This is a genomic window from Streptomyces sp. NPDC093094, from assembly GCF_044754345.1.
GTDB lineage: Bacteria > Actinomycetota > Actinomycetes > Streptomycetales > Streptomycetaceae > Streptomyces.
Genome location: NZ_JBIVOX010000005.1, coordinates 176,871 through 287,751 on the forward strand (window position 1 = coordinate 176,871; position 110,881 = coordinate 287,751).

At 72.2% G+C, this 110,881-nt stretch carries 105 protein-coding genes and 1 tRNA gene (1 of these 106 running past the window's edge); 69 read left to right on the forward strand and 37 right to left on the reverse strand.

Annotation, left to right across the window (positions count from 1 at the left end):
- Nucleotides 1–344 precede the first annotated feature (344 nt).
- From ACIQGV_RS11920 to ACIQGV_RS11940, 5 genes are all read left to right on the forward strand, one after another.
- The gene (locus tag ACIQGV_RS11920; RefSeq protein ID WP_402493469.1) at nt 345–1,646 is read left to right on the forward strand and encodes an aminotransferase class I/II-fold pyridoxal phosphate-dependent enzyme; all 1,302 of its coding nucleotides are present in this window, start codon (nt 345–347) and stop codon (nt 1,644–1,646) included.
- Nucleotides 1,597–2,568 (forward strand): diiron oxygenase, encoded by a 972-nt coding sequence (locus tag ACIQGV_RS11925; protein ID WP_402493471.1) that lies wholly within the window; start codon nt 1,597–1,599, stop codon nt 2,566–2,568. The genes ACIQGV_RS11920 and ACIQGV_RS11925 overlap by 50 nt, the downstream gene beginning before the upstream one ends.
- On the forward strand, nt 2,565–3,344 hold the full coding sequence (locus ACIQGV_RS11930) for a tryptophan 2,3-dioxygenase family protein (RefSeq protein ID WP_402493473.1): 780 nt from the start codon (nt 2,565–2,567) through the stop codon (nt 3,342–3,344). The genes ACIQGV_RS11925 and ACIQGV_RS11930 overlap by 4 nt, the downstream gene beginning before the upstream one ends.
- 115 nt (nt 3,345–3,459) lie before the next feature.
- Nucleotides 3,460–4,437 carry a pirin family protein gene (locus ACIQGV_RS11935; RefSeq protein WP_402493475.1) on the forward strand — a complete coding sequence of 326 codons (978 nt, stop codon included), beginning with the start codon at nt 3,460–3,462 and terminating at the stop codon, nt 4,435–4,437.
- Between the two features lie 109 nt (nt 4,438–4,546).
- Complete coding sequence (locus ACIQGV_RS11940; protein ID WP_402493476.1) at nt 4,547–5,599, forward strand: AI-2E family transporter; 1,053 nt, start codon at nt 4,547–4,549, stop codon at nt 5,597–5,599.
- Between the two features lie 184 nt (nt 5,600–5,783).
- Here the strand turns inward: ACIQGV_RS11940 and ACIQGV_RS11945 are convergent, their stop codons facing one another.
- Complete coding sequence (locus ACIQGV_RS11945) at nt 5,784–7,997, reverse strand: SpoIIE family protein phosphatase (protein ID WP_402493477.1); 2,214 nt, start codon at nt 7,995–7,997, stop codon at nt 5,784–5,786.
- Nucleotides 7,998–8,158: 161 nt separating this feature from the next.
- Here ACIQGV_RS11945 and aspS point away from each other — a divergent pair, with 161 nt between their 5' ends.
- Nucleotides 8,159–9,922: an aspartate--tRNA ligase gene (aspS, locus tag ACIQGV_RS11950; RefSeq protein WP_402493479.1), complete on the forward strand. Its 1,764-nt coding sequence runs from the start codon at nt 8,159–8,161 to the stop codon at nt 9,920–9,922.
- Nucleotides 9,923–10,092: 170 nt separating this feature from the next.
- Here aspS and ACIQGV_RS11955 read toward each other — a convergent pair whose 3' ends face one another.
- From ACIQGV_RS11955 to ACIQGV_RS11970, 4 genes are all read right to left on the reverse strand, one after another.
- The gene (locus ACIQGV_RS11955) at nt 10,093–11,487 is read right to left on the reverse strand and encodes an FG-GAP-like repeat-containing protein (protein ID WP_402493481.1); all 1,395 of its coding nucleotides are present in this window, start codon (nt 11,485–11,487) and stop codon (nt 10,093–10,095) included.
- A 440-nt stretch (nt 11,488–11,927) separates the two neighbouring features.
- Nucleotides 11,928–12,275: a hypothetical protein gene (locus ACIQGV_RS11960; RefSeq protein ID WP_402494109.1), complete on the reverse strand. Its 348-nt coding sequence runs from the start codon at nt 12,273–12,275 to the stop codon at nt 11,928–11,930.
- Nucleotides 12,276–12,379: 104 nt separating this feature from the next.
- Nucleotides 12,380–13,243 carry a helix-turn-helix domain-containing protein gene (locus tag ACIQGV_RS11965; RefSeq protein ID WP_402493483.1) on the reverse strand — a complete coding sequence of 288 codons (864 nt, stop codon included), beginning with the start codon at nt 13,241–13,243 and terminating at the stop codon, nt 12,380–12,382.
- A gap of 144 nt (nt 13,244–13,387) precedes the next feature.
- Nucleotides 13,388–13,933 (reverse strand): ATP-binding protein, encoded by a 546-nt coding sequence (locus ACIQGV_RS11970; protein ID WP_402493485.1) that lies wholly within the window; start codon nt 13,931–13,933, stop codon nt 13,388–13,390.
- A gap of 156 nt (nt 13,934–14,089) precedes the next feature.
- On the opposite strand from ACIQGV_RS11970, the gene ACIQGV_RS11975 reads away from it, so the two are divergent.
- Both ACIQGV_RS11975 and ACIQGV_RS11980 read left to right on the forward strand, forming a co-directional pair.
- Complete coding sequence (locus tag ACIQGV_RS11975) at nt 14,090–14,965, forward strand: helix-turn-helix domain-containing protein (RefSeq protein ID WP_402493487.1); 876 nt, start codon at nt 14,090–14,092, stop codon at nt 14,963–14,965.
- Nucleotides 14,962–15,174 carry a DUF397 domain-containing protein gene (locus ACIQGV_RS11980; protein ID WP_402493489.1) on the forward strand — a complete coding sequence of 71 codons (213 nt, stop codon included), beginning with the start codon at nt 14,962–14,964 and terminating at the stop codon, nt 15,172–15,174. Before ACIQGV_RS11975 ends, ACIQGV_RS11980 begins: the two co-directional genes overlap by 4 nt.
- 167 nt (nt 15,175–15,341) lie before the next feature.
- Here the strand turns inward: ACIQGV_RS11980 and ACIQGV_RS11985 are convergent, their stop codons facing one another.
- The 3 genes from ACIQGV_RS11985 to ACIQGV_RS11995 form a co-directional block, all read right to left on the reverse strand.
- Entirely contained in the window at nt 15,342–15,707 is a 366-nt protein-coding gene (locus ACIQGV_RS11985; protein ID WP_402493491.1) for a PH domain-containing protein, read from the reverse strand.
- Nucleotides 15,708–15,799: 92 nt separating this feature from the next.
- Nucleotides 15,800–17,518, reverse strand: a complete 1,719-nt coding sequence (metG, locus tag ACIQGV_RS11990) for a methionine--tRNA ligase (protein WP_402493492.1) — start codon at nt 17,516–17,518, stop codon at nt 15,800–15,802.
- 181 nt (nt 17,519–17,699) lie between these two features.
- A complete protein-coding gene (locus ACIQGV_RS11995) occupies nt 17,700–19,355 on the reverse strand; it encodes a VWA domain-containing protein (protein WP_402493494.1) in 1,656 nt (551 codons plus the stop codon).
- Nucleotides 19,356–19,581: 226 nt separating this feature from the next.
- Here ACIQGV_RS11995 and ACIQGV_RS12000 point away from each other — a divergent pair, with 226 nt between their 5' ends.
- Nucleotides 19,582–21,663 carry a PhoX family protein gene (locus tag ACIQGV_RS12000; RefSeq protein ID WP_402493496.1) on the forward strand — a complete coding sequence of 694 codons (2,082 nt, stop codon included), beginning with the start codon at nt 19,582–19,584 and terminating at the stop codon, nt 21,661–21,663.
- 26 nt (nt 21,664–21,689) lie between these two features.
- Here the strand turns inward: ACIQGV_RS12000 and ACIQGV_RS12005 are convergent, their stop codons facing one another.
- Nucleotides 21,690–23,627 (reverse strand): FUSC family protein, encoded by a 1,938-nt coding sequence (locus ACIQGV_RS12005; RefSeq protein ID WP_402493498.1) that lies wholly within the window; start codon nt 23,625–23,627, stop codon nt 21,690–21,692.
- A 7-nt stretch (nt 23,628–23,634) separates the two neighbouring features.
- Entirely contained in the window at nt 23,635–24,441 is an 807-nt protein-coding gene (locus tag ACIQGV_RS12010; protein ID WP_402493500.1) for an alpha/beta fold hydrolase, read from the reverse strand.
- 92 nt (nt 24,442–24,533) lie between these two features.
- Here ACIQGV_RS12010 and ACIQGV_RS12015 point away from each other — a divergent pair, with 92 nt between their 5' ends.
- The gene (locus ACIQGV_RS12015; protein ID WP_402493502.1) at nt 24,534–25,874 is read left to right on the forward strand and encodes a PLP-dependent aminotransferase family protein; all 1,341 of its coding nucleotides are present in this window, start codon (nt 24,534–24,536) and stop codon (nt 25,872–25,874) included.
- Here the strand turns inward: ACIQGV_RS12015 and ACIQGV_RS12020 are convergent.
- Entirely contained in the window at nt 25,774–26,673 is a 900-nt protein-coding gene (locus ACIQGV_RS12020; protein WP_402493504.1) for a hypothetical protein, read from the reverse strand. The genes ACIQGV_RS12015 and ACIQGV_RS12020 overlap by 101 nt on opposite strands.
- Before the next feature lie 243 nt (nt 26,674–26,916).
- Here ACIQGV_RS12020 and ACIQGV_RS12025 point away from each other — a divergent pair, with 243 nt between their 5' ends.
- On the forward strand, nt 26,917–27,444 hold the full coding sequence (locus tag ACIQGV_RS12025) for an SH3 domain-containing protein (protein ID WP_402493505.1): 528 nt from the start codon (nt 26,917–26,919) through the stop codon (nt 27,442–27,444).
- Between the two features lie 107 nt (nt 27,445–27,551).
- Here the strand turns inward: ACIQGV_RS12025 and ACIQGV_RS12030 are convergent, their stop codons facing one another.
- Complete coding sequence (locus ACIQGV_RS12030) at nt 27,552–28,001, reverse strand: hypothetical protein (RefSeq protein WP_402493507.1); 450 nt, start codon at nt 27,999–28,001, stop codon at nt 27,552–27,554.
- Nucleotides 28,002–28,120: 119 nt separating this feature from the next.
- Between ACIQGV_RS12030 and ACIQGV_RS12035 the strand changes: the two genes are divergently transcribed.
- From ACIQGV_RS12035 to ACIQGV_RS12055, 5 genes are all read left to right on the forward strand, one after another.
- Complete coding sequence (locus ACIQGV_RS12035) at nt 28,121–29,293, forward strand: PP2C family protein-serine/threonine phosphatase (RefSeq protein ID WP_402493509.1); 1,173 nt, start codon at nt 28,121–28,123, stop codon at nt 29,291–29,293.
- A 76-nt stretch (nt 29,294–29,369) separates the two neighbouring features.
- The gene (locus ACIQGV_RS12040) at nt 29,370–30,437 is read left to right on the forward strand and encodes a hypothetical protein (protein WP_402493510.1); all 1,068 of its coding nucleotides are present in this window, start codon (nt 29,370–29,372) and stop codon (nt 30,435–30,437) included.
- 42 nt (nt 30,438–30,479) lie between these two features.
- Entirely contained in the window at nt 30,480–31,328 is an 849-nt protein-coding gene (locus ACIQGV_RS12045; protein WP_402493512.1) for a Scr1 family TA system antitoxin-like transcriptional regulator, read from the forward strand.
- The gene (locus tag ACIQGV_RS12050; protein ID WP_402493514.1) at nt 31,288–31,482 is read left to right on the forward strand and encodes a DUF397 domain-containing protein; all 195 of its coding nucleotides are present in this window, start codon (nt 31,288–31,290) and stop codon (nt 31,480–31,482) included. Before ACIQGV_RS12045 ends, ACIQGV_RS12050 begins: the two co-directional genes overlap by 41 nt.
- Nucleotides 31,483–31,494: 12 nt before the next feature.
- Nucleotides 31,495–31,740 carry a DUF397 domain-containing protein gene (locus ACIQGV_RS12055; protein WP_402493516.1) on the forward strand — a complete coding sequence of 82 codons (246 nt, stop codon included), beginning with the start codon at nt 31,495–31,497 and terminating at the stop codon, nt 31,738–31,740.
- A gap of 240 nt (nt 31,741–31,980) precedes the next feature.
- Here the strand turns inward: ACIQGV_RS12055 and ACIQGV_RS12060 are convergent, their stop codons facing one another.
- Nucleotides 31,981–33,300: a M64 family metallopeptidase gene (locus ACIQGV_RS12060; protein ID WP_402493517.1), complete on the reverse strand. Its 1,320-nt coding sequence runs from the start codon at nt 33,298–33,300 to the stop codon at nt 31,981–31,983.
- Between the two features lie 151 nt (nt 33,301–33,451).
- Here ACIQGV_RS12060 and ACIQGV_RS12065 point away from each other — a divergent pair, with 151 nt between their 5' ends.
- Together ACIQGV_RS12065 and ACIQGV_RS12070 are read left to right on the forward strand one after the other, a co-directional pair.
- Nucleotides 33,452–34,795 carry a helix-turn-helix domain-containing protein gene (locus ACIQGV_RS12065; protein ID WP_402493519.1) on the forward strand — a complete coding sequence of 448 codons (1,344 nt, stop codon included), beginning with the start codon at nt 33,452–33,454 and terminating at the stop codon, nt 34,793–34,795.
- 140 nt (nt 34,796–34,935) lie between these two features.
- Entirely contained in the window at nt 34,936–35,664 is a 729-nt protein-coding gene (locus ACIQGV_RS12070; protein ID WP_402493521.1) for a GAF and ANTAR domain-containing protein, read from the forward strand.
- A gap of 3 nt (nt 35,665–35,667) precedes the next feature.
- Here the strand turns inward: ACIQGV_RS12070 and ACIQGV_RS12075 are convergent, their stop codons facing one another.
- Nucleotides 35,668–36,483 (reverse strand): hypothetical protein, encoded by an 816-nt coding sequence (locus tag ACIQGV_RS12075; RefSeq protein ID WP_402493523.1) that lies wholly within the window; start codon nt 36,481–36,483, stop codon nt 35,668–35,670.
- Nucleotides 36,484–36,723: 240 nt separating this feature from the next.
- On the opposite strand from ACIQGV_RS12075, the gene ACIQGV_RS12080 reads away from it, so the two are divergent.
- The gene (locus ACIQGV_RS12080; RefSeq protein ID WP_402493524.1) at nt 36,724–37,689 is read left to right on the forward strand and encodes a nucleoside hydrolase; all 966 of its coding nucleotides are present in this window, start codon (nt 36,724–36,726) and stop codon (nt 37,687–37,689) included.
- 215 nt (nt 37,690–37,904) lie between these two features.
- Nucleotides 37,905–38,588: a hypothetical protein gene (locus ACIQGV_RS12085; protein ID WP_402493526.1), complete on the forward strand. Its 684-nt coding sequence runs from the start codon at nt 37,905–37,907 to the stop codon at nt 38,586–38,588.
- Between the two features lie 92 nt (nt 38,589–38,680).
- On the opposite strand, the gene ACIQGV_RS12090 is transcribed toward ACIQGV_RS12085, so the two are convergent.
- Nucleotides 38,681–39,808 (reverse strand): M24 family metallopeptidase, encoded by a 1,128-nt coding sequence (locus tag ACIQGV_RS12090; protein ID WP_402493527.1) that lies wholly within the window; start codon nt 39,806–39,808, stop codon nt 38,681–38,683.
- A gap of 252 nt (nt 39,809–40,060) precedes the next feature.
- On the reverse strand, nt 40,061–40,555 hold the full coding sequence (locus ACIQGV_RS12095; protein ID WP_402493529.1) for a hypothetical protein: 495 nt from the start codon (nt 40,553–40,555) through the stop codon (nt 40,061–40,063).
- 145 nt (nt 40,556–40,700) lie between these two features.
- Between ACIQGV_RS12095 and ACIQGV_RS12100 the strand changes: the two genes are divergently transcribed.
- Both ACIQGV_RS12100 and ACIQGV_RS12105 read left to right on the forward strand, forming a co-directional pair.
- Nucleotides 40,701–41,753 (forward strand): aldo/keto reductase, encoded by a 1,053-nt coding sequence (locus tag ACIQGV_RS12100; protein WP_402494111.1) that lies wholly within the window; start codon nt 40,701–40,703, stop codon nt 41,751–41,753.
- A 184-nt stretch (nt 41,754–41,937) separates the two neighbouring features.
- A complete protein-coding gene (locus ACIQGV_RS12105; RefSeq protein WP_402493531.1) occupies nt 41,938–42,909 on the forward strand; it encodes a Dyp-type peroxidase in 972 nt (323 codons plus the stop codon).
- A gap of 6 nt (nt 42,910–42,915) precedes the next feature.
- On the opposite strand, the gene ACIQGV_RS12110 is transcribed toward ACIQGV_RS12105, so the two are convergent.
- Nucleotides 42,916–43,311 carry a luciferase family protein gene (locus ACIQGV_RS12110; protein WP_402493532.1) on the reverse strand — a complete coding sequence of 132 codons (396 nt, stop codon included), beginning with the start codon at nt 43,309–43,311 and terminating at the stop codon, nt 42,916–42,918.
- A gap of 261 nt (nt 43,312–43,572) precedes the next feature.
- On the opposite strand from ACIQGV_RS12110, the gene ACIQGV_RS12115 reads away from it, so the two are divergent.
- From ACIQGV_RS12115 to ACIQGV_RS12145, 7 genes are all read left to right on the forward strand, one after another.
- Nucleotides 43,573–43,995 (forward strand): sortase-dependent protein, encoded by a 423-nt coding sequence (locus ACIQGV_RS12115; protein ID WP_402493534.1) that lies wholly within the window; start codon nt 43,573–43,575, stop codon nt 43,993–43,995.
- Entirely contained in the window at nt 43,992–44,660 is a 669-nt protein-coding gene (locus ACIQGV_RS12120) for a class F sortase (protein ID WP_402493536.1), read from the forward strand. Before ACIQGV_RS12115 ends, ACIQGV_RS12120 begins: the two co-directional genes overlap by 4 nt.
- 68 nt (nt 44,661–44,728) lie before the next feature.
- A complete protein-coding gene (locus ACIQGV_RS12125) occupies nt 44,729–45,220 on the forward strand; it encodes an RNA polymerase sigma factor (protein ID WP_402493537.1) in 492 nt (163 codons plus the stop codon).
- Complete coding sequence (locus tag ACIQGV_RS12130; RefSeq protein ID WP_402493539.1) at nt 45,204–45,719, forward strand: hypothetical protein; 516 nt, start codon at nt 45,204–45,206, stop codon at nt 45,717–45,719. The genes ACIQGV_RS12125 and ACIQGV_RS12130 overlap by 17 nt, the downstream gene beginning before the upstream one ends.
- A gap of 374 nt (nt 45,720–46,093) precedes the next feature.
- Entirely contained in the window at nt 46,094–47,311 is a 1,218-nt protein-coding gene (locus ACIQGV_RS12135) for a serine hydrolase domain-containing protein (protein WP_402493541.1), read from the forward strand.
- Between the two features lie 23 nt (nt 47,312–47,334).
- Nucleotides 47,335–48,279: an RNA polymerase sigma-70 factor gene (locus ACIQGV_RS12140; protein WP_402493543.1), complete on the forward strand. Its 945-nt coding sequence runs from the start codon at nt 47,335–47,337 to the stop codon at nt 48,277–48,279.
- A 122-nt stretch (nt 48,280–48,401) separates the two neighbouring features.
- On the forward strand, nt 48,402–49,625 hold the full coding sequence (locus ACIQGV_RS12145) for an NAD(P)/FAD-dependent oxidoreductase (RefSeq protein WP_402493544.1): 1,224 nt from the start codon (nt 48,402–48,404) through the stop codon (nt 49,623–49,625).
- A gap of 308 nt (nt 49,626–49,933) precedes the next feature.
- Here ACIQGV_RS12145 and ACIQGV_RS12150 read toward each other — a convergent pair whose 3' ends face one another.
- Entirely contained in the window at nt 49,934–50,290 is a 357-nt protein-coding gene (locus tag ACIQGV_RS12150) for a PRC-barrel domain-containing protein (protein WP_402493545.1), read from the reverse strand.
- Between the two features lie 432 nt (nt 50,291–50,722).
- On the opposite strand from ACIQGV_RS12150, the gene ACIQGV_RS12155 reads away from it, so the two are divergent.
- On the forward strand, nt 50,723–52,099 hold the full coding sequence (locus ACIQGV_RS12155) for a DUF5933 domain-containing protein (protein WP_402493547.1): 1,377 nt from the start codon (nt 50,723–50,725) through the stop codon (nt 52,097–52,099).
- Between the two features lie 58 nt (nt 52,100–52,157).
- Here ACIQGV_RS12155 and ACIQGV_RS12160 read toward each other — a convergent pair whose 3' ends face one another.
- Nucleotides 52,158–52,478, reverse strand: coding sequence for a GYD domain-containing protein (locus tag ACIQGV_RS12160; RefSeq protein ID WP_402493549.1), 321 nt, complete (start codon nt 52,476–52,478; stop codon nt 52,158–52,160).
- Between the two features lie 293 nt (nt 52,479–52,771).
- Between ACIQGV_RS12160 and ACIQGV_RS12165 the strand changes: the two genes are divergently transcribed.
- Nucleotides 52,772–54,463 carry a SpoIIE family protein phosphatase gene (locus tag ACIQGV_RS12165; RefSeq protein WP_402493551.1) on the forward strand — a complete coding sequence of 564 codons (1,692 nt, stop codon included), beginning with the start codon at nt 52,772–52,774 and terminating at the stop codon, nt 54,461–54,463.
- Between the two features lie 123 nt (nt 54,464–54,586).
- Here the strand turns inward: ACIQGV_RS12165 and ACIQGV_RS12170 are convergent, their stop codons facing one another.
- The 3 genes from ACIQGV_RS12170 to ACIQGV_RS12180 all read right to left on the reverse strand — a co-directional run bounded on the left by ACIQGV_RS12170 (nt 54,587) and on the right by ACIQGV_RS12180 (nt 56,299).
- Nucleotides 54,587–54,760, reverse strand: coding sequence for a hypothetical protein (locus ACIQGV_RS12170; protein WP_402493553.1), 174 nt, complete (start codon nt 54,758–54,760; stop codon nt 54,587–54,589).
- Between the two features lie 361 nt (nt 54,761–55,121).
- Entirely contained in the window at nt 55,122–55,343 is a 222-nt protein-coding gene (locus ACIQGV_RS12175; protein ID WP_402493555.1) for a hypothetical protein, read from the reverse strand.
- A 185-nt stretch (nt 55,344–55,528) separates the two neighbouring features.
- Nucleotides 55,529–56,299 carry a polysaccharide deacetylase family protein gene (locus tag ACIQGV_RS12180; protein WP_402493557.1) on the reverse strand — a complete coding sequence of 257 codons (771 nt, stop codon included), beginning with the start codon at nt 56,297–56,299 and terminating at the stop codon, nt 55,529–55,531.
- Nucleotides 56,300–56,759: 460 nt separating this feature from the next.
- Between ACIQGV_RS12180 and ACIQGV_RS12185 the strand changes: the two genes are divergently transcribed.
- The gene (locus ACIQGV_RS12185; RefSeq protein WP_402493559.1) at nt 56,760–56,948 is read left to right on the forward strand and encodes a hypothetical protein; all 189 of its coding nucleotides are present in this window, start codon (nt 56,760–56,762) and stop codon (nt 56,946–56,948) included.
- A 15-nt stretch (nt 56,949–56,963) separates the two neighbouring features.
- Entirely contained in the window at nt 56,964–57,758 is a 795-nt protein-coding gene (locus ACIQGV_RS12190) for a DUF2637 domain-containing protein (RefSeq protein ID WP_402493561.1), read from the forward strand.
- Nucleotides 57,759–57,929: 171 nt separating this feature from the next.
- Here ACIQGV_RS12190 and ACIQGV_RS12195 read toward each other — a convergent pair.
- Nucleotides 57,930–58,003 (reverse strand) — tRNA-Gly (locus tag ACIQGV_RS12195).
- A 314-nt stretch (nt 58,004–58,317) separates the two neighbouring features.
- On the opposite strand from ACIQGV_RS12195, the gene ACIQGV_RS12200 reads away from it, so the two are divergent.
- The 3 genes from ACIQGV_RS12200 (at nt 58,318) to ACIQGV_RS12210 (ending at nt 59,625) form a co-directional block, all read left to right on the forward strand.
- Nucleotides 58,318–58,440, forward strand: a complete 123-nt coding sequence (locus tag ACIQGV_RS12200) for a hypothetical protein (protein WP_402494130.1) — start codon at nt 58,318–58,320, stop codon at nt 58,438–58,440.
- Nucleotides 58,441–58,535: 95 nt separating this feature from the next.
- On the forward strand, nt 58,536–59,111 hold the full coding sequence (gene dcd / locus ACIQGV_RS12205) for a dCTP deaminase (RefSeq protein WP_402493563.1): 576 nt from the start codon (nt 58,536–58,538) through the stop codon (nt 59,109–59,111).
- 4 nt (nt 59,112–59,115) lie between these two features.
- Nucleotides 59,116–59,625, forward strand: coding sequence for a phosphoribosyltransferase (locus ACIQGV_RS12210; RefSeq protein WP_402493565.1), 510 nt, complete (start codon nt 59,116–59,118; stop codon nt 59,623–59,625).
- Between the two features lie 19 nt (nt 59,626–59,644).
- On the opposite strand, the gene ACIQGV_RS12215 is transcribed toward ACIQGV_RS12210, so the two are convergent.
- Nucleotides 59,645–60,001 carry a VOC family protein gene (locus ACIQGV_RS12215; RefSeq protein ID WP_402493567.1) on the reverse strand — a complete coding sequence of 119 codons (357 nt, stop codon included), beginning with the start codon at nt 59,999–60,001 and terminating at the stop codon, nt 59,645–59,647.
- 165 nt (nt 60,002–60,166) lie between these two features.
- On the opposite strand from ACIQGV_RS12215, the gene ACIQGV_RS12220 reads away from it, so the two are divergent.
- Nucleotides 60,167–60,622: a hypothetical protein gene (locus tag ACIQGV_RS12220; protein WP_402493569.1), complete on the forward strand. Its 456-nt coding sequence runs from the start codon at nt 60,167–60,169 to the stop codon at nt 60,620–60,622.
- 124 nt (nt 60,623–60,746) lie between these two features.
- Here the strand turns inward: ACIQGV_RS12220 and ACIQGV_RS12225 are convergent, their stop codons facing one another.
- The 4 genes from ACIQGV_RS12225 to ACIQGV_RS12240 all read right to left on the reverse strand — a co-directional run bounded on the left by ACIQGV_RS12225 (nt 60,747) and on the right by ACIQGV_RS12240 (nt 67,657).
- A complete protein-coding gene (locus tag ACIQGV_RS12225; protein WP_402493571.1) occupies nt 60,747–61,118 on the reverse strand; it encodes a hypothetical protein in 372 nt (123 codons plus the stop codon).
- 1,595 nt (nt 61,119–62,713) lie between these two features.
- Nucleotides 62,714–63,772, reverse strand: a complete 1,059-nt coding sequence (locus ACIQGV_RS12230) for a Yip1 family protein (protein WP_402493573.1) — start codon at nt 63,770–63,772, stop codon at nt 62,714–62,716.
- Nucleotides 63,773–63,816: 44 nt separating this feature from the next.
- Complete coding sequence (locus ACIQGV_RS12235) at nt 63,817–65,103, reverse strand: FG-GAP repeat domain-containing protein (protein WP_402493574.1); 1,287 nt, start codon at nt 65,101–65,103, stop codon at nt 63,817–63,819.
- Nucleotides 65,104–65,362: 259 nt separating this feature from the next.
- The gene (locus ACIQGV_RS12240; RefSeq protein ID WP_402493576.1) at nt 65,363–67,657 is read right to left on the reverse strand and encodes a (Fe-S)-binding protein; all 2,295 of its coding nucleotides are present in this window, start codon (nt 67,655–67,657) and stop codon (nt 65,363–65,365) included.
- Between the two features lie 570 nt (nt 67,658–68,227).
- On the opposite strand from ACIQGV_RS12240, the gene dnaK reads away from it, so the two are divergent.
- The 4 genes from dnaK to ACIQGV_RS12260 are packed head-to-tail and all read left to right on the forward strand — an operon-like array spanning nt 68,228 to nt 72,395.
- On the forward strand, nt 68,228–70,069 hold the full coding sequence (gene dnaK, locus ACIQGV_RS12245) for a molecular chaperone DnaK (protein ID WP_402493577.1): 1,842 nt from the start codon (nt 68,228–68,230) through the stop codon (nt 70,067–70,069).
- The gene (gene grpE / locus ACIQGV_RS12250; protein WP_402493579.1) at nt 70,066–70,716 is read left to right on the forward strand and encodes a nucleotide exchange factor GrpE; all 651 of its coding nucleotides are present in this window, start codon (nt 70,066–70,068) and stop codon (nt 70,714–70,716) included. Before dnaK ends, grpE begins: the two co-directional genes overlap by 4 nt.
- 33 nt (nt 70,717–70,749) lie before the next feature.
- Nucleotides 70,750–71,922 (forward strand): molecular chaperone DnaJ, encoded by a 1,173-nt coding sequence (gene dnaJ / locus ACIQGV_RS12255; protein ID WP_402493581.1) that lies wholly within the window; start codon nt 70,750–70,752, stop codon nt 71,920–71,922.
- A 5-nt stretch (nt 71,923–71,927) separates the two neighbouring features.
- Nucleotides 71,928–72,395 carry a heat shock protein transcriptional repressor HspR gene (locus ACIQGV_RS12260; protein WP_402493583.1) on the forward strand — a complete coding sequence of 156 codons (468 nt, stop codon included), beginning with the start codon at nt 71,928–71,930 and terminating at the stop codon, nt 72,393–72,395.
- Nucleotides 72,396–72,514: 119 nt separating this feature from the next.
- Here ACIQGV_RS12260 and ACIQGV_RS12265 read toward each other — a convergent pair whose 3' ends face one another.
- A complete protein-coding gene (locus ACIQGV_RS12265) occupies nt 72,515–73,801 on the reverse strand; it encodes a hypothetical protein (protein WP_402493585.1) in 1,287 nt (428 codons plus the stop codon).
- Nucleotides 73,802–74,170: 369 nt separating this feature from the next.
- Nucleotides 74,171–76,216: a PA14 domain-containing protein gene (locus ACIQGV_RS12270; RefSeq protein ID WP_402493587.1), complete on the reverse strand. Its 2,046-nt coding sequence runs from the start codon at nt 76,214–76,216 to the stop codon at nt 74,171–74,173.
- Nucleotides 76,217–76,469: 253 nt separating this feature from the next.
- Here ACIQGV_RS12270 and ACIQGV_RS12275 point away from each other — a divergent pair, with 253 nt between their 5' ends.
- Nucleotides 76,470–77,576, forward strand: coding sequence for a sugar ABC transporter substrate-binding protein (locus tag ACIQGV_RS12275; protein WP_402493588.1), 1,107 nt, complete (start codon nt 76,470–76,472; stop codon nt 77,574–77,576).
- A gap of 303 nt (nt 77,577–77,879) precedes the next feature.
- On the forward strand, nt 77,880–78,920 hold the full coding sequence (locus ACIQGV_RS12280) for a LuxR C-terminal-related transcriptional regulator (RefSeq protein WP_402493590.1): 1,041 nt from the start codon (nt 77,880–77,882) through the stop codon (nt 78,918–78,920).
- On the opposite strand, the gene ACIQGV_RS12285 is transcribed toward ACIQGV_RS12280, so the two are convergent.
- The 3 genes from ACIQGV_RS12285 to ACIQGV_RS12295 are packed head-to-tail and all read right to left on the reverse strand — an operon-like array spanning nt 78,883 to nt 81,928.
- Nucleotides 78,883–79,875: a LuxR C-terminal-related transcriptional regulator gene (locus ACIQGV_RS12285; protein ID WP_402493592.1), complete on the reverse strand. Its 993-nt coding sequence runs from the start codon at nt 79,873–79,875 to the stop codon at nt 78,883–78,885. The genes ACIQGV_RS12280 and ACIQGV_RS12285 overlap by 38 nt on opposite strands.
- On the reverse strand, nt 79,872–80,858 hold the full coding sequence (locus tag ACIQGV_RS12290; RefSeq protein WP_402493594.1) for a helix-turn-helix transcriptional regulator: 987 nt from the start codon (nt 80,856–80,858) through the stop codon (nt 79,872–79,874). The genes ACIQGV_RS12285 and ACIQGV_RS12290 overlap by 4 nt, the downstream gene beginning before the upstream one ends.
- Nucleotides 80,859–80,917: 59 nt before the next feature.
- Nucleotides 80,918–81,928, reverse strand: coding sequence for a helix-turn-helix transcriptional regulator (locus ACIQGV_RS12295; RefSeq protein ID WP_402493595.1), 1,011 nt, complete (start codon nt 81,926–81,928; stop codon nt 80,918–80,920).
- A 297-nt stretch (nt 81,929–82,225) separates the two neighbouring features.
- Here ACIQGV_RS12295 and ACIQGV_RS12300 point away from each other — a divergent pair, with 297 nt between their 5' ends.
- Nucleotides 82,226–82,564 carry a hypothetical protein gene (locus ACIQGV_RS12300; protein ID WP_402493597.1) on the forward strand — a complete coding sequence of 113 codons (339 nt, stop codon included), beginning with the start codon at nt 82,226–82,228 and terminating at the stop codon, nt 82,562–82,564.
- A 135-nt stretch (nt 82,565–82,699) separates the two neighbouring features.
- Here ACIQGV_RS12300 and ACIQGV_RS12305 read toward each other — a convergent pair whose 3' ends face one another.
- Nucleotides 82,700–83,149: a pyridoxamine 5'-phosphate oxidase family protein gene (locus ACIQGV_RS12305; protein ID WP_402493599.1), complete on the reverse strand. Its 450-nt coding sequence runs from the start codon at nt 83,147–83,149 to the stop codon at nt 82,700–82,702.
- Nucleotides 83,150–83,281: 132 nt separating this feature from the next.
- Here ACIQGV_RS12305 and clpB point away from each other — a divergent pair, with 132 nt between their 5' ends.
- Both clpB and ACIQGV_RS12315 read left to right on the forward strand, forming a co-directional pair.
- Complete coding sequence (gene clpB / locus ACIQGV_RS12310; protein ID WP_402493601.1) at nt 83,282–85,879, forward strand: ATP-dependent chaperone ClpB; 2,598 nt, start codon at nt 83,282–83,284, stop codon at nt 85,877–85,879.
- A gap of 158 nt (nt 85,880–86,037) precedes the next feature.
- Nucleotides 86,038–86,583 carry a YbjN domain-containing protein gene (locus ACIQGV_RS12315; RefSeq protein WP_402493603.1) on the forward strand — a complete coding sequence of 182 codons (546 nt, stop codon included), beginning with the start codon at nt 86,038–86,040 and terminating at the stop codon, nt 86,581–86,583.
- 211 nt (nt 86,584–86,794) lie between these two features.
- Here the strand turns inward: ACIQGV_RS12315 and ACIQGV_RS12320 are convergent, their stop codons facing one another.
- Complete coding sequence (locus tag ACIQGV_RS12320; protein WP_402493605.1) at nt 86,795–88,015, reverse strand: pyridoxal phosphate-dependent aminotransferase; 1,221 nt, start codon at nt 88,013–88,015, stop codon at nt 86,795–86,797.
- 401 nt (nt 88,016–88,416) lie between these two features.
- Here ACIQGV_RS12320 and ACIQGV_RS12325 point away from each other — a divergent pair, with 401 nt between their 5' ends.
- Genes ACIQGV_RS12325 through ACIQGV_RS12335 form a run of 3 tightly spaced genes read left to right on the forward strand, consistent with a single transcriptional unit; the run spans nt 88,417 to nt 89,713 of the window.
- A complete protein-coding gene (locus ACIQGV_RS12325) occupies nt 88,417–88,821 on the forward strand; it encodes a hypothetical protein (RefSeq protein ID WP_402493606.1) in 405 nt (134 codons plus the stop codon).
- Nucleotides 88,806–89,273: a hypothetical protein gene (locus ACIQGV_RS12330; protein ID WP_402493607.1), complete on the forward strand. Its 468-nt coding sequence runs from the start codon at nt 88,806–88,808 to the stop codon at nt 89,271–89,273. Before ACIQGV_RS12325 ends, ACIQGV_RS12330 begins: the two co-directional genes overlap by 16 nt.
- A complete protein-coding gene (locus ACIQGV_RS12335) occupies nt 89,270–89,713 on the forward strand; it encodes a DUF6941 family protein (protein ID WP_402493609.1) in 444 nt (147 codons plus the stop codon). The genes ACIQGV_RS12330 and ACIQGV_RS12335 overlap by 4 nt, the downstream gene beginning before the upstream one ends.
- 347 nt (nt 89,714–90,060) lie before the next feature.
- On the opposite strand, the gene ACIQGV_RS12340 is transcribed toward ACIQGV_RS12335, so the two are convergent.
- Complete coding sequence (locus tag ACIQGV_RS12340; RefSeq protein WP_402493611.1) at nt 90,061–90,225, reverse strand: hypothetical protein; 165 nt, start codon at nt 90,223–90,225, stop codon at nt 90,061–90,063.
- A gap of 745 nt (nt 90,226–90,970) precedes the next feature.
- Here ACIQGV_RS12340 and ACIQGV_RS12345 point away from each other — a divergent pair.
- On the forward strand, nt 90,971–92,185 hold the full coding sequence (locus ACIQGV_RS12345; protein ID WP_402493613.1) for a multiprotein-bridging factor 1 family protein: 1,215 nt from the start codon (nt 90,971–90,973) through the stop codon (nt 92,183–92,185).
- A gap of 125 nt (nt 92,186–92,310) precedes the next feature.
- On the opposite strand, the gene ACIQGV_RS12350 is transcribed toward ACIQGV_RS12345, so the two are convergent.
- A complete protein-coding gene (locus ACIQGV_RS12350) occupies nt 92,311–92,670 on the reverse strand; it encodes a winged helix-turn-helix domain-containing protein (protein ID WP_402493615.1) in 360 nt (119 codons plus the stop codon).
- Nucleotides 92,671–92,843: 173 nt separating this feature from the next.
- Between ACIQGV_RS12350 and ACIQGV_RS12355 the strand changes: the two genes are divergently transcribed.
- The 19 genes from ACIQGV_RS12355 to ACIQGV_RS12445 form a co-directional block, all read left to right on the forward strand.
- A complete protein-coding gene (locus ACIQGV_RS12355) occupies nt 92,844–93,359 on the forward strand; it encodes a hypothetical protein (RefSeq protein WP_402493617.1) in 516 nt (171 codons plus the stop codon).
- Nucleotides 93,356–94,783 carry a replication initiator protein RepSA gene (gene repSA / locus ACIQGV_RS12360; protein ID WP_402493618.1) on the forward strand — a complete coding sequence of 476 codons (1,428 nt, stop codon included), beginning with the start codon at nt 93,356–93,358 and terminating at the stop codon, nt 94,781–94,783. Before ACIQGV_RS12355 ends, repSA begins: the two co-directional genes overlap by 4 nt.
- A complete protein-coding gene (locus ACIQGV_RS12365; RefSeq protein ID WP_402493620.1) occupies nt 94,780–94,977 on the forward strand; it encodes a helix-turn-helix transcriptional regulator in 198 nt (65 codons plus the stop codon). The genes repSA and ACIQGV_RS12365 overlap by 4 nt, the downstream gene beginning before the upstream one ends.
- On the forward strand, nt 94,977–96,239 hold the full coding sequence (locus tag ACIQGV_RS12370; RefSeq protein WP_402493622.1) for a tyrosine-type recombinase/integrase: 1,263 nt from the start codon (nt 94,977–94,979) through the stop codon (nt 96,237–96,239). The genes ACIQGV_RS12365 and ACIQGV_RS12370 overlap by 1 nt, the downstream gene beginning before the upstream one ends.
- Nucleotides 96,240–96,418: 179 nt before the next feature.
- Entirely contained in the window at nt 96,419–96,715 is a 297-nt protein-coding gene (locus ACIQGV_RS12375; protein ID WP_402493623.1) for a hypothetical protein, read from the forward strand.
- Between the two features lie 377 nt (nt 96,716–97,092).
- The gene (locus tag ACIQGV_RS12380; protein WP_402493625.1) at nt 97,093–97,614 is read left to right on the forward strand and encodes a DUF2617 family protein; all 522 of its coding nucleotides are present in this window, start codon (nt 97,093–97,095) and stop codon (nt 97,612–97,614) included.
- A gap of 239 nt (nt 97,615–97,853) precedes the next feature.
- The gene (locus tag ACIQGV_RS12385) at nt 97,854–99,488 is read left to right on the forward strand and encodes a polyamine aminopropyltransferase (protein ID WP_402493627.1); all 1,635 of its coding nucleotides are present in this window, start codon (nt 97,854–97,856) and stop codon (nt 99,486–99,488) included.
- Between the two features lie 199 nt (nt 99,489–99,687).
- On the forward strand, nt 99,688–99,987 hold the full coding sequence (locus ACIQGV_RS12390; RefSeq protein WP_402493630.1) for a hypothetical protein: 300 nt from the start codon (nt 99,688–99,690) through the stop codon (nt 99,985–99,987).
- 54 nt (nt 99,988–100,041) lie between these two features.
- Nucleotides 100,042–100,836: an SRPBCC domain-containing protein gene (locus tag ACIQGV_RS12395; protein ID WP_402493633.1), complete on the forward strand. Its 795-nt coding sequence runs from the start codon at nt 100,042–100,044 to the stop codon at nt 100,834–100,836.
- Nucleotides 100,837–100,948: 112 nt separating this feature from the next.
- Nucleotides 100,949–101,737 carry an aldose 1-epimerase gene (locus tag ACIQGV_RS12400; protein ID WP_402493635.1) on the forward strand — a complete coding sequence of 263 codons (789 nt, stop codon included), beginning with the start codon at nt 100,949–100,951 and terminating at the stop codon, nt 101,735–101,737.
- Nucleotides 101,738–101,747: 10 nt separating this feature from the next.
- Nucleotides 101,748–102,296, forward strand: a complete 549-nt coding sequence (gene pyrE, locus ACIQGV_RS12405; RefSeq protein WP_402493638.1) for an orotate phosphoribosyltransferase — start codon at nt 101,748–101,750, stop codon at nt 102,294–102,296.
- 157 nt (nt 102,297–102,453) lie between these two features.
- Nucleotides 102,454–103,476, forward strand: a complete 1,023-nt coding sequence (gene fbaA, locus ACIQGV_RS12410) for a class II fructose-bisphosphate aldolase (protein WP_402493641.1) — start codon at nt 102,454–102,456, stop codon at nt 103,474–103,476.
- A gap of 70 nt (nt 103,477–103,546) precedes the next feature.
- The gene (locus ACIQGV_RS12415) at nt 103,547–105,013 is read left to right on the forward strand and encodes an MFS transporter (RefSeq protein ID WP_402493644.1); all 1,467 of its coding nucleotides are present in this window, start codon (nt 103,547–103,549) and stop codon (nt 105,011–105,013) included.
- Between the two features lie 21 nt (nt 105,014–105,034).
- Complete coding sequence (locus ACIQGV_RS12420; protein WP_402493647.1) at nt 105,035–105,448, forward strand: DUF3151 domain-containing protein; 414 nt, start codon at nt 105,035–105,037, stop codon at nt 105,446–105,448.
- Between the two features lie 152 nt (nt 105,449–105,600).
- Nucleotides 105,601–106,440, forward strand: a complete 840-nt coding sequence (locus ACIQGV_RS12425; protein ID WP_402493650.1) for a tryptophan 2,3-dioxygenase family protein — start codon at nt 105,601–105,603, stop codon at nt 106,438–106,440.
- Nucleotides 106,433–107,623 carry a kynureninase gene (gene kynU, locus ACIQGV_RS12430; protein ID WP_402493651.1) on the forward strand — a complete coding sequence of 397 codons (1,191 nt, stop codon included), beginning with the start codon at nt 106,433–106,435 and terminating at the stop codon, nt 107,621–107,623. Before ACIQGV_RS12425 ends, kynU begins: the two co-directional genes overlap by 8 nt.
- 756 nt (nt 107,624–108,379) lie before the next feature.
- A complete protein-coding gene (locus ACIQGV_RS12435) occupies nt 108,380–109,261 on the forward strand; it encodes an alpha/beta hydrolase (RefSeq protein WP_402493653.1) in 882 nt (293 codons plus the stop codon).
- A 286-nt stretch (nt 109,262–109,547) separates the two neighbouring features.
- The gene (locus tag ACIQGV_RS12440; protein ID WP_402494113.1) at nt 109,548–110,546 is read left to right on the forward strand and encodes an alpha/beta hydrolase; all 999 of its coding nucleotides are present in this window, start codon (nt 109,548–109,550) and stop codon (nt 110,544–110,546) included.
- A gap of 61 nt (nt 110,547–110,607) precedes the next feature.
- Nucleotides 110,608–110,881, forward strand: partial view of an acyltransferase gene (locus ACIQGV_RS12445; RefSeq protein WP_402494115.1) — the 5' end (the start) only. Its footprint extends 938 nt past the window's final position; only the first 274 of its 1,212 coding nucleotides appear in the window; the start codon lies at nt 110,608–110,610; its stop codon lies off the right edge, out of view.

Below are 110,881 nucleotides of genomic sequence, written 5' to 3' on the forward strand. Positions count from 1 at the left end.
GGCCCGGTCCTTCCGGAGCCGGTGGCGGGCCCGGGCGGGCAGTCGGCCTCGCGTCCTGGCCCGGTCCTTCCGGAGCCGGTGGCGGGCCCGGGCGGGCAGTCGGCCTCGCGTCCTGGCCCGGTCCTTCCGGAGCCGGTGGCGGGCCCGGGCGGGCCGGACCGCGGGGCGCAGGAGCGGGTCTCGCGTGCGGCCCCGGCGTCCGCGGGGCCGGGCGGGCCCGATCGCGGGGCGGGCGGGGGGACGGCCCCGGCCCCGCGTCCTGGCCCGGTTCTCGCCGAGCAGCCGGCCGGGGCGTCGGCGGACGGCTCCTCCCCCGTGACCCCCGATCCCGCCGGAGCCCCCCGATGACGCGCCCGTCCGCGCGGGTCTCCGGGCAGGCGGCCCGGCTGCTCGCCGGCACTCCCGCGATAGCCGAGGCGCATTTCCGCGCGGAGGCCCGTCCCTACCATCCCCGGCTGCGGCCCGACGGCTGGCTCAACCTCGGCACGGCGGAGAACCGGCTGCTGGCCGACCTGCACAGCGGCCACCGGCCGCCCGCCCTGACCGACGCGACCACCCGGTACGCGCCCCTGTACGGCACCGCCGGGCTGCGCGAGCGCGTGGCCGCCCACCTCGGCGGCTCCCTGGACCCCGAGGACCTGGTCGTCGTCGCCGGGGCGACGGCCGCGCTGGACGTCGTCGCCACCGTGCTGTGCGACCCCGGCGACGCGATCGTGGTGCCGACGCCGTACTACGGGGCCTTCGACACCGATCTCGCGGGCCGCTCCGGTGCCCGGCTGCTGCCCGCGCCGCCCGACCCCGCCGACGGGCACGGGCTGTGGCCGCAGGGGGTGCGCCGGGTGCTGGAGGAGGCGCGGCGGACGGGGACGGTCGTCCGGGCCGTCGCCCTCGCCTCGCCCGGCAACCCCACCGGGCGCGTCCACCCGCCCGCCGTGCTGCACGAGCTGGCCGCCGTCGCGGCCGCGCACGGCGTGGACCTGATCGCCGACGAGATCTACGCGGGGTCGGTGTTCGAGGGCGGCTTCATGAGCCTGCGCGAGACCCGCGGCCCGCGCGTGCACACCGTCTGGGGCTTCGCGAAGGACTTCGCGCTGCCCGGCCTCAAGGCGGGCGTGCTGCACACCCCGGACCCGCAGGTCCGCGACGCGGCCCGCGCGCTCGCCTACTTCGCGCCGCTGTCCGCCCACACCCAGGCCGTCCTCGCCGATCTGCTCGCCGACCCCCGCCGTGTCGCCGCGTTCCTCGCGGAGAACCGGCGCCGGCTCGGTGCCTCGTACGCGGCGGCCGTCCGTCTGCTGGACGTCCACGGCATCCCGTACGCCCCCGCGCAGGCGGGCTGCTCCGTCTGGGCCGACCTCGGCGCCTGGCTGCCGCCCGGCCCCGGCTTCGAGGGGGAGCGAGCGCTGTGGCGGGAGATCCTCGACCGCACCCGCGTCAGCATCCTGCCGGGTGAGGCGTTCCACGCGCCGCGCCCCGGCCGGTTCCGGATCTGTCACACCCTCGACGCGGCCGTCGTCGAGGAGGCCCTGACCCGGCTCGGCCGGTTCCTGGGGGCGAGGACGGGCCCCGCCGGCCCCGGAGCGAAGGGAGACGCCCGTGGTGAGGGACGACAGCACACCGCCGGGTCCGCTCGACCGCTGGTATGAGCAGGCGGGCGTCCGGACCGGCGTGCGCCGGATGTTCCACGAGGACGCCGAGCGCGGCAAGGTCTTCTTCCCGGCCGCGCTCGTGCCGTACACCGCCCACGAGGCCGTACGGGACCTGCCGGCGGAGCGGCTGCGCGAGCTGACCGTGCGGCACCTGTACCAGTTCCTGCTGTCGACGACCCATCTGGAGACCCGGGTCGTCAACGCGGCGGCCGAACCGGTCGCCAACGGCCGGGCCGGACTGGATCTGCCCGCCGGACTGCGCCTGGACGCCTTCAAGGTCTACTGCGACGAGGGCTATCACGCCCTGTACAGCCTCGACCTGGCCGACCAGGTCGCGGCCGTGACCGGCATCGCCGTGCCCGGCTGGGACTACGGCGGCTTCGTGGAGCGGCTGCGGGAGACCGGGCGCGAGCTGCTTCCCGGCGCACCGCAACTGGCGGAACTGCTCCAGGCGGTGGTGTTCGAGACGCTGATCACCGCCGTGCTCAACGAGGTGCCCGCCGACGGGACGGTCGCCGGCCCGGTGCGCGACCTGCTGCGCGACCACGCCCGCGACGAGGGGCGGCACCACCGTTTCTTCGCCCTGTTCTTCAAGGAGCTGTGGGTCCGTCTGGGCCCGGCGGACCGGGCCCGCACGGCCCGTGCCCTGCCCGCCCTGATCCGGGCCGCGCTGACCTGGGACCTCGGCCCGGTCCACGCCTCGCTGCGGCTGGCGGGGCTGGACGAGGACACCGCCAGGCAGGTGGTGGCCGACACCTACGGGGCGGGCCCCGGGGACCGGCGGCTGAACGAGATGGCCCGCGCCACGCTGCGGCTGTACGCCACGGTGGGCGTCTTCGAACTTCCCGGCGCCCGCGAGCACTTCGCGGCGCACGGCCTCGGCGACGGAAGCGACGCCGGACACGAGGAGCGTGTATGAACCGCATGACCAGCACCGCCACCGGGACCTTCACCTACGCCGAGTACCTGCGGCTGCCCGCCCTGCTCGCCCAGCAGGTCCCGCGCGCGGGCGGCGCGGCCCACGACGAGCAGCTGTTCATCGCCGTGCACCAGGTGCACGAGCTGTGGTTCAAGCTGATGCTGGCCGAACTCACCGACGCCCGCGACCGGATGCTGGCCGGCGAGACCGTCGTCCCCGCGCAGCGGCTGCGGCGCTGCCGGACGATCGAGAGCACGCTGCTGGGGTCGCTGGAGGTGCTGGACACGATGGCGCCGGGGGACTTCCGGGCGTTCCGGGGCGTGCTCGGCACCGCCAGCGGGGCGCAGTCGGCGCAGTTCCACGAGATCGAGGCGCTCTCGGGCCGCACGGACGTGGCCCCGGTCGGGCTCGGGCTCGGGGCGTGGCCGAGCCCCGCCGAGCGGGCCGCGCTGGACCGGAGGCTGCTGGAGCCGTCGCTGTGGGACGCCTTCCTCGCCGTGCTGCGGGCGGCGGACCTCGCGTGCGGCTGCCGGGCCGAGCGGATGCGGACGTACGACCGGATCGGGCGCGACGGCACCGCCGTGGGCGAGCTGATGGACGCGCTGCTGGAGTACGACCGGGGCTGGTCCCTGTGGCGGGAGCGGCATGTGCGGGTGGTCGAGCGGCAGCTCGGCGGCGAGCGGGGGACGGGCGGCAGCTCGGGCGCCGCGTATCTGCGGGTCCGTGCGGCGTACCGGTTCTTCCCCGAGCTGTGGGAGGCACGCGGCGACCGCTGAGCGCCGCTGGAGGTCTGATCTGATGCCCGGAGGGAATGCCCTCCGGGCTTTCTTCGTTCTGGAGTGGCAGAAAGTTCAACAGTCAACTAAAATCGGAGCACAAGGAGGTACCGACATGCCTGCAGTGACCGTCGAGAACCCGCTGACGCTGCCCCGCGTGACCGCCCCGGCCGACGCCGTGGCACGTCCCGTGCTCGCTGTCACGACCGCGCCGAGCGGTTTCGAGGGCGAGGGCTTCCCGGTGCGCCGAGCGTTCGCCGGGATCAACTACCGCCATCTGGACCCGTTCATCATGATGGATCAGATGGGCGAGGTGGAATATCAGCCCGGTGAGCCGAAGGGAACGCCCTGGCATCCGCACCGCGGCTTCGAGACCGTCACCTACATCATCGACGGGATCTTCGACCACCAGGACAGCCAGGGCGGCGGCGGCACCATCACCAACGGCGACACCCAGTGGATGACGGCGGGCTCCGGTCTGCTGCACATCGAGGCCCCGCCGGAGCACCTGGTCGTCTCGGGCGGTCTCTTCCACGGCCTCCAGCTGTGGGTGAACCTGCCTGCCAGGGACAAGATGATGGCCCCGCGCTACCAGGACATCCGCGGCGGCAACGTCCAGCTGCTCACCACCCCCGACGGCGGCGCGCTGCTCCGTGTCATCGCCGGTGAGCTGGACGGCCACCAGGGCCCCGGCATCACCCACACCCCGATCACCATGATCCATGCCACGCTGGCGCCGGGCGCGGAGATCACCCTGCCCTGGCGCGAGGACTTCAACGGACTCGCGTACGTCCTCGCCGGGCGCGGCGGCGTCGGCGCCGAGCGGCGCCCCGTCCGGACGGGGCAGACCGCCGTCTTCGGCACCGGCTCCTCGCTGACCGTCCGCGCGGACGAGAAGCAGGACGCGAACACCCCGGACCTGGAGGTCGTGCTGCTCGGCGGACAGCCCATCCGTGAGCCCATGGCCCACTACGGCCCGTTCGTGATGAACACCCAGGAAGAACTCGTGCAGGCGTTCGAGGACTTCCAGAAGGGCCGCCTCGGCACGGTCCCGGCCGTGCACGGCATGGACGCGAGCGGCCCCGACGCCTGACGACGCCCCGCCCGGGGAACGCTCCGGGCGCCTGACAGCACGTCAGGCATGTCACCCGGGCGGGCCGTCCGCACAGGACAGCCCGCCCGGCGCATGATCCGCTGGAAGGGTGCAGGACCCCGCAGCGCTCCTCCCCCGCCCCGTCCGCCGGATCGCCGCCTGGTGCGCCGTCGCCCTGCTCGTCGCGGGCATCGGCTGGGTCGGCGTCCAGCTGTGCGTGGTGTTCCGCACGGCGGTGGTGCCCGTGCTGCTCGCGCTGCTCGGCACCGCCCTGCTCCGGCCCCTGCACCGGCGGCTGGTCAAGGCACACGTCCACCGCTCGCTGGCCGCCGCGCTGACCTGCGTGGCCGTCGTCTGTGTGGTCGGCGGAGCCGTCTACATCGTCGTCGCCGCGCTCATCGACTCCGGCGACCAGATCGTCACCTCCCTCAGGGAGGCCGCGAAGTCCCTCGCCGAGCACTTCGGGGCCGCCGGGACCTCGCTCGACGACCTCGCCGCCAACTCCCGCGACCTGCTGTCGAAGTTCGGCGGCACCGCGGCCTCCGGGGTGATCAGCGGGGTGAGCGTCGTCGGCGAGAGCATCGCCATGGCCGTCCTCGCCCTGCTGCTGGTCTTCTTCTTCCTGCGCGACTCCGGCGAGGCGGCCGCCGCCCTGCGCGCCCTCGCCCCGCGCGGCACGGACGACCTCCTGGTGGCCATGGCCCGGCGGGCCTTCCAGGCCGTCGAGGGGTTCATGCGCGGCACCACCCTCATCGCCTTCATCGACGCCTTCTGCATCACCGTCGGCCTGCTGATCCTGGGCGTGCCCGGAGCGGTCGGACTCGGGGCGCTCGTCCTGGTCGGCGCGTACATCCCCTATCTGGGCGCGTTCATCTCCGGCGCGCTGGCCGTGCTCGTCGCGTTCGCCGACCGCGGGCTCGTGATCGCGTTGTGGGCGCTCGGCGTGGTGCTCGCCGTGCAGGTGCTGGAGGGGCATGTGCTCCAGCCGATGATCCAGAGCCGGACCGTGCAGATGCATCCGGCGGTGGTCATGGTCACCATCACCGCGGGCGCCTCCGTCGCCGGCATCCTCGGCATGCTGCTCGCGGTGCCGGTGACGGCCGCCGCGTTCGGAGTGCTGAGCGAACTGCGGGCCCGCTACGGACCGGCCCCGCCGCCGTAGCGGCAGCCTGCCCCCGCCATCGTGGCGGCAGCCTGCTCCCGCCGCCGTGGCGGCAGCCTGCTCCCGCCGCCGTGGCGGCAGCCTGCTCCCGCCGCCGTGGTGGCAGCCTGCCCCCGCCATCGTGGTGGCAGCCTGCCCCCGCCATCGTGGTGGCAGCCTGCCCCCGCCGCCGTGGCGGCAGCCGTCACAGCAGCTCGTCGAGGCCGTCGACGCCCTCGGCCTCCAGCACGTTCTCCATGAGGCGGGCGCCCGCGCCCTCGGCCCCGGAACCGTCCTCGTGCAGCTCGAACCAGATGGACTTGCCCTCGCCGCGCGGGGCGACCCCCCACACGTCGGCCAGCAGCTCGATCAGCACCAGGCCGCGCCCGGAGGACGCCAGCTCCCCGGGGTGGCGCCGGTGCGGCAGCTCGTCGCTGGTGTCGCCGACCTCCACCCGCAGCCGCCGCCCCGCGCCGTTCCCGGTGATCTCGGCGATCAGCAGCGCGTCGGTGTCGGTGTGCACCAGGACGTTCGTCAGCATCTCCGACACCAGCAGCACCGCCGAGTCCAGCTGGTCCGGCGACGCCCAGTCGTGCAGCAGCTCCCGCAGATGCCGGCGGGCCACCGCGATCCGCTCCGGCTCGGCCTGCGCGACCGTGAGCATGGTGCGCCGCACCGGCGGCTTCAGGGGCGCGGGGTCCCCGCAGCCGCAGCCCTCGCCCTGCCGGCACAGCAGCAGGAACGCGATGTCGTCCTCGCGGCGGTCGGCCAGCGGCCCGGTCGTGTGGTGCGACGACGGCCCGTGCACGGCCTGCACCAGCGAGTCGGACAGCTCCTCCAGATCGCCGTCGTGGGCCTCCAGGACCCCGCGGATGCGGCTCCAGCCGCTGTCCAGGTCGTGGCCGCCGGTCTCCATCAGACCGTCGGTGCACAGCATCAGGACCTCGCCCGGCTCCAGCACCAGCCGCGTGGTCGGGTAGTCGCAGTCCGGGTCGATGCCCAGCGGCAGCCCGCCCGCGGTGTCGCGCAGCAGCACCGTGCCGTCCGGCATCCGGACCACCGGGTTCAGGTGCCCCGCCCGGGCGGCCTCCACGACCCCGCTCTCCGGGTCGACCTCGACATACAGACAGGTCGCGAAGCGCAGGTCGGCGTGGTCGACCTCGCCGGTGTGCGCGATGCCGTGCAGAAAGCGGGAGGCGCGCGCGAGCACGGCGTCGGGACGGTGTCCCTCCGACGCGTACGCCCGCAGGGCCGTCCGCAGCTGCCCCATCAGGCCCGCCGCCCGTACGTCGTGCCCCTGCACGTCCCCGATGACCATCGCGAACTTCCCGCCCCCGGAGGGCGGGCCGCCGGGCAGCGGGATCACGTCGTACCAGTCGCCGCCGACCTGGAGCCCGCCGCCGGTCGGTATGTAGCGGGCCGCGACCGACATGCCCGGGATCCCGGGGCCCAGCGAGGGCAGCATCGACCGCTGGAGGCCGTCGGTCAGCTCCCGCTCCGACTCGGCCGTCCCGGCGCGGGACAGGGCCTGCGCGAGCATGCGGGCGACCGTCGTCAGCACCGACCGCTCGTCCGGGGTGAACACCACCGGGTGGGCGAAGGCGGCCATCCAGGCGCCGATCGGACGCCCGGCGACCGTGAGCGGCAGGAACGCCCAGGACTGGCGGCCGAACTGCTGGGCCAGCGGCCAGGTGAGCGGATAGCGGCGGGCGTACTCCTCCGGCGTGGACAGATACACGGCCCGGCCCGTGCGCACCACGTCGGCTGCCGGATAGGCGGTGTCCAGCGACATCTGGGCGAAGGGGCCCTCGTCGCCGGGCCGGTGCCCGTGGTGGCCGATGATCGTCAGACGGTCGCCCGAGACGCCGAACACCGCGAGCCCGTCCGGGGAGAACCCCGGCATCGACAGCCCGGCCGCCACCCGCAGCACCTCCGCGGTGGACCGTGCCTCCGCCAGCGCCCGGCCCGCGTCCAGCAGGAACGCCTCGCGCGAGCGTCGCCAGTCGCCGGTGACCGTGTACCGGTCCGCCGAGGTGCCCGGGGCGGGCTCGGTGACCTCCTGGAGGGTGCCGATCAGCTCGTAGGCCCGCTTCCGCGGATCGAACGACGGCTTGGAGCGGCTGCGGACGACCCGGACGATCCGGCCCCGCTCGTCCATGATCCTGATCCGGACCTCGGCCAGGGTGCTCTCGGCGACCGCGAGCTGGATCACGCCGGTGATCTCGTTCCAGTCCACGGGATGCAGCCGGGCCCGTACCTGGGACTCGGTGAGGGTCGACTCCTCGGCGGGCAGCCCGAGCAGCCGGGCGGCCTCCGCGTCCACCCTGACCAGGCTCGTCGAGGTGTCCCAGTGCCACAGGCCGGTCGCGAGAGTGGCGAGGACCTGCTCCACGGCGGGCAGGGGCTCACCAGTGCGCATTGCCCCACTTTAGGAAAAGGTGTTCGGATCCTGCCACCGAAGGACCCGGGGTCCATGATCGCCCGTGCCCAATGGAGGAGAGCCGATCTTCGCGTGCCCGGTACCCTGGGGGTGTTTCACGTGAAACATGCCCCCGATCCGCGAAGGCTGGATGAACGACGATGCATCGGTACAGGTCCCACACCTGCGGCGAGCTCCGCGCCTCTGACGTCGGCACCGACGTCCGGCTGAGTGGCTGGCTGCACAATCGGCGAGACCTGGGCGGCATCCTCTTCATCGATCTGCGCGACCACTACGGCATCACGCAGCTCGTGGCCCGTCCCGGTACGCCCGCGTACGAGGCCCTGGACAAGATCTCCAAGGAGTCCACGGTCCGGATCGACGGCAAGGCCGTCTCCCGTGGCGCCGAGAACATCAACCCCGAGCTGCCCACCGGCGAGATCGAGGTCGAGGTCGGCGAGGTCGAGCTGCTCGGCGCGGCCGCCCCGCTGCCCTTCACGATCAACGCCGAGGACGGGGTCAACGAGGAGCGGCGCCTGGAGTACCGCTTCCTGGACCTGCGCCGCGAGCGCATGCACCGCAACATCATGCTGCGCACCGCGGTCATCTCGGCCATCCGGCACAAGATGACGGCCCTCGGCTTCAACGAGATGGCGACGCCGATCCTGTCCGCGACCTCCCCCGAGGGCGCCCGCGACTTCGTCGTCCCCTCCCGTCTGAACCCGGGCAAGTTCTACGCCCTGCCGCAGGCGCCGCAGCAGTTCAAGCAGCTGCTGATGATCTCCGGCTTCGACCGGTACTTCCAGATCGCGCCCTGCTTCCGCGACGAGGACGCCCGCGCCGACCGCTCGCCGGGTGAGTTCTACCAGCTCGACATCGAGATGAGCTTCGTCGAGCAGGAGGACATCTTCCAGCCGGTCGAGAAGCTGATGACCGAGCTGTTCGAGGAGTTCGGCGGCGGCCGTCACGTCACCTCGCCGTTCCCGCGGATCCCGTTCCGCGAGGCGATGCTGAAGTACGGCTCCGACAAGCCCGACCTGCGCGCCAAGCTGGAGCTCGTCGACATCACCGATGTCTTCGAGGCGTCCGAGTTCAAGGCGTTCGCCGGCAAGCACGTGCGCGCGCTGGCGGTTCCGGCCGTCCAGGACCAGCCCCGCAAGTTCTTCGACCAGCTCGGCGAGTACGCGATCACGCAGGGCGCCAAGGGCCTGGCCTGGGTCCGTGTCGGCGAGGACGGCCAGCTGTCCGGCCCGATCGCCAAGTTCCTCACCGAGGAGAACGTCAAGGTCCTCACCGAGCGCCTCGGCCTGGAGGCCGGTCACGCCGTGTTCTTCGGCGCGGGCGAGTTCGACGAGGTCTCGAAGATCATGGGCGCGGTGCGGGTCGAGGCCGCCAAGCGTGCCGGGCACTTCGAGGAGGGCGTCTTCCGGTTCTGCTGGATCGTCGACTTCCCGATGTACGAGAAGGACGAGGAGACGGGCAGGATCGACTTCTCGCACAACCCCTTCTCGATGCCGCAGGGCGGTCTGGAGGCCCTGGAGACCCAGGACCCGCTGGACATCCTCGGCTGGCAGTACGACATCGTCTGCAACGGCGTGGAGCTGTCCTCCGGCGCCGTCCGGAACCACGAGCCGGAGATCATGCTCAAGGCGTTCGAGATCGCGGGCTACGACCGCGAGACCGTCGAGGAGCAGTTCGCGGGCATGCTGCGCGCCTTCCGCTTCGGCGCCCCGCCGCACGGCGGCATCGCCCCCGGCGTCGACCGCATCGTCATGCTGCTGGCCGACGAGCCCAACATCCGCGAGACCATCGCCTTCCCGCTCAACGGCAACGCCCAGGACCTGATGATGGGCGCGCCGACCGAGCTGGACGAGACGCGGCTGAAGGAGCTGCACCTGTCGGTGCGCAAGCCCCAGCCGAAGTAGGCGCGGCCACCGAAGGCGCCCGGGACCTCAGGGTCCCGGGCGCCTTCGCGTCTCCTGGCTCGTCCTCGGCTCCCGCCCGTGTTCCCGGCGGCGTGCGTCCCCGGCTTCGCCGCCCATGACGGGAACGCCTGCACACAAGAGGAACCTGAGCCGCGGGACGGGGGCGGCGGTCAGATGATCCAGAACAGTCCGTTGCCGCCCGTCCAGCCCTCGTACCACTGCGGCATGCCGAGCGACTCCAGCGTGAAGACGCGGCTGCCGGTGCCCGTCGGACGGCCGGAGCCGCCGGGGAGCATGAAGACGGCGCCGTTGTAGTGGTTCTCGCAGGCCGCGCCGATGAACAGCTCCGGCTTGCCGTCCTTGTTCACGTCCGCGGCCGAGACCGTCGCGCCGAAGCAGTCGCGGGTCTCGTTGACGCTGGGCACACCGGGGGTGTCCTGGTGGAAGGAGTACCCGCCCGCGCCGAGGGGGCCCGTGCGGCGGCCCGGGACCACGGTGACCATGCCGGTCCGCCGCACGCTGCCCACGGCCTCGTACGGCGCGCCGACGACGATCTCCGCGAGGCCGTCCCGGTTGAGGTCGGCCACCGCGAGACCGGCGCCGAAGGTGTCCTGCTTCTCGCTCGTGCCGGGCACGCCCGCGGTGTCCTGGGTGATCACCTCGGGCGCCGCGTCGCGCGCGATGCCGCTCGCCGAACCCCGGTAGACCAGCACGCGCCCGCCCAGCTCGCCGTCGACACCCGGCGTCACCGGCGTCAGCGGGTCCCCGACCACGAGGTCGGTGTACCCGTCGCCGTTGACGTCGCCGGTGGCGGCGATGAAGCCGTTGCCCTTCTCCAGCGTGACCCGCTCGCCCGACTGGTTCACCCGGATCTCGCTGCCGGTGAGGTCGGACCGGCGGAACCCGAAGTCGACCTGGTCGGGGCTGCCGTTGCGGTCGAAGTCGCCGACGGCCACGGACCCGACCAGCTCCTCCTCCCGGGGCGTCTGCACGACCGAGCCGTAGGCGCCGGAGCTGCTGAACGGGCCCTTGAAGGTGACGGTCCCCTTGTCCCCGCCGACCACGACCTGGGTCTTCGCGCCCGGCCCCGCGCTGATGGCCGCCACGTCCGTGCCGTACCACTGGACATAGTCCGGTGCCGTCAGAAGAGTGCCCTTGGTCAGCCCGCTCCTGCTGCCCCACAGCACGGTGACGCTCGGACCGTGGTAGGGCTCGGTGACGACGAGGTCGGCGTATCCGTCCCGGTTCAGGTCGGCCGTGGCGGTGGCGCTGCCGAAGAGCTCCTGCCGGCCGGCCGCGCCCGGAACGCCGGGCGAGTCCTTGGTGATGACCACGCGACGGCTCGCCGAGACCCCCGACGCGGAGCCGTACAGCACGACGACGGCACCGGCCCTTTCCTTGTCGCCCAGGTCCGCACCGGGAACCGGCAGCACCGCGTCCCGGTACCCGTCACCGTTGAAGTCCCCCGGCACCGCCCCGTGCACGGCCGCGGCCGGGACGGCCGGCAGCAGCGTCCCCGCGACCAGCGAGGCGGCCACGACCGCGGCCGCGCCCCATCTGCCCATGTCTGTGTCCCCTTCCCCATGGCGTGCCCTGGGCCCCCGGCTTCCGGGCCGTCGGGCGATCCGCCCTCATACGTGGGACATGTCACAGCGCCCGTTGGTTGTACGGGCGGTGACGGGAGGGCGGCGCACCGGAGAAGCGGCGCGTGCGCGTCCGTGGTGCGGCCGTGCCGGAGGGCGGCGACGCTTCAGAAGCCCAGGTAGGTGATCTGGACGACGTAGACACGTTCGCTGCGTACGACGACCTGGTACGAGAACATGCCGCCGGGGACGATGACGTCGCTGCCCTTCGGTTCGGCACCTCGATGGGACCGACCGTGGACGTGGACCGCTTCAGCAGCTCTGACCAGTTCGTCCGCCGTGCTTGTCCACCCCGGCGAGGGAACCGGCGAGAGCGGCGCGGGCCGCTTCCTCCGCCGCGAGGGCGTACTCCCACTTCCAGCTCAACCGCGCACTGCCTTCATGGCTTCGTCCAGTACGGCGGTGAGCTCGTGGAGAGCCTGTCGGGAGACGGCAGGATCCGCGTCCTCCAGGGTGCTCCGCGCCTGTTCGAGACGAGAGGACCGCTCGGGGCGGCGGGCGATCTCGATATCTCTGGCCCAGAGGAGGACCCAGCTCTGAACGGGGCTCAGAGACTGCCACTCGACGGCCTTGGCGAACGCCTCGTCCTTCGTGGCCTGCATCTCCTCCAGGCGGCCCGGGGCCACGACGGCGAGGGCCGCGCGAAGCGCGTCGGGGGTTCGCTCGGGACGGGGGACCAGCTCGCGTCCGTGGTCGGCCAGTGTGCTCATGGTGTCCTCCAGGAGTACCTCTGTCAGGCTGTCCGGGCCGGGCGGGAGCGTGGTAAGCCCGGGGGCCGCCGAGATCTTCGGAGCGACGGCGAGGGTCCGCGTGCTCATTCCGTCTCCTTCAGGTGTGCCCGGCAGTCACGGCAGTGGCCTGGGTCGGGGCCCCGGTAACCGCGGTCGCAGCCTTCGCAGTTCCGGATCGGGTGCCGGACGGCCGGTGGAGGTGCGGGGACCCGGAACGGGGGTGGGGGCGGGAGCTGGGCGGTCAGGCGGTGGGCCAGGAGGGCGGCCGGGCGGATCAGGGGCTCCAGCGGCAGGTTCTCGGTCAGGGCGTGGCGTACGGCGGTGGGGGTGAGGTCGCGCTCCAGCCAGGCGGCGACGCCGGGGGCGAGGTGTTCGGCGTCGGTGGCGGAGAGGAGGAGGCGGGGGTCGTGGCGGCGGAGGCCGGCGAGGACGTCGACGGCCGTTTGGAGCAGGTCAGGGGAGGGGTACGTGGGCTGCGGCACGGGTGGGAGCAGTCGCTTGCGAGGGGGCGGCTTGTCCGGGGCCGTGCGTCGGACGGGCCTGTCGGGGGTGTCGGCGGCGGGCCTGTGGCCCGGCCTGTTGCTGGAGACCGTGCGGGTGATGATCCGGCCGGTCGGGGCCCGTAAGCGGCTACGGCGGAGGTAGCCGTGGGTTTCGAGTTCGCGGAGCGCTGCTGCGATACGGGTGGGGCCCTCCGGGAAGCGGGCGGCGAGGCTCTTGATGTCGATCGCCGTGCCCGGTCGCACGGACTGGATGTGGCAACCCAGCCCGATCGCCAGCAGCGACAGCTCCCGGTGCTGGGCGAGGTCGTTGCCGATCACCGTGAAGTTCTCGGTGAGGCGGACGTTGTCATGGATCACGCCGGAGTTCGGGCGCCCAGGGGGGTAGTTTTTGCCCGGGATACGGGCCTGGGCGGACGCGGGCGCGTTAGGGTTTTCGGTGTCCATCAGGAAGGGCCTAACTTCCTCGGTGGTCAGGCCCTCGCAGGGATCGCTAGTCCCGGCGGGGGCCGTCGCATGTCGGGGGTCGTGCTGTCTTGCGCTGAGCGTAGGGCAGGCAACCGGTCCTGAATCCAGCCGAGTTGGGCATATTCACTCGCGGGAGTGAGTTTGCCCGGCGGGAGGGAGGGGTGGGGCTTGGTGGGGTGCTTTCTCCCCGGTGGGTACTTCATAGGGAGCGCAGGTCGGACCGGGGTGTGGGGTTTCAGGCTTCGGTGATTCCGGTGCGGGGAGGGTGAGTTCGGCCCAGGCCGTTTTGCGCGGGTGAAGGCCCTGGGCGACTCCCCAGCGGTCCGCGAGAGCTGCCACGAGGGCCAGGCCGCGTCCGGCTTCGCTGTCGGGGGCGGCCTGCCGGGGCTCCGGCAGCCGGTCACCGCGGGTGTCGGTGACCTCGATGCGGAGCGTTCCGCCGATGACGTACAGCAGGAGCCGGAAGCTCCGGCCGGGAACCTTGCCGTGGGTGGCCGCGTTGTTCGCCAGCTCGGCGACGATGTGCGCAGCCGGGTCCGAGGGGAGGCCCCAGGAGCGCAGCTGCTCCGTGGCGAGCAAGCGGGCGAGGCGGGCGCCGCGCGGTGTGGGCGACAGCAGGACGCTGAAGTTGCGAATGTGGCAGTCGGATTGGGCCGTTTCTGGAATCACGTCACTCAGCGTGGCTGGATGCGCCTACCGTCAGTAGTGACGACGCAGTTGCGTACGGTGACTGTCCGGAGCTTGTCCGGTGGTGTCCGGGCTTGTCGGGGTGGTGTGTACGGGTAAGGGCGTCGCGGTACGTGGCGGTACGACGGAGGGGCGCGCATGTCGGTGGACGGCGAGGTTCGGCAGCTCAGGACGGAGGCTGACGAGCCGGGGTGGGAGGTGGATCCGGACGACGAGTGGGGTGTGGCTGTAGTCGCCACTGTGGGGCGGCAGTTGAAGTTGCGGCGGGAGGCCGTGGGGATGCGGGCCGGCGAGTTCGGCGACGCGGTGGGGTACGGCGAGGACCTCGTCTACAAGATCGAGGGCGGGAAGCGGATTCCTCGGCCGGAGTATCTGGACAGGGCGGACGAGGTGCTGGGGGCGGGTGGGTTGCTGTCCGCGATGAAGGAGGACGTGGCGAAGGTCCGGTACCCGAAGAAGGTGCGGGATCTGGCCGCCATGGAGGCGCGTGCGGTCGAGATCGGGGTGTATGAGAACAGCAACGTCGCCGGTCTGTTGCAGACGCCGGAGCATGCCAGGGCTCTGCTGGAATCGTGGCAGCCCGCCTACTCCGCCGAGGACTTGGAGCGCCGCGTGGCTGCCCGCATCGCTCGTCGTGCTGTCTACGAGCGCTCCCCCGCACCCTCGTTGAGCTTCGTCCTGGAAGAGGCGACTCTGCGTCGCAGGGTTGGAGGCACAATGGTGCGGCGGCAACAGTTCGAACGCTTGCTGGAGGTGGGGCGGTTGAGCAACGTTTCACTTCAGGTGATGCCGATGGACAGTGCGGCGCACCCGGGCCTGAGCGGCAGGATCGAGCTGCTGAAATTCGAGGACGGCACCGCTGTTGGGCGCTCCGACGGCGCGTTCAACGGCCGCCCCGTCACCGATCTGCGGCAGCTGCGCATCGTTGAGCTGCGGTATGGCACCATCCGGGCGCAGGCTCTCCCGCCAGGGGAGTCGCTGGCCTTCATCGAGCAACTGCTGGGAGAAACATGATCCGCAAGCCCTCCGCCGGTGATGCCTCCGACCTGGCGTGGTTCAAGAGCAGCTACAGCAGTGGCCCCGACGGCGACTCCTGCGTCGAGGTCGCCGCGGCCCCCGGCACGGTCCACGTCCGCGACTCCAAGTACCGCGACACCAGCCCCCGCCTCGCCCTCGCGCCGGAGGCATGGGCGGACTTCGTGGCGTACGCGTCGGGGAGCTGACCCCTCGGTCGACTGCACGCGCCCCGATTCCGGTGGTGCCGACGGCGGCCTTGCCGTCCTCCGTCGGGAGGACGGCAAGGCCGCCCGTCTCAAGACGTGCCCACGTGAGAACCCTCCCCGCGAGAGCCCCAGCTCTCGCACAAGTGGGCGAATCCTGACGGGAGGGACTAGCGCGCCACGTACTGCGTGAGGATCGCCTGGACCTCGTAGATGTCGACGCCCTTGGTGAAGGTCTTGGTGATCGGCAGCTGCGCGCCGGAGACCCAGATCTTCAGCTCGGCGTCGAGGTCGAAGGTGCCGGCCGTCTCCACCGCGAAGTGCGTGATGCTGCGGTACGGGACCGAGTGGTACTCCGTCTTCTTGCCGGTGATGCCCTGCTTGTCGACCAGGATCAGGCGGCGGTCGGTGAACAGGATGGTGTCGCGGATCAGCAGGTACGCGGCGTGCACCGTCTCGCCCTGGCCCAGCAGCCGGGCGTAGTCCTGCGCCGCCTGCGCCGGGTCGATCGGGTGCGCGTTTCCGAAAAGAGCCATGAGAGGACCCCCCACTCGAAGGTCATATGACATCCGGTGTCACATGATCTTGGCCAGATATACCTGGTGAGTGAGGGGTCGGAAAAGGGCTGTTACGCGGCTGTTTCCCCGCCGAAGCGCTCCTTGTACGTGGCCAGGTCCTCGTCCGTCAGCTTCGCGAACAGCACCGGCGGCACGGTGAAGGGCGTACCGGCCGGGACGGAGGCCAGCGCCTTCGCCTCGTCGGCGGAGACCCAGGTGGCGGTGTCGTCGGCGAGGGAGAACGCCTGGCGCATGGCCGCCGTGGTCGCCGGGATGAAGGGCTCCGAGACCACCGCGTAGAGGTGGATCAGGTTCATCGCCGTGCGCAGGGTGAGGGCGGCGCCGTCCTTGTCGGTCTTGATCTCCAGCCAGGGGGCCTTCTCCTCCAGGTAGGAGTTGCCGGCCGACCACAGGGCGCGCAGCGCGGCCGCGGCCTTGCGGAACTGGAGGGCCTCCATGTGCTCCTCGTACTCCGCGAGGAGCCGGGCGATCTCCTCGCCGAGGCGTGCCTCCGCCTCGCCCGGCTCGCCGCCCGCGGGGACGTCGTCGCCGAAGCGCTTGCGGGAGAACGACAGGACACGGTTGACGAAGTTGCCGAGGGTGTCGGCGAGGTCCTTGTTCACCGTGGCCGTGAAGTGCTCCCAGGTGAAGGACGAGTCGTCCGACTCCGGGGCGTTGGCGATCAGGAAGTAGCGCCAGTAGTCGGCGGGCAGGATGTCCAGGGCCTGGTCGGTGAAGACGCCGCGCTTCTGCGAGGTGGAGAACTTGCCGCCGTAGTACGTCAGCCAGTTGAACGCCTTGACGAAGTCGACCTTCTTCCACGGCTCGCGCACGCCCAGCTCGGTGGCCGGGAACATCACGGTGTGGAAGGGGACGTTGTCCTTCGCCATGAACTCCGTGTAGCGCACGGTGTCGTCGGCCTCGTACCACCACGCCTTCCAGTCCCGGTTCTCCGGGTCCTGGTCGGCCCACTCCTTCGTCGCGCCGATGTACTCGATCGGGGCGTCGAACCAGACGTAGAAGACCTTGCCCTCCGCCGCCAGCTCCGGCCAGGTGTCGGCGGGGACGGGGACGCCCCAGTCGAGGTCGCGGGTGATCGCGCGGTCGTGCAGGCCCTCGTTCAGCCACTTGCGGGCGATGGAGGAGGCGAGCTGGGGCCAGTCCGCCTCATGGCGGGAGACCCATGCCTCGACCTCGTGCTGGAGCTTGGACTGCAGGAGGAAGAGGTGCTTGGTCTCGCGGACCTCCAGGTCGGTGGAGCCGGAGATCGCCGAGCGGGGGTTGATCAGGTCGGTGGGGTCGAGCACCCGGGTGCAGTTCTCGCACTGGTCGCCGCGGGCCTTGTCGTAGCCGCAGTGGGGGCAGGTGCCCTCGACGTAGCGGTCCGGGAGGAAGCGGCCGTCGGCCGGGCTGTACACCTGGCGGATCGCCCGCTCCTCGATGAAGCCGTTCTCGTTGAGGCGGCGGGCGAAGTGCTGGGTGATCTCGACGTTCTGCGTGCTGGAACTGCGGCCGAAGTAGTCGAACGCCAGTGCGAAGCCGTCGTAGACCGCCTTCTGGGCGTCGTGCGCCTGCGCGCAGAACACGTCGACCGGCAGGCCCTGCTCCTTCGCGGCCAGCTCGGCGGGGGTGCCGTGCTCGTCGGTCGCGCAGATGTAGAGCACGTCGTGGCCGCGCTGGCGCAGGTAACGGGAGTACACGTCCGCCGGGAGCATGGACCCCACCATGTTGCCCAGGTGCTTGATCCCGTTGATGTACGGAAGGGCGCTGGTGATGAGGTGTCGAGCCATGGCTTGGCTGCTCCCAGGTCGGTTGTTTTGCGAACCTTGAAATCGTAGCCGAGATGGGTGGGCCGCCCGCTTCCCGTTCTGATGGGTGGGAAGGGGGCGGCCGGGGGTGGTGCTTTTACGGCTCCGGCTCCGGCTTCGGCTTCGGCTTTCGCTTCTGCCTCGGCTTCGGCTTCGGCCTCGGCTACGGGCGCCAGTCCGCGAGTACGCCGGTGTAGAGCTCGGCGTCGGTGAGCTCGCGGGGGGCGGGGCCCGCGTGGAAGAACGACGTGTTGCCGGTCTTCAGCTTGCGGAGGTAGTCGAATGCCTTGTTGTCGTGCTCACCGAAGGCGACGAAGGCGAAGTGGACGTGGGGGTGGTTGCCCGCGGCGTCCGTGAGGGACTGGGTGGCGGGGGTCTTCGCGTCCGGGGCGCCGTCGGTCTGGAAGACCACGAGGGCGGAGGTGCCGGGGGCGGCGTGCTTCTCGTGATGGGCGAGTACGGCGTCCACGGCGACGTGGTAGCTGGTGCGGCCCATGCGGCCGAGACCGGCGTGGGTGTCGTCGATCTTCGTCTCGTGGTCGGTGAGGGTGAGGTCGGCGGTGCCGTCGAGCTCCGTCGAGAAGAAGACGACGTGCACCGTGGCCTCGGGGTCGAGGTGGGCGGAGAGCGCGAGGGTCTGGTCGGCGAGGGCCTGGGCGGAGCCGTCCTTGTAGTACGGACGCATGCTCGCGGAGCGGTCCAGGACGAGGTAGACCTTGGCTCGGGTGCCGGTGAGGTCGTTCTTCTTGAGGGTGCCGGTGGCTGCCTTGTAGGCGGTGGCCAGGGAGGGGGCGTGGGACTTCAGGCGGGCGAGGGTGAGGGCGGGGGTGGCCTCGGCCTCGGCTTCGCCCTCGGCCTCGGTGTTCCCACCCGCACCACCCGTGCCGCTCTCGTCGTCGGCTGCCGGTGGCCCCTGCGGTGCGTCCCCGCCGTCGGCGGCCGCGGGCTCAGGGGTGGCGGGCTCCGCCTCCGCACCCTGCTCGACGACTGCCACGAGCTCGGCGAGAGCCTGTGCATCGGGCTCGGGGGCGGGCTCCGGCTCGGCCGCAGGCTCCGGCTCGGCCGCCGCGACGGGCTCCTCGACGGGCTCGGGGGTGGGCTCGGCTTCGGCCACGACGGGCTCGGGCTCGGGCTCCGGGGTGGGCTCCTCGGCGGCCGCCTGTGCGGGCTCCGGCTCCGACGCAGGCTCTTCCTTGACCGGCTCCGCCGCTGAGGGCTCCTCCGCCGCGGCAGGCGCCTCGGCCTCGACCGGCTCCTCCGCCGTGACGGGCTCTTCCGCCGTGACGGGCTCTTCCGCGGGGGTCGGCTCCGCCACGGGGGCGGGCTCCTCGGCCTCGGGTGCCTTCTCGGCGACGGGCTCCGCCGCCGTGACGGGCTCCTCCGCAGCCGCAGGTGCCTCCTCTGCGACGGGCTCTTCCGCCGGTGCGGGCTCCTCGGCCTCGGGTGCCTTCTCAGCGACGGGTTCCGCTGCGGCAGGCTCCTCCGCTGCGGCAGGCTCTTCCGCCGCCGCAGGTGCCTTCTCGGCGGCCGGCTTCTCCGCAGGAGTCGGCTCCGTCGCGGGTGCAGGCACCTTTGCCGCGGGGGCCTCCGGCGCGGAGGGCTCCTCGGCGGAGCCGGGATGTGTCGGGTTCGGGATGTTTACGTTGTCGAAGGCGGCCGAGACCAGCTCGTGTTCCTCGGAGCGGGGCTCGGGGACGTGAGCGGTGGCCGGTTCGGTGGTGGCAGAGGCGGAGGGCGTGGGGGTCGCACCCTCCAGTTCGGCGGGTCGGGATTTGCGAGACCGGCCGAAAGCGTTTCGCAGGAGAGTGAGAATGCCCATATGCGCAACCCTTCGCGTGAGTTGTGTAGCCCGTCGATCGCTGGCCAGGACGGACACGTAAGGTTAGCGGCCCCGCTCGAAAATCTTGGGGAGGGGCGGCCTCCATTTCCAACGGACGTTCGGATGGGTCACGTTCACCCCCAGTTCACCCCAAAGCCCCCCTTCCGCACATACGTGCTCCTAGCGTCCGTGACGCCGAGTCCGAGGGAAGTCAGGGGAGAACGAAGTGCGCATTCCGTTGCCGCTCATCAGTACGTCCGACGCGTCGCACCCGGGGGGCCGGTCCGCCCTGACCTGCCGTTTCCGCTGCGGTGACGCCTGTTTCCACGAGGTGCCCAACACCAGCGCCAACGCATACGTCGGGGACGTCGTCGCGGCCGCGCTGAGCCGCCGCACGGTGATGCGCGCCGCCGCCGTCGTCACCGCGGCCGCCGCCGCCGGAACGGCCGTCTCCGCCGTCGCCGCCCCGCAGGCCCGGGCCGCCGAGGGTGCCGGGTCGGCGGGAGCGGCCCGCGGTCCGGCCGCCCGTGCCGCGCGCGGTCTGCGCTTCGAGCCCGTCGCGCCCAACACCGCCGATCGGGTCACGGTCCCCGAGGGTTACGACCAGAACATCGTCATCCGCTGGGGTGAACCGATTCTGCGGGGTGCGCCCGCCTTCGACCCGAAGAAGCAGTCCGCCGCCGCCCAGGCCGGACAGTTCGGGTACAACTGTGACTTTCTCTCCCTGCTGCCGCTGCCCGGTGAGCCCGGCCGCCAGGTGCTCGTCGCCAATCACGAGTACACCGACGAGATCCTCATGTTCGCCGGCTACGACGCCGCGAACCCGACCCGCGAGCAGGTGGAGACCGCCTGGGCCGCGCACGGTCTGTCCGCCGTCGTGGTGGAGGGCAACCGCCGCAACGGCAGGCTCGTCCCCGTGCCGCGCCACCCGCTGAACCGCCGGGTCACCGCCACCACCGCGTTCCGGCTGACCGGCCCGGCGGCCGGCTCGGACCTGCTGAAGACCTCCGCCGACCCGACCGGCACCAAGGTGCTCGGCACCCTCAACAACTGCTCGGGCGGTACGACGCCGTGGGGCACGACCCTGCACGGCGAGGAGAACTTCAACCAGTACTTCGCCAACGGCACCCGCCCGAACGACAAGCGCTACGGCCTGGTCGCCGGCCCCAGCGAGCGCAAGTGGGAGCGTTTCGACAAGCGCTTCGACGTCGCCCAGGAGCCCAACGAGGTCCATCGCTTCGGCTACGTCGTCGAGCTCGACCCGTACGACCCGGCCTCCACGCCCCGCAAGCACACCGCGCTCGGCCGCTTCAAGCACGAGGGCGCGACCGTCCGGCTCACCGACGACGGCCGTCCCGTCGTCTACACCGGCGACGACGAGCGGTTCGACTACTTCTACAAGTTCGTCGGCACCAAGCGGATGAGGAAGGGCAGGTCCCGCGCCGCCCGCGAGCACAACCTCTCGCTGCTCGACGAGGGCACCCTGTACGTCGCGAAGCTGACCGGCGACTCCCCGGCCGTGGAGATCGACGGCACCGGCAGGCTGCCGGCCGACGGCGAGTTCGACGGCTCCGGCGAGTGGATCCCGCTGGCGACCACCGGCGCGCACGGCGCCGTCTCGCACGTCGACGGCATGACCGCCGAGGAGGTGTTCGTCTTCACGCGCCTCGCGGGTGACAAGGCCGGCGCCACGAAGATGGACCGCCCCGAGGACATCGAGCCCAACCCGCACACCGGCCGGGTGTACGTCGCGCTCACCAACAACACCCGCCGCGGCACCGCCGGCAGCGCCCCCGTGGACGAGGCCAACCCGCGCATCGGCAACAAGCACGGCCAGATCCTGGAGCTGACCGAGCGCTGGAACAGCGCCGACAGCAAGAAGTTCGTCTGGAAGCTGTTCCTGGTCGCCGGTGACCCGAACGACCCGGCCACCTATTTCGCGGGCTTCCCGAAGGACCAGGTCAGCCCGATCTCCTGCCCGGACAACGTGGCCTTCGACCCGCACGGCAACCTGTGGATCTCCACCGACGGCAACCAGCTCGGCTCGCACGACGGTCTCTTCGGCGTCGCCACGCGCGGTGCGCGCCGGGGCGAGCTGAAGCAGTTCCTCACGGTCCCGTCCGGGGCGGAGACCTGCGGGCCGCTGGTGCAGAGCCGGCGGGTGCTGGTCGCCGTGCAGCACCCGGGGGAGATCGACGGGGCGACCGCCGAGAAGCCGCTGTCGGCGTGGCCCGACGGGCCGGGGAAGATCAACCGTCCTGCCGTCGTCGCCGTGTTCCGCCGGGACGGCGAGGACATCGGTCTCTGACCCGCGCCTGCCGGGAGGGGGCGGACCTACCGCGGTGACGCGATCGCCCGCGCCGCCGCCACCTCCTGGCGCAGGGGTTCCAGGACGCTGCCCGCAGGGCCCGTGAGGTCGGTGCGGACGGCGATCAGGACCTCCGCCTCGCGCACGCCCTCGGACAGCTCGCGCAACTGGAGGGCGGCCTGGGAGATCTCCGCCCGGGACGGCGGCGCGGCTCCGTGCCGGACGCGGACCCGCGCCGCCGTCGTCGCGTCCACGATGCGTTCCACGGCGACGACCAGCGGCCACCACGCCGCGGCCCGGCGTCCGGTGGGCGGCGGCTCGGTCAGCGCCCGCTGGAACTCCGTACGGATCACCGACAGGTCGCGGTACAGACGGCGGCGCATCCGGGCGCGCTCGGCGGGCTCCACGGTTTCCCCGAACGCGGACTCCACATAGCGGGCGGTGTCCGCGACGGCGTCCGCGAGCCGGTCGCCGACGCGGGTGTGCCAGCTCTCCGGCCACAGCAGATAGCCGACCACCAGCGCGATCGCGCAGCCGATCAGGGAGTCCACCAGCCGGGGCAGCAGCAGCCCGGTGCCCTGGTGGTTGAGGATGTCCGACAGCAGCAGGATCACCGGGGTGATGGCCGCGGTCTGGTAGCCGTAGCCGCGCGGGGTGAGGGCCGGGATCAGCGGGGCGAGCACCAGCATCACCGGCACGTCCCACCAGCCGCGGGGCACCTGGGAGAGCACGGCCGCCGCGACGACCAGACCGCCGACGGTGCCGAGCGCCCGCAGCAGGGCGCGCGAGAACACCGAGCCGAAGTCGGGCTTGAGGACGAAGGTGATGGTCAGCGCGACCCAGTAGGAGCGGGCCACCGGGACGGTCGACACCAGCACCTGGGCGATCCCGATGCACAGGGCCAGCCGCAGGCCGTAGCGCCAGGAGGCGGCGGACAGCATCACCCCGCGGGCGGCGCGGCCCGCGCGGATGCGCAGCGCGGCCGGGCGGCCCAGCCGGTCCTCCAGGCCGTACGGGTCCAGGTCCGGGGCGGTGACGACGGCGGCGGCGTGCCGCAGGGCGTGGTCGACGGCCCGGCTGGTCTCGTCCGCCGGGAGGGGCAGGCCGAGGGCGACGGGCCCGGTGTAACCGGTGCGCACGGCCTCGGCGAGGTGCCGTACCGCCTCCGGCACCTCGGCGGGCAGCGGCCTGCCGCGCAGATGGGCGGCAGGGGCGGCCTCCACCACGGCGGTGAGGGAGTTCAGCTGGGCCAGCAGCCGGGTCAGGTCCGGGCTGCGGCCGTGGTGGCGGGTACGCCGGGCGAGGACCAGGTCGTACGACTGGTTCAGCGACTGGGTGACCTCGTGCCGGGCGTCGTCGTAGCGGTCGGTGGCGCAGGCGGCGAGCAGCTCGGCGACCGTGCGGTAGGTGTCGGCGACGGCGGCCCGCTCGGGCACCCCGGAGCGCAGCGGCCAGGCCAGCAGGGCGAGCACCAGCACGAGCAGTCCGCCGCCGGTCACCAGCAGCGGTGCCAGCCACCACGGGCCGGGCATCGGCAGGCCCGCCCCGACCACGGCGTTCAGCAGCAGCAGGAGCCCCGACACCGAGGCGACCGCGCCGATCGTGGAGATCATCCCGGAGACGAGCGCGAGGGCGGTGACCACGGCGACGGCGGTCCAGTCGTGGCCGTACACGAGGGCGCCGAGGGTGATGCCGACGGCGCCGAACGCCTGCGGGACGGCGATGTTCAGGATCCGCATGCGGTAGGCGTCGGCGGTGTCGCTGATGACCCCGGACAGCGCGCCCATCGAGACGAGCGCCCCGTAGTCCGGCCGGCCCGCCGCGAGGCCCACGGCCAGCGGCAGCGTCATCGCGATCGCGGCCCGGGCGACGGCGGCCCGGTTCACGGGCGCGGCGGGCTGGGACTTCAGGTTCCGCACCAGCCAGTCGGGAGGGGTCAGGCCGACGGGGAACTCGCGAGGCATGCGCCCATTATGGTCGGCCCGTGCTGCCGGACTCCTGGCCGTCCACCCGCTCCAGCAGCCCCGCGAGGGCCCGGTCGAACTCCGCCGGCCGTTCCAGGTTCGGCAGATGGGCGGCGCCCTCGACGACGCGCAGGACGGAGTCGGGCAGGGCGCTGTGCAGGGCCTCGGCGTCGGCGACGGGGGTGTACTCGTCGTCCGCGCCGACCACGACCAGCGCGGGGACCGCGACCCGGGTGAGCAGGGGCCGGTAGTCGGGGCGTTCGGCCCGGCCGAGCAGGGCCGCCGCGGCGCCCTGCGGGTCCGTGGCGGTCATCATGCGGTGGACATGGGCCTTCACGCCGGGGTCGGCGTACGGGGCGACCATCTTCTCCAGCACCTCGTCGGCGTAGCCGTCCAAGCCCTCGCGCAGCAGCCGGTCGGCCATGGCGGCGCGTCCCCTCCTGCCCTCCTCGGTCTCCGGGGCGGCGGAGGTGTCGGCGAGGAGGAGGCCGCGCACCCGGTCGCCGAGGAGGTCGACGCAGGCCATGGCGATCTGGCCGCCCATCGACAGCCCGCCGAGCACGAAGGTGTCCACCTTCAGTCCGTCCAGGAGCTCCTCGATGTCCCGGGCGAACAGCGGCAGCGGGGTGATGCCGGGGACCACGGGCGAGGAGCCGTATCCGCGCAGGTCGGGGGCGATCACCCGGCGACCGCGCGAGAACGTCTCGATCTGCGGGGCCCACATGGTGCGGTCGAAGGGATGGCCGTGGACGAGGACGAGCGGGACCCGGGAGGTATAGGTGCCTTTGTCCTCGTACGAGAGGAAGAGTGCCATGACTGCGACCCTAGGGCGGGCCAACTGCTCGGCGCAATAAGATCTTTGCCCTCGGTGCAATGAACAGGGAGTCGGGAAGGACGGAGCAATCTGTGGACGACTACCGGCGCACAGCCGACCGCATCGCGGCGGACATCCTCTCCGGGCGGCTCGCGCCCGGCCGACGGCTGCCGCCGCAGCGGCAGTTCGCCCGCCGCCACGGGATCGCGGCCTCCACCGCGGGACGCGTCTACGGCGAACTCGTGCGCCGCGGACTGGTGGTGGGCGAGGTCGGCCGGGGCACCTTCGTGCGGGCCGCGGCACCCGCCGCCGGAGGCCGCGCGCTCACCGAGGCGGACACCTCCTCCCCGGTGAACCTGGAGCTCAACTACCCCTTCGCGGAAGGCCAGTCGGAGCTGCTCGCCCCGGCCCTGGAGGAGCTGCGCCGGCCCGACGTGCTCGCCGAGGCGCTGCGGCCCGCCGCCGCGGCCGGCACCGCGCCCGCCCGTGAGGCGGCCGCCGCGCTGCTCGCGGTGCCCGGCTGGCGGCCCGCCCCCGGGCAGATGCTGTTCGCGGGCAACGCCCGTCAGGCGATCGCCGCCGTGCTCGCCTCCCTGGTCCGGCCCGGCGGCCGCGTGGGGGTCGAGGAGCTGACGTATCCGCTGGTCAAGGAGATCGCCGCGCGGCTCGGCAGTGTCCTGGTCCCGCTGCCGTGCGACGCGCAGGGACCGCTCCCCGACGGCGTCGCCGCCGCCCACCGGCGTGCCCCGCTCTCCGCGCTCTATCTCCAGCCGACCCTGCACAACCCGACCGCCCGGACGATGCCCGACCGGCGCCGACGTGAACTCGCCGCCGTGGCCGCGGCCCTGGACGTGCCGGTCGTCGAGGACCGCATCTGGTCCTTCCTGCGGCCCGGTGACGTCCCGCTCGCCGCGCACGTCCCGCATCTGGCGCATGTCGTCGACGGCCTGTCCAAACGGGTCGCGCCCGGGCTGACCGCCGGTTTCCTCGTCGTGCCGCCCGGCCGGACGGAGGCGGTGGGCGCCGCGCTGCGCTCGGGCGGCTGGGGCGCGGGCCGGTTCGCGCTGGAGGCGGCCGTGCGGTGGATCGGGGACGGGACCGTCGGGCGTCTGGTCGCGGCGAAGCGGGAGGACGCGGCCCGGCGGCAGCGGCTCGTCGCGGAGCATCTGGCGGGGTTCGCCGTACGGTCCGACCCGCACGCCTACCACGCCTGGTGGGAGCTGCCCGCCCCCTGGCGCGCGGACACCTTCGCCGCCGAGGCCGCCGCGCACGGCATCTCCGTCACGCCCGGCCCCGCCTTCGCCGTCGACCCCGCGCGCACGCCGGACGCGGTCAGGCTCGGGCTCGCGTCGGCTCCTGAGGACGATCTGGCCCGGGCGCTGCGGATCCTCGCCGCAGTCGCGGCAGGCGGGGCCGGTCCGCGGACCGGGTGAACCGGGTGAACGCGGCGACCGTCAGACCGAGCACCAGCAGCAGCCAGGACACCGTGCGCAAGGTCGACGTCAGGGCGTCGTAGACCGCTCCGGCCGCCGCGGAGGACACGTCGGCGGGCAGGCCGGTGACGGTGAGGTGCCGTCCCACGGCCACCGCCAGGCCGAGGAGCGCGCCGCCGAGGGCCGTGCCGAGGGCCGTCGCGGTGACCGCGCGGCGGCGGCGGGCGGCGACCGCGATCCCGGCGACGGCGAGGACGGCGGCGGCCGCCGGCAGCCAGAACGCTGCGATCTCCAGCATCCGGAACCCCTTCCGCATCCCCGCCAGTTCACCGGCGGGCAGCACCGCGACCTCCCGGTGCGCGACCGGGACGAACCGCGCCAGCGGCACGTGGTCGGCGGCCAGACGGTGTTTCACCCGGGCCGTCACCGGAGCCAGATCGACGGTGACGGGCCCGGTGCCCTCGCCGCGCAGCGCGTGCAGCACGGCGTCGTGCGCGGACCGGTTGGCCTGGTCCCAGCCCGCGCGGAAGGCGGCTGTCCCGGTGAACGACCTGACCGACGCGCGCAGTTGGGTGCGGGGGATCCCGGGGTCCAGCTCACGGGACAGCGTGTCCCCCACGGTGTCGGCGACCGCGTCCCGGACGGCCGGGTCGCCGGCCAGCGGAGCCATCGCGTGCACGTAACGCCCGGTGTCCGCAAGGCCGTACGCCGCCCAGGCCGCCAACGCCCCGAAGGGCACCAGCAGACAGGACAGCGCGACGAGGGCGGCCGACAGGGCGGTCCGCAGGCGGAAGGACACCCTTCCAGGCAAGGCGCCGCGGGGTGCGGGCGCCATCGGGGACGTCCGTACGGGTGCCGGGGTGTCGCCCGTGCGGGTCCGGGCCGCCGCCCGTACGGGTGCCCGGGTGCCGCCCGTACGGGCGCGACAGCGCCGGCATCGGCCGGAACTGCCCCTGGAGGGCCTCCCATCTGGGGATTCCCGCCTCCGGTGGAGGGTTCACCCGAACGGGTGTTTCCTGGAGCTGGGGAAAGGAGGCCGATCATGCGCACCACTTTGGCCCTGCGGACCCTGACCGCAGCCCTGCTCGCGGGCACCACCCTCGCCGTCACGGCGGGAGCCGCATCGGCAGCGGCGGCCCTACCGGCGTCCGGCGGTCCGGACGGCGGCGGACACGGATCCGGCAGTCCGATCTGGGGCACCGTCGTCTCCCGCACCGACCTCAACCTGAGGCAGGAACCCACCACCCACGCGCCGTCCGTCGGCTCGCTCTCCCCGGGCAGCCAGGACCGCGTCCAGTGCAAGGTCATCGGACAGAGCGTCAACGGGAACCCGTACTGGTACTGGCTCGTCGGCGCCGAGGCATGGGCCAGCGCCGCCTTCGTCCAGACCGACCGGCACCATGTGCCGACCTGCGCCGACCCCTGTCCCGAGTGGAAGAACGGCGACTGGACCAACTGGAACGACCCGTTCACGAGCGACTCCTGGAGTGTCTCCGGGTCCGGGTCGTGGAGCGTGTCCGGCTCCTGGAGCTGGACCGTCACCGGAGCCTCGTCGGACGGCTGGGACTAGCTCCCGCCGGCCGGTGAGTGGAGGGATGAGGGAAATGTGGACCCCGGTGATCTCACCGGGGTCCACGCCCGCCTCAGGAGGTCTCCCGCGGGAGACCTGCGGAGACCTCAGGAGATGCGATGGCCCTCCCCGTCCTCGTGCGTGTAGAAGCGGTAGAACAGGAACAGGAACGTGGTCACCGCGACCGCCAGCGCCATTCCCGTCGACCTGAGCACCGTGTTGTTCGCCTGGCTGTACAGGAAGCCGAAGGCGCAGCCCGAGAACACGGCCCACAGGGCGGCGTGCATCTCGCGCGGCATGCGCTCGGCCAGTGCGCGCACGCCGATCCACAGCGCCATGAACGCGAAGGCGCTGACGAAGCCGAGCAGCAGGTTGTAGCCGGTGATCGGGCCGCCCGCGCGGTTGTTCGCCGCCACCCAGTAGCCGTAGACCAGGCCGAGCGTGACGGGGATCGCCCAGTGGGCGATCCGGTGGGTGCGCGCGCTGAAGACATCGGGAAGACCCGACGAGCCGGACGACCGCCGGGCCCTGCCGGGTGCGGGTGCCGCATGAGCCATGAGAGGACTCCTCTCTCTCCTCGCCCCCGCCTTCCAGGGCACACCCCGGCGGGTGGGACGGCAAGTCGGCCCGCGGCGGACCGGATGCGGTGCGTGCGGGCCCGTGCTTCGCTGGGCCCGTGAGCAGTGGCGGCGGGCATCGGCTGCTCGACCGGTACCCCCGGGCCGGGCGCCGGGACGCCCTGCACCGGCAGCAGCTGCTGCGGCTGCGCGGCCACAGCGTCGCCTGGGTGCCGCCGCTGGTCCTGCTCGCCGGCATCGTCGTCGCCGACTACTACACCGGCCCCGACTTCCGGATCATCTCCTGGGTCGTGCTGGTGCCGGGCATCGCCGCCGCGATCTGCGGGGTGAAGGGCACGGCCGCCTTCGCGGTGCTCGCGCCGGCCGTCTACCTCGTCGCCGACGCCCTGCTGCCGCACCAGTACAACGCGGGGCTCGCCGACTTCATCCTCGCCGCTCTCGGCGGCACCCTCGCCGTCCTGGCCTGCGTGGTCCGGATCCGCAACGAGCACCGCATCCTGCGGATGCGCGACATCGCCGAGTCCACCCGCCGCACCGTCCTGCGCCCGCTGCCACCGGGCTTCGGCGGCCTGGAACACGCCTCCGTGTACCTCACCGCCGACACCGAGGCCCGCGTCGGCGGCGACTTCTACGACATCCAGCCCGGCCCGCACGGCACACGCGTCCTGCTCGGCGACGTCCAGGGCAAGGGTCTCGCGGCCGTGGACACGGCCGCCGCGCTGCTCGGCACCTTCCGCGAGGCGGGCTACCACGAGGCGGACCTGGGCACGGTCGCCGACCGGCTGGAGGCCCGGATGGTCCGCCACCGGGTCCGTCACCAGGCCCTCGGCAGCCGCGAGGGAGACCGCTTCGCCACCGCCGTCCTGCTGGGCTTCCCCGACGACGCCCCCGGCACCGTCGAGGTGGTCGTCTTCGGCCACGAACCCCCGCTGATCGTCGGAGCCCAAGGGGTCCGTGCCCTCCGGCCCGGCGAGACCCTGCCGCTCGGTCTCGCCGAACTCACCCCCGGTACCGGGCCCCCGCCCGTGCACCGTGTCGCCCTCCGACCCGGCGAGACCGTCCTGATGACCACCGACGGCGTCACCGAGGCCCGTGACACGCACGACACCTTCTATCCCCTCACCGACGAGGTGACCCGCGCGGTCGCCGCCGATCCGCGCACCGCCGAGCCGCGCCGCCTGGTCGCCTTCGTCCGCGACGGCACCCTGCGGCACTGCGGCGGCAGACTGGCCGACGACACCACCGTGTTCGCCGTCCGGAGACGGACCTGACCGCACCGGCCGGGACGGCGCGCGGTCGCGACCCGTTACGGTGAGGACGCTTTTAGTGATCCACAGGGAGGCGACCATGCCCGGAACCGTGCTGCTGCTCGCGGCCTCGCCGGCCGGCCGGGGACGGCTGGTGGACGCGGCCGGGGTGCTGCCCGTGCTCGCGGCCGTCGCGCCCGCCGTGCTGTCCGGCACGGACACCGCGAACGTCGTCGAACTCGCCGACCCGCTCGACCCGCAGGCCGTGCTGACCCGGCTGCGCGCGGCCGCCGCCGCTCCCGGACCGCTCACCGTCTACGTCACCGGCCAGCTCCAGCTCGACCGCCGCCAGCGCCTGCCCCATCTGGCACTGGCCCGCACCACCCCGGTGACCGTGCGCTACACCGCGCTGCCCTGGCACTGGTTCCGCGAGGAACTGCGGCTGCGCTCGCCGGGCACCACCACGCTGCTGCTCGATCTGCACAGCGACGCCGACACCTGGGAGCACCTGAGCACGCATCCCCTCGACTGCGGCACCGGCACGGCCGTGTACGGCCGGGTGGTCCCGCCGCCGCCCCGGCGGGCGCTGGGCCGCCCTTCGTACATGAAGGCCGTCGCCACGGTGCTGCGCAGCGGACACCGGCCGCCGCTGGAGCGGCTGCACCTGGAGGCGCTCGGGCGGGCGGCCGCCGAGGAGGGCGGGGCGGCGCGGCCCGGGCTCGTGCTCAGCACGCCCGCGACCGGCACGCCCGCCGACAGCGACCCGCACGTCGCGCTCGCCGCCGCCGTGGAGTCCGGGCGGCACGCCGACGCGGACGCGCTGGCCGCGCGGTGGGAGACGGCCGCCGTACGGGCCCACGGGCCCGGGTCCGCCGAGGCGCTGCACTGGACCGAGGTCCGGGCCGACCTGGCGATGCTCGCGGGCGACCCGGTGCGCAGCTGCCGGACCTGGCTGTCCGTGGCCGCGGCCCGGCTCGCCGCGGGGCAGGCTCCGGACGCGCCCGCGGTGGAGGCCGCGGCGGACCGGGCTCACCACCAGTGGGGCCGCATCGACGACCCGGCCCGCGCCCGCGAACTGGGTCCCGTGCTGGTGGAGCTGCGCTCGCGGGTGCCCGGGCGGCGGCAGGGCGCGCTGGAGGACGTGCGGGGGCGGCTCGCAGTTCTGTGATTACCGCACGCGGTACGGAGTCGCTTCACTACTCTGGGTTACATGGTTCATGTGCGGGAACTCGACCCGAACGCATCGCCCTTGGACTACTTCGGCTACGAGCTCCGCAGAAAGCGGGAGGAGGCGGGGCTGACCCAGAAGGAACTGGGCCGGATCGTCTTCTGCACGGGCTCGCTGGTCGGCCAGATCGAGACGGCCCTGAAGGTCCCGCAGAGAGAGTTCGCGGAACGCGTGGACGCGGCCCTGCTGACGGACGGCTTCTTCTCCCGGCTGGTCGGCCTGGTCCTGAGAAGCCAGCTGCCCAGCTGGTTCCAGCCGTTCGCCGAGATGGAGGCCCGCGCGGATTACATCTCCACCTATCAGTGCCAGCTGGTGTACGGACTTCTCCAGACGGAGTCGTACGCACGGGCGGTGCTGAGCGTGGATCATTCCGAGCGGCTCGACCAGATGGTCGCTGCTCGGCTGGAACGCCAGCGCATACTGCAACGGGAGCAGCCGCCCGTCCTCTGGGCCGTCCTGGACGAGGCCGTCCTGCATCGGCAGATCGGCGGCCCGCAGGTGATGCGCGAGCAACTCGCCCACCTGATCGATCTATTCGGCAGGCCGTGGCTCGAACTGCAGGTGCTGCCGTTCTCCACCGGGGAGCACACCGGGATGATGGGCTCCTTCACCCTCATGCGCTTCGACGACCACCCCGATCTCCACTACAGCGAGAACTACGACGCGGGGCACATGACCGCCAATCCGACCGTGATTAGGGGGCGTTCGGTCGGTTACGCTCGCCTCCAGGCCGAGGCGCTCTCGCCGAGGGAGTCAGCGGCGCTGATCACCCGCGTGATGGAGGACCGCTATGGGAAGCAGTCAGGATCTGAGGCACGCACAGTGGCGTAAGTCGTCGTACAGCGGCAGCAGTGGCGGTGAGTGTGTCGAGGTCGCCGATCTGACCTCAGTCGTCGCCGTCCGTGACTCCAAGAACCCCGCACACGGCACCCTCACCCTGTCCCACGGGGCGTGGGGTGATTTTCTCGGCTCCCTCGCCAAGTGACAGAGGAGCGTCATGGACACGGTGTGGCGTAAGTCGTCCTACAGCGGTCCCGACGGAGGTGATTGCGTGGAACGCGCCCCGCTCGGAACCGCGCGCTGGCGTAAAGCCTCGTACAGCGGCAACACCGGCGGTGAGTGTGTCGAGGTCGCCGATCTGACCTCAGTCGTTGCCGTCCGCGATTCCAAGGACCCCGTTCGCGGCACTCTCACCCTGTCCCGTGTCGCGTGGGGCGACTTTCTGGACTCCGTCACCCGGTGACGGTTCCACCGCTCTCGCCGGGACGGCGTTCGACGCGGTGATCAGGGCGGCCGCCGCTATGACCGCGGCGACGAACGCGCGGGGCAGGCGGGTCTGGCCGTAGCGGGGGGTGGGGCGGTCGAGCACGGCAACCTCGCAATACAGCGACGGGTTAAGCACCCTTAACTCGCTTCTAACCTAGGGGGTACCGGAGCCCGGCCGGAAGAGGGAACGTCCGGTCGGGCTCCGGGAACGCCGTCGTCAGCGCATCCACCACGTGAGGGAGTTGCCCGCCGCCGCGCGGGCGCCCGGGTCGCGCAGGGACGCGGAGCCGTCCGTGAACACCGCCTCGACCGTGTGCGGGCCCTTGCCCCGGACGCCCAGCTCGCGCGGGGTGACCGAGCGGTCGTCCGTGGCGCGGTCGACGCGCCGGCCGTCGGCGTACCAGGTCAGACGCGGTGCGGCGAGACCCGTGAGAGGGGCGACGTCGACGGTGAGACGGGCGTTCCGGGAGACCGGCGCCTTCGTGGGGACGCGGGACGTCAGCGCGTCGGCGTAGGTGTAGAAGCCGGCGATCATCGCCTCGCGGCCGACGAGGTTGAACTCCGTCGAGGTGAGCGTACGCATGATCGAGGTCTCGGTGGGGCGGTAGATGCCCGTCTCGTAGTAGCCGCCGCCCTCGTACGTGCCGACCGGGGAGCCCGTCGGGTCCGGCTCGCCCAGCCAGCGGTGCCACTTGGTGGTGCCGAGGCCGGGACGGACGGAGAGATTGACACTGCCGGTCTCGGGGTCGGGATAGGCGCCGTAGCCCGCGTACTGGTACTCGTCGGCCAAGTTGCCTATCGAGTGGCCCAGCTCGTGCGCGCCGATGAGCCAGGACCGCTCGTTGTCGGAGGACATCGTGGCGATGCCCCGGTAGGACGCGCCCTCGGGGGGAGTCTCGAAGGAGTAGCCCGCCCCGCCGTACTTGGCGGAGTCGGCGATCACGAAGACGATGTCCGCCGCCGGGGCCCGGTTCGCGTACGCCGTCACCGCGTCGGTGTCCACGCAGAGCAGCCGCTCGATGTCCTCGCAGAAGAAGGAGGAGCCGAGGGCCGTCTCCCGGATCACGTCCGGCGTGGGGTCGCCCGTGACACCGCTGACCGGGGAGACCGCCTCCACCAGCCAGACGTTGAACAGCGGCCGGTAGCTGCGGTACGGCTCGATCGAGAAGATCTCCTCCAGCTTCTCGCGGGCGTCCGCCGCGAAGTCGGCCTGCCGGTCGGCCGTGTAGCCGTCGCCCATGACGACGAGGTCCAGGCGGGACGCCGTCGGGCCCGTCCGCCGGGCCGGCCGCACCTGCGGGTCCGTGGCGGCGGAGGCGTGGCCGGCCCGGGTGTCCACCTCGATGTGGCGGGGCCGGGCGTGCGGGCCCGCGAAGTACTCCACCTCGTGGACCCCGGCCCCCCGGCCGGTGCCCTGCGCCTGGGCCTGTGTCGCGCCGCCGGCGGTCAGCAGCACGGCCGCCGCGGTGACGCCCGCGCCCAGCGCGGCCAGCAGGCGTGTCCTCGTACGTCGGGTCCCTCGGGTGCTTCGGGGCACGGCAACCTCTCGATAGCGATTGGTTAAATGTGCTTAAGTGGCTGCTTAAATTAGGGGGTTGATCGACAACAGGCAAGGGAGAAAGAGGAGTTGGGTGCCGTGATCGTCAAGGGTGCCGGGGGTAACTGGACTTACTGGCATGATTAAGCGCATGCCTGAGCGGGACGATCCCGAGACCATCGGTCGCCGAGTCCAGCAGCTGCGCCGCGAACGCGGCCTGACCCAGCGGCAGGTGGCCGAACCGGCCTACACACCCGCCTACATCTCCACGCTGGAGGCCGGACGCGTACGCCCCTCCGACGAGGCGCTGCGGCATCTGGCCGAGCGCCTGGGCGTCGGGTTCGAGGAGCTCGCCACCGGCCGGCCCGCCCGGCTGGCCACCGATCTGCGGCTGAGGCTCACCGAGGCGCAGCGCACCCTCGCGACCGGCGAGGCGGAGGAGGCGGCCCTGCTCTACGCGGGCCTGCTGGAGGAGGCCGAGCGCCACGGGCTGGTGGAGGAGCAGGCCACCGCGCTGCTCGGGCTCGGCGAGTGCGGCCTCGACACCGGGGACATAGTGGCCGGCCGGGAGCACTTCGAGCGGGCCGAGCGGGTGCTCGCCGACGCGCCGCTGACCGCCCGCGTGCCCGCGCTCAGGGGCCGGGCCGTCGCCCACTACCTCGCCGGTGAACTGCGCTACGCCGTCTACCTGCTGGAGTCCACGCTCGACGAGCTGAACCGGGGCGGGCTGCACGACCCCGACGCGCTGCTGCTGCTCTACACCGGGGTGATCGCGCCCTACATGGACATGGGCGCGCACGCCCGCGCCGCCCAGGCCGCCGAGTTCGCCCTCGCCCTGGCCCCGCAGGCCGGAGATCCCGCGCTGGTCGCGCGCATGCACCGGTCCGTCGCCCGGACCCTCCTCGCCGAGGGGCGCGTCGCCGAGGCCGACGCCTCCCTGGCCAAGGCCGCCGAGATGTACCGGCAGCTGAAGATCCGCACCGAGCTGGCGAACTGCCACTGGATGCGCGGCTACGTCTACGCCCAGAACGGTGACCTGGAGCGGGCCGAGAGCGAACTGCGGGTCGCCCAGGACATGCTCTCCGCCCAGCGTTCCGCCCTGTACAGCAGCCAGGTCGCCGTCGAGCTGGCCGACGTCCTGCACCGGCGCGGCCGGTCCGACGAGGCCGCCGAGCTGCTGCACGGCGTGCTCGGGGACCTGTCCTCCGAGCGGGGCGCCGTGCACGCGGCGGCCGCGCACCGGCTGCTCGGGATCATCTCCGAGGACACCCGCGACACCGAGGCCGCCGAGGAGCACTACGTGCGCGCGCTGAGCCTGCTGGAGCGGGCCGGAGCGGCCGGGGACCTCGCCGACCTGTGCCGGCTGCTCGGCGACCTGCTGCGCCGCGGAGGCCGGGTGGAGGCCGCCCTGGACGCGTACCGGACCGGGCTCGGGCACCGTACGGCTCCCGGCACGACGACGCTGGGACCCGCCCCCGCGCAGCCGCCCCTGTGAACCGTTTCGGTCCCGGGCCCCTGGGTAGTCGGACGGCGTCCTCGAACGGGTGACGCCGGCCGCGGTACGGCCGTGATCCGCCGCGCCTCCCCGAGAGCCCCAGGAACACCAGCGCCCGCGACCGCGAGGAGGGTCCTCCAGTGGCGCACGAGGACGAGCGGAACCCGAACGGAACGATGCAGGTGCCGGCCGGGAGACCGTCGGCCGAACCCGGCGAGGTGGCGGGCCGGCTCTGCCGGGTGGCGGTGGACCTGCTGCCGGTCGACTGCGCGGACGTGCTGCTGTGCGGCGACGGGATGCCTGTGCCGATGGCCGTGACCTGTGCGCGCGCCGAGCAGGTGATGGAGCTCCAGGCCACTCTCGGGGAAGGACCCTCGCTGCTCGCGGCGAGGACCGGCACGCCCGTCCTCGCCGCGGACCTGACCCGGGGGCGGGACACCGGCCGCTGGCCCGTGTTCGCCCCGCTCGCCGCCGCCGCGGGCGTGCGGGCCCTGTACGCGCTGCCGCTGGGCAGCGGCCCCTGCTGCGTCGGCACGCTCGACCTGTGCCGGGACACCCCCGCCCGGCTCGGCGCCCGCGATCTGCGGACCGCGCAGGTCATGGCCGGGGTGGTGACCGTGGCGCTGACGGCCCTGCGGCTCGGCGAGGACGACACCGGCGAGGAGATGCCCTGGCTCGGTGAACTCGCCGCCGGGCACGACGCCGTCCACCAGGCCGTCGGCATGATCATGGTGCGGCTGCGGATCGCGGCCGACGAGGCGCTGGCCCGGCTGCGCGCCCACTGCTTCGCCCACGGCCGCACCCTGCCCGAGGCGGCCCGGGACGTCGTGGCCCGCCGGATCCGGTTCGAGCCGGACCCGGCGCCGTGACGCTCACACCTGGACGCGGCCCTGTCTGCGGACCTCCGCCAGCCGGAGCGCGCCCAGCTGCACCGCCGCGTCCACGGCCTCGGGCGGTACGTCGCCCAGGCCGCCGCCCGTCACGGTGAACGCGTCCTCGCCGACCCGGACGGCGGCCGCCACCAGGGTGAGCGTCACCGGGTCGTCGGCGCCGCCCGCGGTCACCGTGACCAGCAGCCCCTGACGGGCGTCCCCCGCCGGCGGCAGCGCCACCTCGTCGACCGTCACGTCCAGGGCGCCCCCGCGCTCGGCCGTCACCCGGAACCGGCCGCACTTCTGCGGCAGCGTGGCCAGCCGGGCCAGCGCCCGGTCCACCTCCGCAGGGGACTGCGCGGTGACCTGGTGGCGCAGCTGTGCCTCGTCCCACAGGTCGTCCAGGCCCACCGCCGCGCGGGCCGGGGCGCCGAGCAGCTCGTCCGCGTACAGCGCCTCCATCAGCCGCCCGCAGTCGGGCTGCGCCCCCCGTACCTTCAGGAACGCGTCCCGCCAGGTGGCCGCGCCCTGCGTCGGCACCCACGGCTCGCCCAGGTCGGCCTCGCTGATCAGGGCGGCCTGCGCCTGTGCGTCGGTGAGGGCGGGTGCGGCCGCGGCCGAGGCGGGCGCGCTCGGCTTCGCCGGACGTGTCCGCGCCGGGGAGGACGAAGCGGTGGTGGCGTCCTGGCGCGGGTCGCCCGTGCCGAGCTCCAGGGCCGAACAGGCGGCCGTCACCAGCAGCGTGCCCGTGCACAGCACGGAGGCGAGGACGGCGCGCGGCGCGCGGGAGGTGCCAAGGGACGCGGGGCGGGTCATCGGGGTTGCCTCCGGGAGGAGTCGCGGCCTGCACATGTGGATCAACGGCACCATCGGGCCGGGCCCGCCACCAGCGCGGCGGGCCGTCCGGGTGAGCCGCCCGCCGCGGGAACCCGTGGCGGGCGTCCGCGCGCTCGCGCGCCGGGGGCGGGCGGGCCGCGTAGGGTCGCTGCCACAGGTGCCCGCAGTGGTCCGTGGTCCGCCGCCGGCGGTCGCGGGCCCGGTGGAAGGAGCCCCGCCGTGGCCGGTCAGCCCATTCCGGTGATCATCGACTGCGACACCGGTGTCGACGACGCCCTCGCGCTGCTGTTCGCCGTACGCCATCCCGGACTCGATCTGCGGGCGGTCACCTGCGTCGCGGGGAACACCGGCGTCGACGGGGTCGTCCGCAACACCCTGACCGTGCTGGAGCAGGCCGGAGCGCCCGACATCCCGGTCGCCCGGGGGGCCGCGCGGCCGCTGATCGAGGTGCCCCGCTCGGCGCGGCACGTGCACGGGGAGGACGGCATGGGCGACCTCGGGCTGCCCGCCCCGTCGCGCACCCCGGCGGACACGGACGCGGTGACGCTGCTGCGGCGCGAGATCCTCGCCTCCCCGCGCCCGGTCACGCTGATCCCCACCGCGCCGCTGACGAACATCGCCCTGCTGCTGCGCACCCACCCGGAGGTCACCCGCAACATCGAGCGGATCGTGTTCATGGGCGGTGCGGTGGCCTGCGGAAACGCCACGCCGGTCGCCGAGTTCAACGTCTGGCACGACCCGGAGGCGGCCGCGATGCTGCTCACCGCGGGGGTGCCGATCACCATGTACGGGCTCGACGTGTTCCAGCGCGTCCTCGTGCCCGGCCCCGACGTACGGCGGCTGCGGGCGAGCGACGAGCCGGGCGCGCGGCTGGCGGGCGAGCTGCTGTCCCACCGGCCCGCCACGCCCGACGAGGACGGCGACGACCCGGCGGGCGGCATCGGCGACGCGGGCGCGGTCTGCGCGGTCGCCGACCCGGACGGCCTCACCACCCGTCTCCTGCCCGTCGAGGTCTCCCTCGTCCCGGGTCCCACCCGCGGCCAGACCGTCGTCGACCGCCGTCCCCGCCCCGGTGAGGCCGAGATCCACGGCGGCGGCCGCGAGCAGGCCCTCGTCGACGTCGCCCTGGACGTCGACGTGGACCGCTACGTCGCGCTGTACCTGTCGACAATCGAGGCACGCTGAGTCCGTACGTGTCGACGGCCGAGGTGCTGAGCGGCGCACGGGGCGGGCCGCTCCGCATCCCGTTGCCGGGGAATGCCACCCAAAAGCCCGTTTGACCGTCTTCACTCCCGGCAACACCGTTGCCACCGGGGGTGGTCGTGGGGGTCCTCCCGGTTCGTCGGCCCGAACGAGGCGCGGCCTCGGGGGCCTTCAGTGACACGGGGGACCGGGCAGTCGTGCGCGCAACACCTTTCACCAGGCACGGAGTGGGACGGCCGGTCGTGGCGGGACTGGCCTTCGCGGGGGTGGTGGCGGCGGTCCTGGTGGGCCGGCCGGGACTGGAGACGGTGGTCGGCTGCGGGGGCGGCAGCGAACCGTGGCCCTCGCAGACCGCCTCGGACTGGGTGTCGTACGCCGACCACGTCGTCGTCGCGAGCCCGGTCGGCGAGAAGGAGACCGGACGGCAGGAGTACGACCGGGGCGCGGTGCGCTCCGAGTCGGACCGCCTGGTCGCCTTCCGCACCGACAGCGTCCTGTGGAGCGCGGACCGCCCCGCCCGTGCGATGGGCCGTGACTTCACCGTCACGGCCCCCGGCTGGCGGGAGTACCGGGCGACAGGCGACCGCAGCGAGATGACCACCGGGGACGCCCCCCGCCTGGAGACCGGCCACACCTATCTCCTCGCCCTGCGCAGCGACGACGGCGAGTGGGCCGTCCTCGGCGAGGGCGCGGCCGTCCCCTTCGACGACCATGTCGCCGGCCGGGGCGAGTGGTGCGGCCGCGTCCTCACCGAGCAGGACGTCGCCCGCGGCGAACGCTTCTCCCGCCGGGACGACCAGAGCCTGGAGGAAGCCGTCCTCGGCAAGGGCGAGGCGGCGGTCAGCGCGGCCCTGTCCCGGGCCCGGCCCCGCAGGCGCTGAGTCACCGCGGGGGACGAGCCCTGCCGCCTGCCGCCTGCCGCCTGCCGCCCGTCACCGGGAACGGGCGGGGGCGGGGGCGGGGGCGGGGGCGCTCAGGTCACCAGGGCCATCTCCCGGTCCGTGTCGTTCAGACGGCGGCCCGCGTCCTGGGTGCAGGTCACGATGTCCTCGATGCGCACGCCGAAGCGGCCGGGCAGATAGATGCCGGGCTCGATGGAGAAGCACATGCCGGGGACCAGTTCCTGCTCCTCGCCCTCGACCATGTACGGGGGCTCGTGCGTGGTGACCCCGATGCCGTGGCCGGTGCGGTGGATGAAGTGGTCGCCGTAGCCGGCCTTCTCGATGACCGCGCGGGCGACCCGGTCGATCACCTGGCAGGCCACGCCCGGGCGGACCGCCTCGAACGCCGCCTGCTGGGCCTCCCGGACGATGTCGTGGACCCGCCGCTCCTCCCGCGTGGGCTCGCCGACGTGGACCGTGCGCGTGGTGTCGGAGCCGTAGCCGTCCTTGAGCCCGCCGAAGTCCAGGACCACCATGTCGCCGTCCTGGATCACCCGGTCGCCCGCCTCGTGATGCGGGTTGGCCCCGTTGGGACCCGACCCGACGACCGTGAAGTCGACCTGCTCATGACCGTGCTCCAGCAGCAGCCGGGCCAGGTCCGCGGCCACGTCCGTCTCCCTGCGCCCGGCGAACCGCACCGACCGGATCTCCTCGTACGTCGCGTCCGCCGCCGACCCCGCCGCGGCCAGCCGGGCCAGCTCGTGCTCGTCCTTCACCGCCCGCAGCATCGGCAGCGCGGTGGTCAGCGCACGGTAGGACGTCATCGGCAGCGCCTCCTGGAGGCCCAGCAGATGCAGCGCCCACGCCGCGTCGGAGACGCCGTAGCGGGCGTTCGGGCGCAGCAGCCCGGCCGCCGCCGCGTACGGGTCCTGGCCGTCGCGCCAGTCCGTCAGACGCAGCACCGGAGCGCCCGGGGCGCCTTCCGCGTCGGGGCGTTCCAGCGCGGGCACCAGCAGCCGGGGCTGGGCGTCGGGGGCCAGGACGAGCAGGGTGAGGCGTTCGGTGATCGCGGTCGGCTGGTAGCCGCACAGCCACACCATGTCGGGTCCGGGGGCGATCAGCAGCCCGGCCAGTCCGGCCGCGGACGCGTCCAGGGCGGCCCGCTGCATGCGGTCGGCGTAGTCCTGCTCGGTGAACGGCTCGGGTGCCTCGCTGCTCATGGTCTCCACTGTCCCTCGTCCTCCGTCCTCGTCGTCCGTGCCCGGCCGGTCGGTCCCAGGGCCCTTCTGATGGATCTCCGCGGCGTCGCGACGCCCGGCACGCACTCCCCCACTGCCTCAAGGGCGCGGGAGGTGCCCCCAGCCGCACGGCGCGGAGGGACAGGTGGCTCCGCCACATGACCCTCCGCGCCGCACACCGATCGCACGCACCGAACGCCGCTCCTTCTCCCACGGAGATCCATCAGAAGGGCCCTAGTAGCGCACGGCCCGGGCGACCTCGGCCTTCAGGTCTCCCGTCAGGTCGCGGTTGCTGCGGGCGGTGGCGTCCTTCGTCCTGTCGGAGGGCACGTCGGAGACGGTGACGACGGTCGCGTCGAGGATGTTGCCGTTCTGGTCGGTGAAGTTCACCTGCACCGCGTAGGACCTGGTGTCGTCCGCGGAGTTGTCCACGGTCAGCTCGACCGTGGCGCGGCCGTCGGAGTCGGTCTTCGGCGTGCCCACCGAGACGTCCTTCGTCGCGTCGGCCCCGCCCTTGATCTCGTCGAGCTTGTCGCCGGCCTCCGCGGTCGCCGACGCCCACGCCTCCGTCGCCCTCGACGCGGCGGACTCCGCGGCCGACTCCACGGCCGAGGCGGCCTTGCTCACGCTCGTCGACGGGCTGTCGTCGTCCGAGCAGCCGGCCAGGGCCGCCCCGAGGAGCAGGGCCAGCACGGCACCCGCCGCCCGGCGGGTGAGGGAACCCGACATGTCGCCTCCAAGAGTGCACGAGTCCCTTCCAGTGAAGTTCCGCGCGCCGCTCACCGCATGCCGGGGACGCCCGGACGGGCACCCCGCGGGGAAGTTTTCCTCTGGACCTGAAGTGCACTCCAGCACATAGCGTGCGCCCATGAGCTTGCGCTATCGCCCGCTGGGGCGCACGGGGATCGAGGTCAGCAGCTACTGCCTGGGCACGATGATGTTCGGGTCCGTAGGCAACAGGGATCACGACGACTGCGTACGGATCGTGCACGCCGCGCTCGACGCGGGCGTCAATTTCGTGGACACGGCCGACATGTACTCGGCCGGGGAGTCCGAGACGATCGTCGGCAAGGCGCTCAAGGGCCGCCGCGACGACGTCGTCCTCGCCACCAAGGTGCACTTCCCGATGGGCGAGGGCCGCAACCGCGGCGGCAACTCGCGCCGGTGGATCACCCGGGCCGTCGAGGAGAGCCTGACCCGGCTCGGCACCGACTGGATCGACCTCTACCAGGTGCACCGGCCGGACCCCGCCACCGACGTGGAGGAGACGCTGGGCGTCCTCGCGGACCTGCAACGGCAGGGCAAGATACGGACGTTCGGCTGCTCCGCGTTCCCGGCCGAGGAGATCGCCGAGTCCCATCACGTCGCCGAGCGGCGCGCGCTGCCGCGGTTCCGCACCGAACAGCCTCCCTACTCGCTGCTGGCGCGGGGCGTGGAGCGGTCGGTGCTGCCGACCTGCTCGCGGTACGGCATGGGCGTGCTGACCTGGGCGCCGCTCGCCTCCGGCTACCTCACGGGGAAGTACCGCCGGGGCGGCGCGATCGACATGTCCTCGGGGCGTGCCGCGCTCACGCCCGGGCGCTTCGACCCGGAGCTGCCGGAGAACGTCAGGAAGTTGGAGACCGTCGAGCAGCTGATCGAGGTCGCCGAAGAACTGGGCACTACGCTGCCGGAGTTGGCGGTGGCGTTCCCGCTGGTGCACCCGGCCGTGACCTCGGTCATCCTCGGCCCGCGCACACTGGAGCAGTTCGAGGGGCTGCTCAAGGGGGCGTCCCTCACACTGTCCGACGACGTGCTGGACCGCATCGACGAGATCGTGCCCCCGGGGACCGACCTGTACCGGGCCGACGGCGTCTGGCTGCCGGCCTCCCTGACGCGGTCCGCGCTGCGGCGCAGGCCGGAGGGGGACCGGGCCGCCGGGGAGTGACGGCGCACCGCGGGCGCTGAGACGCACCCGCGCCCGCGGGCGTGCTCCGGAGCGAGGGGCGCGGGCAGGTGTCCGCCGACCGCACGCAGGGCATCGTGACCCCTGCGCGAGACCGGCCCGGCACCTGCCGGGCGGGGGCGGGTCCCGCCCTGCGACGGGCGTGCCCGGACTGAGAGGGGAGCTTATGTCCTTGCCCTTGCCGCCGGCCCGGGGACACCAGGAGTCCGGGGCGGCACCGCCGGCTGTGCCGTCGCCCCAGCCCCTGCTGGAGGCGCCCTCCGCGGCCGCCGTGTTCCTCGTCGTGAGCATCCTGCCGGGAGGCGAGGCCCAGGCCCGGTCGCTGCTGGGCGAGCTGGAGGGGCTCGCCCGGGCGATCGGGTTCGGCCGGCCCGAGGGGCGTCTGTCGTGCGTGGCGGGGATCGGCGCCGCGGTCTGGGACCGGCTCTGCGGGGGACCGCGGCCGGCGCTGCTGCGGCCCTTCCGTGAGCTGGCCGGACCCCGGCACCGGGCCGTGGCCACACCGGGAGACCTGCTGTTCCATGTGCGGGCCGAGCGGCCCGACCTGTGCTTCGCGCTGACCGCCGAGATCGTGGGGCGGCTCGGCGACACGGCCGTCGTCGAGGACGAGGTGCAGACGTTCGCGTACTTCGACTCGCGCAACCTGCTCGGCTTCGTGGACGGCACGGAGAACCCCGTGGGCGGGGCCGCCGCGGACGCCGCGCTCGTCGGGGACGAGGATCCCCGCTTCCGCGGGGGCAGTTACGCCGTCGTGCAGAAGTACCTGCACGAGGTGGACGCGTGGGAGAAGCTCTCCGTCGAGGAGCAGGAGCGCACGATCGGCCGCACCAAGCTGACCAACCTGGAGATCCACGCCCCCGGCTCCCACGTCGACGTCAACACCGTCACCGGCGCCGACGGCACCGAGCGGCGCATCCTGCGCGGCGCGATGCCGTTCGGCAGGCCGGGGCACGGCGAGTTCGGCACGTACTTCATCGCGTACGCGCGCGACCCCGACCTCACCGGGACCATGCTGCGGCGGATGTACCTGGGGACGGAGGAGACCGGCCCCGATCCGCTGCTGGACTTCTCCCGTGCGGTCACCGGCACCCAGTTCTACGTGCCGTCGGCGGACTTCCTGGAGCGGCTGGAACCCTGAGCCGCGTCAGTACGAGCCCTCGTAGGAGCCCTGACGGGGCAGCACGGTCACCCGGTGCAGATTGCAGCCGCACACGTCCTGGCACGCCCCGTCCGTCTCCTGGGCCTTGAGGGCGATGCTGACCAGGCTCAGCAGCAGGTCGATGTCGGTGTCGCAGTCGAGGTGGACGGTCACCCAGCGGGAGCCGGGCACCAGCCGTATCGCGGTGGATGCCTGAAGGTTCACGGACCAGCGCCGCAGGGCGGGATCGGTCAGATGGAGGTCGACGTCGTGGCCGGAGTGGAAGTGGACGATCTCGCCGTGCTGGGAGCGAAGCGCCTGGCCCGTACCGCAGCCGGCGGGACCCGGCATGAGGTCGGGCCAGACGGTGAGGCGTTCCCGGGCGCGCTGGGCCGGAGTCATGCGCCCATGGTCGCCGTATCACCCCGCGGACACCAGAGGTTGAGTGCTCCGTAACCCTGCCGTGAGGTTCATTTCGTCCCCCTCACCGGCCACTCGGCACTCCGTGCTCAGCACTCCTCACTCCGTGCTCAGCTCTCCCGGTGACTTTGCCATCTCTTTACAACCTGCCGGTGCCCTCCTTCGTCTCTCCGCACGATCCGTCACCCGGCGGATCGGACAGCGTTTTGACGCGTCAGACCCCTGACGAAGGAGAGCCAAGCGATGCGACGGATCGTGCTGAGTGCCCTGACCGTGGCCTGCGCCGCCGTACTGGCCGGCGGCGGGGCCGCCGTGGCGGACGGCTCGGGCCCGGCGGCGAGCGCCAGCCCCACCCTGCCCCCGACCGCCGCGCCGTCCGCCGTGCCCAGCGAGGCGCCGTCGGCCACACCCAGCGAGGCGCCGTCGGCCGCGCCGTCGCCCGTGCCGACGCAGGCGCCCGGCAACGGCCAGGGCTCGGGCGGCGGTACGGGCTCCGGCGGCGGCCAGGTGTCCGTCGTGCCCGGCGGCGCGCCCGACACCGGCGAGGTGGCGACCGGCGGGTCCTCCATGACCGGGACGGCCGGAGCGGCCGGAGCCGCGGCGGTGCTGGCGGCGGGCGGAGCGGCCGTCTTCGTCGTACGCCGCCGGAGGGCGACCGGCGCATGACCGCACTGTCCAGGCGCGCGTTCGCCGCGGCGGGCGCGGCCGTGCTGCTCGCGGGATGCGGCGGCCAGGGCGGCGCGGACGGATCCCGGGACCGGGCGAGCGGCCCGGGCACGTCGTCCGGCACACCCCCGGGCGCCGGTACGCCGTCCGGTCGCGCGGCCCCGGGCCGCGCGGACGCGTCCGCCGGTGCGGGCGCCCGGCCGCTCGGGCGCTCCGAGCCGGTGCGGCTGCGGATCCCGGCCGCCGGTGTCGACACCCCGCTCATCCGGCTCGGCCTGGCCGCGGACGGCACCGTGGAGGTGCCGCCGGTCACCGCGCACGACCGCGCGGGCTGGTACCGGCACTCGCCGACACCCGGTCAGCTCGGTCCGTCCGTCGTCCTCGGGCATGTCACCGTCGGCGACCACGGCGACGGCGTCTTCCGCCGTCTGGCACGGCTGCGGCGCGAGGACCGGATCGAGGTCCGGCTGGCGGACGGCGTCACGGCGGTGTTCGCCGTCCGCGAGGTGCGCACGGTGGCCAAGGCCGAGTTCCCCGTGGACGACGTCTACGGTGACGTGAGCCGCCCGGAGCTGCGGCTGATCACCTGCGGCGGTCCCCGCACCGACGACGAGTACCGCGACAACGTGATCGTCTTCGCCGTGCTGGTCTCGTCGGCGGCCTGATCCGGCGCGCGGCACCACCGGTCCGCACGGCCTCACGGCCTTTTCTGTCCCCACGACCCTGGAGAGCGTTGAAACGGTCCCGCGACCAGGCGGCGTCCGAGCTGTTCGCCGCCCTGTACCCGCGACTCGCCGGCTGGTGCCGGCGGCTCGTCGACGACGACGAGACCGCCCACGAGATCGCCTCGGAGGCGTTCACCCGGCTGTGGGCGCGCTGGACGAAGGTGGAGGAGCCGCGAGGGTTCCTCTACGTCACGGCGGCCAACCTCGTCCGGGACCACTGGCGCAGACTGGAGCGCGAGCGCAACGCCGTGCGCCGGGCCACCACGGAGGCGGCGGTACGGGGACCCGCCGAACAGGCCGATCCGGCGGTGCGGCTGCTGGTCCAGTCGCTGCCGGACCGGCTGCGTATCCCGATCCTGCTGCACTACTACGCTGACATGCCGATCCGGGAGGTGTCCGTGCTGACCGGGCGCAAGGAGGGAACCGTCAAGGCCGACCTGCACGCGGCCCGCGAACTGCTGCGCGTCCACCTGAGGAGAAGCCTTGACCACACGCTTTGAGGACGACGAGGAGTTCGGCCCCGACGACCCCTTCACGGTGCTCCTCGGCCCGCCGGCCGGGCACCTGGCACCGCCCCCGGGCCACTACGAGACGGTCCGCCGGGCCGCGTCCCGCCGCCGGCTGCTGCGCACCGCGGCGGGCGCGGGACTGACCTGCGCGGCGCTCGCCCTGGCTGCGCTCCCGCTGTACCTCGGCGGCTCGCAGAGCCCGGTGCGCCCGGCCCCGCCGCTGGCCCCGGCGCCCACGTCCGGCACACCGCACCCGTCGGGCACGCCGCACCCCTCCGTCACACCGCGTCCGTCCCGCCCGGCGGAGGCGTCCGGCTCACCGACCCGGCCCGGTTCCACGCCGTCGCCGGTCACGTCGTCCTCCGCCACGTCGTCCCCGGCGCCGTCCCTGCCGCCGGGGTCCGGCTCCGGCGCGGGCGGGCCCGTGCCCACACCGAGCGCCACCGCACCCGCCGAGGAGCCCTCCGCGACGCCGACCGAGGCACCCTGAGCGGACCCCGGACCCCGGACCCCGGACCCCGGATCCCGGATCCCGGATCCCGGACCCCGGACCCTGGACCCCGGCCCCAGGCACGGCACGAGCAGGCAGACCTCCGTCGGGGCAGCAGTCCGTCCGCGGTCTTCCGGGCGCAGGGTGACCGAACAGCCGGCCACGCCGACGAGCCTTCCGCCGAGGAGCCGCGCACGACACCTGTCACCGACTGGTTCCGGCCGGGTGGCCGCCGGGCGCGTCGGCCGGGCCGTGGCTCCGTACGAGTGGACTCACCGGACCCTGCCGCGGGCGGGGAACCTCCCGGCCGCCCGGTCGGTGATCCTGCCTCGTGAGCCACTGACATGCCTCCTGAACAGGAAAGAAGCGCCCCCATGCGACGTACGCCTCCCCGCCGGCCGTTCGCGGCGGCGCTGCTCGTGGCATCCGTGCTGGCCCCGTTCGCCGCGAGTCCCGCCACCGCCGTGCCGTCCGTGGGCGCCGACCGGCACGCGAGCGCCGACCGGCACGCCCGGCGCGACTGCCCGCCGGACGGACTCGGCCCCGAGCTGACCGCCCGGCTCGACCGGGCGATCGAGGACGTCCGCCGCGAGGCGGGCATCCCCGGCCTCGTCGTCGGCCTGTGGATGCCCGGCAGGGGCACCTACGTCCGTGCCACCGGTGTCGCCGACACGGCCACGGGCGCGCCGATGCGGACCGGCTTCCGCCAGCGGATCGGCAGCATCACCAAGACCTTCACCGTCACCGCGCTGCTGCGGCTCGTGGACGAGGGCCGCGTCGGCCTGGACGACCCGGTCTCGCGGTACGTCGAGGGCGTTCCCGGCGGGTCCCGCATCACCCTGCGCCACCTCGCCGAGATGCGCAGCGGCCTGTACCCCTACACGTCCGACCCCGACTTCGTGCAGGCGCTGCTGAGCGACCCGCACCGCTCGTTCACGCCGAAGGAACTCCTGGCGTACGGCTTCCGGCACGCCAACACCTCCGACCCGGGCACGACGTTCCAGTACTCCAACACCAACCTGATCCTGCTGGGCCTGGTCGTGGAGAAGGCCGGCGGCATGAGCCTGCCCGACTTCGTCCACCGGCGGGTGCTGCGCCCGGCCGGTCTGCGCCGCACGCTGTTCCCGACGGACGCGCGCTTCCCCGAGCCGCACGCCCGCGGCTACACGAACGACACGCTCTCCGGCGAGATCGAGGACGCCACCGACTGGAACCCCAGCTGGGCCTGGGCCGCCGGGGCGATGATCTCCGACCTGCGCGACCTGCGCCGCTGGGCCGGGATCCTCGCCGACGGCACGCTGCTCAGCCCGCAGACCCAGCGGCAGCGGCTCAGGTTCCTGCCGACCGGCGTCCCCGGCACCTCCTACGGCCTCGGCATCTTCGACTCCGGCGGCTGGATCGGCCACAACGGCTCCCTCCCGGGCTACGAGACCGTCGCCGTGCACCTGCCGTCGAAGAAGGCCACGCTGGTCCTGCTGCTCAACACGGACGTCCTCTCCGCCGGGCAGGAACCGTCCTCGCTGGTCGCCCGCGCGATCACCGAGATCGTCACCCCGGACAACGTCTACGACCGCCCGCTGCCTGCGAGTTAGGGGTCTGTCGTTAGGATCTGGGCATGGCCCTGACCATGAATGACGTGGAACGGTTCGAGGCGTCCAGGCCCCGCCTGGAGGCCATCGCCTATCGCCTCCTGGGCTCCGCGAGCGAGGCCGAGGACGCCGTGCAGGAGACCTTCCTGCGCTGGCAGGGCGCCGACGTCGGCCGGGTCGAGGTGCCCGAGGCATGGCTGACGAAGGTGCTCACCAACCTCTGCCTCAACCAGCTCACCTCGGCCCGCGCGCGCCGCGAGACCTACGTCGGCCAGTGGCTGCCCGAGCCGCTGCTCGCGGGGGACCCGATGCTCGGCCCGGCCGACACCGCCGAGCAGCGCGAGTCGGTCTCGTACGCCGTCCTCGTCCTCCTGGAGCGCCTCGCCCCCAACGAGCGGGCGGTGTACGTGCTGCGGGAGGCGTTCGACTGCCCGCACCGGGAGATCGCCGAGATCCTCGACCTCTCCGAGGCCGCCAGCCAGCAGATCCTCCACCGCGCCCGGAAGCACATCGCGGAGGGCAGGGCCCGCACCGAGATCGACGAGGCGGCCGCCCGGCGGATCGTCGAGGAGTTCCTCGCGGCAGCCACCAGCGGCCGGACCGAGCCGCTCGTACGGCTCCTCACCCAGGACGTCGTGTCCGTCGGCGACGGCGGCGGAAAGATCCCGGCCCGCGCCAAGGCGTTCGAGGGCGCCCTCGCGGTCGCGAAGTTCCTCCGGGGACTGTTCAGGCCCGCCGAGGTCAAGCGCGCCCTGATCGGGGGCCGGCCCGGCATGTACGCCACGACCGCCAACGGCGAACCAGCCGTGGTCGCCGTCGTCGACGGCCGGGTCGTCGGCGTCATGTGCCTCCAGGTCACCCCCGAGGGCATCGTCGCCGTCCGCAACCAGGTCAACCCCGACAAGCTCGGCCGCGCCACCCGCCGGTGGGCGGCCGCCGACCACGGAGAGCCCCTGTTCGTCGCCCTCTGAGCGACAGCCGTCGAATGTGACCTGCTTCACATCCTGTTCCTGTCAGGAAACGCGGGGCTGCCCGGTTCAAGGGGCGGAACCGCGTACCGACAGGGCGTACCCGCCCGGACAGGAGCAGGGAAATGCAGCATCGCATCGTCGTCCTCGGAGCCGGATACGCCGGAGCCGTCGCGGCCGGCCGCCTCGCCCGGCGGCTGCACTCCGACGACGTCGCCATCACTCTCGTCAACGCCGAGTCCGACTTCGTGGAGCGCGTCCGGCTGCACCAGCTGGCCGCCGGCCAGGACCTCACCCCCCGGCCGCTGGACGAGATGTTCGCGGGCACCGGAGTGGAGGTCCGGCAGGCGCGGGTCACCGCCGTGGACGTGGACCGCAGGTCGGTGGCGGTCACCGACGCGGACGGCGCCGAGCGGACACTGGAGTACGACACCCTCGTCCACGCCCTCGGCAGCGGCTGGAACGACCAGGGCGTCCCCGGTACCGCCGAGCACGCCCACGAGATCGCGAGCCGCCCCGGCGCCCTCCGTCTGCGCGAGCGACTGGCGGGCCTGGGGGCCGGGGAGACCGTCACCGTCGTCGGCGGCGGCCTCACCGGTCTGGAGGCCGCGACCGAGATCGCCGAGGCCCGCCCGGACCTCGACGTCGCCCTCGTCGCCCACGGCGCCTTCGGCGACTGGCTCTCCGGCAAGGGCCGCGGCCACCTCCGCAAGGTCTTCGCCGGGCTCGGCATCAGGGTCCACGAGCACGCCGCGGTCACCGCCGTGGAGGCCGGCCACGTCGTCACCGCCGACGGCACGGAGATCCCCGCCGCGGTCACCGTGTGGACCACCGGCTTCGCCGTCCACCCGATCGCGCGGGCCACCACCCTGGAGGTCGGTGACACCGGGCAGATCGTCGTCGACCGCACCATGCGCTCGGTCTCCCACCCGGACGTCTACGCCGTCGGCGACGCCGCCCTCGCGACGGGCCCCGCCGACAAGCCCCTGCGCATGTCCTGCGCCTCGGGCGTGCCGACCGCCTGGCAGGCCGCCGACGCCATCGCGGCCCGCCTCACCGGCGGCAAGGTCCCGACCGTCCCGCTGCGCTACTTCCAGCAGTGCGTCTCCCTCGGCCGCGGCGAGGGCCTCATCCAGTTCGTCACCGCCGACGACCGTGCCGTCGGCTCGGCCCTCACCGGCCGGCTCGCCGCCCGGTACAAGGAGCTGATCTGCAAGGGCGCGGCGTGGGGCGTCGCCCACCCGCTGCCGATGCCGGCACGCCGCCGCCGGGTCGTACGGCCGTCGTCGGCCGAGCAGCCGGCAGGGGCCCCGGCGGGGGCCGCGGAGACGGCCGAGGCAGCGGCCTGAGCCGCCGCCGAGGCCGGTGCGGAGGCCCGCCGGTGCGGAGGCCCGCCGGTGCGGAGGACGGGCGGACCGACGGACGGGCGGGCAGCCCCGCATGGGCGGGCTCCACAGGCACGGGCGGCGTCAGCGCGAGGGGCGCCGCATGCGCCGGGAGCCACCACCGCGGCGACGGCCGCGTCCGCCACGAAGAGCACGATCCCCAGGGCCAGCAGCCATCCCAGCCCGTCCGCCGCCGCACCGATGATCCCGAGTGCCACGGCCAGCAGGAGCACCAGCAGAAAGGTCACCATCGGCGCAGCCCCTCCCGGCGGTCAGCGGCGCGCGAGCTGACGTCCGCCCGGGACGCCCGGCCGGTACTCCAGGCCGTAGTAACGGAAGACCGTCTCCTCCTCCGCGGCCGGCAGGACGTCGTCCGTACCGATCCAAGGGGCCTTGCGCACCGTGTTCTTGGCGTGGGAGACGCGGACGTAGCCCGGCCCCAGCACCACCTCGTCGAGCGGCACGAAGACCAGCCGCTGCCGGGTCGGCAGCCCCGTCCGCACCGTCGCCATGGCCGGTTCGTCCGTGGAGGTGTCCACGTAGACCGCTTCGAGCGTGCCGATCTTCCGCCCCTTGGGGTCGACCACGGCGTACTCGCGCCACTCCCGGACATCGGCCGCGTGGATCATGTCTGCTCCATGTCTGTACGGGGATCTGCACCGGGCCGGTACCGGCGGACCCGGCACCGGCGGGTCCGCACCGGCGTGCGCGGACCCGGCACCGGCTGGTCCGTACCGGCGTGCGCGGGGCCGGCGGAGGCGCCCGTCCTGCCCCTCGGCCCCGCCTCCACGCTACTCCCGCGGCAGCCGCACGGCCCGGCCCGCAAAAGCCGGTGCGCCGGAGCCCGTGCGCCGCGGAGCCCGGCGGACACACGGTTATTGACCTGCTCGGATTCGCTGTGCTTCGCTCGGCCGCAACCCGGACCGCCGTCTCTTCGTCTTTCTCCGACGAACCGCTGTGACGGACGAACCCGTTCCGACCGCTCAGACCGCTTTGACCCGACCGACATCCAGCGAAGCAGCCGAGACGTGAGACGAATACCACCGCAGCACCTTGCGCGCATGTCCCGGAGGGTCGCGCTCTCCGTCCGGCGTCGTCCACGGGCGGCGCTCTGGGCCGCGGTGGCTGTCGTCGCCCTCGGCTTCCTCGTGGCGCTGGAGGTGGTGGCGCGGCGCCTGGACACACCGGGGCCGCTCACCGAGCAGGCCCAGGAGCTGGTCCTCGCCCCCAAGTCGGGCGGCCTGCTGTACGCCGCCCTGGCGCTGACGATGGTGGTGCTCACCTGGCGGCAGCGTCTTCTCGCGCTGGCCGCGGCGGCCGGTGCCGACGTCGTCTTCCTGGCGGTCCGCTGGACCACCGGCGCCGGGACGGACGGCGGCCATCCCTTCGGCAACGGCGCGCTGTGGGTGATCCTCGGCTGTGCCGTCGTCGCCGTCACCCGCCGCACCGGAGGCGAACGCCTCCTGCTGCTGAAGGGCGCCGGCCTGGGGCTGCTCCTGGTGGCCGGCCGCAAGACCGGCGACACCTGGCTGTTCATCACCTCGCAGACCCGTCCGACGGTGCTCGACCAGTACGTGGCGACCGCCGACCACGCGCTGGGCGATCCGTCGTGGCTGGTGGGCCGGTTCGTCACGGCCACCGGTCCGGTCGGCTTCAACTTCCTCGACGTCGTCTACGGCCAGCTCGCCGTGGCCGCGGTCGCCGTCTCGCTGTACCAGCTGCGCCACGTGGCCGCCGAGCGCCGCTTCCCGCGCCACCACCTGGTACGCAGCTTCCTGGTGATCGGCCTCATCGGGCCGGCGTTCTACATGATCTACCCGGTGGTCGGGCCGCTCTTCGCCTACGGCACCGGCACCGAGCACTGGGCCTCGGTCAGCCTGTGGACACCCGGGACGCCGCCCAGCGGGGCATGGGCCGTGGGCGACCTGTGGCCGCGCACGACGCCGCCGCCCGGCGCTCCGCAGCTCATGCCGTTCGACGAGGTCACCCCGCGCAACTGCATGCCCAGCCTGCACACGGCATGGGCCACCGCGATCTTCATCCACTCCCGCAGGGGCCCGCAGGTGCTGCGCTTCGCTGGCACGTTCTGGCTGGTCGCCACCCTCACCGCGACCCTCGGATTCGGCTACCACTACGGCGCCGACCTCCTCGCCGGAGTGGTGTTCGTCCTCACGGTCGAGGCCGCCCTGCGCACGTACGACCACGGCTGGGACCGGCGCGGTCTGCGCCTGGTCGCCCACGGGGCCGTCGTCTTCACCGCGCTCCTGCTGTCCTACCGCTTCCTGCCGCAGCAGCTCGCCGCGCACCCGTGGCTGACGGGGCCCCTGCTCGTCCTGGTGACGGCCTCGGTCGTCCACGCCTACGTACGCACCACCGCGCTCTGGGAACCGAAGCCCGTCCCGGCCCCGCGCCCCGACCCGCAGCCCGAGCTGATCTGAGGCCCGGGCCCGCCACCCCCGGAACCCGCCCCCGGGACCGGGACCGGGGGCCGGGGCGTCAGGCGCCGGGAGGCCGGAAGCCGACCTGCCGGCGGGCGGCCTCGTCGATCTCCTCGACCGTGAGCAGGGGAGTGGCGCGCGTGCGCAGCGCGCCGCTCGCCTTCACATGGAGGGCCACGGCCGCCATGGAGACCGGGTCGGGAAAATCGATGACGCACACGAGATCGTCCTCGCCGAAGGCGAAGTACATCGCCTCGACCGTCCCGCCGAGCCCGCCCACGACCTGCTCGACAGCGGCCCGGCGCCCGCTCGCGCCCTCCGCGAGCAGCCCCTTCGTCCCCTCGGACGTGTAGCCGGCCTGAATGAGGAACTTCGCCATAGGAACACTCCCTGCCCGCGGCCGGCACGACTGGTCCGGTACGACTGGTCCGGCACGGGACTGCCCTTCCCGCCACCGCACGTCCGGCGCCCGACGCCCGCGCGGATTCACCCGGGCGGGTGGTCGGCGGTACGCCGGTGACCGGTCACCGGCGGGCTGCGGCTGCCGGCGGGGTGCGGCTGCGGCGTGTACCCGTACCCGTACCCGTTCCCGGCCAGGGCATCGCCTGTGACGCAGGGGGAACCCGGAAACGGCAGGGCGGCCCCGGCACGTTCCCCGACGGGAGGCAGGCCATGACGCGCTCGGTCGGTTCCGAGGAAGCGGTCGCCCGCGCCCTGGACAGCCTGGGCACGGGCGCCTACGTGGCGGACGAGGAGGGCCGCATCGTGGCCGTCAACGCGCGCTGCGAACAGCTTCTCGCCCGCACCGCCTCCGGTCTGGTCGGCCAGGACGCCCATGACCTGCTGCACCGCACCAGCTGGGGGGAGCCGGTGCCGCGGGCCCAGTGCCGACTGCGCCGGAGCGTGCTCGGCGGGCACACGGACCAGGGCGACGAAGCATGGCTCGAACGCGGCGACGGCACGCTGCTGCCGGTGGCCTGGCTGGCAACCCCCTGCGACACCGGAGTGCACCCGTCGGCCACGCTCGTCCTGTTCCACTCCGCGGGAGATCCCGGGCGGCCCCCGCAGCGGCCGCCGGCCGACGGACGGCTCTCCGAACTGGAGCGGCTCGCCCTGCTCGCCGAGACCACCACCCTGCTGACCTCCACGCTGAACATCCATGAGGCGCTGCGCCGTCTGGTCGGCCTCGTGGTGCCCCGCCTCGCCGACTGGGCCGTCATCGATCTGCTCGGCGAGAGCGACGAGGTGACGCGCTTCGCCGTGGCCCACGCGGAGGGCGGCACCGTGGTGTTCCGGGACGACCTCCAGGGGCCCATGCCGCGCGTGCCGCAGGAGTCCTCGATGCCCCTGTCCCGCGCCCTGCGCGGCGTCGCTTCCTCCTACGCCGGCCCGGAGACCTACCAGGGGCCGCCCGACTCCGATGTCGCGGTGGAACAGCGGCGTCTGTTCGAGGAGACCGGCATGCACTCGGCGATCATGGTCCCGCTGCGCAGCCTGCACGAGGTCATGGGCGCCCTCACCCTCGGCCGGGCCGACCAGCCCGAACGGTTCTCCGCCATCGACACCGCCCTGCTGGAGGACATCGCCCGCCGCGCCAGTCTCGCCCTGGAGAACGCCCGCCTCTACCAGCGCCAGCGCAAGATCGCCGAGACCATGCAGCGCCATCTGCTGCCCAGGCTCCCGCGCGCGCCGGGCCGCGCCATGACCGTCCGCTACCTGCCCGCACCGGACGCCTCCCAGGTCGGCGGTGACTGGTACGACGCGTTCACCCTGCCGGACGGCGCCACCGCTCTCGCCGTCGGCGACGTCGTCGGCCACGATCTGGAGGCGGCGGCCGGCATGGCTCAGCTGCGCAACATGCTGCGCGCGTACGCCCTGTCGCAGCAGAGGCCGCCGAGCAAGATCGTCGAATGGCTCGACGAGGCGACCCTGAACATCGCCGAGGTCTCCATGGCCACGCTGGTCTTCGCCCGCATGACCGAGAACGCCGCCGGCCGGTGCGAGCTGTCCTGGACCAACGCGGGCCATCCGCCGCCGCTGCTGGTCACCCGCGAGGGAGCCGCGCACTACCTCACCGAAGGCCACGGGATCCTGCTGGGTGTCGCCCCCGAGCGGGTCCGCCCCGACGCGACGGTGGAGGTGCCGGCCGGGGCGACCCTGCTCCTCTACACCGACGGCCTCATCGAGTCCCCCGGCCATTCCCTGGACGAGGGCCTCGACCGCCTGCGCCGGCACGCCGCCGCCCTGTCCCGCCACCCCCTGGAGTCGTTCACGGACCTCCTGCTGTCCCGCGCCCGCCCCCCGGACAACGACGACGACGTGGCCCTCCTGGCCATACGCCACGCACCGGACCCCTCCGGCTGAACGGGACCGGCCGGGGGGGATCCGGCCGGGGACCGGCCGGGGGACGCGAGAAGCCCGCCGTGGCCGTCCGGTCCGGACACGGCGGGCTTCTTCTGCACGCGGTGCGGCACGTCCGTGCCCGCGTCAGCGTCTGAAGGAGTCCTTGGCCTTCTCCTTCGCGCCCCGCAGCCTGCCCCGCGTCTCCAGGGCGGCACCCTTCGCCGCGAGGGTCTCCTTGTGCATCGCGTGGGCCGCTTTCCGTACGGTCTTCCCCGCGACCTGTTCGGCCTTCGCCTTGACCTTCTCTCCGGTACTCATGTCCCTACCTCCCCGCTCCCCGGCCGAGTGCCCACGGGACAGGGAGGCGACACGCCTCGGCACGGCTTCCGTGCCGTACGTCCTCGGGGCGGCACAAGGCGTTCCGGGGTCCGCCCGACGACTGCCGCCGCTAGGCAGCCGCGTCCTCGGACTCCTGTCCGTCCTCGGACCAGAAGGTCTCGTCCTCTCCGAAGTCCGGGGCCTGGAAGGGATTTGTCGCCGGAGGCGGCGACGGCGCAGTGGAACGGCGGGGTTGCCCTTCCAGCGCGGAGAACAGCGATGTCGGTTCGATGAGAGGTCTGCCTTTCGTCACAGGTCCCCGAGAGGCCCTGGCGTGCCGTGACCGGGCACTGCTGCGGTCCTACAGCTTGGTCATCTTGGTGTACGGGCTCGGGATCCGCCTCTGGGTGGAGCCGAAATCCACGAGCGCCGCGGTTCCGTCCTCGATGCCGATCACCCGCCCGAGGCCGTACACGTCGTGCGTGACCTGATCGCCCATGGCGAAGTGTTTGGGAGCCGGTACGACCGGGGCGCTGAAGGGGCTGGTGGGCAGGTGACGCTTCGCTGCCGCAGGCTTTGTCATGGCTCAGTATGAGCCCATGAGCATCCCGCTCGCTGTGGCCATCGGCACAGATCCGGACAGGGCTGCCGCGTCACGTCGCTGACCTGGTGTTTCGAGACCCTCTACGGCGAAAATCGGCCGTAGAACTCCTTCGCCGGCAGGGTTGACAGCTTTTCCCGCCGCCCTGCCGGTCATGCACGCGGAGCTCAGCGCACCGGGAAGCCGAAGGCGTATCCCTGCTCCTTGAGCCAGGGAAGGATCCGCCGCAGCGCCTCGACCGTCTGGGAACGGTCGCCGCCCGCGTCGTGGAAGAGGAGGGTCGGCCCGTTGGGCAGCTCCCGCTGCACGGTGGCGACGATCGCGTCCGCGCCCGGCTGCTCGAAGTCCTTGGTGTCCACGTTCCAGCCCAGCGGACGCATGCCGCGGGCGGCGGCGACCGAGCGGCTGTAGGGGGTGAAGGCCCCTCCCGGCGCGCGGTAGTACAGGGGCCGTACGCCTCCGGACGCCTTGGTGATCATGCGTTCGGCGTCGAGTATCTGCTGCGACTGGTAGGCCCGGGACTGCTTGTCCATGGTGGTGTCGTGCGACACCGAGTGGTTGCACAGCAGGTGCCCGTCCGCGACGACCTTCTTCACGAGGTCCGGGTGGGCCTGTGCCTGCGTCCCCACCATGCAGAACGTGGCCTTCACCCCGTACTCCCGCAGCACGTCGAGCACTTGGGGGGTCCACACGGGGTCGGGGCCGTCGTCGATGGTGATGTTGACGCCACGCTCCCCCTTGTCCGAGGAGTGCGCGATGGTCACCGCGACCGGCTTGACGTCCGTGCCCGGCGTCGCCGACGGGGCCGCCTTCGGCGACGAGCCGCCCACGGGACCGGCCTGCGCGGTCCACACCGAGGCACCCACGGCGAGCATGGTCACCCCGAGCGCCGCCCCGACCACCTTGCCGTACCAGCCCCGCCCGCTGTGCCGCCCCATGTCCGCCCCCGCTTTCGTCCAGTACCTCGCCCGCCCCGGTCGCGTCGCGACCAACGGGTAGGACGAGAGGCGGGTGCCGGGGGATCCCTCCGTTACCAATCGAGGACATTTCCGGGGGAGTTCGCGGACAACCGGCCGGGCGGCGGCCGGGACCGGGCAGCGGCGGCCGAGGTCTCCGGGGCGGGGGCACCGTCCACCCGAGGAGCCCCGCACAAGAGGATCCGAGAAGGCGGTCCGCCCGGCCCATGACGTGGAGAGCGAGGTGAGAATGACATGAATGAAGAAATGTTCTCCTCCATTTCTCCCGCGTCAGGGTCACTCTTTTGCCGCGCATCCGGAGGAGTGTGAGTGGCGTTAGCGGGATATGACGAAAGCAAGGTCTCACGGCCTGCCTCGCCGCGACACGGGGAAGGAAGAACCGCCCGCCGCCCGCGGTGTGAAAGCCGGGAAATATACCTGCGTGCCTGGCACGGAAAACTCGGCCCTCTTACTGCGTGACGCCCTGCGCGGGGGCGACGTGCGAGTCGAGCTCCAGGTCACTGAGTCACTGCTCCGCGAGTTCCTCGCGCTGCTGGAGGTGCTCCAGGAGGAACTGGACCAGCGGTGGAGCGGTCAGGAAAAGTTCGACTTCCACGCAGACTGTGCGTGAAGGGGGCGTATTTCTGTGAATCGAGACTACGCGGATCCCTCCCTTGCGCGGCACGAATGGTATTCCGACCCGTACGCGTACGGGCCGGGTGCCGACTGGCAGGGCGCCACGGCCGATGCACTGCACCCGGGGACACCCGTGGTGCTGCCCCCCGACGCGGGCTGGGACCCGGTCGAGGAACTCGCCTATCTCCTGCAGGAGGCCGTCCCGGCGGAGCCGGCGGCCGCTCCGCCGGAGCAGGTGGCCGTGGTGCCGCCCCCTCGCAGCGAGTCGCCGCCCGGCGTCGAATTCAGCGACCCGATGGAGAATCTGGCGAAGATCACCGCGCAGCTTCCGCCCATCCGGCGCTCCGCCGCCGGACATCGGAAGATCCGGGTCCGCAAACCCCGGTTCAAGTGGCTGCAGACCGGCAGCCTGGTGATCCTCGCATTTGTCGCCGTGATCGTGGCGATGGTCAGCGTTTTCGGCGGAATGGTGGCCTACGCGCCTCTGCAGAGCATCTCGGCCGGTACGAAGAGCGGGGTTTTCCCGCAGTGGCCTCTTCTTGTGTACGGCCCCTGGATGGTGGCTTCCCTTTCCGTCCTGCGCACCGCCCTGCACCGGCGACGGGCTCTGCATTCGTGGTTCGTCGTCCTGCTGTTCTCCTCCGTGGCGATCGTGCTGTGCGTGTCCCAGGCCGACAAGACCTTCACCGGTGTCGCCGGAGCCGCCCTGCCCGCCGTGGCGTCCCTGGCGTGCTTCCACCAGCTCGTCCGGCAGATCACACTGACCATGCCGCCGCGCCAAGTGTCCCGCCGCCACCGCCAGTAGCACCGGCGGCTCGGGCCTTCGGGGAACATTCCGAAGCGAGGAACGGCCGGTGCGGGCCGTCGCGCCGGCCCGCACCGGCCGAAGGCGTCGTCCAGGAGGGCGGCCTGGCACACGGCGACCGATCTCCGAGGACAGCAAAAAGGCCCGGGTCTTCGACCTGGGCCTTCTTCGTGGAGCGGGTGACGAGAATCGAACTCGCGCTCTCAGCTTGGGAAGCTGATGTTCTACCATTAAACTACACCCGCGCAGGACGCCGGTCTGGACCGGTGTCATCATGCTCGATCACTGTACCCCATGGCAGGCCCCCGGTGTTCGCACCCGGGGGCCTGAGTCGGTTTCAGGGGGTGGACGCGGCTGCGGACGGCGGGAGTTGGGGCGTACCGTGGGGGCGTGCGAGAGGGTCCGGACGGGCCCGGAGCGCCGCCTGGAGGGGGGTCCCTTTCATCCCGTAATGTGAGCCCCCGTCGTCACGGGGATCCAGCCAGACGTGACGCGGCTCTTGGGGAAGGGACTCTAGGACTTGATGGAACGCACCCTCGTCCGATGTGCCGATGGGCACGTGTTCAGCACCGCTTCGTTCCCGATGCAGCAGGCCGAGCGTCTCGGCCCCGGCCGGCTCGTGCGATGTCCGCGGTGCGCGCGGCTGCGCAGCGCCGTGCCGGTCGTGCTCCAGAAGCGGTGACCTTCGGTAGCCGCCGGTAACCGGAGAGCGGCATCCTCAGCGCGCGGGGTCGTCACGATTGTGGCGGGTCCGCGCGCCTTGCGTATCCTCGGGACGTGCTTCTCTCAGACAAGGACATCCGGGCCGAGATCGACGCCGGACGGGTGCGCATCGATCCCTACGACGACGACATGGTGCAGCCGTCGAGCATCGACGTGCGCCTCGACCGCTTCTTCCGGGTGTTCGAGAATCACCGCTACCCCCACATCGACCCCGCCGTCGAGCAGGCCGACCTGACCCGTCTGGTGGAGCCGGAGGGGGACGAGCCGTTCATCCTCCACCCGGGGGAGTTCGTCCTCGCCTCGACCTACGAGGTCATCACCCTGCCCGACGACATCGCCTCCCGGCTGGAGGGCAAGTCCTCCCTCGGACGGCTCGGGCTCGTCACCCACTCCACGGCCGGCTTCATCGACCCCGGCTTCAGCGGCCACGTCACCCTGGAGCTGTCCAACCTGGCCACGCTCCCCATCAAGCTCTGGCCCGGCATGAAGATCGGCCAGCTGTGCATGTTCCGGCTCAGCTCGCCGGCCGAGTTCCCGTACGGCAGCGAGCGCTACGGCTCCCGCTACCAGGGACAGCGCGGCCCCACCGCGTCCCGGTCCTTCGTCAACTTCCACCGGACGCAGGTGTGAGGCCATGAGCGGCGTACGGGAGGACCTGACCTACGAGCGCTTCGGCGTCGCCGTCCGCGAGCTGGCGCAGACCATCGCCGACGACGGGTACGAGCCCGACATCGTGCTCTCCATCGCCCGTGGCGGTGTGTTCGTGGCCGGTGGCCTGGCCTACGCCCTGGACTGCAAGAACATCCACCTCGTGAACATCGAGTTCTACACCGGCGTGGGGACCACGCTGGAGATGCCGGTCATGCTGGCACCCGTCCCCAACGCCATCGACTTCTCCGACAAGAAGATCCTGATCACCGACGACGTCGCCGACACCGGCAAGACGCTCAAGCTGGTGCACGACTTCTGCCTCGAACACGTCGCCGAGGTGCGGTCCGCCGTCATCTACGAGAAGTCGCACTCGCTCGTGAAGTGCGAGTACGTCTGGAAGCGCACCGACGACTGGATCAACTTCCCGTGGAGTGTGCTGCCTCCGGTGAGCAGGTCGGGTGAGGCGCCCAAGGAGAACAAGGAAGCGCTCTGACCGCCGGGCGGCCGCGCTCCTACGGCTGACGCCGCTCGCCGAGGATGCAGAACTCGTTGCCCTCGGGGTCCGCCATGACGACCCACGCCTGTTCGCCCTGGCCGATGTCGACACGCTTCGCGCCATGAGCCTCGAAACGGGCCACCTCGGCGGCCTGGTCGTCGGGCCTGAAGTCGAGATGCAGCCGGCTCTTGGCCTTCTTGCTCTCGCCGATGCGGACGAAGTCCAGCCCGGGCAGGCGGTCCGGCGCCGCGCGGATCTCGAACTCGTCGTCGGAGGTGTGGACCACGACCCAGCCGAGGGCGTCGGCCCACCACTGCCCCAGGGCCGCCGGGTTCTCCGCGTGGACGACCACCTGTTCCCATTCCAAGGTCATCCGCCGAGTCTAGGCCCGGTTCCCCGCGGCCGGGGCCCGCCGGCGTCCTGGAGGGGCCTGCGCCGCGCTCGGAATGCCGACGGCGGGTCCGCGTGCCACGCTGAGAGGGATCACACCGCTCCCAGGCTCGGCTCACCGGATGCCCGGGCCCCCAAGGAGTCCCACATGGCCAGTGACGCAGCCGGACCCAGAACGGCCCAGGACCACCCGAGCCCGTGGCACGGGCCCACCTCGGGCACCACCGTCCTCGCGGGATCGCTGATGATCTTCGGCGGTGCGATGGCGGTCTTCGAGGGAATCGCGGCCATCGCCACGGACGACCTCTTCCTGGCGACGCGCCACTATGTGTTCGAGTTCAGTCTGACGGGCTGGGGCTGGGTGCACCTCATCCTGGGCGTCCTCCTCATCCTCGCGGGGTGTGCCGTCTTCACCGGGGCCCTGTGGGCACGCTTCTTCGGCGTGTTCGTGGCGGGGCTCGGGGCGATCGCCAACTTCCTCTGGGTGCCGTACTACCCGCTGTGGGCCCTCACACTGGTCGCCGTCAACCTCTTCGTCGTCTGGGCCCTGTGCTGGGGAATGCACAAGGAGGCCGGCGACGGGCACGCGGCCTCGGCCGTGTGAACGACGCCGGGCCGGAGGACCGGCCCCTTCCGAGGACCTGACGAGCCGACGACCTGCGTGTGCCGTGGCCGGCGGGAGGCCGGTCACGGCACACGTGTCAGGCCGGGCGGCGAGCCGTCCTCGCTCAGGAGCGGGACGGGTTCCCCGGCATCCTGTTGAGATCTCCGCCGCGGGCCAGGTCGCCCTTGAAACCGTTGGCCCGGACGGTGGCGGGTACGGAGGGCGTGGCGAGCTGGATCCAGGGCTCGTCCCAGACGAACGTCGTACCGACCGTGTCGCCGTGCGTCTGGTACACGGCGCCGGTCGTGGTCACGACCTTGGCGTACGCGTCGTTGCCCTGGTCGCTGATGGTGATGCCGCAGGCGTTGGCCGGGTAGTTGCCGTTGTCCGACAGGTATTCCCAGGTGATGGCCGTGCCGCGGGGTGCCTGGCGCCCGACCCAGGCGTTGCCGCCGACGAGCACGGCGGTGTACTCCTGGCCGTTGGACGGCGCCATGCTGTCGAGGTCCGTGCACGGCCCCGCCACACCTGCCGCCCCCGTCGCGCCGACGGGACCGGTGGCCCCCGTCGCGCCGGTCGCGCCGGTGCCGCCGGTCGCTCCCGTGCCGCCGGTTGCTCCGGTGGCACCTGTGGCTCCGGTGCCGCCGGTCGCACCTGCGGCTCCTGTGGCTCCCGTTGCACCGGTCGCGCCGGTCGGACCCGGGTCGCCCGTCGCACCCGCTTGTCCGGCGGGGCCGATCGCAGGGGGTCCCGTGGGTCCCGTGGCTCCGGTCGCGCCGGTGGCGCCTGCTTCGCCTGTGGCTCCGGTGGCGCCTGCTTCGCCGGTCGCTCCCGTGGCTCCGGATTCGCCTGTGGCTCCGGTGGCACCCGTTGCTCCCGTCGTGCCTGTGGCTCCGGTGGCGCCCGTTGCTCCCGTCGTGCCCGTGGCTCCGGTGGCGCCTGCTTCGCCGGTCGCTCCCGTGGCTCCGGATTCGCCTGTGGCTCCGGTGGCACCCGTTGCTCCCGTCGTGCCAGTGGCTCCGGTGGCGCCCGTTGCTCCCGTCGTGCCCGTGGCTCCGGTGGCACCCGCTTCGCCGGTCGCTCCCGTGGCTCCGGCTTCGCCTGTGGCTCCGGTGGCACCCGTTGCTCCCGTCGTGCCCGTGGCTCCGGTGGCGCCTGCTTCGCCTGTGGCGCCCGTTGCTCCCGTCGCGCCGCCGCCGGGTCCGGTCGCTCCGGTGGCACCCGTCGCCCCGGCCTCGCCCGCTTCACCCGTCGCACCCGTCGCACCCGTGGCTCCCGTTGGGCCGGTCGGACCCGGGTCGCCCGTCGCACCCGCTTGTCCGGCTGGGCCGATGGCGCCGCCGGCGGGACCGGTGGCTCCCGTGGCGCCGGTCGCGCCGGTCGCACCCGTGGCACCGGCGCCGGTGGCACCCGTCGCCCCCGTCGCACCTGTCGCACCCGTGGCACCCGTGGCACCCGTGGCACCCGTGGCACCCGTGGCGCCCGTCGCTCCCGTGGCTCCGGTCGCGCCCGTGCAGCCGTGCTGGTCCTCGTCGCCGTAGCCCGAGCCGCCGTCGCCGTAGCCGGACCAGGTCTTCATGAACGACGAGCGGTGCATCCGCGGCCAGGTGGGGTCGTCGTCCTCGCAGTCCTCGCCCCGGTCGCCGCCGGAGGGCAGCGTCACCGTCGGCGGTACGAGGTTCCGCGAGGCGGCTACGGCCTGCGAGGCCATGCCGGTGAGGACGAGGGCGAGGGACGCGAACGCGCCGCAGGCCATCCAGTTGGCCCGGCGGGGAAGAGGACCGAGGCGAGACCCGCTGTGCTCAGGGCTCATCTGCTGCTTGCTCCTTGCTCGACCGTGTTCGGGCGCATCCCCGAACGGCCCGGGGGTGTCCCGAGCACCAGGCGATGCTTGCCCGCGGAAGATCGATTTCCGGCCATGCGGGGCGAAATGCATGGATTCATCAGCAGCACGGGCCAATCGCCGCGCACGGACGGCGCACGTGGCACGGAGCCGGGCGGCCGGCGCGGCCTCCCCGTCGCGCGGCATGCGGAAGGGGCTCCCCGCCCGCAGCGGGAAGCCCCTTCTCCGTCCGCGTCCGGACTACGTCCTCAGAACGTGCCCAGCTTCACGATCGACAGCAGCGCGAGCAGCTGGATCGCCGAGGCACCGAGAGCCTTCGGCCAGGGCAGGTCGTGCGAGCGGCTGACCATCAGCGTGAGCAGGGCGCCGGCCGCGACCCAGGTCGCCCAGCCGAGGATCTGCACGAAGGTCGCGTCGCCGCCGGCGAACATGGCGAAGACCAGGCGGGGGGTGTCCGTGAGCGACGTGATCAGCATGGACAGCCCGACCGTGGGCTGCCAGGCGCCGTCGCCGCCGAGCTGGCGGGCCAGGGTGTGGGTGACGACGCCCAGGACGAAGGCGCTGAGCACCATGGCCACGGCCGTGGTGAGGACGATCGGCACGGCGTTGGAGAGCGTGGCGTTGATCGCGTCCTCGCGCGCCCCGTCGAAGCCGAAGACGGCGAGCAGGCCGTAGAGGAACGTCACGATCAGGGCCGGGCCCCACATCGCGTAGTCGCGCATCTGGAGGAAGGTCTGGTTCGGCTCGGTCACGATGCCGCGCAGCAGGTCCTTCCAGTGCAGCCGCGGTCCGATCGGGCCGGACGGGGCCGTGGAGCCCGCGTGATAGGTCTCGCCCTGGTGGTACTGGTCGTCGATGGAGAACGCCTGGGTGTGACCCGCGTTGTTCGCGGCGTACGGGTCGTGGCCGCCCTGGGCGTAGGGGTCGTCGCCGCCGAAGTACTCCGGCTCGCCGTGGTTCCCCCAGCCGCCCTGACCGCCGCCCTGACCACCGTGTCCGCCCCGGCCGCCGCCGTGCCCGCCATGGCCGCCGGGGCCGCCCGGCGGCTGCTGCCGCGCCTGCGGGTGCGGGTACGGCTGAGGTGCCGAGGGGTAGCCGTACGACGGGCCCTGAGGGGCGCCGCCGTACGACGGGCCCTGGGGCGCCTGTCCGTACGGGGGGTGTTGCGGTCGCGCTTGCGGGGCGCGGTCGTCCCGGCCGCCGCGTCCGATCCTGAATCCAGCCACGTCTTCGAACGTACCTGGTCCCGGAGAGTGACGTGCCGGGCCCGGCCCTCCGGACCCGCCTTTGCGGCCGAGCTGTGACATCCCCTACGGGCCTCCCGTAAGGGACTTGGGCGCCCGGGGCGGGCTCAGTCCGCCAGGAAGTCGTCCGTGGAGAACGTGACGACGGGCGTCCCGGCGACCACCCCCCGCTTCACGCCCGGATACACGGCGACCGTGTCCTTCGTCTCGCCCAGATACGTCCGTACGACCAGGTCGGCCCGCCCGTCGCCGTCGAAGTCCGCGGCGGCCAGGACGCGGGACGTGCCGGAGGCGGCGGGTCTGACCGTGACCATGTCCTCGGGGGACGGTCCCGTCGTACGGCCGTGCAGGACGCGGATCCCGGAGCCGCTGGAGACGAGTTCGCTCAGGCCGTCGCCGTCGAAGTCGGCGGAGTCCAGGAGCGAGCCGCCGAGGGCGAGGGCGCCCCGTGCGGCGGCCGGGAGGTCGTAGCGCAGGGCCGTCTCGGCGATGCCGCCGACCGCGGCGTCCAGGTCCGCGCCGCGGCCGAAGCGCCCGAGGGCCACGTCGCGTCCCTCGGGCAGGGCGGCGCCGGTGCGGGCGGGGCCGGTGGGGCCGCCGAGGACGACGTCGGCGGTGGCGGAGCCCTCGGCGGTACGCACGACCAGGTCGTCGTAGCCGTCGCGGTCGACGTCGGCGACCGGGCCGGAGGGCAGGTTGCCGGGGGACGGGAGCGGCGCGCCGGCCGCGTGCGGTGCGCCCTTGCGGTCGAAGGGGCCGCTCAGGAAGCTCAGTTGCCGGTCGGAGGCGTGCACGACCAGGTCGGCCCGGTCGTCGCCGTCGAAGTCGCCGCACACCGGCTGGTCGGGCCAGTCGTTGCCGGCGCGGGCGGCGGCGGGGATCACCAGCTTGACGGCCTTGCCGGTGAGTCCCTGGGGCGAGCCGAAGAGGATCTGGAGCGGGACGGGGGGCTGCCCCTGTCCGTCGAAGGGCGGGTCGGTCGACACGACGAGGTCGGTGAACCCGTCCGCGTCCAGGTCGCAGCTCGCCTCAGCGTCGAACACGGCCGGCAGCTCGCCGTCGGTCGGCGCCGCCTGGCGGGCCGGGTCCAGCAGCTGCCGGGCGCCGGGCGTGAGCCCGTCGGGGCCGCCGTAGACGATCCCGATGCCGGCGTCGTCGCTGTGCGCCTGCGCCTTGACCAGGTCGTTGAGCACGAGGTCGCGGCGTCCGTCCCCGTTGAAGTCGTCCGCGGTCCCACTGCCCTCGCCGCGCGGCACGGGGAGCCGGGCCGGGGCCTGGGCCGCCTTCAGGGAGGTGTCCTTCGCCGCCGCCTTCGGGCCGTCGGGAGTGGGGCCGCAGGCCGCCAGCAGGAGAAGGCAGCCGAGCACCGCCGCACCCGTCCCGAGGGTTCGCATCCGCACCGTCCACCTCGTCAGCACCGTTGCCTACGACTCAGTAGTGAAGCACGCGTTCGATTGCGGGGGTAGTGCCGGGGCCCGGCCCGGAGCGGAAGTCCGAAACGCCCCTGTCGCCTCCTCTCCGGCCACCCCGGAAAAGCCCGTACGGCAGCCCGTACGGCAGCCCGTACGGCTCCCGTGCGCCCGGAACCCACGACGCCCCCCGCCCGGTGCGGGCGGGGGGCGTCGGGCAGGACCGGCGGCGTGTGGCGCGCGGTTACTTCACCGGCTCCGGCTCGGGCTCGTTCTCCGAGTCGGCGGTGCCGGCCGGGGGCTCCTCGTCGGGGACGGGCGTCTTGACCGAGTCGAGGAGGAGCTGGGCGACGTCGACGACCTGGACGGACTCCTTGGCCTTGCCGTCGTTCTTCTTGCCGTTGACCGAGTCGGTGAGCATGACCAGGCAGAACGGGCAGGCGGTGGAGATGATGTCGGGGTTGAGGGAGAGGGCCTCGTCGACGCGCTCGTTGTTGATGCGCTTGCCGATCCGCTCCTCCATCCACATCCGGGCGCCGCCGGCGCCGCAGCAGAAGCCGCGCTCCTTGTGGCGGTGCATCTCCTCGTTGCGCAGGCCCGGGACCTTCTCGATGATCTCGCGCGGAGGCGTGTAGATCTTGTTGTGGCGGCCCAGGTAGCAGGGGTCGTGGTAGGTGATGATGCCCTCGACCGGGGTCACCGGGACCAGCTTGCCCTCGTCGACGAGGTGCTGGAGCAGCTGGGTGTGGTGGATGACCTCGTAGTCGCCGCCGATCTGCGGGTACTCGTTGCCGAGGGTGTTGAGGCAGTGCGGGCAGGTGGCGACGATCTTCTTCGCCGACCTCGGCCTGGCGGACTCCGCGACGACCTTGCCCTCGTCGTCCAGCTCCTCGCCGAACGCCGTGTTCAGGGCCATGACGTTCTCCATGCCGAGCTCCTGGAACAGGGGCTCGTTGCCGAGGCGGCGGGCGGAGTCGCCGGTGCACTTCTCGTCGCCGCCCATGATCGCGAACTTGACGCCCGCGATGTGCAGCAGCTCGGCGAATGCCTTGGTGGTCTTCTTCGCGCGGTCCTCCAGGGCGCCGGCGCAGCCGACCCAGTAGAGGTACTCGACCTCGGTGAGGTCCTCGATGTCACGGCCGACGACCGGGATCTCGAAGTCGACCTCCTTGGTCCACTCCAGGCGCTGCTTCTTCGCCAGGCCCCAGGGGTTGCCCTTCTTCTCCAGGTTCTTGAGCATCGTGCCCGCCTCGGACGGGAACGCGGACTCGATCATCACCTGGTAGCGGCGCATGTCGACGATGTGGTCGATGTGCTCGATGTCGACGGGGCACTGCTCGACACAGGCGCCGCAGGTGGTGCAGGACCACAGGACGTCCGGGTCGATGACGCCGTTCTCCTCGGCGGTGCCGATCAGCGGCCGCTCGGCCTCGGCCAGAGCCGCGGCGGGCACGCCGGCCAGCTGCTCCTCGGACGCCTTCTCCTCGCCCTCCATGGTCTTGCCGCCACCCGCGAGCAGGTAGGGCGCCTTGGCGTGGGCGTGGTCGCGCAGCGACATGATCAGCAGCTTCGGGGAGAGCGGCTTGCCGGTGTTCCACGCCGGGCACTGCGACTGGCAGCGGCCGCACTCGGTGCAGGTGGAGAAGTCCAGCAGGCCCTTCCAGGAGAACTGCTCGACCTGGGAGACGCCGAAGACGTCGTCGTCGCCCGGGTCCGCGAAGTCGATCGGCTTGCCGCCGGAGGTCATCGGCAGCAGCGCGCCCAGCGCGGTCCCGCCGTCGGCGTTGCGCTTGAACCAGATGTTCGGGAAGCCGAGGAACCGGTGCCAGGCCACACCCATGTCGGTCTTCAGGGAGACCGTGATCATCCAGATGAAGGACGCCGCGATCTTCAGGCCCGCGAAGAGGTAGGTGAGGTTCTGGAGGGTGGACAGGTCCATGCCCTCCAGCCACGACACGACCGGGTACGAGACGAAGAAGGACGCCTCGTAGCCGTCGACGTGGTGCTGGGCGCCTTCGAGGGCGTGCAGCATGAAGATGCAGACGCCGACGACGAGGATGACGGTCTCGACGAAGTACGCCTGGCCGGTGTTGGAGCCCGCGAACCGGGACTTGCGGCCCGGCCGGTCCGGCCGCGACAGCTGGCGGATCGCGATCAGCACGAGGATGCCGACGATCGTCATGGTGCCGATGAACTCGACGAAGACGTTGTACGGCGCCCAGTCGCCGATGACCGGCAGGATCCAGTCGGCCTGGAACAGCTGTCCGACGGCGTTCACGATGGTCAGCAGCAGCGTGTAGAAGCCGATCGCCACGAACCAGTGCGCGATGCCGACGATGCCCCAGCGGTTCATCCGGGTGTGGCCGAGGAACTCCTTGACCACGGTGATGGTGCGCAGGACGGGATCGTTGGTCCGGGCACCGGCCGGGAGAGGCTGGCCGAGCATCATGAACCGGAAGATCTGAAGGACGGCGCGGCCGAACAGGGCGACGCCGACTGCCATCAGGACCATCGACACGATGATCGCGGCGAGTTGCATTTCGGGGCTCCTCGGGCCTGCGAGGGGTTCTTCGGGGAGATTACTAAGCGGTAACTTATACAGTCCTCTGAGACTAACCCGTATCCCTGGCCGCACTGTAGTCAGGCGCTCGGTGATCTGCGTCGCTGAGGCAGCCCTCAGTGATCGCGCCGCGACGGCACGCCGACTCGATGCGTCGTACGTACCAAATCATGACATCCGCCTTAATTTGGTCCGGTGCCCCACGGGATCGTCTCCGCCGCCGTCGCCCCGCTTCCCGCCGTCGTCTCCCTGTTTCCCGCCGCTGCTTCCGCGGCCCCGCGCGCGGGGGTGGAACCGGCCGGCCGGACGGGTGTCCGCCGCTGCGTGACGGCTGGGCTCCGGGGGTGTCCGGTGCCTCGGGAGTGACGCTCGTGCTGTCCGGGATGACGTCGTGTGCGTCACAGGGCGAGGTGTCGTCGCAGGTCAGTGGCCGGTTGCGTGTAAGGAACGGATAAGAGTTGAGTCCGTGCGACTCAGGTCTGTTGACCCGGAGCGGAGCCTCATGCACACTTGAGTCCGTTCCACTCAAGTCAGCTGGAGGAATCAACCATGGCACGTGCGGTCGGCATCGACCTGGGCACGACTAACTCCGTCGTCAGCGTTCTTGAAGGCGGCGAGCCCACCGTCATCACCAACGCAGAGGGCGCCAGGACCACGCCGTCCGTCGTCGCCTTCGCCAAGAACGGCGAGGTGCTCGTCGGCGAGGTCGCCAAGCGCCAGGCGGTCACCAACGTGGACCGGACCATCCGCTCCGTGAAGCGCCACATGGGCACGGACTGGAAGATCGAGCTCGACGGGAAGACCTTCAACCCGCAGCAGATGAGCGCGTTCATCCTGCAGAAGCTGAAGCGCGACGCCGAGTCCTACCTGGGCGAGAAGGTGACCGACGCGGTCATCACCGTCCCGGCCTACTTCAACGACTCCGAGCGCCAGGCGACGAAGGAGGCCGGCGAGATCGCCGGTCTGAACGTCCTGCGCATCGTCAACGAGCCGACCGCCGCCGCGCTGGCCTACGGCCTCGACAAGGACGAGCAGATCATCCTGGTCTTCGACCTCGGTGGCGGCACCTTCGACGTCTCGCTGCTGGAGATCGGCGACGGCGTCGTCGAGGTGAAGGCCACCAACGGCGACAACCACCTCGGTGGTGACGACTGGGACCAGCGCGTCGTCGACTACCTGGTGCAGCAGTTCAAGGCCGGCCACGGCGTGGACCTCGCCAAGGACAAGATGGCCCTCCAGCGCCTGCGCGAGGCTGCCGAGAAGGCCAAGATCGAGCTGTCCTCCTCCACCGAGACCTCGATCAACCTGCCCTACATCACCGCCTCCGCCGAGGGCCCCCTGCACCTCGACGAGAAGCTCACCCGCGCCCAGTTCCAGCAGCTGACCGCGGACCTGCTGGAGCGCTGCAAGACGCCGTTCCACAACGTCATCAAGGACGCCGGCATCTCCCTCAGCGAGATCGACCACGTCGTCCTGGTCGGCGGCTCCACCCGTATGCCCGCCGTCGCCGAGCTCGTCAAGGAGCTGACCGGCGGCAAGGACGCCAACAAGGGTGTGAACCCGGACGAGGTCGTCGCCATCGGCGCCTCGCTCCAGGCCGGTGTCCTCAAGGGTGAGGTCAAGGACGTCCTGCTCCTCGACGTGACCCCGCTGTCCCTCGGCATCGAGACCAAGGGCGGCATCATGACCAAGCTCATCGAGCGCAACACCACGATCCCGACCAAGCGGTCCGAGATCTTCACGACGGCCGAGGACAACCAGCCGTCCGTGCAGATCCAGGTCTACCAGGGTGAGCGCGAGATCGCGGCCTACAACAAGAAGCTCGGCATGTTCGAGCTGACCGGTCTGCCCCCGGCGCCGCGCGGCGTCCCGCAGATCGAGGTGTCCTTCGACATCGACGCCAACGGCATCATGCACGTGACCGCCAAGGACCTGGGCACGGGCAAGGAGCAGAAGATGACCGTCACCGGCGGCTCCTCGCTGCCGAAGGACGAGGTCGACCGGATGCGCCAGGAGGCCGAGCAGTACGCGGACGAGGACCACCGCCGCCGCGAGGCCGCCGAGGTCCGCAACCAGGGCGAGCAGCTCGTCTACCAGACCGAGAAGTTCCTCAAGGACAACGAGGACAAGGTCCCCGGCGAGATCAAGACCGAGGTCGAGGGTGCCGTCGCCGAGCTGAAGGAGACGCTCAAGGGCGAGGACACCGCCGAGATCCGCACCGCCACCGAGAAGGTCGCGGCGGTCTCGCAGAAGCTCGGCCAGGCCATGTACGCCGACGCCCAGGCCGCCCAGGCCGCGGGCGGCGCCCCCACCGAGGACGCCGGCCGGGCCGACGACGACGTGGTCGACGCCGAGATCGTCGACGACGAGCGCAAGGACGGTGCCGCGTGACGGAGGAGACCCCGGGCTTCGAGGAGAAGCCCGACGTCCCCTCCGGCGCCACCCCTGACGACGCCGAGCCGAAGGCCGCCCCCGAAGAGGGGGCGGCCCCGGCCGGGGACGGAACCGCAGACGCCGGTCTGCTGGCTCAGCTGGACCAGGTCCGCACCGCGCTCGGTGAGCGCACGGCCGACCTCCAGCGGCTCCAGGCCGAGTACCAGAACTACCGCCGCCGAGTGGAGCGCGACCGGATCGCGGTCAAGGAGATCGCCATCGCGAACCTCCTGACCGAACTCCTGCCCGTGCTCGACGACATCGGGCGCGCGCGGGAGCACGGCGAGCTGGTCGGCGGCTTCAAGTCCGTCGCGGAGTCGCTGGAGACCGTCGCCGCCAAGATGGGTCTCCAGCAGTTCGGCAAGGAGGGCGAGCCCTTCGACCCGACGATCCACGAGGCCCTGATGCACTCCTACGCGCCGGACGTCACCGAGACGACCTGCGTCGCGATCCTCCAGCCGGGGTATCGCATCGGCGAGCGCACCATCCGCCCCGCGCGGGTGGCCGTCGCCGAGCCGCAGCCGGGTGCGCAGACGGTCAAGGCCGAGGGGTCCGAGGAGGACACGGCGGGCGACGACAAGGACAACGGCCCTGAGGAGGGCTGACGTAGACACCGAGGGGAAGGAGGGACGTCGGGGATGAGCACCAAGGACTTCATCGAGAAGGACTACTACAAGGTCCTCGGCGTCCCCAAGGACGCCACCGAGGCCGAGATCAAGAAGGCCTACCGCAAGCTCGCCCGGGAGTTCCACCCGGACGCGAACAAGGGCAACGCCAAGGCCGAGGAACGCTTCAAGGAGATCTCCGAGGCGAACGACGTCCTCGGCGACCCCAAGAAGCGCAAGGAGTACGACGACGCCCGCGCGCTGTTCGGCAACGGCGGTTTCCGCCCGGGGCCGGGCGCGGGCGGAGGCTCGTTCAACTTCGACCTGGGCGACCTCTTCGGAGGCAACGCCCAGAACGCGGGCGGCGGTTTCGGCGGCGGTTTCGGCGACGTCCTCGGGGGCCTGTTCAACCGGGGCGGCGCCACCGGCACCCGCACCCAGCCCAAGCGCGGCCAGGACATCGAGTCCGAGGTCACGCTGAGCTTCACCGAGGCCATCGAGGGCGCGACCGTCCCGCTGCGGATGTCCTCCCAGGCCCCCTGCAAGGCATGCTCCGGCACCGGCGACAAGAACGGCACACCGCGTGTGTGCCCGACCTGCGTCGGCACCGGCCAGGTCGCGCGGGGCTCGGGCGGCGGCTTCTCCCTCACCGACCCCTGCCCGGACTGCAAGGGCCGCGGTCTGATCGCGGAGGACCCCTGCGACGTCTGCAAGGGCAGCGGCCGGGCCAAGTCCTCCCGCACCATGCAGGTCCGCATCCCCGCCGGGGTCTCCGACGGCCAGCGGATCCGGCTGCGCGGCAAGGGCGCCCCCGGCGAGCGCGGCGGCCCGGCCGGCGACCTCTATGTCGTCGTCCATGTCGGCGAGCACCCGGTCTTCGGCCGCAAGGGCGACAACCTGACCGTGACCGTGCCGGTGACCTTCACCGAGGCGACCCTCGGCGGCGAGGTCAGGGTGCCCACCCTGGGCGGCCCCGCCGTCACGCTGAAGCTGCCCCCGGGCACGCCCAACGGCCGCACCATGCGGGCGCGGGGCAAGGGAGCGGTCCGCACGGACGGCACCCGCGGCGATCTGCTGATCACCGTCGAGGTGAGTGTTCCGGCGGGGCTGTCGGAGAAGGCTCGTGACGCCCTGGAGGCGTATCGCGAGGCGACCGCGGGCGAGGACCCGCGGGCGGAGCTGTTCGAGGCCGCGAAGGGAGCCTGAGTCAGATGGACGGTCGTCGTCCCCGTCAGCGCGGGGGATTCTCGTACGAACTGACCGACGAGACCCCGGTCTATGTCATCTCGGTGGCGGCCCAGCTCTCGGGCCTGCACCCGCAGACGCTGCGTCAGTACGACCGCCTCGGCCTGGTCTCCCCGGACCGCACGGCCGGGCGGGGCCGCCGCTACTCGGCCCGTGACATCGAACTGCTCCGCCAGGTGCAGCAGTTGTCGCAGGACGAGGGCATCAACCTGGCCGGCATCAAGCGCATCATCGAACTGGAGAACCAGGTCGCGGCGCTCCAGGCCCGGGCCGCGGAGCTCCAGGCGGCCCTGGACGGGGCCGCGGCGGCGATGCAGCAGCGCGAGGCCGCGGTGCACGCGTCGTACCGGCGCGACCTGGTGCCGTACCAGGAGGTGCAGCAGACCAGCGCACTGGTGGTGTGGCGGCCGAAGCGGCAGCAGCCGGGCGACTGACCCACGACGGCACGCGGGACGAACGCACGGAAGGGCCCGGAGGTCACAGACCTCCGGGCCCTTCCGTGTGCCGCGGCGTGAAGCGGCGTGGAGTGGCGTCAGGCGTCAGGCTTCAGGCGTCAGGCGGCCGTGGCGCGACGGCGCCTGCCGATCGCGGCCGCTGCGAACCCGAGCGCGAGCAGGGCACCCGCGACGGTGGCGTACAGGCCGGCGCCGGAACCGGTGGAGGCGAGGGCGCCGGTGGTGGTCGTACCGCCCGACGTGCCGCCGGTCGTGCCGGCCGCGGCGGTGGTCGTGGCGGCGGACGGGGCCGCGGTGGCGCCGGGGGAGGCGGACTCGGCCGGGGTGGCCGACGGGGCCGGCGACGACGGCTGCGTGGACGGCGACGCCGAGGGCGACGGGGACCCGGTGGAGGTCTGTGCCGGGCGGATCCGGGCGTCGGCGAGGGAGTCGACGAACGGCTGCCCCTCCTCCATCTCGTACAGCGCGTGGAGCCTCACCCGGGTCTCCTTCGCGACCTCGGAGCCCTTGTCCAGCGAGAGGTCCAGCTTCAGCACGTCCCGGCCTGCGGCGGAGCCGAAGCCCTTGGGGAGGGCGGGCAGTTCGAAGCGGTTCGGGGCGGGCTCCGCGAGCTTCACGGTCCTGCCGCCGATCTCGGCCTTCAGGCCGAAGTCCATGTCCTCGGAGGCGTCGATCACCAGGGTGCGGTCGATCTCGGCGGGGAACTCCCCGGGGCCGGTGGCGAGGGTGGACAGCGCCATCGCGGCGTGCTCGCCCGGGCGCAGGACGACCCCGGCGGTCGGGTCCAGCCGGACCTCCAGGGTGCCGGGCTCGATCGCCGGCTCGGTGTCGAGGACCACGGTGTTGCGGGCCGGGTCGGCGGTGACGTTGCCGCCCAGCGGCTGGGCGGTCAGGGTGAAGTCTCCGTCGTTGCCGGGGTAGCTCGCGCCCAGGCCGAAGGTGACCTTCCAGGTGAACTCCTCGTGGGCCGGGACGGAGAAGGCGGAGGAGGCGTCGCCGGAGGCGGGGAAGAACAGGCCCTGCCACTGGCCGTCCTGACGGCCCGTCGCGGACTTGGTGGCCGGCGCGTCGAGCGCGGTGACGCCGAAGACGACCGAGTCCTTCAGCAGCGGGCTCGGGCCCTCGGCCGTGCCGGGCAGCCATGCCCGGAAGTCCTGTGCCCGGTCCGATGAGTTGGTGACCGTCAGCGTCATCGACCGGGTGTCTCCGCCGCGTTCGACCGTGCTGTCGGGTACGGGGGCGCCCAGCGTCATGGTCAGCGGCTTGCCCGTCCCTTCCGCGGCGGTCGCGGCGGCCGGGACGAAGGCGGTACCGGCGACGGCGGCGACCAGGGCGGCCGCGGCCACGGTACGGATACGGCGGGCGGCGGCGAGACGAGCGGACATGGTGGACTCCCCCCAGGAATCACTGGACGAGACGGACGGAAGACGAAAGACGTGAAACGCGAATGCGTGAACACATGAAGACGTGAACGCGTGAAGCGGTGAACGCGTGAAGCGGTGAACGCATGAAGCCGTGAAGCGGTGAACGCATGAAGCCGTGAAGTGGTGAACGCATGAAGCGGTGAAGACATGAACGCATAAAGCGGTGAATGCACGAAGACGAAAGAGAGGTGCCCCGCCTCCGGCCGGTTCCCGGTTCTCCGGGTCCCCCCGGCGGTCGGCGGTGCACCTATCTTCACTGCTGTTTCATCCTTGATCCATAGGCGGTCCGTCACTGCTTCGCAACAGCGCCGGAGCCTTTGATTCCACAGGTCAGGACGGGATCGGGGCGGTCGCGACCGAGGTGTGGCGGGCGGCGGTCTCCGTGCCGTCCGCGGCGACCGCGGTGATCGTGTAGTGGCTGGTGGTGCCGCGTGGGGTGGCGGCGTCCGTGTAGGCCCTGGTGTCGCCGGACAGGGGCTGCGAAGTCAGCCTGACCCACTCCTCCGTGGCACGGTCCCAGCGGTAGACGTGGAAGCCGGTGGCCGGGCAGCCGCCGGTGGTGCAGGTCCACGCCAGCCGCGCCCGTGAGGAGTCGTCCGTGGCGGCGGACAGGGCCCAGTCGTAGGTGAAGGGGAGGTTGTACGCCGGGCCGAGGTGGTACTCGTTGGCCTCGACGTGGGCGACGTCCGACAGGGAGCCCGTCGCGTGGACGGAGTTGCCGGAGGTGTCCACCGCGTCGACGTAGTAGATCCAGGACTGGTCGTCGGCCGGCTGGACGTCGGCCCAGCCGGTGGTGCCGGGGGCGACCTCCGCGATCCGTTCGAGGGCGGCGAAGGGATCGTCGGCGGGGGCGCGGTGGACCACGTAGCGGGCGAGGTCCGCGACGGGGCTCTCGTCCCAGCTCAGGACCGTGCCGTACTCGGTGCTCGTGTACGCGAGGCCGGTGACGGCCGGAGGCGCCACGCGGTCGGTGCGGGTGACGCTGCTCGGCTGCGACGGCTCGGACTCACGGCCCTGGGCGTCGACGGTGTGGACCCGGTACCAGTACGTCACGCCGGTCTCGGCGGTGGTGTCGGTGCACGCGTACCGGGGCCGGAGGTCCGCCGGGCTGCCGGTGCGGCGGGGCTCGCAGGCGACCGGCTCGGGGACGGCGTTCTCGTCGAAGCGGTTCCAGCGGTAGACCCGGAACGCCGTGGGGCCGGCCGCGGGCGAGGTCCAGGAGACCTCGACGCCGCTGTCGTCGTCGGCGATCCGGGTGCCGTCCATGGAGGGCACCGCGAGCGGCCGGGTGAACTCCAGCACCGGGGAGGTGGTGCTGTTCCCGGCGGCGTCGGTGGCGGTGACGCGGTAGTACGACGTCTCGCCGTAGGGCGCCTGCTCGTCCCGGTGGCCGGGGGTGCGGACCGTGGCCAGGCGGGTGAACTCGCCGTCGGGGGAGGACGCCCGGTACACGTCGTACGTCAGGTCCTCCTCGCCCGCGGTCCACTCCAGAAGAACCCCGAGCCAGTTGTCGTGGCTGCCGGTCGGTGCCGTGAGGGCGGGGGCGGTGCGGTCGGCGGTGGTGACGGTCGGCCCGGTGCCGCCCGCCGACTCGTTGCCGGCCAGGTCGACGGCCCGCACCTGATAGGTGTACGCGGCTCCGGTGGCCGGCAGGTCCTGGGTGAAGGAGGTCTCCGTCAGCAGGGCGGCACCGCTGACCGGCAGGAAGTCGCCGCCCTCCGCGGCGCGGCGGTAGACGCGGTACCCGGCGAGGTCCATCTCCCCGTTCCGCGCCCAGGTCACCGAGGCGCGGCCGGCCGTCCCGTCGTACGACGCGGCGACACCGGCGGGGGCGAGCGGGGCGACCTGGTCGGCCGCCGGGGAGGTGCGCGGGGTGTAGTCGAACCGGACGGCCGCGGGCCCGGACCAGTTGACGTAGTCGACGCGGAGGCTGTGCTCCCCGGAGGGCACGGTGACGTCGACGGTCCGGGAGACCGTCTTCGAGGTGTTCTTCCAGAGGTCGATCCGGAGCGCGCCGTCGAGGTAGACGCGTATGCCGTCCTGCCCGGAGGCGGTCAGGGTGAAGGGGCCGCCGGAGCCGAAGTCGCGGGTCACCGACCAGCGGACTCCGAACCGGTTCGACGGCAGGCCGGACGCCGGGGCCCCCGCGCCCCAGTTCTCGGCGATCGTGTCGTCGCAGTCGGTCTTCTCCGGGGTGCCGGAGAAGGTGGTGCCGGCGAAGAACTGCCGCTCGAACACCGGCGAGGCGCAGCCGGCGGCGGCGGAGGAGGCGGGTGCGGCGGAGGCGGGTACGGTGACGGAGGTGAGCAGGCCGCCCGCGGCGGCGAGCACCACCGCGGTCGCGGTGGCGGCTGTGGTGCGTCTGGGTCGGTACATGAGGTCCCCTCAGAGCGGTACAGCGAAGTCGGAGGTCCGTGGATCTCGTGGACTTTTCGTGATCATGACTTCCGAGGAGCCCCATTGGTTGTGCGGGGATTTCGCAGAGTCTTCACACCCTGAACAGAAAGCGATGTTGTCATCTCGTTAAGTGATAAGTCTTGACGGTGAGTGGCGCTGACGCGTTGGCTTCCAGTCACCTGGGCGTGATGTGGCGCCCATATGACCGCAACACACCGAAGTGAGCCCCCGAATGCGTCGTATCGCCATGACCGTGGCCGCGTCCACGCTGACCCTTTCGCTCGCAGGCTGCGGCGTGCTCGACGCGGCCGGCGACAGCAGCGACGCGAGCCCCACGAAGGGCAACGACATCAAGGTGGGCCTGCTCCTGCCGGAGAAGAAGAACTCCCGGTACGAGAAGTTCGACTACCCGATCATTCGGGACAAGGTCGCCGCTCTCACCCGCAAGCAGGGCAAGGTGGTGTACGCCAACGCCGAGCAGGACGCGGACAAGCAGGAGAGCCAGCTCGAGAAGATGGTCGCCGACAGCGTCGACGTCATCCTGCTGGACGCGGTCGACTCCAAGGCCATCGCGGGCGCCGTGCAGCGTGCCAAGGACGCGGGCATCCCGGTCATCGCCTACGACCGCCTGGCCGAGGGCCCGATCGACGCCTACATCTCCTTCGACAACGAGCTGGTCGGCGAGGTGCAGGGCCGTACCCTGCTGGACGCGATGGGCCCCAAGGTCGACTCCTCCGACAAGATCGTCATGATGAACGGCTCGCCCACCGACCCCAACGCCGGCCAGTTCAAGGACGGCGCGACGTCGGAGCTGGAGGGCAAGGTGACGATCGCCAAGTCCTACGACACCGCGGACTGGGACCCGAAGAACGCCCAGGCCAACATGACCGAGGCGATCAACTCGGTCGGCGCGGACAACATCGTCGCCGTCTACTCGGCCAACGACGCCATGGCGGGCGGCATCATCAAGGCCCTCCAGGCCGCGGGCGTCACCGATCTGCCGCCCATCACCGGCCAGGACGCGGAGCTCGACGCGGTCCAGCGGATCGTCGCCGGCGAGCAGTACATGAGCGTCTACAAGTCCTACCCGGCGGAGGCCGAGGCCGCCGCCGAGATGGCCGTCGCGCGTGTCCAGGGCCGTGACATCCAGTTCGACGCCCTCACCCGCGACAAGGTCGACAGCCCCACCCACGAGGACATCCCCGCACAGCTCGTGAGCGTGATCGCCCTCACCCGCGAGAACATCACCGACACGGTCATCGCGGACGGCATCTACAAGGTGTCCGACATCTGCACGGACGAGTACAAGGACGACTGCGCCTCGGCGAACCTCGGCTAGTTCCGCGCGGGACCGGTGTGATCCGGCCACGTGTGCCACCCGCCGTCCCTCTCCCCGGTCGAACGAAAGTCCGGCGGCCGTCGAACGACGGCCGCCCGGGGCGCCCCGCCTTCCCTGCTCGCACGCTCCGGCCGGGCTCCCGCTGCTTTCAGCATGTTGCACGCGGATGTTCCGGGGGCAGGGAGTAACCCGGGCATAGCAGCGGTTTCCCGCCCTCATGGTGGGCGGAGCCGTGTTGCGGGAGCCGGTCCGGGCCGCGCATAGTTGCGCTGCGAGAGGCGGGAGTCGGGGGTGGAATGGGCGATGGCCGGGCGCGGGACGGAGGAGCACCCACACGGTGCCGACCGGCTGTGCGAGCTCGGGGACCGGGTGTACTCGCGGGCCGTACGACGGGGCCGAGTGAGCCGCGCCGACGCCGAGCAGGCCGCGTGCCTCCTCGACCTGGCCCTGCTGCACCCGGACCCCGACGACATGGAATGGCTGGTGCCGACCGCGCCGCAGGAGGTCATGACCCGGCTGCTGCGCGGTGTGTACGACGAGGTCAGCGCGAGCCAGCGGCGGGTGGGCGCGGCCGTGGCCGCCGTGGAGCGGTACGCGGCGCTGGGCGGCGGCTCACAGCCCCCCGTGGGCGGCGAGGGCGCGGCGATCCGGGTGCTGGACGGGCCCGCGCGGATCACGGCGGCCCTGGACGAGGCGACCGAGGCGTGCACGTCCGAGGTGCTCACCGTGCAGCCCGGCGGCATCCGGCGCGAGCACGAGCTGACCGAGGGCCTGCACCGGGCGCTGGCGCTGCGTTCCCGCGGGGTGCGGATGCGCGACCTGTACAACCATGTCGCCCGGCACGGCCAGGGTCTGCTGCACTATCTGGAGCTGATGGGCGACGCGGTCGAGGCGCGCACCCTGGACGAGGTCATCGACCGGCTGATCCTGTTCGACCGCACGGTCGCCTTCATCCCCGCCAACACCGACCGGACGGTCGCGCTGGAACTGCGTCACCCGGGGCTCGTGGAGTATCTGGCGACGGTCTTCGAGCGGCTGTGGCGGGCGGCGATCCCGCTGACCACCGCGATCCCGGAGCCCGGCATCGAGGGCATCTCGCACCGTGAGCAGTCCATCGCGGTGCTGCTCGCCGAGGGCCACCAGGACGCGGTCATCGCCGAGCGGCTGGGGATCAGCGTGCGCACCTGCCGGGCCCATATCGCCCGGCTGTCGGAGACTCTGGGGGCGGCGAGCCGTACGCAGCTGGGCGTCCGGATAGCGCAGGTCGGGCTGGACGGCCCGGTGCCCGGCACGGCACCGGCCGGGCTCACCCTTCCCGATCAAGGATCCCCGAGCGTGCGATGAGGTAGCCGAGCTGGGCGCGGCTGTCGCTGCCGAGGGTGGCGGCGAGTTTGGCGATGTGGACGCGGGCGGTGCGGATGTTCATGCCGAGCCGGTCGGCGATGACGGCGTCGGTGTGCCCCTCGACGAGCAGTGCGGCGATGGCCCGCTGGCGGGGCGTGACGCCGTCCAGGGTGGGCTGCTGGACGGCCTGCGGGTACATGGGGGTCGCCAGACGCCACAACCGGTCGAAGGCGGTCGCCAGATAGGTGACGAGGGCGGGGACACGCACCTCCAGCGCGAGGCTGCCGTCCTTGTCGCCGGGGATGAAGGCGACCGTGCGGTCGACGACGATGAGCCGGTCGGTCACCTCGTCCAGCGTGCGGGCCTCCGCGTCGCCGCGCAGCGTCTCGTAGCGGCCGGAGACGAGCGGCATGTGGCGCTGGGTGTGCTGGTAGAGGGTCCGGATACGCAGTCCGCGGTCGAGGAGTTCCTGGTCGCGTTCGAGCGCGACGGCCTGCGCGTGTTCGCCGCGGCTGGTGTTGTGGTTGCTGTTCGGCTGGACGCACAGGACCTCGCCGGTCGCCTCCGTCATGGCCTCCGTGATGGCCCGGTTGATCCGCTCGGTGCCGGTGAGCACCGTCACCGCCGGAAGCTCCGCAGGGGCCGTGCGCCGTCCGTCCAGCCGCATCAGCGGCTCGAACATCTCGGCCAGCCGGGCCTCGCGGCGCCGCTGTTCGGCGACGGCCTGCGCGGAGGCGCGCAGCATCCGGTGCAGGGCCAGGGCGGGGGCGACGGGTTCGAGCCGGTGGGGGTCGGTGACGGCCGGCTGGAGCAGGCCGTGGTCCAGCAGGCACGGCGCGGCTCTCTCGGCGTCCGTGCGGCTGAGGTGCCCGAGGCGCAGGGCCTGTTCGTAGAGCCGGGTGCCGGGGGGACACATCTCGTCCACGCCGTGCTGCGGATGCGGCGCCGGGGTCACGGGTGCGCTCCCTCCTGGTCGAGGATGCCCGAGCGTGCGATGAGGTAGCCGAGCTGGGCGCGGCTGTCGCTGCCGAGGGTGGCGGCGAGTTTGGCGATGTGGATCCGGGCGGTGCGGATGTTCATGCCGAGCCGGCCGGCGATGACGGCGTCGGTGTGCCCCTCGACGAGCAGGACGGCGATGGCCCGCTGACGGGGGGTGATGCCGTTGAGGGTGGGCTGGCGGACCGCCTCGGGGTGCATGGGGGTGGCCAGGCGCCAGAGGCGGTCGAAGACGGTGGCCAGGTGGTCGACGAGGGCGGGGATGCGGATCGCCAGGGCCAGGGTGCGGTCCGGGCTGGCCGGGATGAAGGCCACCGTGCGGTCGACGATGATGAGCCGGTCCGGGATCTCGTCGAGAGTACGGGCCTGGGCGTCGCCGCGCAGCTGTTCGTAGCGGGCGGCGATGAGCGGCATATGCCGCTGGGTGTGCTGGTAGAGCGTGCGGATGCGCAGTCCGCGGTCGAGGACGGCCTGGTCGCGGACGAGGGCGACGAGCCGTGGCTGGGGCGATATGCCGGCCACGGCGGGCTGTATGCACAGCATCTCGCCGGTCGCCTCGGCCATGGCCTGGGAGATGGCCTCGTTGATGCGGGTCATGCCGGTGAGGATGCCGATCGCCGCGGGGGAGCCGCCGGTGTGCCCGCCGAGCCGCATCAGCGGTTCGAACGCCTCGGCCAGCCGTGTCTCCCTGTTCCGCTGTTCGGCGACGGCCTGCGCGGAGGCGTGCAGCATCCGGTGCAGGGCCAGGGCGGGGGCGACGGGTTCGAGCCGGTGGGGGTCGGTGACGGCCGGCTGGAGCAGGCCGTGGTCCAGCAGGCACGGTGCCGCCGCCTCGGTGTCCGCGCGGCCCACCTGTCCTTCGCGCAGGGCCTGTTCGTAGAGCCGGGTGCCCGGAGGGCACAGTTCGTCGGCTCCGTGGCTCGGGTGCGTCGCGGGGCTCACGCGTGTGCTCCCTCGAGGGTGCGGGCCCGGCCTCCTCGTGTGCGCCGTGCGGCCGGCATTCAGTCGTCCCGTTCCAGGATCCCCGACTGGGCTATGAGGAAGCCGAGTTGAGCGCGGCTCCCGCTGCCCAGGGCGGTGGCCAGCTTGGCGATGTGGGCCCGGCAGGTGCGCACGTTCATGCCGAGCCGGCGGGCGATGGCCTCGTCGACATGCCCCTCCACCAGCAGTTTGGCTATGGAGTGCTGGATCTCGGTGATCCCGTCCGGGTCGGCTTCGTAGGGTGCCCCCGCGCTCAGCGGGACGGCGCGGTTCCACATGAACTCGAAGACCTTGATCAGATAGCCGACCAGGCCCGGGTGGCGCAGTTCCAGCGCGACCTGGCGGTCGTCGCTGATGGGGATGAAGGCCACGGCGTCGTCGCAGATGATGAGACGTTCGACCAGCTCGTCGATGGTGCGGTACTCGACCTTGCCGGTCACGAACTGGTCCATGTAGGCCAGTCTCTCCGGGCTGTACCTGGCGGTGTGCTGGTAGAGGGTCCGGATGCGCACCCCGCGCTCGATGAGCGGCCTGTCCCGCTCCAGCCCCTCGATCAGGCGCTGTTCCGGCCGGTGTCCGCTCGGCTGGACGGTCAGCATCTCGTTGCGACACTGGGAAGTCGCCAGGTCCAGCGCGGTGTTGATGCGGTCGAGACCTTCGAGGACGGTGATGGAGTGTTCGGGTGCGGCGCCCTGCGCGCTGAGCGTCATGAAGGGCTCGAACACGTCGACCAGGTGGATGGACAGCCGGCGGCGCTCGCTGATCTCGTGCTCGATCGGGTTCAGCCGCTGGGCCAGGGCCACCGAGGGGGAGACGGGGCGCAGCCACTCGGCGTCGTCGGGATCGGGGTGCAGCAGCGCGAACTCCATGAGGCAGGGAGCCGCCTCCACGTCGGTGCGGGCGATGCGGCCGGTGCGCAGAGCGTTGGCGTACAAACGCCCGCCATCCTCGCAAAGTTCGGTCAAGGCGTGGGGATGTGTCGCGTTAGTCCGATTCGTTGCCAAATCTCCACCCCCCAGGGTCCTGAACATGCAGGAACATGATGCACCGATTGTGTGGCCATGACGTGCCTGAATGAGCCATCGTCTTATCCGACGGGGGAAGAGGGGACCTTCAAGTGAGGACGAAGCCGACTATGCGTAAGAGAATGCTTCGCTCGGTTCTTGTCGCCGCCTTCTCCACCGTTGTGGCCTTCGGAGCGATGGGTGGCTCCGCCGAGGTGTTGGGCGACGCTCGAGCAGACAGTGTCTGGGCGGTTACCGCGGCGATTCCGGAGACGGTCGGCGAAGACGCTCCTGTCAGTACTGACGACAGTGTGTGGTCCTGATATGACCACTCCTCCCGACGACCGCTCCTTCCGCCGCGAGATGGCCACGGCCTACCGCTCCGGCTGGCACTTCATCGATCTGGTCACCGCTCTCCCCCACAACGGTGACTCCCTGATGGTGACTGTGTTCGGCGAACCCGTCGTCGTCACCCGCGACGAGGACGGCGACGTCCGGGCGTACCGGTGTCTGCGCCGGCCCCGCGGGGCGCCGCAGCCCGTGCGCTGTGCCATCCGGTACGGAATGATCTTTGTGAATCTGGACCAGCGAGACCACCGGCAGACGGACACCGAGGCCACCCCCGGCCCACGGACCATCTCGGCCACCCCCCGCAGTGCCTGACGCGATTCCCCCGTCGTAACAGATCGCCTCAGGCGCTTCCCCCCGCAGCGGCGTCACCGTGACCTGAACACGGTGACGCCGCTGCAGTTTCGGGGGACATCTCATGACATCGCCCGGATTCCCGTCTGGCCGGAATCAGCCCCGTCCCAGCGCCCGCGTCAGCTCGATCTCGATCACCACGCGGGAGGGGTTCGGCGCGGGTGTGCGCTCGTAACGCTCGGTGTAGCGGCGGACCGCCTCGGACACCCGGTCCGGGTCGCTGCGGACGAAGGCCCGGCCCTCCAGCGTGGCCCAGCGCCGCCCGTCCACCTGGCACACCGCCACCCGCGCCCCCGCCTCGCCCGCGGCCAGCACATGCCGCGCCTTGCTGCTGGAGCCGCTGGTGATCACCCGCGCCAGGCCGGCCTCGGGGTCGTAGGTCACCCCGACCGGCACGACGTGCGGACTGCCGTCCGGGCGCAGGGTCGTCAGGGTGCACAGGTGCCGTTCACGCCAGAACGCCAGATACGCCGGATCGGGAACGCCGGGGTCCACGGCGTACGTACCACGGGGCGGGGTCCTCGGCTCGGTCTCGCTCGTCCTCATGTCCGGAACCTAGCCGGGATTCCCCGCCCGGCACCGCATTGAGCGGAATAGACTCAACTTTGTGTACGCTGGAAGAGTCAGCAATGGGAAAGGGCCGGGCCGACGGCTGACGCACAGGAGGAGAACGCGAACGTGGACGCCGAGCTGACCAACCGGAGCCGGGACGCGATCAACGCGGCGAGCAACCGCGCCGTCACCGAGGGCAATCCGGACCTCACCCCTGTCCATCTGCTCCTGGCGCTGCTCCAGGGGCAGGACAACGAGAACATCGTCGACCTGCTGGTCGCCGTCGACGCCGACCAGGCGGCCGTGCGGACCGGCGCGGAGAAGGTCCTCGCCTCGCTGCCCAGCGTGACCGGGTCCACGGTCGCGCCCCCGCAGCCCAACCGTGAGCTGCTCGCGGTCATCGCCGACGCGCAGACCCGGGCCAAGGACCTCGGCGACGAGTACCTCTCCACCGAGCATCTGCTGATCGGCGTCGCGGCCAAGGGCGGCGCCGCCGCGGAGGTGCTCGCGCAGCAGGGGGCCACCCCCAGGAAGCTGCTGGACGCCTTCCAGAAGGCCCGCGGCGGACGCCGGGTGACCACCGCCGACCCCGAGGGCCAGTACAAGGCGCTGGAGAAGTTCGGCACCGACTTCACCGCGGCCGCGCGCGAGGGCAAGCTGGATCCGGTCATCGGGCGGGACCAGGAGATCCGGCGGGTCGTGCAGGTGCTGTCCCGGCGCACCAAGAACAACCCCGTCCTCATCGGTGAGCCCGGCGTCGGCAAGACCGCCGTCGTGGAGGGGCTCGCCCAGCGGATCGTCAAGGGCGACGTGCCCGAGTCCCTGCGCGACAAGCGGCTCGTCGCGCTCGACCTCGGCGCGATGGTCGCGGGCGCCAAGTACCGCGGCGAGTTCGAGGAGCGGCTGAAGACGGTCCTGGCCGAGATCAAGGACTCGGACGGGCAGATCATCACCTTCATCGACGAGCTGCACACCGTCGTCGGCGCGGGCGCGGGCGGCGACTCCGCCATGGACGCCGGCAACATGCTCAAGCCCATGCTCGCCCGCGGTGAGCTGCGCATGGTCGGCGCCACCACCCTCGACGAGTACCGCGAGCGCATCGAGAAGGACCCCGCCCTGGAGCGCCGCTTCCAGCAGGTGCTGGTCGCCGAGCCGAGCGTCGAGGACACCATCGCGATCCTGCGCGGGCTCAAGGGCCGCTACGAGGCCCACCACAAGGTGCAGATCGCGGACGCGGCCCTGGTCGCCGCGGCCACCCTCTCCGACCGGTACATCACCTCCCGCTTCCTCCCCGACAAGGCCATCGACCTCGTCGACGAGGCCGCCTCCCGGCTGCGCATGGAGATCGACTCCTCGCCCGTCGAGATCGACGAACTCCAGCGTGCCGTCGACCGGCTGAGGATGGAGGAGCTGGCCCTGGACAAGGAGACCGACCAGGCGTCCAAGGAACGGCTGGAGAAGCTGCGCCGCGACCTCGCCGACAAGGAGGAGGAGCTGCGCGGCCTCACCGCCCGCTGGGAGAAGGAGAAGCAGTCCCTCAACCGGGTCGGCGCGCTGAAGGAGAGGCTCGACGAACTGCGCGGCCAGGCCGAACGGGCCCAGCGCGACGGCGACTTCGACTCCGCCAGCAAGCTGCTGTACGGCGAGATCCCGGCGGTCGAGCGCGACCTGGAGGCCGCCTCGCAGGCCGAGGAGGAGGCCGCGAAGGACACCATGGTCAAGGAGGAGGTCGGCTCGGACGACATCGCCGACGTCGTCGCCTCCTGGACCGGCATCCCGGCCGGGCGGCTGCTGGAGGGCGAGACGCAGAAGCTGCTGCGGATGGAGGAGGAGCTGGGCAGGCGGCTCATCGGTCAGTCGGAGGCCGTGGGCGCGGTGTCCGACGCGGTGCGCCGCAGCAGGGCCGGCATCGCCGACCCGGACCGGCCCACCGGCTCCTTCCTCTTCCTCGGCCCGACCGGTGTGGGCAAGACCGAGCTGGCGAAGGCGCTCGCGGACTTCCTCTTCGACGACGAGCGGGCCATGATCCGCATCGACATGTCGGAGTACGGCGAGAAGCACAGCGTGGCCCGGCTGGTCGGCGCGCCCCCCGGCTACGTCGGCTACGAGGAGGGCGGCCAGCTCACCGAGGCCGTCCGCCGCCGCCCGTACTCCGTCGTCCTGCTGGACGAGGTGGAGAAGGCCCACCCGGAGGTCTTCGACATCCTGCTCCAGGTCCTCGACGACGGCCGGCTCACCGACGGCCAGGGCCGCACGGTCGACTTCCGCAACACCATCCTGATCCTGACCTCCAACCTGGGCAGCCAGTTCCTGGTCGAGCCGCTCAGCACCGAGGAGGAGAAGAAGCAGCAGGTCCTGGAAGTGGTCCGGGCGTCCTTCAAGCCGGAGTTCCTCAACCGGCTGGACGACCTGGTGGTCTTCTCCGCGCTGGACAAGGACGAGCTGGGCCGGATCGCGCAGCTCCAGATCGACCGCCTGGCCCGCCGTCTCGCCGAGCGCCGCCTCACCCTGGAGGTCACGCCGCAGGCCCTGGCCTGGCTCGCGGACGAGGGCAACGACCCGGCCTACGGCGCCCGGCCCCTGCGCCGGCTGGTCCAGACGGCCATCGGGGACCGCCTCGCCAAGGAGATCCTCGCGGGCGAGATCAAGGACGGCGACACGGTCCGGGTGGACACCTTCGGCGAGGGCCTGCTGGTGGGCCCGGTTTCGGGGAAGACGTTGTAAAGGGACCCTCGCGGCCCGCCCCCGCCGCGGGGACGGGCCGCGCTGTGCTGCGATCGGCCGGATCATGTCCGCCGAGGGCTTACACGGCCCGTCGGGGGTTGCCACCCCCCGCCCCGGATGGGGGAGGATGACGGAATCCGTACGAAGGGAAATTCACGGTGACCATCGACCCGTCCTCGATTCCGAACTTCGGGGGCCAGAACCAGCCGCAGCCCCAAGGACCGGCGGGCCCCGTCGTCCCGGATCAGGATCTTGTGAAGCAGCTCCTGGACCAGATGGAGCTGAAGTACGTCGTCGACGAGGAGGGCGACCTCGCGGCGCCGTGGGAGGAGTTCCGTACGTACTTCATGTTCCGCGGTGAAGCGGAACAGCAGGTCTTCTCGGTGCGGACCTTCTACGACCGTCCGCACCAGATCGACGAGAAGCCGCAGCTGCTGGAGTCGATCGACGACTGGAACCGGCGCACCCTGTGGCCGAAGGTGTACACGCACACGCACGACGACGGCACCGTCCGTCTGATCGGCGAGGCGCAGATGCTGATCGGCACGGGCGTGAGCCTGGAGCACTTCGTGTCGTCGACCGTGAGCTGGGTGCGCGCGGCCATCGAGTTCGAGCGCTGGCTCGCGGAGCAGCTCGGCCTGGAGAAGGAGGTCGACGGCGTCGACGACGCCGAGAAGCCGGAGGACGGCGAGGCGGGCGAGTAGGCCCCCCGCTGCCCCGTCACGGCGGCGTTCCGGCGACCACGGCCGGACCCGCCCGTTCCACGGAGGAGAGCCCGGCCAGGGCGCGGACCACCACGGTGGCGCGCACCGGCCGGGCTCTGTGCCGTACGGGCCCGCGCGGGGCGGGCACGGCCGCGGCGCAGGAGCGCGGCGCCCGTCCGCGGCCCGGGGGCGGCTTCTCCGCCCGCCCGTGTCATCTCCCGTCCGCGAGGCCCTTCAGCCGCCCCACCGCCTCCTCCAGCACGGACCGCCGCTTGCAGAAGGCGAACCGCACGAAGGGGGCGCCCGCCTCGCGGTGGTCGTAGAAGACGGCGTTCGGGATCGCCACCACGCCCGCGCGTTCCGGCAGGGAGCGGCAGAAGGCGAAGCCGTCGGACTCGCCCAGGGGGCGGATGTCGGTGGTGAGGAAGTACGTGCCGGCGGTGCGGAACACCTCGAACCCCGCCTCGGCCAGTCCCGCCGCCAGCAGATCCCGCTTGGCCCGCATGTCCTCGCGGAACGCGGTGAAGTAGCCGTCGGGCAGCGCGAGCGCCTCGGCGACCGCGTACTGGAAGGGGCCGGCGGAGACGTACGTCAGGAACTGCTTCGCCGAGCGGACCGCCGACACCAGCGCGGGCGCGGCCGTGACCCAGCCGACCTTCCAGCCGGTGAAGGAGAAGGTCTTGCCCGCCGACCCGATCGTCACCGTGCGCTCCCGCATCCCGGGGAACGTGGCCAGCGGCACGTGCTCGGCGTCGTCGAAGACCAGGTGCTCGTACACCTCGTCCGTGATCACCAGCAGGTCCCGTTCCACCGCCAGCTCGGCGATCGCGGTCAGCTCCTCGCGGGTGAGGACCGTGCCGGTCGGGTTGTGCGGGGTGTTGACCAGCAGCAGCCGGGTGCGGTCGGTGACGGCCGCGCGCAGCTCGTCCAGGTCCAGCCGGAAACTGCTCGTGCCACCGGCTCCGCCACGGGCCTCCTGCGGCCGCAGCGTGACGGGCACGCGCGTGCCGCCGGCCATGGCGATGCAGGCGGCGTAGGAGTCGTAGTACGGCTCCAGCGCGACGACCTCGTCGCCCGGCTCGACGAGCGCCAGCAGGGCCGCCGCGATCGCCTCGGTGGCGCCGGCCGTGACCAGCACCTCCGTGTCGGGGTCGTACGTCAGCCCGTACCGGCGCAGCTGGTGCGCGTGGATCGCGGCGCGCAGCTCGGGGACGCCGGGGCCGGGCGGGTACTGGTTGCCGCGCCCGTCGCGCAGGGCGCGCACGGCCGCCTCCCGGATCTCCTCGGGGCCGTCCGTGTCGGGGAAGCCCTGGCCCAGGTTGATCGACCCGGTGCGCAGGGCCAGCGCCGACATCTCGGCGAAGATCGTCGTCCCGAACTCGGCGAGCCGGCGGTTGAGGAGAGGACGCGCGGTGGAGGTCATGCCGGTCATCCTGCGCCGAAGCTCTGGAGTTCCTCAACTATCGTTCGCTGATTCGGGCCTGGGGGAGTGCCCTATGGGCCATCTCTGACCAGGCGCAGAGCCGTCGTCGACTGTCGTCGTCTGTCGCCGTCGGCCACCCTCGGACGGCCCAGGGACGGCCCGAGCGGGGGTGTCGCGGTGCGCCCCTCGATGTGAACTATGGGCGGGGTGGTTGCTGAGGTCATGTGCCCTGCTCACGGGGACGTTGGCGGTTCGTATGGGTTGTCTCCGGTCAGCGTGGTTGCTGTACTGGGCATGACGCAGACGCGCTAGATGTGACGTCAGCTCGCATGTGTCGCGGCACTTCTGCAACAAGATCGAGCCCGAACGGTGTACCCCTGCCGCGTGTCACGCTCCGGTAGCTTGTATGCGTGACAGAGGTTCTGGTGGGGGATCTGATGGTCGTGCGGTTTTCACCGTTCAGTGCCGAAAAGATCAAGGAGAAGGCAGAGCGGGATCACGAGCGCCTTCGTCTGGAAGGCAAGCCCCCCATCTATGCGATCTCGACGTTCGCTATCGTCCGCCCGGACGAACACACGAGCATCGACGACCTGATCACAGTCATCTGCGAGACCGCACCAGCGCAGGGCCGGAAAGTTGCGGTCACGACCCAGCGACGTCTTGAGGAGGAGGGGTTCCGAGTGGAACGCTCAGAGCCTCCACTGCATCATCATGACGTGATCCTGGGCAACGAACTGCGCGAATTGGACGTTAAGAGGTTGGAAGCCGTTTTGGCATCCGGAATCAGGAGGAACCCGGCATGGGCCAGGCACTAGAAACCTCCACTCGCCCCCGCGTGCGCATCGAAATCGACCTCAACGCGCGCGACGAAGAGGGGCGCGTGCCCGCGTACCTCGCGGATGCGGATGGCTACCTGGCGGTAGGCGACGCTGTTACAGCGTTCGAGTCGGAGGACGAGGTCGCGGTCCCAGCCGTCGTCAGGAAGATCGCGCATGGAGTGGCATACCTGGACGTCGACTGGACCGCAATGACCGATGACATCCCGACGCCAGTCGCGCGCCCCGCCACGGCAGCGCTCTCCGAGCGCCGCCAATCCACCTCCTCCGGTGCCAGCTGGGTACGGATCAAGGTGATGGCTCCCATCCTGGCTGGCGCCGCCGTGGCCGCTGCCAGCGTGGGCATGACAGCACCGTCTAGCACCACGGCGCCTAACTCCGTATCTCTGCGTGATGCGGCGACGGCATTGGAAGCAGGCGACACGACATGAAGATCAGCATGGCAGCTCTATGCGACCGAGCTACGGTCAGGGAGGGGCTGCTACACATCCTGGGAGCTGGTGTAACCCAGTGTTCCTTGATCCTGCCTGGCGCGCCCGACCTGGACCTTGCTCTACTGCTCCGCGCTGAACGCTGGGACGACCTCGCCGGCCGACACTCTCTCACCGTCACTGTGAAGCACGAGGACGGAACACAAGCGGGCAAGCTGGAAATGGGGTGGGAATCGCCGCATGTCGATGTCGAGGACACTCCAACAAGCATGAATCAGCCTCTGCCGCAGCTGCCCATCGTCGTGCCTCTTCGAGGTGTTCCGTTGACCAAGCAAGGGGAGCACCAGGTGCAGGTACACGTCGACAACTCTGAGATCGCCGCTTTGTCGTTCCTGGTCACCAAGGCGGAACTGCCTGGAGTGACTGTCCAGCTACGTTGAGCTCCACGTTGCAAACAGGGCCTCCTTCAACCGATCGTGGAGGCTCTGTCCGTACGAGGTCGGTGGAACGGCTTTAGGCTGGAGTTTCAATGACCCTGTCAAGCACCGCTGCCTGGGGCTTTGAACACTAGTTTGGAAAACCGTCGTGGCAGCGATGTCACCGTGGGTTCAAATCCCACCGCCTCCGCGTGGTGAGCAATGAGAATGGCCTCTGACCTGGGTGTTTGGTCAGGGGCCATTCTCATGTTCGGCAATGTGACTGCCCGGTGTTCCCCGTGAGTTCCCGTTCGATCGGGCACGGACGGGGCACGGGGCCGGGGCGCCGCCGAAGCGACGCCCCGGAGGGATCAGCTCGTTTCGCGCTCGACGGAGTGGACGTCCGCGGCTCGCAGGCGGAGGACAAGCCCACTTCCGTCGTGGAAGTCGACGAACTGGCCCTCCGTTACGACGTGGGCGGCCTTGACGGTTCGCTCGTCGAACTCGGATCCCCTGTTGATCACGTAGGTATACATGCGTAACACCTCGATTCCGAGCTGGATCCATGCTCGGCGAGCCCCTGCCTGTCGGCGGGGAAGTGCTCGATGTAGGGTGCAAATGCGCGCCAACGCATAGACCCCGGCTCCGGGCATAGGTCGACCGCAACTCGGTCCCTCCGAGCCGGGGTCTTTCGTGCTCGGGAGAAACGCTACACCCTGTGACTGACAATCCGCCGTTCTCGTGAGTGCCCCACAGGTTGTGTCGCATGAGGCGGAAGGCCACAACATCTAGGGGTTCTCGGGCTCAGTCCTCAAGCAGAGCGTGAGTCGAAGTGCGCGGTCGGCGGAGCGACTTTGGCCGGGAGCTGCTTTGGCGCGAGTGATCATGGCCCCGTAAGCTTCCGGCGCGTCGGGCAGTCTGTGGACCTGCCCGCTAAGGCACGACGTTGGGGCCATGATCTTCGAGGCTCGCGCCAAAGTGGCTGGCTAAAGTCGTGGAGCCGACCGCCCCAGCCACGACGTGTTCTGGCCTCATGCCGCCGGCCATCCCTCACCAGGGCGCGCGTCGGCGCAGCGCGGGCGGAGCGGGCCGGAGGCAGGAGCGGTGCCCGCGGCGGAGCCGGGAGCGCGCCCGGCGGAGCGGAGCGCAGCCGGGGCTTGATGAGGTAGAGAAATCGGTAACTCTGGCTCGCCTGGCGGCTGTTCGAGCGTCCGCTGTCACTTTTACTGACAGCGCCACAGATCTGCGTGGGTACCGTCGTAGTGTCGAAGGGAACCCATGATGACGGAACTGACAACGGGGCAGCGTGTCGCAAGGGCCCGGCGCCGCCTCGGCTGGGATCAGGTGCAACTGGCCGCTGCTGTCGACCGCTCCGTGAGCTGGGTGTCCAAGATCGAAACTGGGCGCTTGCCGCTGGATCGTATGAGCGTTCTCGGTCAGCTCGCCGAGGTTCTCGGTGTGGAGGTCATAGAGCTGACCGGACAGCCGTACCGGCATGAGACCGCAGAACTCGACTCCGGACACTCGTCCATTCCCGGCCTGCGCCTTGCTCTCCAGCAGGCGACGATGCCCGGTGGGGCGGCTCTCATCTCGGCGGCCAATCTCCCGACTCTTCTCGACCTTACGGCCCGTGTGGAGGCTGCCGAGAAGCTGAGGCAGGATGCCAAGTTCACGGCGTTGGGGAACGTTCTCCCGCAGATCCTTCGTGATCTGACTGTCCTTTGTGATGCGGTCGAGGGTGACGACGTTTCGCGCGCTGAAGGGCTCATGCTCCGGGCCAGCCATATGGCACGGGTCTCTTCCAACCTGCTTGGTCACCACGACTTGGGGTGGAGTGCGGTTCAGCGGGAGCTGGTGGCTGCTGAAAGGGCAGACTCGCCGGTACTGCGTGCTGCGGCCCGCTGGGATCTCTGCGGCGTATGGCTGCATGAGGGCGAGCTGGGCGCGGCGCGCGACATGGCACGCAAAGCCTTGGATGACCTCGAACCGCACATGGCCACGGCTGATCAAGCTGTGCGCTCGTTGTGGGGCGCGATGCATCTTCGAGCGGCGGTTGCGTGGTCCCGGCTCTGGGATCGTTCGGAGGCGGAATCGCACCTCGCTGAAGCTCGGCAGGTCGCCGCCGGCGTCGCTGAGAACGGGAACGTCTTCCAGACGCAGTTCAACGCAGTCAACACGGAGATTCACTCTGTGGAGGTGAGCCTAGAGCTGGGGCATCCTCGTGACGTGCTCTCGCGGGCTGAACTGGTCGGTATCGAGCGCATCGCGTCGGGCGAGCGCCAGTCGCACTTCTGGGTCTGCACCGCAGTCGGACAGATGATGAACGGAAAGCCCGCCCTCGCTGCGGACGCGATCCTGAAGGCCGATGTGATCGCTCCTCAGCACGTACGGAACAGGCCGATCGCTCGCAACCTCGTCGATGACCTCCGGTCGTCGGATCGCCATGCGCATTCGGCGGAGATCAGGCGCCTCGCCACGAGCATGAAGCTGGGCTGATCGCTACTGACAGGGGGAAATAGTCGTGAGGGTCGCGGACAGGGCGCGGTTATTAGTTGAGCTGCACGACATCAAGAGGAAGCTTGCCGAAGCCACCCAGCGCATTGATCGGCTGTCTTCCTCTATCAAGGACGTTCGCGAACCTGGTGTTCGAGCCGATCGAGCCGCGAGTTGATCAACTCAAGGGCGGCCCTGATCTCGCTCAGCTCGTCTGCCATGGTGCTGTCCGCCTCGGCTGAGTCGGTGGTGACCGGGTCGCTAGCCACGAACGTTCCGCGCCCTTGCTGGCTGACGATCAGCCGCTCGCCACGAAGAATGTCGAGCGCATGGCGGATGGTCATTGCGGCAACGCCGTAGTGCTCCGCCATCTTGGCGTTTCCATCGAGCCTCTGCCCAGGCTTGAGCATGCCCGAAGCGATCTTCCTGCGAAGGTCGTCGGCTACCTGCTCATACGCGCTGCGGGGATCGTCCTGGCTCACGGTCACGTCCCCAGGTTACCTAAGTGACCTAAAGAAATCTGCCCCTGAGTCTTGCGCAGACGCTTACGAGGTCTAATCTAGGTAACACAAGAGAAGTTAGACAGGTAACTGTCTGAGCCGGGGGCGGCGCTCCTACCGCCAAGCAGTTCGCCGCCCCCTTGTCCCCTGAGGGAGCTTCCATGATGCCTGCTTCTACCCGCCGCGTGACCGTCTCCCACAACAGGGTCTGCCCGGCCTGTATCGAGGCTCGGTGCGCCGACCCGGCCGAGTGCCTGTACCTCCTCACCTCCCGCCCCTGGGCCGACTGCACCATGTGCGAGGGCTCCGGCTGGGCGGGCGACGACGTCGACCCGATGCAGATCTTCTGCGGCTACTGCGAGGGCTCGGGCCTGAACGAGTGGGCGGTCGGTCAGATCACTCCCGACCAGATCAGCGACCGCGCCAAGGAACGGCACGCCGCGTACGTCGCCGCGCTGCGCGCTCGTATCGCCTCCACCCCGACGCGAGGTCTGCCCCGTCCGGCGTGCCCCGGCTGCGGCTCGGACCGCTTCCCGCTGTGGACCCGGGTCCCGGTCGACGGCCTGACCGTCCTCACCCACGACGGTGACACGATCTGCCCCGGCGACCCCACGTTCGGCGGGCTGACGGGTCCCGAGTCGCTGCCCGGTGTGGAGTCCGCGGGGGTGGCTGCGTGACGGTGTTCCCCGTCGCCCCGGAGGTCGTGGCCGGTGCTGCGGCCTCTTTGGGCACCGACCCCGTGACCCTGGCCGACCTGCTGCGGGTGGCCAACACGCCCGGCTTCGACCGCTGGCAGGAACAGGTCCGCCGTACCGGCGGCTGCGCGAACCCGATCCGTCTTCAGGGCCAGACCGTCACTCGCGATGCCAAGACGGGTGACGTCCTCTACTCCTACAGCACCGCGCACGAGCCGGGCGGCATGCTCCGGGTGGCCTGCGGCAACCGTCGCGCCTCGCGCTGCCCGGCCTGCGCCTGGACCTACGCGGGCGACACCTACCACCTGATCCGCGCCGGGATCACCGGCGACCCGACCAAGGGCGTCTCACCCGTGGTGCGCGATCACCCGAGGGTCTTCGCCACGCTCACCGCTCCCTCGTTCGGCCCGGTCCACAATCGGCCCGACTCCGGCCGCTGCCGCTGCGGCAGCTCCCATGCCGAGGATGACCCGGCGCTGGGCACCGCCCTCGACCCCGGGAGCTACGACTACGCGGGCGCGGTGCTGTTCAACAACTTCGCCGGGGACCTGTGGCGCCGCTTCACGATCTACCTGCGCCGGGAGATCGCCGCCCGCGCCGGGCTGACCCAGACGGAGCTGAAGGAGGTGTGCCGGGTCTCCTTCGGCAAGGTCGCCGAGTTCCAGAAGCGCGGCGCCGTGCACTTCCACGCGGTGGTGCGGCTCGACGGTCCCGACGGCCCCGACTCGACTCCGCCGACATGGGCCACGACCGTGCTCCTGGACGACGCCATCAAGGCTGCCGCCGCCCGGGTGTCCGTACCCGTGCCTGCCTCCGCCGGCCACCCGGCCCGCACCCTGCGCTGGGGCACACAGATCGACGTCCAGCCCATCGGCGCCCTCGGACAGGAGGAACTGACCGAACAGGCGGTGGCCTCCTACGTCGCCAAGTACGCCACCAAGGCCGCCGAGACCACCGGCACCGTCGACCACCGCATCGGGGAACTGTCCGAACTCGACAAGCTGCCGGTGCCCGCGCACACCCGGCGCCTGATCGAAGCCTGCTGGGACCTGGACGACGCCTACCCCGAACGGCTGCTCGCCCGCTGGGCTCACATGCTCGGCTTCCGCGGCCACTTCTCCACCAAGTCCCGCCGCTACTCCACCACCCTCACCGCCCTCCGGCAGGTCCGCGCCGACTACCGGGCCCGGCAGGAACGCCGCGAACGCGGACTCACCGAAGACCTCGACGACATGGAGGGCTCCACCCTCGTGCTCGCCCACTGGACCTACGCCGGACAAGGGCACACCCCCGGTGAGTCCTGGCTCGCCGCAACGATCGCGAAGGACATCCGCCTGAACCGAGAGACCGCACGCGAAGCCCTGGCCGACCTGGCCACCCCGGAGGACTGGGAGGTGTGCGCATGAGCCTGCCGCTGCCTGACCAGTACCTCACCCCGGAAGACCTCGTGACCCTGCTGCGGCTGCCCAGCGTGGAGACGGTCTACCAGTGGCGCCGAAAGGGCATCGGGCCTCGCGGCTTTCGAGTCGGCAGGTATCTGCGATTCGACCCGGACGATGTGCGGGCCTGGGTTACGTCGTTGATGGACGGGGCCGCGTGATGGCCGGCCACATCCAAGACCGCTGGTTCAAGACCGACACCACCGCCGACGGCAAGACCACCCGAGTCAAGAGCGACCGCCACGGAACCGGCCTGCGCTACCGGGCCCGCTACGTCGGCCCCGATGGCACCGAGAAGTCCAAGAGCTTTCCCGACGGCAAGAAGCGGCTCGCCGAGAAGTGGCTGAGCGCGATCGAGACCGACATGACGCGCGGTCAGTACACCGATCCCAAGTCCGTGCGGATCACGTTTCAGCAGTACGCCGAGAAGTGGTTGGACACCAAGACGTCCAGCCCGATGGCCCGGAAGGAACTTGGCCGGCGCCTGCGGCTGCACGTCTACCCGGTGCTGGGCACCCGGCCGGTCGGGACGTTCCGGCCCGAGCACATCCGGGAGCTCCTGGCAGCGCTCGAAGCGAAGCGCGGGGTGGGCCCCGCCTACGCCCGGAACATCTTTGCGGACGTGCAGTCGGTTCTGTCTGCCGCGGTTGACGACTCGCTGCTGTCCCGCAACCCGTGCAGCGCGAGAACCGTGCGGCGGCCCAAGCCGGACGCTCATCCGGTGGTTCCCTGGGTGCCCGCCCAGGTGTTCGCCGTTCGAGCGGCTCTGCTGGACCGCTACCGGGCCATGGTCGACGTGGGGGCCGGGTGCGGCCTGCGGCAAGGGGAGGTGTTCGGCCTGGCCGAGGACGCCCTCAGCGCCGACGGGCGGACCCTCCACGTGGTCCGGCAGATCAAACACGTGGAAGGGCATCCTGTGTTCGACCTCCCCAAGGGCGGCAAGAAGCGGGACGTGCCGTTACCCGGCTCCGTGGCGGAAGCCCTGCGGGCCCACATGGATGCCTGCAAGCCCGTGGAGATCACATTGCCCTGGGGCGTACCGGAGGGACCGAAGGTGTCCGCCCGGCTGATCTTCACGGCCGAACAAGGGGGCATCGTGTGGCGGAGCAACTTCAACGGCAAGGAGTGGAAGCCCGCTCTGGCGGCCGCGGGCCTCATCCCGGCCGCCGACGATGACGGCAAGTACGCCTTGGCCCGCGAGCGCGGGATGCACGCCCTACGGCACTTCTACGCGTCGGCGCTCCTGGACGCCGGCGAGAACATCAAGGCCGTCAGCGAGTACATGGGGCACGCCGATCCGGGCCTGACGCTGCGGGTGTACGCCCACCTCATGCCCGACAGTCGCGAGCGGGCCCGGCGTGCCATCGACACGGTGTTTCAGCGTCTCTCCCGGGGCGATCACGGCCCACAGACGGCCCAGTGAGGCACCAACGGCCCCTGAGCTGCTCTTCTTTGCAGGTCAGGGGCCATTGGTCCACCAGAACCCTCTGAAGTTCCTCAACTCTGCTTTGGCGCGGGAGTGCGGCGGGCATCCCCGTGTCACGCAAGGAACGAGGCGCCCACGGGGGGCCGCTTCGGGGGAATCGGAAGGAGGGTGACGCCATGGTCCTGGGCATCATCCTGGCGGCGGTCGCCGTCGTGGTTCTGGTGGCTGTGATCGCCTCTGTGAGCGAGAGCCGGCGCAACCACCGCCACCGGGGGCGCTACACCACGACCCACAGCCGGCGCAGCAGCAGCCGCGGCAGCAGCAGCAGCGACGGAGGCTGGTGGGTCGGCGGTGCGGACAGCGGCGGCAGCTCGTGCGGCGGCGGCTCGTCCTGCGGGAGCAGTTCCTCCTGCGGGGGCGGCGGTTCGTCGTGCGGGGGCGGCGGCGGTGGTGGATGCGGCGGAGGCAGCTGACACGGGGCAGCCGAGCTTCGAACGGGGGACCGTATCCACGTCCAGCGCCCGCCGGGATCCTACCGGCGGGCGCTGGGCTTCGGGCGTGTCCCGGCGCACGCCGTCGTCGTTCAGGCGTACGCCGTGGTTGAACAGTTGAGCAGAGAAGCCCTCTGAGGGATGGAAACCCTCCGAAGTTGGGTAAAAACGCTGTGGCGGCGCCACAGTTCATGATTCCCTCTAAATCACCTGAACAGCCCCTCGGACATCTCCCCGGACATCGTCCGTCGCCCGGGCTGACACCGTCCGTCGACCGGGCCGACCGGGTCGAACACCCGTGCCTACCGGGATGCGCCGGACCCCCACCGCCTTCTTTTGCGTGCTAGCGGAGCCGATCCATGCTCACGACCCTGAAGACCTCCTACACCGACACGCGCGCGGCCGACCTCGCCTGGGCCCTCGGGCGCGAGCCGCTCCCGGCGCTGGCCACCCTCGACCTCGAACTCACCGGAGCGAAGCTCCAGTTGAGGCTGCTGGGCGCCTCGCACCAGGTGCTCCTGGAGGAGGACCAGGTCCACTGTTCGGAGACAGTGGCGTGCATCCCCGGCAGCAGCACACCGCTCCCGCTCGGCGTGGCCAAGCGGGTGGGCGACTGGGAGTACGAGTTCGCCGCGCGGGTCGAGGTGCTCTCGCCGGGCTCCTTCGCGGGCCGCGCCCAGGAACTGCTCGCCCTGGTGTCCGACCATCCCAACGGTCTCGCCGGCGTCTTCCCCGGCAGCCCGCACGCCTTCACCGCGCTGCTGGCCCAGCGGTACGAGGGCCAGGTGCACTGGCGCACCTGGCACGCCTACCCGCAGGACGGGCAGCTGGTCGCGACCCGCACCCGCGTGGGCGTCCGGGTCCCCGCACCGGCCGCCTGACCTCGCCCCGCACCGGCCGCCTGACCTCGCCCCGCACCGGCCGCCTGACCTCGCCCCGCACCGGCCGCCTGACCTCGCCCCGCGCCGCCCGCCGGGCCGTACCGCGCCCCGCCCGGCCGGACCGCGTGCCGCGTGTGGCCCGGCGGGCGGCGGGTGAAACGTGCGACGGCCGTTCGGACCGGCAGTTCCACACGTGTGGGTGACGAAGCGTGCCGGACCCGTGACGTAACGTCGCAGTCGTGATCGAACCGCACGCCCCGGCCCCGCCCGGTGCCCCGCCCTCGTGGTGCGGGCCCGCGCGACTGCCCGTCCGGCCGGGCACCGGGCGCTTCCTGGTCCTCGCGTGCGTCTTCGTCTGCGCGGCATGCGGTCTGGTGTACGAACTGGAACTCGTCGCCTTCGCCTCGTATCTGATGGGCGACTCGGTCACCCAGGCATCCGTCGTGCTGTCCGTGATGGTCTTCGCGATGGGGATCGGTTCCCTCGCCGCCAAGCGGCTGCGTCCGTACGCGGCCGTCGGGTTCGGGGCGATCGAGGCGATCCTCGCCCTCGTCGGCGGATGCAGCGCGATGGCGCTGTACGCGGTGTTCGCGTGGACCGGGGCCTGGGGCGGGCTGTGGGCCGGCGGCCCGCGCGCCCTGCTGGTCGCCTTCTCCCTGGCCACCGGGCTGCTGATCGGCGCCGAGGTGCCGCTGCTGATGGAGCTGATACAGCGCATCCGCCGCCAGGACGCGGGCGGCGCGGTCGCCGACCTGTTCGCCGCCGACTATGTGGGCGCCCTCGTCGGCGGTCTCGCCTTCCCCTTTCTGCTGCTGCCCTTCCTGGGCCAGCTGACCAGCGCGATACTGACCGGCGCGGTGAACGTGGTGGTCGGCGGCGCCCTCGTCCTCGGCCTGTTCCGCCGCGACCTCACTCGCCGTGCCCGCTGGCTGCTCATCGTCGTCAACCTCGCCGTCCTCGGGATCCTGGCCACCGCGGCCGTCCTCGTCGACGACTTCGAGCGTGCCGCCCGGCAGGCGGTCTACGGCCGGGACGTACGTGTCGCGCTCCAGACGGGCGTGCAGGAGATCGTCCTCACCGGCGGCACCCGCGGCCACCCCCTCGCCCTCTTCCTCGACGGCCGGCTGCGGGTCAGCGGCCGCGACGAACGCCGCTATCACGAGGCGCTGGTGCACCCCGCGATGAACGGACCGCACGCGCGCGTGCTCGTCCTCGGCGGCGGCGACGGCCTCGCCGCCCGTGAAGTGCTGCGCCACCCCGGGGTCGTCCAGGTCGACGTCGTCGCCCTCGACGGGGGCGTCGTCCGGCTGGCCCGCACCGACCCGGCCCTGTCCGCCCTCAACGGACATGTGTACGACGACCCGCGCGTCCGGGTCGGCGCCGCCGACGCGTTCGGCTGGCTGCGCGCGGCACCCTGCGCGGCGTACGACGTGATCGTCGCGGACCTGCCCGACCCGGGCATCACCTCCAGCACCAAGCTGTACTCGCAGGAGTTCTACGGCCTCGCCCGGCGCGTCCTGGCCGCCGACGGCCGGCTCGTGGTGCACGCCGGGCCGGTGACCACCCGTCCCCGCGCGTTCTGGACGGTCGAGGCGACCGTACGGGCCGCCGGACTGGCCACCTCCGTCTACCGTGTCGACGGCCGCACCGGCGGATCCGCCACCGGTCCCGACCGCGCCGCCGAGGCGTCCCGCGCGCCCCGCGACTGGGGATTCGTCCTCGCCGCCGCGGACGGCCCGCCGCCCCTGCGTCTGTCCGGCGGGACCCGCACCCGCACCCTCACCGGCACCGGCCTGGCCGAGGGCGCGCGGGCGGCCGAGCGGACCAGGGTCGGGGACACGCCGGTGTCGACGCTGGTGCATCCGAGGTACTGACCGCACGGCGGCGGCCCCGGCCGCACGACGCCGGCCCCGTCTTCGCCGCCGCCGGCGGGGCCCTCGGCGAACTGCGCGGTATGCCGGGCCTGTTGCGCGCCGGCGGCACCCCCGTCGCCGGGGACCCCGCCCCGGACACCGGCCGACTCCCCGGCAGGGCCGAGCGGGTGCGCTCCGGCGGCCTGCCCTGTGTGCGGCTGTGCGGCTGTGCGTCCACCGGGTCGTCCGGGAGGCCCTGACCGGCGTCCCGGACCACGCGCCGCGCGCCGGCGCCCGGGGTGAACTGGCCCGCCGTGCCCGTGCGGCAGCCGTCTTTGCGGTGGACGGCCAGGCCCTGGCCCGGAGCGGACGGGGCGCCCGCGGGCCGGCCGCCGCCGAGGCCGCCGGCAGGGCGCACCCCGGCCGCACGGCGACCGGGCTCGGCCCGGCCGTCCGGGCGCGGACGGTGGTGGTGGCGTACGGGAGCGGGCCGACGGCTCCGGGAGGCGCGAGCGGGTGACCGGAGCCGCCGGGAAGGGTGTTTTCCGGCCTCCCCTGGGTAGGCTCCGACGACATGGAGCATGAGGTGCACGTGCCGGTTTCCGTCGAGCGGGTACGGGCCGCGCTGGCCGACCCCGCACGTGTCGCCCGGGCGGTCCCCGGGCTCCAGCAGGACGCGGGCGCCGACTCCCTCACCGGACGCCTGAAGCTCCGTATCGGCGGCACCACGATCACCTACCGCGGCACGGCCGGTGTGACCGCGCGCGAGGACGGCGCCTACACCGTCGAGGGCGACGCCACCGAGTCCCGCGGCACCGGCGCGGTGAAGTTCGCGCTCACCCTCCGCCTGAACGGCACGGACGACGGCACCACCCTCGCCTTCGACGGCACGGGCACGGCGGAGGGCCGCGCGGCCGACCTGGCACCGGAGGCCGTGCACGCCGCCGTCACCCGTCTGCTGACCCGCTTCGCGGAGGGCCTGGACGCGGATCCCCGGGCCGCCGGCGAGGACCCGGGCAGCGGGCCGGGGGAACCCGCCGACGAGCAGGACACCTCCACCGGTTCCGCGTCCGTCTTCGACACGGAGGTCCCGCCCCCGTCGCTGGATCCCCTCGCCGACGCTCCCGCGGCCGAGGCGGAACCCCCCGCCGGGACGGAACCCCCGGCCGAGGCGGCCCACGCCCGTCGCACGATGATCGGCCGCAGCGCGGAGGAGGTCGACCACGCCCCGCCCAGGGGCCGCTACGCCCCCGTCCCCGCCCCCCGGACGACGACCCAGGCGAGCACGCTGCGCTGGGCGGCACCGGCGGCGGCACTGGTGGTCGCGACGGTGATCGTCGCAGGCAGGGCCCTGCGGCGGCGCCGCTGAAGCCGGCCGGACGGGCGCCGGAGGGATCGTGCCCGGCCACATGCGGCCCGGTTCATGACCACAATCGGCCACCGTCACCCGGCCCCCGTGATCACCCGAGTAGGGTCGCCCCGTGAGTAACGAAGAGATCACGCTGACCGCGGGTGACGCGGAAGCCACGGTGACCCCGGACAACGGCGGCCGCATCGGCGGTCTCCGCGTCGGCGGTGTCGAGCTGCTCCGGCAGGGCGACCGCTACGGCTGCTTCCCGATGGTCCCCTGGTGCGGCCGCATCAGGGAGGGCCGCTTCCTGAACGGCGGGGTCGCGCACCAGATGCCCCTCAACGCCCCGCCGAACGCCATCCACGGCACCGCGCGGGACGGCGCCTGGTCGGTCGCCCGCGCAGGCAAGGACGAGGCCGTCATCACCCACGACCTGACCGACCCCTGGCCCTACTCCGGCCGTGTCACCCACGTCGTCGCCCTGACGCCCGACTCCCTGACGCTGACCATGTCCGTCGAGACGTACGACTCGTCCTTCCCGGCCCAGGTCGGCTGGCACCCCTGGTTCAACAGGAACCTCGGCGGCGCCGACGCGGAGCTGGCCTTCGAGCCGGCCTGGCAGGAGGAGCGCGGCGCCGACCACCTCCCCACCGGCAACCGCCTCGACCCGAAGCCCGGCCCCTGGGACGACTGCTTCGGCATGCCCGGCGGCGTCGACGTCACCCTCACCTGGCCCGGCCTGCTGGAGCTGAAGGTGACCAGCCCCGAGAGCTGGGTCGTGGTGTACGACGAGCAGGAGGCGGCCGTGTGCGTGGAGCCGCAGACCGGCCCGCCGAACGGGCTGAACACCCTCCCGCGCCTGGTCACGCCCCTGGAGCCGCTGGAGGCCACGACGACCTGGAGCTGGCGGCGCCTCTAAGCTGGGCGCCATGACGGATGTACGTGGCGCGCTGCTGGCGCAGATCAAGGACAAGGCCGTGGTGCACGGCAAGGTGACCCTCTCCTCGGGTCTGGAGGCCGACTACTACGTCGACCTGCGCCGCATCACCCTCGACGGCGAGGCCGCCCCGCTGGTCGGCCAGGTGCTGCTGGACCTGACCGCCGACCTGGACTTCGACGCCGTCGGCGGTCTGACCATGGGCGCGGACCCGGTCGCCGCCTCGATGCTGCACGCGGCGGCCGCCCGCGGCCGGCGCCTGGACGCGTTCGTCGTCCGCAAGGCGGCCAAGGCGCACGGCCTCCAGCGCCGCGTCGAGGGCCCGGACATCAAGGGCCGCCGGGTGCTCGTGGTGGAGGACACCTCCACCACCGGAGGCTCCCCGCTGACCGCCGTCGAGGCCGTGCGGGAGGCCGGCGCGGAGGTCGTGGCCGTCGCGACGATCGTCGACCGCGCGACCGGAGCCGCCGAGAAGATCCAGGACGGCGCGGGTGTGCCGTACCTCTTCGCGTTCTCCAAGGACGAGCTGGGACTGGACTGACTGTCCCTACTCGTCAGTACTGACCGCCCCCTGGACCGCTCCTGGACCTTCCGGCCGAGTCTGGAAAGATGGGGCCGACGATGACGTCGCCCCCACCCCATGGTCTAGGTCAGGGCCGCAAGCTCAACGCCCACCCGCACATACAAGGAGCGGACAGATGCCCATCGCAACCCCCGAGGTCTACAACGAGATGCTCGACCGGGCGAAGGCAGGCAAGTTCGCCTACCCGGCGATCAACGTCACCTCCAGCCAGACCCTGAACGCGGCTCTGCGCGGCTTCGCGGAGGCGGAGAGCGACGGCATCATCCAGATCTCGACGGGCGGCGCCGAGTTCCTGGGCGGTCAGTACAGCAAGGACATGGTCACCGGAGCGGTGGCCCTCGCCGAGTACGCGCACATCCTCGCCGAGAAGTACCCGGTGACCGTCGCGCTGCACACGGACCACTGCCCGAAGGACAAGCTGGACGGTTACGTCCGTCCGCTGCTCGCCGTCTCCGAGGAGCGCGTCAAGGCCGGCCGCAACCCGCTGTTCCAGTCGCACATGTGGGACGGCTCCGCGGAGACCCTCGCCGACAACCTGGCCATCGCCCAGGAGCTGCTGGAGCGCGCCCGCGCCGCCAAGATCATCCTTGAGGTGGAGATCACCCCGACCGGCGGCGAGGAGGACGGCGTCACCCACGAGATCAACGACGAGCTGTACACCACCGTCGACGACGCCATCCGCACCGTCGAGGCCCTGGGCCTGGGCGAGAAGGGCCGCTACCTGCTCGCCGCGTCCTTCGGCAACGTCCACGGCGTGTACAAGCCGGGCAACGTGGTCCTGCGCCCCGAGCTGCTGAAGGAGCTGAACGACGGCGTCGCCGCCAAGTTCGGAAAGTCCTCCCCCTTCGACTTCGTCTTCCACGGCGGCTCCGGCTCCACCGAGCAGGAGATCGCGACCGCGCTGGAGAACGGCGTCGTGAAGATGAACATCGACACCGACACCCAGTACGCGTTCACCCGTCCGGTCGCCGGCCACATGTTCGCGAACTACGACGGCGTCCTGAAGGTCGACGGCGAGGTCGGCAACAAGAAGGCCTACGACCCGCGGACCTGGGGCAAGCTGGCCGAGGCGTCGATGGCCGCCCGTGTCCTGGAGGCCTGCGGCAACCTGCGTTCCTCGGGCACGCGGATCAAGTAACCCCCGCGCAGTCCTCGCGTTCACCAGCGAGCCCGGTGCCCCGGCGCCGGGCTCGCTGTTTACTGGGGGCATGCCCGATGTCCGGCTGGCCTCGCCGCAGGGCCGATGGATCCTGCTCACCACCGTGCTCGGCTCCAGCATGGCGCTGCTGGACTCGACCGTGGTCAATGTCGCCCTGCCGGCCATCGGCCGCGACCTCGACGCCGATCTCGCCGCGCTCCAGTGGACGGTCAACGCGTACATGCTCACGCTGGCCGGCCTGATCCTGCTGGGCGGCTCGCTGGGCGACCAGTACGGACGCCGCAAGGTCTTCGTCGTCGGCGTGGTGTGGTTCGCCGTGGCCTCCCTGCTGTGCGGTCTCGCCCCGAACGCCGGCGTGCTGATCGTGGCCCGCGCCCTCCAGGGCATCGGCGGGGCCCTGCTCACCCCCGGCTCGCTGGCGCTCATCCAGGCGTCCTTCCACCCCGACGACCGGGGCCGCGCGGTCGGCCTGTGGTCCGGCTTCGGCGGCATCGGGGCGGCCGTCGGGCCGTTCCTGGGCGGCTGGCTGGTGGACGGGCCCGGCTGGCGGTGGGTGTTCCTGCTGAACGTGCCGCTGGCGCTGCTGTGCGTCCCCGTCGCACTGCGGCACGTCCCCGAGTCGGCCGACGGCCGCGCCCACGGCCGCTTCGACGTGCTGGGTGCCCTGCTCGGCGCGGCGGCGCTCGGACTGGTGACGTACGCCCTGATCGAGGCCGACGGCGGCGGACCGGTGGTGGTGCTGTCGGCGGTCGCGGGCATCGCGGCGGCGGTGGCCTTCGTGTACGTCGAGCGGCGCCGGCCCGACCCGATGATGCCGCTCGACATCTTCGCCTCCCGCCAGTTCACCGCGGTCAACCTGGTCACGCTGTGCGTGTACGCGGCCTTCGGCGGGTTCTTCTTCCTGGCGGTGGTGCAGCTCCAGGTGGTCTCCGGGTACAGCGCGCTCGGCGCGGGCACGGCCCTGCTGCCGGCGACCCTGCTGATGCTGCTGTTCTCCGCGCGCTCGGGCGAGCTGGGCGAACGGATCGGCCCGCGCGTCCCGCTCACGGTGGGGCCGCTGCTGTGCGCCGCCGGGATGCTGCTGATGCTGCGGGTGGGCCCGGACGCCTCGTACGTCCTCGACGTGCTGCCCGCCGTGCTGGTGCTCGGCCTCGGCATGGTCACGCTGGTCGCCCCGCTGACGGCCACCGTCCTGGCCTCCGTGGACGTGGCCCGGGCGGGCCTGGCCAGCGGCATCAACAACGCGGCGGCACGCGCGGCCGGCCTGATCGCGGTGGCCGCGCTGCCGCTGGTCGTGGGGATGGGCGAGGAGGCGTACCGGTCGGCGGACGCCTTCGACGCCGCGTTCGGTCGGGCCATGTACGTCTGCGCGGGCGTCCTCGTGCTGGGCGCGGTCCTGGCCTTCGCCACCGTACGGCCGCTTCCGCCGGACTGCCGCAGGCCCGAGTGCCGCAGCCACGGCTGGGTCACGGCGCCACCGCTGGAGGGGGAGCGGGCCAAGGGGCGTATCGCGTGACCGATGCACCAGACTGAGCCCATGACGATTCACGAGAACCTCCTCGGGGGCCCGCCCCCGACCCACCTCCCCGACGACCCCGAGCCGCGCGAGCTGCTCGCGGCCGGCACGCCCGCCGCGGACGTCGCCGCGAAGCACCCGACGTCCTCGCTGGCCTGGGCCCGCCTGGCCGACGAGGCGTACGAGCGGGGCAGCGTCGTGGAGTCGTACGCCTACGCCCGCACCGGCTACCACCGCGGCCTGGACGCGCTGCGCCGCAGCGGCTGGAAGGGCCACGGGCCCGTGCCGTGGGAGCACGAGCCCAACCGCGGCTTCCTGCGGGCCCTGCACGCCCTCGCCCGCGCGGCCGGCGCGATCGGCGAGCAGGAGGAGTACGAGCGCTGCTCGCAGTTCCTGAAGGACTCCTCGCCGACGGCGGCCCAGACCCTGGGCTGACCTGCTGCTTCCAGGTACGGCCCGCCCGAATGTTCGGGCGGGCCTTGCGGGATGCGGGAGGGATTGCGGAGGATGCGGGTGGGGACCGGGGCCCCCGTGTCGGCATCGGCAGGGGCGGACCGCTACCCGGAGTACAACATCAGGAGACAGCGATGTCCCATGAGGCTCACGAGGCCCACGAGCCCGAGACCCCGCATCTCGACTTCTCCGGCACCACGCCGTACGAGGACTACGTCAAGGCGGACGTGCTCACCCATCTCCAGCACACCCTCTCCGACGATCCCGGAGAGATGGTCTTCCTGGTCACGACCCAGGTGATGGAGCTGTGGTTCACGGTCGTCGTCCACGAGTGGGAGACCGCGGCGCACGCCCTGCGCGGCGACGACGTGCCGACCGCACTGGCCGCGCTGAAGCGCTCGGTGCGCGAACTGGAGGCGCTGAACGCCTCCTGGAAGCCGCTCGGCCAGCTCACGCCCGCCCAGTTCAACTCGTACCGCAGTGCGCTGGGCGAGGGCTCGGGCTTCCAGTCGGCCATGTACCGGCGGATGGAGTTCCTGCTCGGCGAGAAGTCGGCGTCCATGCTGGTCCCGCACCGCGGGGCGCCCCGCGTCCACGCCGAGCTGGAGAAGGCGCTGCACGAGCCGAGCCTGTACGACGAGGTCCTGCGGCTGCTCGCCCGGCGCGGGCACGCGATCCCCGAGGCCGCGCTGGGGCGTGACGTCACCCAGCGGTACGAGCCCCACGACGAGGTCGAGGCCGTCTGGACGGCCGTCTACTCCGGCGACCCCGGCGACGAGGTCGCCCGTCTCGGCGAGGCGCTGACCGATGTCGCCGAGCTGGTCTGGCGCTGGCGCAACGACCATCTGGTCGCCACCCGCCGCGCGATGGGCGCCAAGGCCGGCACGGGCGGCTCGGCGGGCGTGGCCTGGCTGGAGAAGCGGGCCCGCAAGAACGTCTTCCCCGAGCTGTGGACGGCGAGGTCCCATGTCTGAGCAGGCGGCCCGGGCGGCGAAGGCGGACGCCGCCGACGAACTCGCCCCCAAGCGCACCGAGTTCGTGCTGGACGACACCGTCTACCTCGACGGCAACTCCCTGGGCGCGCTGCCCGTCGCCGTCCCCGGCCGCGTCGAGGACGTGGTCCGGCGGCAGTGGGGCGAGCTGCGCATCCGGTCGTGGGACGAGAGCGGCTGGTGGACGGCGCCCGAGCGGATCGGCGACCGGATCGCCCCGCTGGTGGGCGCGGACGCCGGGCAGATCGTCGTCGGCGACTCCACCAGTGTCAACGTCTTCAAGGCGCTCGTGGCCGCCGTGCGGATGGCGGGCGAGGACCGGGACGAGATCCTGGTCGACGCCACGACCTTCCCCACCGACGGCTACATGGCCGAGTCGGCGGCCCGGCTGACCGGGCGCACCCTGCGTCCGGTGGCCCCCGCCGAGGTGCCGTCGGCACTGGGCGACCGCACGGCGGCGGTGCTGCTGAACCACGTCGACTACCGCACCGGCCAGCTGCACGACCTGCCGTCGCTGACGGCGGCGGTCCGCGCGGCCGGCGCCGTGTCCGTCTGGGACCTCTGCCACAGCGCGGGCGCCCTGCCGGTCGGTCTGGACGGGCACGGCGTGGACCTCGCGGTCGGCTGCACGTACAAGTACCTCAACGGCGGGCCGGGTTCACCGGCCTACCTGTACGTACGACGTGACCTCCAGGACCGTTTCGACTCCCCGCTGCCCGGCTGGAACTCGCACGCCGAGCCCTTCGGGATGCGGTCCTCCTACGAGGCGGCCCCCGGAGCGCTGCGGGGCCGGGTGGGCACCCCCGACATCCTCTCCATGCTCGCCCTGGAGGCGGCCCTGGAGGTCTGGGACGGGGTGTCCGTGGAAGCCGTCCGCGCCAAGTCCCTCGCCCTGACGGACTTCTTCCTGGAGTGCGTGGCGGAGTACGTCCCGGCGGGCCGGGTCGAGTCCCTGACCCCGGCGGCCCACCGGGAGCGCGGCAGCCAGGTCGCCCTGCGCTGCGCGGACGCGGGCGACGTCATGCGGCGTCTGATCGAGCGCGGAGTCGTCGGTGACTTCCGGGCCCCGGACGTCCTGCGCTTCGGCTTCACCCCCCTGTACGTGCGGTTCGCGGACGTGGAACGCGCGGCGAGGGTGCTGGGGGAGGTGCTCGGAGAGGTCTAGGGCCCTTCGTGTCGTGCGGCTGGGGGCACCTCCCACGCCCTTGAGGCAGTGGGGGAGTGCGTGCCGGGCGTCGCGACGCCGCGGAGATCCGTCAGAAGGGCCCTGGCTGCCCGACGGCCGTCGGCCCGGTGCACGTCACCCTCCGGTGACGTGCACCGGGCCGCGCCCTTCCCGGCAACCCGCCCCGGGCGAAGCCCTGTTGCACGCGGGTTGCCCGTGCGGCGGCCTGTTTCCCGTGGGGTGCGCGGGTGTCTGTGCGGCGGTCTGTTTCCCGTGGGGTGCGCGGGTGTCTGTGGGTGGTCTGTTTCCCGTGGGGGTGCGCGGGTGTCTGTGGGTGGTCTGTTTCCCGTGGGGTGCGCGGGCGTCTGTGCGTGGTCCGCCTGCCCGTCCCTGCTCCCCGCCCTCGTGCGACGTGCGACGTGCGACGTCCGTGAGGCCGAGGCGGGCGGATCCGTGCTCGGCCTGCGCGTCACCTGCCGTCCGCGGTACGGACGTTCGCACGCGCGGTGCGCCCTCGGGGACGTACGGCGCCGGGTCCGGCGGACCAGGGTGCCCCTCTTGTACGGCTTCCTCACCTGCCCGGCCCGTGCTCCGCAGCGCAACGAAACTGCAGAACCGTTTAACCCTCACCGTGCGTGACATCCGCGTGTCCGCGCACGTCATCGGCCTGATACCGTCCCCGCCAACGGCTGGATTTCTTGCCTGGCCGATCTCACCTGGTCCGCCAAATCCGTATCGTCGCTGAGAGGTTGGAGCATGCCGGACGACGCCTCCGCAGAACGGGCCGCCGCCGAGGAGGAGTCGGCCTTCTCGCACCCGCCCGTCGACCCCGACGTCACCGCCGCGTACGGCGACCACCCCGACCAGGTGATCGACTTCTACGCCCCGTGCGGTCCGGACGCACCCGGCGGGCCCGCTCCGCTGGTCGTCGTCCTGCACGGCGGCGCGTGGCGGGCGCCGTACGACCGCGTGCACATCAGCCCGTTCGCCCAGTTCCTCGCGCGCCGGGGCTTCGCGGTGGCGAGCGTGGAGTACCGGCGGGGCGCGGAGGGACCTCCGGCCGGGGGCGCGCCCGTCGCCGGCCGCTGGCCCGACACCTTCGACGACGTCGCCGCCGCGCTGGACGCGCTGCCGGACCTCACCCATGAGGTGCTGCCGCAGGCCGACCCGCGCCGCACGGTGATCACCGGGCACTCCGCGGGCGGCCATCTCGCGCTGTGGGCGGCCGCCCGGCACGTGCTGCCCGCGGACTCCGCCTGGCGCCTGGACGGGCCCGCGCCGCTGCGCGGGGTCGTCGCCCTCGCGCCCATCGCCGATCTCACCGTCGCCGAGAAGCTCGACGTCTGCGGTGGCGCGGCCGGCCAGCTGCTGGGCGGCGCGGCGGCGTTCGCCGACCGGCTGCCGTACGCCGATCCCGCCCGTCTGCTGCCCACCGGCATCGCGACCACTCTCGTCCAGGGCCGTACCGACGACGTCGTCCCGCAGGCGGTCGCCGAGGCGTACGCCGACGCGGCGGCCAAGGCCGGTGAGGTGGTCGGGCTGACCCTGCTGGAGGACGTCGGCCACTTCCCGCTGATCGACCCGGTGGCGGACGCGTGCGCGGTGGTGGCGGAGGAGATCGCACAGCTGGCTTGGTGAGGGCCCGTTCCGGGGGTGAGGGCCTGTCCCGGGGTGGGGGCCTGTCCCGGGGTGGGGGTCGGGGATACCCGTAATACCTGAGAGCTACGGCACTTGAGAGCTCTGTGGCGGGACGCGAGCGACGGACGCCGATTCGTACCTTCCCTTCAGAAGCCCGACGGACGGGCGAGTCGGAGGGGAGGCGGCCGTGGGACGGCGGGGGCTGCGGAGTCTGTGGGGCCTGCGGGATCTGTGGAGCCTGCGTGATCCGTGGGACCCGCGTACGGGGCGTGGAGCCGGGGAGGGCGTGGAGCGGCCGGGCCGGACGGCGGGCCGGTCCCGCCCGCGCAGGCCGCACCGTTGGCGCCGGGCCCTGCTCGCCGCCCTGGTCACCGGCGCTGTCGTCGTGCCGCTCTCCGCCGCCGCGCGGCCGAGCGTCCCCGCCCCGGCACCGGCGGACACCGGCCGTGTCACCGCCGCCGGACTGGAGGCGGCGTACGCCGCCCACCGGGGCAACGCCGCACAGGCGTCCCGCATGGCCGAGGCGCACGGCCACCGGCACCGCGCGGGCGTGGAGGACTCCCTGGCCGCACCGTCCCGCCAGCTGCTGTTCTTCGACGGACGCGGCCAGGGCAGGGCCGTCGAGGTCCTCGGCGACCTGGCGCACGCCGACCGGGTCGCCGTCCTGGTGCCCGGCTCCGACACCTCGCTCGACACCTACGGCCGCTTCCGTGCGGCCGCCCGCGCCCTGCACCGGAGCCTCACCGCACAGGCCCCGGCCGGGACGGGCACGGCGGTCGTCGCCTGGCTCGGCTACGACACCCCCGCCACCTTCGGCGCCGCGGTGCTCACGACGGACCGCGCGGACGAAGGCGCCGTGCGGCTGGGCGAGTTCATCCGCACGCTGCGCGGCCTCACCGGCCCGCGGACGACCGTCGCCCTGCTGTGCCACTCCTACGGCTCGGTGGTCTGTGCCCGCGCCGCCGACGGGCCGTCCGCCGACGACATCGTCCTCGTCGGCAGCCCCGGCACGGGCGCGGACAGCGTGGCGGACCTGCACACCCGGGCCCGCGTCTGGGCGGCCCGCGGCTCCGGCGACTGGGTGGCGGACGTACCGCACATACGGGCCGAACTGCTGGGCACGACCGTCGGTTTCGGCACCGACCCGGTCTCCCCGGCCTTCGGCGCCCGGGTCTTCACGGCCGGCCACGGCGGCCACAGCGACTACTTCGCACCGGGCTCCGCGAGCCTGGCCGGCCTGACCCGGATCGTCCTCGGCGAGACCCCGGAGGCGAGCCGTGGCTGAGCGGACGCCGGGCCGGGAGCACGGCAGCAGGATCCCGGGACCGGCGCGCGTTCTGGCCCGCATGCGCCGTGCGGCCGAGCGGTTCGACGCCGCCACCCCGGCCGGCCGCAGACGTGAGGTGGACGCCCTGCGGGCCTTCGCGATCCTCGGAGTCGTGCTGGGGCACTGGCTGGTGACGGCCCTGGTCGCCGACGGCGGCAGCCTGCGTACCGCGAGTCCGCTTGGGGAGATGCCGTGGCTGGCCCCGATCTCCTGGGTCTTCCAGACACTGGCCGTGTTCTTCCTGGTCGGCGGCCATGTGGCGACACAGGGGCATGCCTCCGCCCAGGCACGCG

What these genes read in the sequence shown, in the direction of transcription:
- ACIQGV_RS11920 (WP_402493469.1), top strand. Translation starts at nt 345, where the DNA reads ATGACGCGCCCGTCCGCGCGGGTCTCCGGGCAGGCGGCCCGGCTGCTC.
- ACIQGV_RS11930 (WP_402493473.1), top strand. Translation starts at nt 2,565, where the DNA reads ATGAACCGCATGACCAGCACCGCCACCGGGACCTTCACCTACGCCGAG.
- ACIQGV_RS11935 (WP_402493475.1), top strand. Translation starts at nt 3,460, where the DNA reads ATGCCTGCAGTGACCGTCGAGAACCCGCTGACGCTGCCCCGCGTGACC.
- ACIQGV_RS11945 (WP_402493477.1), bottom strand. Translation starts at nt 7,997, where the DNA reads ATGCGCACTGGTGAGCCCCTGCCCGCCGTGGAGCAGGTCCTCGCCACT.
- aspS (WP_402493479.1), top strand. Translation starts at nt 8,159, where the DNA reads ATGCATCGGTACAGGTCCCACACCTGCGGCGAGCTCCGCGCCTCTGAC.
- ACIQGV_RS11955 (WP_402493481.1), bottom strand. Translation starts at nt 11,487, where the DNA reads ATGGGCAGATGGGGCGCGGCCGCGGTCGTGGCCGCCTCGCTGGTCGCG.
- ACIQGV_RS11960 (WP_402494109.1), bottom strand. Translation starts at nt 12,275, where the DNA reads ATGAGCACACTGGCCGACCACGGACGCGAGCTGGTCCCCCGTCCCGAG.
- ACIQGV_RS11965 (WP_402493483.1), bottom strand. Translation starts at nt 13,243, where the DNA reads ATGGACACCGAAAACCCTAACGCGCCCGCGTCCGCCCAGGCCCGTATC.
- ACIQGV_RS11975 (WP_402493487.1), top strand. Translation starts at nt 14,090, where the DNA reads ATGTCGGTGGACGGCGAGGTTCGGCAGCTCAGGACGGAGGCTGACGAG.
- ACIQGV_RS11980 (WP_402493489.1), top strand. Translation starts at nt 14,962, where the DNA reads ATGATCCGCAAGCCCTCCGCCGGTGATGCCTCCGACCTGGCGTGGTTC.
- ACIQGV_RS11985 (WP_402493491.1), bottom strand. Translation starts at nt 15,707, where the DNA reads ATGGCTCTTTTCGGAAACGCGCACCCGATCGACCCGGCGCAGGCGGCG.
- metG (WP_402493492.1), bottom strand. Translation starts at nt 17,518, where the DNA reads ATGGCTCGACACCTCATCACCAGCGCCCTTCCGTACATCAACGGGATC.
- ACIQGV_RS11995 (WP_402493494.1), bottom strand. Translation starts at nt 19,355, where the DNA reads ATGGGCATTCTCACTCTCCTGCGAAACGCTTTCGGCCGGTCTCGCAAA.
- ACIQGV_RS12005 (WP_402493498.1), bottom strand. Translation starts at nt 23,627, where the DNA reads ATGCCTCGCGAGTTCCCCGTCGGCCTGACCCCTCCCGACTGGCTGGTG.
- ACIQGV_RS12010 (WP_402493500.1), bottom strand. Translation starts at nt 24,441, where the DNA reads ATGGCACTCTTCCTCTCGTACGAGGACAAAGGCACCTATACCTCCCGG.
- ACIQGV_RS12025 (WP_402493505.1), top strand. Translation starts at nt 26,917, where the DNA reads ATGCGCACCACTTTGGCCCTGCGGACCCTGACCGCAGCCCTGCTCGCG.
- ACIQGV_RS12030 (WP_402493507.1), bottom strand. Translation starts at nt 28,001, where the DNA reads ATGGCTCATGCGGCACCCGCACCCGGCAGGGCCCGGCGGTCGTCCGGC.
- ACIQGV_RS12040 (WP_402493510.1), top strand. Translation starts at nt 29,370, where the DNA reads ATGCCCGGAACCGTGCTGCTGCTCGCGGCCTCGCCGGCCGGCCGGGGA.
- ACIQGV_RS12045 (WP_402493512.1), top strand. Translation starts at nt 30,480, where the DNA reads ATGGTTCATGTGCGGGAACTCGACCCGAACGCATCGCCCTTGGACTAC.
- ACIQGV_RS12050 (WP_402493514.1), top strand. Translation starts at nt 31,288, where the DNA reads ATGGGAAGCAGTCAGGATCTGAGGCACGCACAGTGGCGTAAGTCGTCG.
- ACIQGV_RS12055 (WP_402493516.1), top strand. Translation starts at nt 31,495, where the DNA reads ATGGACACGGTGTGGCGTAAGTCGTCCTACAGCGGTCCCGACGGAGGT.
- ACIQGV_RS12065 (WP_402493519.1), top strand. Translation starts at nt 33,452, where the DNA reads ATGCCTGAGCGGGACGATCCCGAGACCATCGGTCGCCGAGTCCAGCAG.
- ACIQGV_RS12075 (WP_402493523.1), bottom strand. Translation starts at nt 36,483, where the DNA reads ATGACCCGCCCCGCGTCCCTTGGCACCTCCCGCGCGCCGCGCGCCGTC.
- ACIQGV_RS12090 (WP_402493527.1), bottom strand. Translation starts at nt 39,808, where the DNA reads ATGAGCAGCGAGGCACCCGAGCCGTTCACCGAGCAGGACTACGCCGAC.
- ACIQGV_RS12095 (WP_402493529.1), bottom strand. Translation starts at nt 40,555, where the DNA reads ATGTCGGGTTCCCTCACCCGCCGGGCGGCGGGTGCCGTGCTGGCCCTG.
- ACIQGV_RS12105 (WP_402493531.1), top strand. Translation starts at nt 41,938, where the DNA reads ATGTCCTTGCCCTTGCCGCCGGCCCGGGGACACCAGGAGTCCGGGGCG.
- ACIQGV_RS12110 (WP_402493532.1), bottom strand. Translation starts at nt 43,311, where the DNA reads ATGACTCCGGCCCAGCGCGCCCGGGAACGCCTCACCGTCTGGCCCGAC.
- ACIQGV_RS12115 (WP_402493534.1), top strand. Translation starts at nt 43,573, where the DNA reads ATGCGACGGATCGTGCTGAGTGCCCTGACCGTGGCCTGCGCCGCCGTA.
- ACIQGV_RS12120 (WP_402493536.1), top strand. Translation starts at nt 43,992, where the DNA reads ATGACCGCACTGTCCAGGCGCGCGTTCGCCGCGGCGGGCGCGGCCGTG.
- ACIQGV_RS12135 (WP_402493541.1), top strand. Translation starts at nt 46,094, where the DNA reads ATGCGACGTACGCCTCCCCGCCGGCCGTTCGCGGCGGCGCTGCTCGTG.
- ACIQGV_RS12140 (WP_402493543.1), top strand. Translation starts at nt 47,335, where the DNA reads ATGGCCCTGACCATGAATGACGTGGAACGGTTCGAGGCGTCCAGGCCC.
- ACIQGV_RS12145 (WP_402493544.1), top strand. Translation starts at nt 48,402, where the DNA reads ATGCAGCATCGCATCGTCGTCCTCGGAGCCGGATACGCCGGAGCCGTC.
- ACIQGV_RS12150 (WP_402493545.1), bottom strand. Translation starts at nt 50,290, where the DNA reads ATGATCCACGCGGCCGATGTCCGGGAGTGGCGCGAGTACGCCGTGGTC.
- ACIQGV_RS12155 (WP_402493547.1), top strand. Translation starts at nt 50,723, where the DNA reads ATGTCCCGGAGGGTCGCGCTCTCCGTCCGGCGTCGTCCACGGGCGGCG.
- ACIQGV_RS12160 (WP_402493549.1), bottom strand. Translation starts at nt 52,478, where the DNA reads ATGGCGAAGTTCCTCATTCAGGCCGGCTACACGTCCGAGGGGACGAAG.
- ACIQGV_RS12165 (WP_402493551.1), top strand. Translation starts at nt 52,772, where the DNA reads ATGACGCGCTCGGTCGGTTCCGAGGAAGCGGTCGCCCGCGCCCTGGAC.
- ACIQGV_RS12170 (WP_402493553.1), bottom strand. Translation starts at nt 54,760, where the DNA reads ATGAGTACCGGAGAGAAGGTCAAGGCGAAGGCCGAACAGGTCGCGGGG.
- ACIQGV_RS12175 (WP_402493555.1), bottom strand. Translation starts at nt 55,343, where the DNA reads ATGACAAAGCCTGCGGCAGCGAAGCGTCACCTGCCCACCAGCCCCTTC.
- ACIQGV_RS12180 (WP_402493557.1), bottom strand. Translation starts at nt 56,299, where the DNA reads ATGGGGCGGCACAGCGGGCGGGGCTGGTACGGCAAGGTGGTCGGGGCG.
- ACIQGV_RS12210 (WP_402493565.1), top strand. Translation starts at nt 59,116, where the DNA reads ATGAGCGGCGTACGGGAGGACCTGACCTACGAGCGCTTCGGCGTCGCC.
- ACIQGV_RS12215 (WP_402493567.1), bottom strand. Translation starts at nt 60,001, where the DNA reads ATGACCTTGGAATGGGAACAGGTGGTCGTCCACGCGGAGAACCCGGCG.
- ACIQGV_RS12220 (WP_402493569.1), top strand. Translation starts at nt 60,167, where the DNA reads ATGGCCAGTGACGCAGCCGGACCCAGAACGGCCCAGGACCACCCGAGC.
- ACIQGV_RS12225 (WP_402493571.1), bottom strand. Translation starts at nt 61,118, where the DNA reads ATGGCGCCGTCCAACGGCCAGGAGTACACCGCCGTGCTCGTCGGCGGC.
- ACIQGV_RS12230 (WP_402493573.1), bottom strand. Translation starts at nt 63,772, where the DNA reads ATGTCACAGCTCGGCCGCAAAGGCGGGTCCGGAGGGCCGGGCCCGGCA.
- ACIQGV_RS12235 (WP_402493574.1), bottom strand. Translation starts at nt 65,103, where the DNA reads ATGCGAACCCTCGGGACGGGTGCGGCGGTGCTCGGCTGCCTTCTCCTG.
- ACIQGV_RS12240 (WP_402493576.1), bottom strand. Translation starts at nt 67,657, where the DNA reads ATGCAACTCGCCGCGATCATCGTGTCGATGGTCCTGATGGCAGTCGGC.
- dnaK (WP_402493577.1), top strand. Translation starts at nt 68,228, where the DNA reads ATGGCACGTGCGGTCGGCATCGACCTGGGCACGACTAACTCCGTCGTC.
- dnaJ (WP_402493581.1), top strand. Translation starts at nt 70,750, where the DNA reads ATGAGCACCAAGGACTTCATCGAGAAGGACTACTACAAGGTCCTCGGC.
- ACIQGV_RS12260 (WP_402493583.1), top strand. Translation starts at nt 71,928, where the DNA reads ATGGACGGTCGTCGTCCCCGTCAGCGCGGGGGATTCTCGTACGAACTG.
- ACIQGV_RS12265 (WP_402493585.1), bottom strand. Translation starts at nt 73,801, where the DNA reads ATGTCCGCTCGTCTCGCCGCCGCCCGCCGTATCCGTACCGTGGCCGCG.
- ACIQGV_RS12270 (WP_402493587.1), bottom strand. Translation starts at nt 76,216, where the DNA reads ATGTACCGACCCAGACGCACCACAGCCGCCACCGCGACCGCGGTGGTG.
- ACIQGV_RS12275 (WP_402493588.1), top strand. Translation starts at nt 76,470, where the DNA reads ATGCGTCGTATCGCCATGACCGTGGCCGCGTCCACGCTGACCCTTTCG.
- ACIQGV_RS12280 (WP_402493590.1), top strand. Translation starts at nt 77,880, where the DNA reads ATGGCCGGGCGCGGGACGGAGGAGCACCCACACGGTGCCGACCGGCTG.
- ACIQGV_RS12295 (WP_402493595.1), bottom strand. Translation starts at nt 81,928, where the DNA reads ATGTTCAGGACCCTGGGGGGTGGAGATTTGGCAACGAATCGGACTAAC.
- ACIQGV_RS12300 (WP_402493597.1), top strand. Translation starts at nt 82,226, where the DNA reads ATGACCACTCCTCCCGACGACCGCTCCTTCCGCCGCGAGATGGCCACG.
- ACIQGV_RS12305 (WP_402493599.1), bottom strand. Translation starts at nt 83,149, where the DNA reads ATGAGGACGAGCGAGACCGAGCCGAGGACCCCGCCCCGTGGTACGTAC.
- ACIQGV_RS12320 (WP_402493605.1), bottom strand. Translation starts at nt 88,015, where the DNA reads ATGACCGGCATGACCTCCACCGCGCGTCCTCTCCTCAACCGCCGGCTC.
- ACIQGV_RS12330 (WP_402493607.1), top strand. Translation starts at nt 88,806, where the DNA reads ATGGGCCAGGCACTAGAAACCTCCACTCGCCCCCGCGTGCGCATCGAA.
- ACIQGV_RS12335 (WP_402493609.1), top strand. Translation starts at nt 89,270, where the DNA reads ATGAAGATCAGCATGGCAGCTCTATGCGACCGAGCTACGGTCAGGGAG.
- ACIQGV_RS12340 (WP_402493611.1), bottom strand. Translation starts at nt 90,225, where the DNA reads ATGTATACCTACGTGATCAACAGGGGATCCGAGTTCGACGAGCGAACC.
- ACIQGV_RS12345 (WP_402493613.1), top strand. Translation starts at nt 90,971, where the DNA reads ATGACGGAACTGACAACGGGGCAGCGTGTCGCAAGGGCCCGGCGCCGC.
- ACIQGV_RS12355 (WP_402493617.1), top strand. Translation starts at nt 92,844, where the DNA reads ATGATGCCTGCTTCTACCCGCCGCGTGACCGTCTCCCACAACAGGGTC.
- ACIQGV_RS12365 (WP_402493620.1), top strand. Translation starts at nt 94,780, where the DNA reads ATGAGCCTGCCGCTGCCTGACCAGTACCTCACCCCGGAAGACCTCGTG.
- ACIQGV_RS12370 (WP_402493622.1), top strand. Translation starts at nt 94,977, where the DNA reads ATGGCCGGCCACATCCAAGACCGCTGGTTCAAGACCGACACCACCGCC.
- ACIQGV_RS12375 (WP_402493623.1), top strand. Translation starts at nt 96,419, where the DNA reads ATGGTCCTGGGCATCATCCTGGCGGCGGTCGCCGTCGTGGTTCTGGTG.
- ACIQGV_RS12380 (WP_402493625.1), top strand. Translation starts at nt 97,093, where the DNA reads ATGCTCACGACCCTGAAGACCTCCTACACCGACACGCGCGCGGCCGAC.
- ACIQGV_RS12395 (WP_402493633.1), top strand. Translation starts at nt 100,042, where the DNA reads ATGGAGCATGAGGTGCACGTGCCGGTTTCCGTCGAGCGGGTACGGGCC.
- pyrE (WP_402493638.1), top strand. Translation starts at nt 101,748, where the DNA reads ATGACGGATGTACGTGGCGCGCTGCTGGCGCAGATCAAGGACAAGGCC.
- fbaA (WP_402493641.1), top strand. Translation starts at nt 102,454, where the DNA reads ATGCCCATCGCAACCCCCGAGGTCTACAACGAGATGCTCGACCGGGCG.
- ACIQGV_RS12415 (WP_402493644.1), top strand. Translation starts at nt 103,547, where the DNA reads ATGCCCGATGTCCGGCTGGCCTCGCCGCAGGGCCGATGGATCCTGCTC.
- ACIQGV_RS12420 (WP_402493647.1), top strand. Translation starts at nt 105,035, where the DNA reads ATGACGATTCACGAGAACCTCCTCGGGGGCCCGCCCCCGACCCACCTC.
- ACIQGV_RS12425 (WP_402493650.1), top strand. Translation starts at nt 105,601, where the DNA reads ATGTCCCATGAGGCTCACGAGGCCCACGAGCCCGAGACCCCGCATCTC.
- kynU (WP_402493651.1), top strand. Translation starts at nt 106,433, where the DNA reads ATGTCTGAGCAGGCGGCCCGGGCGGCGAAGGCGGACGCCGCCGACGAA.
- ACIQGV_RS12435 (WP_402493653.1), top strand. Translation starts at nt 108,380, where the DNA reads ATGCCGGACGACGCCTCCGCAGAACGGGCCGCCGCCGAGGAGGAGTCG.